The organism is Catellatospora tritici, assembly GCF_019083965.1.
Lineage (GTDB): Bacteria > Actinomycetota > Actinomycetes > Mycobacteriales > Micromonosporaceae > Catellatospora > Catellatospora tritici.
In genome coordinates this window covers 1-115,343 of sequence record NZ_JAHRCY010000006.1, presented here as the reverse complement: position 1 = coordinate 115,343, position 115,343 = coordinate 1, and the positions used below count along the sequence as shown (strand labels likewise).

At 71.8% G+C, this 115,343-nt stretch carries 102 protein-coding genes, 1 pseudogene and 1 riboswitch (1 of these 104 running past the window's edge); of the genes and pseudogenes, 44 read left to right on the top strand and 59 right to left on the bottom strand.

All coding sequences use genetic code 11. The annotated features are described in order from the left end of the window. The 3 genes and pseudogenes from KUA19_RS15290 to dut form a co-directional block, all read right to left on the bottom strand. Positions 1-6 carry the start of an OB-fold nucleic acid binding domain-containing protein gene (locus tag KUA19_RS15290; RefSeq protein WP_217396657.1) on the bottom strand. The gene continues 384 nt to the left of window position 1, outside the view, so the window shows 6 of its 390 coding nt (coding positions 1-6); its start codon is at positions 4-6; the stop codon falls past the left edge of the window. A gap of 442 nt (positions 7-448) precedes the next feature. Beyond that, positions 449-1,180, bottom strand: a pseudogene (locus tag KUA19_RS42820) (DUF3710 domain-containing protein); the annotation flags it as partial. Positions 1,181-1,188: 8 nt separating this feature from the next. After that, the gene (gene dut, locus KUA19_RS15280; RefSeq protein ID WP_217396656.1) at positions 1,189-1,644 is read right to left on the bottom strand and encodes a dUTP diphosphatase; all 456 of its coding nucleotides are present in this window, start codon (positions 1,642-1,644) and stop codon (positions 1,189-1,191) included. A 127-nt stretch (positions 1,645-1,771) separates the two neighbouring features. Here dut and KUA19_RS15275 point away from each other — a divergent pair, with 127 nt between their 5' ends. Beyond that, positions 1,772-2,296 (top strand): DUF3093 domain-containing protein, encoded by a 525-nt coding sequence (locus tag KUA19_RS15275; RefSeq protein ID WP_308167459.1) that lies wholly within the window; start codon positions 1,772-1,774, stop codon positions 2,294-2,296. Here the strand turns inward: KUA19_RS15275 and KUA19_RS15270 are convergent. Next, on the bottom strand, positions 2,293-3,117 hold the full coding sequence (locus KUA19_RS15270) for a hypothetical protein (protein WP_254549435.1): 825 nt from the start codon (positions 3,115-3,117) through the stop codon (positions 2,293-2,295). The two genes, KUA19_RS15275 and KUA19_RS15270, sit on opposite strands and share 4 nt — an antisense overlap. Before the next feature lie 173 nt (positions 3,118-3,290). Then, entirely contained in the window at positions 3,291-3,587 is a 297-nt protein-coding gene (locus KUA19_RS15265) for a DUF4193 domain-containing protein (RefSeq protein ID WP_212832865.1), read from the bottom strand. Between the two features lie 351 nt (positions 3,588-3,938). Here KUA19_RS15265 and KUA19_RS15260 point away from each other — a divergent pair, with 351 nt between their 5' ends. Continuing rightward, entirely contained in the window at positions 3,939-4,463 is a 525-nt protein-coding gene (locus KUA19_RS15260) for a LytR C-terminal domain-containing protein (protein ID WP_254549433.1), read from the top strand. A 72-nt stretch (positions 4,464-4,535) separates the two neighbouring features. Here the strand turns inward: KUA19_RS15260 and KUA19_RS15255 are convergent, their stop codons facing one another. After that, positions 4,536-5,333 carry an inositol monophosphatase family protein gene (locus KUA19_RS15255; RefSeq protein WP_217396653.1) on the bottom strand — a complete coding sequence of 266 codons (798 nt, stop codon included), beginning with the start codon at positions 5,331-5,333 and terminating at the stop codon, positions 4,536-4,538. A 239-nt stretch (positions 5,334-5,572) separates the two neighbouring features. Between KUA19_RS15255 and KUA19_RS15250 the strand changes: the two genes are divergently transcribed. Beyond that, positions 5,573-7,288 carry an RNA polymerase sigma factor gene (locus KUA19_RS15250; RefSeq protein WP_308167458.1) on the top strand — a complete coding sequence of 572 codons (1,716 nt, stop codon included), beginning with the start codon at positions 5,573-5,575 and terminating at the stop codon, positions 7,286-7,288. Between the two features lie 393 nt (positions 7,289-7,681). Next, complete coding sequence (locus tag KUA19_RS15245; RefSeq protein ID WP_217396652.1) at positions 7,682-7,915, top strand: DUF7455 domain-containing protein; 234 nt, start codon at positions 7,682-7,684, stop codon at positions 7,913-7,915. Between the two features lie 269 nt (positions 7,916-8,184). Here the strand turns inward: KUA19_RS15245 and KUA19_RS15240 are convergent, their stop codons facing one another. From KUA19_RS15240 to KUA19_RS15225, 4 genes are all read right to left on the bottom strand, one after another. Continuing rightward, positions 8,185-9,906 carry a DEAD/DEAH box helicase gene (locus KUA19_RS15240; RefSeq protein WP_217396651.1) on the bottom strand — a complete coding sequence of 574 codons (1,722 nt, stop codon included), beginning with the start codon at positions 9,904-9,906 and terminating at the stop codon, positions 8,185-8,187. 231 nt (positions 9,907-10,137) lie between these two features. Further along, positions 10,138-10,878, bottom strand: a complete 741-nt coding sequence (locus tag KUA19_RS15235; protein ID WP_217396650.1) for a trimeric intracellular cation channel family protein — start codon at positions 10,876-10,878, stop codon at positions 10,138-10,140. A gap of 127 nt (positions 10,879-11,005) precedes the next feature. Further along, positions 11,006-11,941, bottom strand: a complete 936-nt coding sequence (locus KUA19_RS15230; RefSeq protein ID WP_217396649.1) for a ribokinase — start codon at positions 11,939-11,941, stop codon at positions 11,006-11,008. 66 nt (positions 11,942-12,007) lie between these two features. After that, on the bottom strand, positions 12,008-12,253 hold the full coding sequence (locus tag KUA19_RS15225; RefSeq protein ID WP_217396648.1) for a DUF3039 domain-containing protein: 246 nt from the start codon (positions 12,251-12,253) through the stop codon (positions 12,008-12,010). A gap of 91 nt (positions 12,254-12,344) precedes the next feature. On the opposite strand from KUA19_RS15225, the gene KUA19_RS15220 reads away from it, so the two are divergent. The 3 genes from KUA19_RS15220 (at position 12,345) to KUA19_RS15210 (ending at position 14,639) form a co-directional block, all read left to right on the top strand. Further along, positions 12,345-13,268 (top strand): pseudouridine-5'-phosphate glycosidase, encoded by a 924-nt coding sequence (locus KUA19_RS15220; protein WP_217396647.1) that lies wholly within the window; start codon positions 12,345-12,347, stop codon positions 13,266-13,268. After that, positions 13,265-14,185, top strand: coding sequence for a carbohydrate kinase family protein (locus KUA19_RS15215; RefSeq protein ID WP_217396646.1), 921 nt, complete (start codon positions 13,265-13,267; stop codon positions 14,183-14,185). The genes KUA19_RS15220 and KUA19_RS15215 overlap by 4 nt, the downstream gene beginning before the upstream one ends. Before the next feature lie 82 nt (positions 14,186-14,267). Further along, the gene (locus KUA19_RS15210) at positions 14,268-14,639 is read left to right on the top strand and encodes a DUF3099 domain-containing protein (RefSeq protein WP_217396645.1); all 372 of its coding nucleotides are present in this window, start codon (positions 14,268-14,270) and stop codon (positions 14,637-14,639) included. 3 nt (positions 14,640-14,642) lie between these two features. Here KUA19_RS15210 and KUA19_RS15205 read toward each other — a convergent pair whose 3' ends face one another. The 3 genes from KUA19_RS15205 to KUA19_RS15195 are packed head-to-tail and all read right to left on the bottom strand — an operon-like array spanning position 14,643 to position 21,970. Then, positions 14,643-15,377 (bottom strand): alanyl-tRNA editing protein, encoded by a 735-nt coding sequence (locus tag KUA19_RS15205; protein WP_217396644.1) that lies wholly within the window; start codon positions 15,375-15,377, stop codon positions 14,643-14,645. A 41-nt stretch (positions 15,378-15,418) separates the two neighbouring features. Further along, the gene (locus KUA19_RS15200; protein WP_217396643.1) at positions 15,419-20,494 is read right to left on the bottom strand and encodes a Pls/PosA family non-ribosomal peptide synthetase; all 5,076 of its coding nucleotides are present in this window, start codon (positions 20,492-20,494) and stop codon (positions 15,419-15,421) included. Positions 20,495-20,542: 48 nt separating this feature from the next. Further along, complete coding sequence (locus KUA19_RS15195) at positions 20,543-21,970, bottom strand: diaminobutyrate--2-oxoglutarate transaminase family protein (protein WP_217396642.1); 1,428 nt, start codon at positions 21,968-21,970, stop codon at positions 20,543-20,545. 257 nt (positions 21,971-22,227) lie between these two features. On the opposite strand from KUA19_RS15195, the gene KUA19_RS15190 reads away from it, so the two are divergent. The 8 genes from KUA19_RS15190 to KUA19_RS15155 all read left to right on the top strand — a co-directional run bounded on the left by KUA19_RS15190 (position 22,228) and on the right by KUA19_RS15155 (position 27,260). After that, the gene (locus KUA19_RS15190; RefSeq protein ID WP_217396641.1) at positions 22,228-22,932 is read left to right on the top strand and encodes an LppX_LprAFG lipoprotein; all 705 of its coding nucleotides are present in this window, start codon (positions 22,228-22,230) and stop codon (positions 22,930-22,932) included. A 4-nt stretch (positions 22,933-22,936) separates the two neighbouring features. Further along, positions 22,937-24,511: an MFS transporter gene (locus tag KUA19_RS15185; RefSeq protein WP_308167457.1), complete on the top strand. Its 1,575-nt coding sequence runs from the start codon at positions 22,937-22,939 to the stop codon at positions 24,509-24,511. Between the two features lie 69 nt (positions 24,512-24,580). Beyond that, the gene (locus KUA19_RS15180; protein WP_217396640.1) at positions 24,581-25,114 is read left to right on the top strand and encodes a hypothetical protein; all 534 of its coding nucleotides are present in this window, start codon (positions 24,581-24,583) and stop codon (positions 25,112-25,114) included. Positions 25,115-25,148: 34 nt separating this feature from the next. Further along, positions 25,149-25,385: a ribbon-helix-helix domain-containing protein gene (locus KUA19_RS15175; protein ID WP_217396639.1), complete on the top strand. Its 237-nt coding sequence runs from the start codon at positions 25,149-25,151 to the stop codon at positions 25,383-25,385. Continuing rightward, positions 25,372-25,719: a type II toxin-antitoxin system PemK/MazF family toxin gene (locus tag KUA19_RS15170; protein ID WP_217396638.1), complete on the top strand. Its 348-nt coding sequence runs from the start codon at positions 25,372-25,374 to the stop codon at positions 25,717-25,719. The genes KUA19_RS15175 and KUA19_RS15170 overlap by 14 nt, the downstream gene beginning before the upstream one ends. 2 nt (positions 25,720-25,721) lie before the next feature. Then, the gene (locus KUA19_RS15165; protein WP_217396637.1) at positions 25,722-26,192 is read left to right on the top strand and encodes a GNAT family N-acetyltransferase; all 471 of its coding nucleotides are present in this window, start codon (positions 25,722-25,724) and stop codon (positions 26,190-26,192) included. 52 nt (positions 26,193-26,244) lie between these two features. Further along, positions 26,245-26,628, top strand: coding sequence for a glycine-rich domain-containing protein (locus tag KUA19_RS15160; RefSeq protein WP_217396636.1), 384 nt, complete (start codon positions 26,245-26,247; stop codon positions 26,626-26,628). Positions 26,629-26,702: 74 nt separating this feature from the next. Continuing rightward, positions 26,703-27,260, top strand: coding sequence for a class I SAM-dependent methyltransferase (locus KUA19_RS15155; protein WP_217396635.1), 558 nt, complete (start codon positions 26,703-26,705; stop codon positions 27,258-27,260). A gap of 99 nt (positions 27,261-27,359) precedes the next feature. Here the strand turns inward: KUA19_RS15155 and KUA19_RS15150 are convergent, their stop codons facing one another. Then, positions 27,360-28,238, bottom strand: a complete 879-nt coding sequence (locus KUA19_RS15150) for an AraC family transcriptional regulator (protein ID WP_217396634.1) — start codon at positions 28,236-28,238, stop codon at positions 27,360-27,362. 138 nt (positions 28,239-28,376) lie between these two features. Between KUA19_RS15150 and KUA19_RS15145 the strand changes: the two genes are divergently transcribed. Beyond that, complete coding sequence (locus tag KUA19_RS15145) at positions 28,377-29,822, top strand: ATP-binding protein (RefSeq protein ID WP_217396633.1); 1,446 nt, start codon at positions 28,377-28,379, stop codon at positions 29,820-29,822. A 33-nt stretch (positions 29,823-29,855) separates the two neighbouring features. Here the strand turns inward: KUA19_RS15145 and KUA19_RS15140 are convergent, their stop codons facing one another. Beyond that, positions 29,856-30,437, bottom strand: a complete 582-nt coding sequence (locus KUA19_RS15140; RefSeq protein ID WP_217396632.1) for an HhH-GPD-type base excision DNA repair protein — start codon at positions 30,435-30,437, stop codon at positions 29,856-29,858. Between the two features lie 150 nt (positions 30,438-30,587). Between KUA19_RS15140 and KUA19_RS15135 the strand changes: the two genes are divergently transcribed. After that, on the top strand, positions 30,588-31,922 hold the full coding sequence (locus KUA19_RS15135) for a LamG domain-containing protein (protein WP_217396631.1): 1,335 nt from the start codon (positions 30,588-30,590) through the stop codon (positions 31,920-31,922). A 43-nt stretch (positions 31,923-31,965) separates the two neighbouring features. Here KUA19_RS15135 and KUA19_RS15130 read toward each other — a convergent pair whose 3' ends face one another. Next, positions 31,966-32,529: a VanZ family protein gene (locus KUA19_RS15130; RefSeq protein WP_217396630.1), complete on the bottom strand. Its 564-nt coding sequence runs from the start codon at positions 32,527-32,529 to the stop codon at positions 31,966-31,968. On the opposite strand from KUA19_RS15130, the gene KUA19_RS15125 reads away from it, so the two are divergent. Further along, on the top strand, positions 32,528-34,024 hold the full coding sequence (locus KUA19_RS15125; protein WP_217396629.1) for a DUF7782 domain-containing protein: 1,497 nt from the start codon (positions 32,528-32,530) through the stop codon (positions 34,022-34,024). The genes KUA19_RS15130 and KUA19_RS15125 overlap by 2 nt on opposite strands. Before the next feature lie 96 nt (positions 34,025-34,120). Beyond that, positions 34,121-34,543 (top strand): D-aminoacyl-tRNA deacylase, encoded by a 423-nt coding sequence (gene dtd, locus KUA19_RS15120; protein ID WP_217396628.1) that lies wholly within the window; start codon positions 34,121-34,123, stop codon positions 34,541-34,543. 76 nt (positions 34,544-34,619) lie between these two features. Here the strand turns inward: dtd and KUA19_RS15115 are convergent, their stop codons facing one another. Continuing rightward, complete coding sequence (locus KUA19_RS15115; protein ID WP_217396627.1) at positions 34,620-35,405, bottom strand: sporulation protein; 786 nt, start codon at positions 35,403-35,405, stop codon at positions 34,620-34,622. Positions 35,406-35,535: 130 nt separating this feature from the next. Here KUA19_RS15115 and sigB point away from each other — a divergent pair, with 130 nt between their 5' ends. Further along, complete coding sequence (gene sigB, locus KUA19_RS15110; protein ID WP_217396626.1) at positions 35,536-36,531, top strand: RNA polymerase sigma factor SigB; 996 nt, start codon at positions 35,536-35,538, stop codon at positions 36,529-36,531. A 158-nt stretch (positions 36,532-36,689) separates the two neighbouring features. On the opposite strand, the gene KUA19_RS15105 is transcribed toward sigB, so the two are convergent. Genes KUA19_RS15105 through KUA19_RS15095 form a run of 3 tightly spaced genes read right to left on the bottom strand, consistent with a single transcriptional unit; the run spans position 36,690 to position 41,167 of the window. After that, positions 36,690-39,173: a GNAT family N-acetyltransferase gene (locus tag KUA19_RS15105; protein WP_308167245.1), complete on the bottom strand. Its 2,484-nt coding sequence runs from the start codon at positions 39,171-39,173 to the stop codon at positions 36,690-36,692. 3 nt (positions 39,174-39,176) lie between these two features. Further along, positions 39,177-40,352 carry an acetoin utilization protein AcuC gene (locus tag KUA19_RS15100; RefSeq protein WP_217393553.1) on the bottom strand — a complete coding sequence of 392 codons (1,176 nt, stop codon included), beginning with the start codon at positions 40,350-40,352 and terminating at the stop codon, positions 39,177-39,179. Continuing rightward, complete coding sequence (locus KUA19_RS15095) at positions 40,349-41,167, bottom strand: sulfurtransferase (protein ID WP_217393555.1); 819 nt, start codon at positions 41,165-41,167, stop codon at positions 40,349-40,351. Before KUA19_RS15095 ends, KUA19_RS15100 begins: the two co-directional genes overlap by 4 nt. A 206-nt stretch (positions 41,168-41,373) precedes the next feature. On the opposite strand from KUA19_RS15095, the gene KUA19_RS15090 reads away from it, so the two are divergent. Further along, positions 41,374-42,060 (top strand): iron-dependent transcriptional repressor DtxR, encoded by a 687-nt coding sequence (locus KUA19_RS15090; RefSeq protein WP_217393557.1) that lies wholly within the window; start codon positions 41,374-41,376, stop codon positions 42,058-42,060. A gap of 15 nt (positions 42,061-42,075) precedes the next feature. Here the strand turns inward: KUA19_RS15090 and KUA19_RS15085 are convergent, their stop codons facing one another. Then, a complete protein-coding gene (locus KUA19_RS15085) occupies positions 42,076-42,609 on the bottom strand; it encodes a hypothetical protein (RefSeq protein WP_217393559.1) in 534 nt (177 codons plus the stop codon). 73 nt (positions 42,610-42,682) lie between these two features. Here KUA19_RS15085 and KUA19_RS15080 point away from each other — a divergent pair, with 73 nt between their 5' ends. Then, positions 42,683-43,060, top strand: coding sequence for a VOC family protein (locus KUA19_RS15080; RefSeq protein WP_217393560.1), 378 nt, complete (start codon positions 42,683-42,685; stop codon positions 43,058-43,060). 86 nt (positions 43,061-43,146) lie between these two features. Here KUA19_RS15080 and KUA19_RS15075 read toward each other — a convergent pair whose 3' ends face one another. Further along, entirely contained in the window at positions 43,147-43,851 is a 705-nt protein-coding gene (locus tag KUA19_RS15075; RefSeq protein ID WP_217393562.1) for a flagellar basal body-associated FliL family protein, read from the bottom strand. A gap of 143 nt (positions 43,852-43,994) precedes the next feature. Here KUA19_RS15075 and KUA19_RS15070 point away from each other — a divergent pair, with 143 nt between their 5' ends. Both KUA19_RS15070 and KUA19_RS15065 read left to right on the top strand, forming a co-directional pair. Then, positions 43,995-44,996 (top strand): aldo/keto reductase, encoded by a 1,002-nt coding sequence (locus KUA19_RS15070; RefSeq protein ID WP_217393564.1) that lies wholly within the window; start codon positions 43,995-43,997, stop codon positions 44,994-44,996. Between the two features lie 223 nt (positions 44,997-45,219). Then, entirely contained in the window at positions 45,220-46,509 is a 1,290-nt protein-coding gene (locus tag KUA19_RS15065) for a cellulose-binding domain-containing protein (protein ID WP_254548374.1), read from the top strand. A gap of 137 nt (positions 46,510-46,646) precedes the next feature. Here the strand turns inward: KUA19_RS15065 and KUA19_RS15060 are convergent, their stop codons facing one another. Further along, on the bottom strand, positions 46,647-47,546 hold the full coding sequence (locus tag KUA19_RS15060; protein WP_217393570.1) for a DMT family transporter: 900 nt from the start codon (positions 47,544-47,546) through the stop codon (positions 46,647-46,649). 193 nt (positions 47,547-47,739) lie between these two features. Here KUA19_RS15060 and KUA19_RS15055 point away from each other — a divergent pair, with 193 nt between their 5' ends. After that, positions 47,740-48,051, top strand: a complete 312-nt coding sequence (locus KUA19_RS15055) for a tetratricopeptide repeat protein (RefSeq protein WP_217393572.1) — start codon at positions 47,740-47,742, stop codon at positions 48,049-48,051. A gap of 39 nt (positions 48,052-48,090) precedes the next feature. Here the strand turns inward: KUA19_RS15055 and KUA19_RS15050 are convergent, their stop codons facing one another. The 3 genes from KUA19_RS15050 to KUA19_RS15040 are packed head-to-tail and all read right to left on the bottom strand — an operon-like array spanning position 48,091 to position 50,118. After that, positions 48,091-48,579 (bottom strand): hypothetical protein, encoded by a 489-nt coding sequence (locus KUA19_RS15050; protein ID WP_217393574.1) that lies wholly within the window; start codon positions 48,577-48,579, stop codon positions 48,091-48,093. Next, a complete protein-coding gene (locus KUA19_RS15045) occupies positions 48,576-48,938 on the bottom strand; it encodes a DUF6915 family protein (protein WP_217393576.1) in 363 nt (120 codons plus the stop codon). The genes KUA19_RS15050 and KUA19_RS15045 overlap by 4 nt, the downstream gene beginning before the upstream one ends. A 37-nt stretch (positions 48,939-48,975) precedes the next feature. Further along, positions 48,976-50,118, bottom strand: a complete 1,143-nt coding sequence (locus KUA19_RS15040) for an epoxide hydrolase family protein (RefSeq protein WP_217393578.1) — start codon at positions 50,116-50,118, stop codon at positions 48,976-48,978. Positions 50,119-50,245: 127 nt separating this feature from the next. On the opposite strand from KUA19_RS15040, the gene KUA19_RS15035 reads away from it, so the two are divergent. Further along, positions 50,246-51,703 carry a hypothetical protein gene (locus KUA19_RS15035; RefSeq protein ID WP_217393580.1) on the top strand — a complete coding sequence of 486 codons (1,458 nt, stop codon included), beginning with the start codon at positions 50,246-50,248 and terminating at the stop codon, positions 51,701-51,703. A gap of 72 nt (positions 51,704-51,775) precedes the next feature. Here KUA19_RS15035 and KUA19_RS15030 read toward each other — a convergent pair whose 3' ends face one another. Both KUA19_RS15030 and nrdR read right to left on the bottom strand, forming a co-directional pair. Next, complete coding sequence (locus KUA19_RS15030) at positions 51,776-54,622, bottom strand: vitamin B12-dependent ribonucleotide reductase (protein ID WP_217393582.1); 2,847 nt, start codon at positions 54,620-54,622, stop codon at positions 51,776-51,778. Positions 54,623-54,689: 67 nt separating this feature from the next. After that, on the bottom strand, positions 54,690-55,220 hold the full coding sequence (gene nrdR / locus KUA19_RS15025; RefSeq protein ID WP_217393583.1) for a transcriptional regulator NrdR: 531 nt from the start codon (positions 55,218-55,220) through the stop codon (positions 54,690-54,692). A gap of 445 nt (positions 55,221-55,665) precedes the next feature. On the opposite strand from nrdR, the gene lexA reads away from it, so the two are divergent. Continuing rightward, positions 55,666-56,409: a transcriptional repressor LexA gene (lexA, locus tag KUA19_RS15020; RefSeq protein ID WP_217393586.1), complete on the top strand. Its 744-nt coding sequence runs from the start codon at positions 55,666-55,668 to the stop codon at positions 56,407-56,409. Between the two features lie 63 nt (positions 56,410-56,472). On the opposite strand, the gene KUA19_RS15015 is transcribed toward lexA, so the two are convergent. Both KUA19_RS15015 and hflX read right to left on the bottom strand, forming a co-directional pair. Further along, complete coding sequence (locus KUA19_RS15015; RefSeq protein ID WP_217393587.1) at positions 56,473-58,083, bottom strand: hypothetical protein; 1,611 nt, start codon at positions 58,081-58,083, stop codon at positions 56,473-56,475. 51 nt (positions 58,084-58,134) lie between these two features. Beyond that, positions 58,135-59,571, bottom strand: coding sequence for a GTPase HflX (gene hflX, locus KUA19_RS15010; RefSeq protein WP_254548376.1), 1,437 nt, complete (start codon positions 59,569-59,571; stop codon positions 58,135-58,137). 167 nt (positions 59,572-59,738) lie between these two features. On the opposite strand from hflX, the gene KUA19_RS15005 reads away from it, so the two are divergent. Further along, on the top strand, positions 59,739-61,175 hold the full coding sequence (locus tag KUA19_RS15005; protein WP_217393591.1) for an NAD-dependent malic enzyme: 1,437 nt from the start codon (positions 59,739-59,741) through the stop codon (positions 61,173-61,175). Positions 61,176-61,376: 201 nt separating this feature from the next. On the opposite strand, the gene dapF is transcribed toward KUA19_RS15005, so the two are convergent. Together dapF and miaA are read right to left on the bottom strand one after the other, a co-directional pair. Further along, complete coding sequence (gene dapF / locus KUA19_RS15000; protein WP_217393593.1) at positions 61,377-62,156, bottom strand: diaminopimelate epimerase; 780 nt, start codon at positions 62,154-62,156, stop codon at positions 61,377-61,379. Further along, positions 62,153-63,112, bottom strand: coding sequence for a tRNA (adenosine(37)-N6)-dimethylallyltransferase MiaA (gene miaA / locus KUA19_RS14995; RefSeq protein ID WP_217393595.1), 960 nt, complete (start codon positions 63,110-63,112; stop codon positions 62,153-62,155). Before miaA ends, dapF begins: the two co-directional genes overlap by 4 nt. Positions 63,113-63,347: 235 nt before the next feature. Between miaA and KUA19_RS14990 the strand changes: the two genes are divergently transcribed. Further along, positions 63,348-64,556 carry a DUF349 domain-containing protein gene (locus KUA19_RS14990; protein WP_217393596.1) on the top strand — a complete coding sequence of 403 codons (1,209 nt, stop codon included), beginning with the start codon at positions 63,348-63,350 and terminating at the stop codon, positions 64,554-64,556. Positions 64,557-64,706: 150 nt separating this feature from the next. Then, the gene (locus KUA19_RS14985) at positions 64,707-66,383 is read left to right on the top strand and encodes a cellulase family glycosylhydrolase (RefSeq protein ID WP_217393598.1); all 1,677 of its coding nucleotides are present in this window, start codon (positions 64,707-64,709) and stop codon (positions 66,381-66,383) included. Positions 66,384-66,811: 428 nt separating this feature from the next. Here KUA19_RS14985 and KUA19_RS14980 read toward each other — a convergent pair whose 3' ends face one another. From KUA19_RS14980 to miaB, 8 genes are all read right to left on the bottom strand, one after another. Next, positions 66,812-67,708, bottom strand: coding sequence for an aldo/keto reductase (locus KUA19_RS14980; protein ID WP_217393600.1), 897 nt, complete (start codon positions 67,706-67,708; stop codon positions 66,812-66,814). 74 nt (positions 67,709-67,782) lie between these two features. Continuing rightward, positions 67,783-69,219, bottom strand: coding sequence for an alkaline phosphatase family protein (locus KUA19_RS14975; protein WP_217393602.1), 1,437 nt, complete (start codon positions 69,217-69,219; stop codon positions 67,783-67,785). Then, complete coding sequence (gene eboE / locus KUA19_RS14970; RefSeq protein ID WP_217393604.1) at positions 69,207-70,469, bottom strand: metabolite traffic protein EboE; 1,263 nt, start codon at positions 70,467-70,469, stop codon at positions 69,207-69,209. The genes KUA19_RS14975 and eboE overlap by 13 nt, the downstream gene beginning before the upstream one ends. Next, positions 70,469-71,317: a TatD family hydrolase gene (locus tag KUA19_RS14965; RefSeq protein ID WP_217393606.1), complete on the bottom strand. Its 849-nt coding sequence runs from the start codon at positions 71,315-71,317 to the stop codon at positions 70,469-70,471. The genes eboE and KUA19_RS14965 overlap by 1 nt, the downstream gene beginning before the upstream one ends. Next, positions 71,317-72,807, bottom strand: a complete 1,491-nt coding sequence (locus tag KUA19_RS44555; RefSeq protein WP_308167246.1) for an EboA domain-containing protein — start codon at positions 72,805-72,807, stop codon at positions 71,317-71,319. The genes KUA19_RS14965 and KUA19_RS44555 overlap by 1 nt, the downstream gene beginning before the upstream one ends. Positions 72,808-72,824: 17 nt before the next feature. Further along, complete coding sequence (locus KUA19_RS14950) at positions 72,825-73,736, bottom strand: SCO3242 family prenyltransferase (RefSeq protein WP_308167247.1); 912 nt, start codon at positions 73,734-73,736, stop codon at positions 72,825-72,827. Then, complete coding sequence (locus KUA19_RS14945) at positions 73,733-74,866, bottom strand: inositol-3-phosphate synthase (RefSeq protein ID WP_217393608.1); 1,134 nt, start codon at positions 74,864-74,866, stop codon at positions 73,733-73,735. The genes KUA19_RS14950 and KUA19_RS14945 overlap by 4 nt, the downstream gene beginning before the upstream one ends. Before the next feature lie 335 nt (positions 74,867-75,201). Then, positions 75,202-76,767, bottom strand: coding sequence for a tRNA (N6-isopentenyl adenosine(37)-C2)-methylthiotransferase MiaB (gene miaB / locus KUA19_RS14940; protein ID WP_217393610.1), 1,566 nt, complete (start codon positions 76,765-76,767; stop codon positions 75,202-75,204). A 146-nt stretch (positions 76,768-76,913) separates the two neighbouring features. Here miaB and KUA19_RS14935 point away from each other — a divergent pair, with 146 nt between their 5' ends. The 4 genes from KUA19_RS14935 (at position 76,914) to KUA19_RS14920 (ending at position 80,339) form a co-directional block, all read left to right on the top strand. Further along, positions 76,914-77,657, top strand: coding sequence for an amino acid ABC transporter ATP-binding protein (locus KUA19_RS14935; RefSeq protein ID WP_217393612.1), 744 nt, complete (start codon positions 76,914-76,916; stop codon positions 77,655-77,657). Between the two features lie 109 nt (positions 77,658-77,766). Continuing rightward, entirely contained in the window at positions 77,767-78,621 is an 855-nt protein-coding gene (locus tag KUA19_RS14930) for a glutamate ABC transporter substrate-binding protein (RefSeq protein WP_217393614.1), read from the top strand. Positions 78,622-78,697: 76 nt separating this feature from the next. Further along, positions 78,698-79,372, top strand: a complete 675-nt coding sequence (locus KUA19_RS14925) for an amino acid ABC transporter permease (RefSeq protein ID WP_217393616.1) — start codon at positions 78,698-78,700, stop codon at positions 79,370-79,372. Positions 79,373-79,433: 61 nt separating this feature from the next. Continuing rightward, the gene (locus KUA19_RS14920) at positions 79,434-80,339 is read left to right on the top strand and encodes an amino acid ABC transporter permease (RefSeq protein ID WP_217393618.1); all 906 of its coding nucleotides are present in this window, start codon (positions 79,434-79,436) and stop codon (positions 80,337-80,339) included. Between the two features lie 49 nt (positions 80,340-80,388). Here KUA19_RS14920 and rny read toward each other — a convergent pair whose 3' ends face one another. The 5 genes from rny to KUA19_RS14895 form a co-directional block, all read right to left on the bottom strand. Then, entirely contained in the window at positions 80,389-82,245 is a 1,857-nt protein-coding gene (gene rny, locus KUA19_RS14915; protein ID WP_217393620.1) for a ribonuclease Y, read from the bottom strand. 859 nt (positions 82,246-83,104) lie between these two features. After that, positions 83,105-83,755 (bottom strand): regulatory protein RecX, encoded by a 651-nt coding sequence (locus tag KUA19_RS14910; protein ID WP_217393622.1) that lies wholly within the window; start codon positions 83,753-83,755, stop codon positions 83,105-83,107. Between the two features lie 25 nt (positions 83,756-83,780). Further along, entirely contained in the window at positions 83,781-84,833 is a 1,053-nt protein-coding gene (gene recA / locus KUA19_RS14905; RefSeq protein ID WP_217393624.1) for a recombinase RecA, read from the bottom strand. Positions 84,834-85,026: 193 nt separating this feature from the next. Next, positions 85,027-85,227 (bottom strand): DUF3046 domain-containing protein, encoded by a 201-nt coding sequence (locus KUA19_RS14900; protein WP_217393626.1) that lies wholly within the window; start codon positions 85,225-85,227, stop codon positions 85,027-85,029. Positions 85,228-85,704: 477 nt separating this feature from the next. Continuing rightward, positions 85,705-87,009, bottom strand: coding sequence for an MFS transporter (locus KUA19_RS14895; RefSeq protein ID WP_217394621.1), 1,305 nt, complete (start codon positions 87,007-87,009; stop codon positions 85,705-85,707). A gap of 416 nt (positions 87,010-87,425) precedes the next feature. Between KUA19_RS14895 and KUA19_RS14890 the strand changes: the two genes are divergently transcribed. After that, complete coding sequence (locus KUA19_RS14890; protein WP_217393628.1) at positions 87,426-88,313, top strand: phytanoyl-CoA dioxygenase family protein; 888 nt, start codon at positions 87,426-87,428, stop codon at positions 88,311-88,313. Between the two features lie 89 nt (positions 88,314-88,402). Continuing rightward, positions 88,403-88,813: a TFIIB-type zinc ribbon-containing protein gene (locus tag KUA19_RS14885; protein WP_217393630.1), complete on the top strand. Its 411-nt coding sequence runs from the start codon at positions 88,403-88,405 to the stop codon at positions 88,811-88,813. Here the strand turns inward: KUA19_RS14885 and KUA19_RS14880 are convergent. Further along, positions 88,810-90,144, bottom strand: a complete 1,335-nt coding sequence (locus KUA19_RS14880; protein ID WP_217393632.1) for an aminotransferase class I/II-fold pyridoxal phosphate-dependent enzyme — start codon at positions 90,142-90,144, stop codon at positions 88,810-88,812. The genes KUA19_RS14885 and KUA19_RS14880 overlap by 4 nt on opposite strands. Positions 90,145-90,235: 91 nt before the next feature. Here KUA19_RS14880 and KUA19_RS14875 point away from each other — a divergent pair, with 91 nt between their 5' ends. Together KUA19_RS14875 and leuE are read left to right on the top strand one after the other, a co-directional pair. Then, entirely contained in the window at positions 90,236-91,438 is a 1,203-nt protein-coding gene (locus KUA19_RS14875) for a bifunctional pyridoxamine 5'-phosphate oxidase family protein/GNAT family N-acetyltransferase (protein WP_217394622.1), read from the top strand. Positions 91,439-91,447: 9 nt separating this feature from the next. Beyond that, positions 91,448-92,098 carry a leucine efflux protein LeuE gene (leuE, locus tag KUA19_RS14870; RefSeq protein ID WP_217393634.1) on the top strand — a complete coding sequence of 217 codons (651 nt, stop codon included), beginning with the start codon at positions 91,448-91,450 and terminating at the stop codon, positions 92,096-92,098. A gap of 198 nt (positions 92,099-92,296) precedes the next feature. Here the strand turns inward: leuE and KUA19_RS14865 are convergent, their stop codons facing one another. Continuing rightward, positions 92,297-92,596, bottom strand: a complete 300-nt coding sequence (locus KUA19_RS14865; protein ID WP_308167250.1) for a hypothetical protein — start codon at positions 92,594-92,596, stop codon at positions 92,297-92,299. 244 nt (positions 92,597-92,840) lie between these two features. Between KUA19_RS14865 and KUA19_RS14860 the strand changes: the two genes are divergently transcribed. The 3 genes from KUA19_RS14860 (at position 92,841) to KUA19_RS14850 (ending at position 99,406) form a co-directional block, all read left to right on the top strand. Continuing rightward, positions 92,841-97,316, top strand: a complete 4,476-nt coding sequence (locus KUA19_RS14860) for an ATP-dependent helicase (protein WP_217393638.1) — start codon at positions 92,841-92,843, stop codon at positions 97,314-97,316. A gap of 109 nt (positions 97,317-97,425) precedes the next feature. After that, positions 97,426-98,604: an acyltransferase family protein gene (locus KUA19_RS14855; RefSeq protein ID WP_217393639.1), complete on the top strand. Its 1,179-nt coding sequence runs from the start codon at positions 97,426-97,428 to the stop codon at positions 98,602-98,604. A 22-nt stretch (positions 98,605-98,626) separates the two neighbouring features. Then, positions 98,627-99,406, top strand: a complete 780-nt coding sequence (locus tag KUA19_RS14850; RefSeq protein ID WP_217393641.1) for an SAM hydrolase/SAM-dependent halogenase family protein — start codon at positions 98,627-98,629, stop codon at positions 99,404-99,406. A gap of 235 nt (positions 99,407-99,641) precedes the next feature. Here the strand turns inward: KUA19_RS14850 and KUA19_RS14845 are convergent, their stop codons facing one another. The 5 genes from KUA19_RS14845 to rimO all read right to left on the bottom strand — a co-directional run bounded on the left by KUA19_RS14845 (position 99,642) and on the right by rimO (position 103,874). Continuing rightward, positions 99,642-100,094 (bottom strand): helix-turn-helix domain-containing protein, encoded by a 453-nt coding sequence (locus KUA19_RS14845; protein ID WP_217393643.1) that lies wholly within the window; start codon positions 100,092-100,094, stop codon positions 99,642-99,644. Positions 100,095-100,300: 206 nt separating this feature from the next. Further along, the gene (locus KUA19_RS14840) at positions 100,301-100,840 is read right to left on the bottom strand and encodes a CinA family protein (protein ID WP_308167251.1); all 540 of its coding nucleotides are present in this window, start codon (positions 100,838-100,840) and stop codon (positions 100,301-100,303) included. 91 nt (positions 100,841-100,931) lie between these two features. Further along, positions 100,932-101,771 carry an arylamine N-acetyltransferase family protein gene (locus tag KUA19_RS14835; RefSeq protein WP_217393645.1) on the bottom strand — a complete coding sequence of 280 codons (840 nt, stop codon included), beginning with the start codon at positions 101,769-101,771 and terminating at the stop codon, positions 100,932-100,934. Beyond that, the gene (gene pgsA, locus KUA19_RS14830; RefSeq protein WP_372451737.1) at positions 101,768-102,367 is read right to left on the bottom strand and encodes a CDP-diacylglycerol--glycerol-3-phosphate 3-phosphatidyltransferase; all 600 of its coding nucleotides are present in this window, start codon (positions 102,365-102,367) and stop codon (positions 101,768-101,770) included. The genes KUA19_RS14835 and pgsA overlap by 4 nt, the downstream gene beginning before the upstream one ends. Before the next feature lies 1 nt (position 102,368). After that, entirely contained in the window at positions 102,369-103,874 is a 1,506-nt protein-coding gene (gene rimO, locus KUA19_RS14825; RefSeq protein ID WP_217393649.1) for a 30S ribosomal protein S12 methylthiotransferase RimO, read from the bottom strand. A gap of 178 nt (positions 103,875-104,052) precedes the next feature. Next, positions 104,053-104,120, top strand: a riboswitch (guanidine-III (ykkC-III) riboswitch). 11 nt (positions 104,121-104,131) lie between these two features. On the opposite strand from rimO, the gene KUA19_RS14820 reads away from it, so the two are divergent. Further along, entirely contained in the window at positions 104,132-104,464 is a 333-nt protein-coding gene (locus KUA19_RS14820) for a CBU_0592 family membrane protein (protein ID WP_217393651.1), read from the top strand. Positions 104,465-104,590: 126 nt separating this feature from the next. Here KUA19_RS14820 and KUA19_RS14815 read toward each other — a convergent pair whose 3' ends face one another. From KUA19_RS14815 to thyX, 5 genes are all read right to left on the bottom strand, one after another. Next, positions 104,591-105,706, bottom strand: a complete 1,116-nt coding sequence (locus tag KUA19_RS14815; protein WP_217393653.1) for a low temperature requirement protein A — start codon at positions 105,704-105,706, stop codon at positions 104,591-104,593. A 34-nt stretch (positions 105,707-105,740) separates the two neighbouring features. Beyond that, positions 105,741-108,206, bottom strand: coding sequence for a DNA translocase FtsK (locus KUA19_RS14810; RefSeq protein ID WP_217393655.1), 2,466 nt, complete (start codon positions 108,204-108,206; stop codon positions 105,741-105,743). 265 nt (positions 108,207-108,471) lie between these two features. After that, positions 108,472-110,157 (bottom strand): ribonuclease J, encoded by a 1,686-nt coding sequence (locus KUA19_RS14805; protein WP_217394624.1) that lies wholly within the window; start codon positions 110,155-110,157, stop codon positions 108,472-108,474. A 123-nt stretch (positions 110,158-110,280) separates the two neighbouring features. Next, on the bottom strand, positions 110,281-111,177 hold the full coding sequence (gene dapA / locus KUA19_RS14800; protein ID WP_217393657.1) for a 4-hydroxy-tetrahydrodipicolinate synthase: 897 nt from the start codon (positions 111,175-111,177) through the stop codon (positions 110,281-110,283). Positions 111,178-111,218: 41 nt separating this feature from the next. Then, positions 111,219-111,962: an FAD-dependent thymidylate synthase gene (gene thyX, locus KUA19_RS14795; RefSeq protein ID WP_217394625.1), complete on the bottom strand. Its 744-nt coding sequence runs from the start codon at positions 111,960-111,962 to the stop codon at positions 111,219-111,221. A gap of 164 nt (positions 111,963-112,126) precedes the next feature. On the opposite strand from thyX, the gene KUA19_RS14790 reads away from it, so the two are divergent. Together KUA19_RS14790 and KUA19_RS14785 are read left to right on the top strand one after the other, a co-directional pair. Next, positions 112,127-112,612 carry a toxin-antitoxin system HicB family antitoxin gene (locus KUA19_RS14790; RefSeq protein WP_217393658.1) on the top strand — a complete coding sequence of 162 codons (486 nt, stop codon included), beginning with the start codon at positions 112,127-112,129 and terminating at the stop codon, positions 112,610-112,612. Positions 112,613-112,630: 18 nt separating this feature from the next. After that, positions 112,631-113,431, top strand: coding sequence for a DUF4097 family beta strand repeat-containing protein (locus tag KUA19_RS14785; protein WP_217393660.1), 801 nt, complete (start codon positions 112,631-112,633; stop codon positions 113,429-113,431). Positions 113,432-113,614: 183 nt separating this feature from the next. On the opposite strand, the gene KUA19_RS14780 is transcribed toward KUA19_RS14785, so the two are convergent. Together KUA19_RS14780 and KUA19_RS14775 are read right to left on the bottom strand one after the other, a co-directional pair. Continuing rightward, complete coding sequence (locus KUA19_RS14780; RefSeq protein ID WP_217394626.1) at positions 113,615-114,031, bottom strand: DUF2752 domain-containing protein; 417 nt, start codon at positions 114,029-114,031, stop codon at positions 113,615-113,617. 77 nt (positions 114,032-114,108) lie between these two features. Beyond that, positions 114,109-115,326, bottom strand: a complete 1,218-nt coding sequence (locus KUA19_RS14775) for a winged helix-turn-helix domain-containing protein (RefSeq protein ID WP_217394627.1) — start codon at positions 115,324-115,326, stop codon at positions 114,109-114,111. Positions 115,327-115,343: the final 17 nt, after the last annotated feature.

Below are 115,343 nucleotides of genomic sequence, written 5' to 3'. Positions count from 1 at the left end.
CGACATGACCTGCTCTCATTCCCTCCCCGCCGGGGTGGGGCCCGGCGGATTCGTACCCACCAGCCTACTTCGCGGCGGGGGGCCGACCGGCGAGCCCCGCAGCAGCGTACGCCGGAAGGCACGAGCGCGCTCGGTGCGCCGCGTTGAGCAGCGGCGCACCGAGGGTGTGAGTTCGGCTACTGAGGGTTCAGTCGCGGCGCGGGCGCGGGGAGGGCTTGCGCCGCGGCACGTCCCCACCGGACGCGGCGCCCGGGGCGGGCTGCCCGGTGGGCGCGATGGAGCCGAACGGGGTGGGCGCGGGCGGCGGCGGCACCCGGCCGGGCACCAGCTCGGAGCGCGACGACTCGTACCGCTCGTAGCGGGCCTGGGCCTCCTGCTCCTGGCGCGACTGCTCCTGCCGGGCCTGCTCGAACGCGACCTCGTCGTCGCCCACAGCGCCCTGGGCCGCCTGCGCGGCCTGCGCCGCGGCGGCCTGCTGGGCCAGGTGCTGGGGCAGCCGCAACGGCAGCGCCTCGCGCACCGGGCGGGCCTGGTCGTCGCGGTGCACGACCAGACCGGTCAGGCACTGCAGCAGCGGACCGGCCTGGCGCAGATCCTGCGCGGCCGGGCCCTGGAACACCGCACGGACCATCCAGCGCGGCCCGTCCACCCCGACGAACCGCAGGTCGTTGAAGCCATCCGGGGTACGGATGCGGGCCCGCAGCTCGGTGCCCCAGTGACCCGGGGCCTCCTCGGCGCCGACCCCGTCGGCGAACAGCGAGCGGCGGATCTCCTCCCGCACCTCGTCCCAGATGCCCTCGGTCCGCGGCGCGGCGAACACGCCGAGCTGCAGCGCGCTGGGGCCGTGCACGAGCGCGATCTGGCCGATCGCCCCCTGCTCACCGGCCTGCACCCGGATCTCGACGCCGTCCACGGCGGGCACCTGGAGACTGCCCAGGTCCAGCCGTGCCGCGTCGGGCACGTCGTCGTACTGGTCGTACGGGCCGTCGTCGCCGAAGATCGAACCACGGAGCGGGGAGTCCTCGGCGGCACCGGCGCCCCTGGGCGCCTTCGGCTCGTCGGGCTGATAGTCCTCGCCGAGCAGCGCGGCGCGCCGGGCGGCGCGGGCGTCCTCGAAACGCGGCTCCTCGGCCTTGGCGTGCCGGCCACCTGTGGCGGCACGTCGTCGCGAGAAGATCACTGTTCCTCCTAGTTCCCGGTCGAACCGTGCCCGCCGGTCCCCCGTTCGGAGTCCGGCAGCTCGGCGACGTCGTGGAAGTGTGCCCGCTCCACCCGCTGCACGACAAGTTGCGCGATGCGGTCGCCTCGCACGATCTTCGCCTCGTTCGTCCGGTCGTGGTTGATCAGGTTCACCAGGATCTCGCCCCGGTAGCCCGCGTCCACGGTGCCGGGCGCGTTGAGCACAGTCACTCCCAGTTTGGTCGCCAGACCCGAGCGCGGGTGCACCAGTCCCACGAATCCGTCCGGGATGGCCACCGCCACCCCGGTACGCACCAGGCGGCGCTCGCCCGGGGCGATCACGGCGTCCTCGGCCGCGTACAGGTCGGCGCCGGCGTCACCCGGGTGGGCGTACGACGGCATCGGCACCTGGGGGTCCAGCCGCCGGATCGGGATCACGACAGGCTCGCCCGGCGCAGCGGGCATCGCAGTCGGGTACAACGGTCAGACCTCCGGGGGGAGTCATTACGACGCCGCCCCGCCAAGGGAGCTGCGTCTCTTCACGTCCATCCTGCCGCGCCGGGCGGGCCCGCGGGGACCTACCCTCGACGTTGTGACACATCCAGGCGGCGGCACGGCGTCCTCAGGCACAACGGCGACGGGGGTCGGCGCGGCACGGCCTGCGCCCCGGCACACCGAGCGGCTGACGGTGCCGTTGTGGATGTGGCCGACAGCGGTGCTGGTCACGGCCATTCTCGGCGCCGAGATCGGTTTGGGCGCCCCCGGGCTGCGCAGCTGGGTGCCGTACGCGGTGCTGCTGCCGCTGGCCGCGGCCGGACTGTGGCGGCTGGGCCGCATCCGGGTCGCGGTGACCGACACCGAGCTCCAGGTCGACGACGCGCGCCTGCCCCTGCGGGTGGTCTCCCGCACCATCCCCCTGGACGCCGACACCCGGCGCGAGCTGCTCGGCCCCAGCGCCGATCCGCTGGCCTTCGTGGTGCAGCGCCCCTGGATCGCCGGGGCGGTCCAGGTGGTCCTGGACGACCCCGACGACATCACGCCCTACTGGGTGATCAGCACCCGCCACCCCGAAGCCCTGGCCCGTGCGTTGAACGAGGCGACGGCAGCCGTCCGCTAGGCGTGGGGCAGCTGCGGGGGCTGCTGGCGGCGGTGACGTAGGTCGCGGCGCAGGTCGTCGCCGAGCCTGCGGGTGGCCTTGCGGTTGAGGTAGCTGGCGATGGCCGCGCCGGTGAACAGCGGCCCCAGCGTGGTCAGGTTGCGCCCGAACCGCTTGAGGATCATGTCGCGCAGCTGCTTGCGGGTCGCGGTGCCGAGCACGATCGCGGTGGCCCCGGCGGGCACCATCGGGTTGATGCCGCGATGGCTGGCCCAGGCCTGGAGCAGGTTGATCGCGCGCTGGCCGCCGCCGCCCACCACCGGCTGCCCGTAGACCTCGTGCAGTTCGCCGATGAGTTTGAGTTCGATCCCGACCACGGCGACCGTCTCGGTCGCCAGCAGCACCGGGGTGCTGAGCAGGGCGGGCGGCGCTGCCCACTCCACGGCGGCCACACCGCCGCCGACCGCTCCGATGCCCGCGGCGGACCGCGCCGCGTTGCGGATCAGCCGCTCCGCCAGCGCCTCGTCGTCGAGGCCGGGGTAGTGCCGCCGCAGCGTCTGCAGATCCCGGATCGGGATGTGCGGGGCGATGTCGCCCACCGCCTCGGTGATCCAGTTGATCGCCTTGCGCGGCATGAAGACCTCTTTGACGCCCCGCTCCTTCAGGCCGACCAGCAGGCGGCCCAGCAGCTTGCGACGTCCGGCCTTGTCCAGCTCGCCCTCGGCGAGCCCGGCCACCGCGACGGCCAGCGCGTCGGGCTGGGCCACTGCCTTGCCGTCAGGAACGGCAGTGCCCGACGGGGACGGCTCGTCGGGCACCGGTACTTCGGGGCTGGTGGTCATGGCGCGCTCTCCTGTCAGCTGAGACGGCGCCGGCGGCCACTAGGCCACAGGCAGCGGGGGCTGGCAGATCGTTCGGCACGCCGCGTGTCGCGGCGGCGTGCCCCCCTCAGCCATGCCCCCTGATGTTCTGCGCCATCTCACCCCACCGCGTCAAGCCCTGGCGGGCATCTGCGTCAGGCACACTCCCGGCAGATGGGCTCGCCGTTACGCTCACCGGCCAGCTGGCTGCGGTGATGCACGAGGAAGCAGCGCGAGCAGCGAAACTCGTCAGCCTGCATGGGCACGACCTTCACGGTCAGCTCCTCGTCGGCGAGGTCGCCGCCAGGAAGCTCGAACGCCTCCGCGAGATCGACTTCATCCACGTCAACGCTGCCCGACTGTGAGTCGACTCGCCGCGCCTTGAGTTCCTCAAGGCTGTCCTCGCCGAGATCGGCCTCGTCACGGCGCGGGGCGTCGTAGTCGGTGGCCATCGATTGTCACACTCCCAAATCAGTGTTGTTACCGTCGGCGTACGTCGACGTATCCGTGTTCCCAACGAGCGCGGTACTCTAGCGCGCCCGTGTGGGATTTGTACGCTCTCGCACGCGAAGTTGTTCCCGATGTGACTGAGCCGACAGCCATGTCCGACCGTTGGTTCAGGCGTCACCAAGGTAGGGGCAGCCGGTCGCCGATCACGGTCGGCGCGCCGGGAACGTCCGGCCAATTCCGGCCGTCTGTCGGGTCGTGGCCCCTACCGGGCCGGTCAACCGATAACCTCTGGCCCATGCCGTCAATTGTGGCGGCTGACCGACTCCAGCTCACGGGGAGCGCACGAGATGCAAATGGCACGAATTCGGGCGATCGCCATCGTCAGCACTCTGGCGATCATCGGCATCGTCCTGGCGGTGGTCACACTCACCCGTGACACGCAGAGCGAGCCCCCCGCGGTGCAGCGCTGCCCCAGCGGGTATGTGCCTGCCAACCTCAAGCTGCCCGAGGCCGAGAGCGACGTGAACATCAACGTCTTCAACGCCACGAACACTCCCAATCTGGCCACGAATGTCGCGTCGGACTTCACCAACCGCAAGTTCAAGGTCAAGAAGGTCGGCGACGAGAAGAAGAAGCTCCCCGACACCGTGGCGGTGCTCCGCTACGGGCCGAAGGCGGTAGGCGCGGCGCAGTTGCTGCGAGCGTACTTCCTGGACGACGCCGAGAACCAGTTCGATATCCACCGCGAGGACGACATCATCGACGTGGTCATCGGTGGTGGCTACCGCCAGCTCGCCACGCCGACGGAGATGCGGCAGGCAGTCGCCCAGCTGGGCAACCCCGAGGCCCCGGACGGCACCTGCGCCGAGACGAAGTGAACTGAACCGCGCTGACGCGGCAGGCCCCGGTCGACCGGCGACGGTCGGCCGGGGCCTTTCCGTTCGCGGCGGCTACGGGCCGCCGTCGGCGTCCAGCTCGACCAGGACGTCGTGCAGTGCCTTGTGCAGCGCCACAGGCGCCGCCAGGGCCATCTGCGGCCCCGCCGGTCGGCCGGACAGCCCGGTGACCATCAGGCCCGCCTCGCGGGCGATCAGGCCGCCCGCGGCCAGGTCCCACTCGGCCAGGCCCTTCTCGTAGTACGCGTCGAGCTGGCCCTCGGCCACCGCGCACAGGTCCAGCGCCGCCGCGCCCAGCCGCCGGATGTCACGGATCTGCGGTAGCAGCCGCGCCACCACCCCGGCCTGGTGCGCACGCCGCTCCTTGGCGTACGCGAAGCCCGTGCCGACCAGCGAGACGGCCAGCTCGGTCGCGGTCGAACCGCTCAGGCGCCGCCCCTCGTGCCACGCCCCGTGCCCTAGCGCGGCGGTCCACACCTTCCCGGTGGCCGCGTTGTGCACCACCCCGGCCACGATCTGCCCGTCCGCCTCCGCCGCGATCGACACCGCGTACTGCGGCAGCCCGTAGAGGTAGTTCACCGTGCCGTCGATCGGGTCGACGACCCAGCGCACACCCCCGGCGGAAACGGACGCGCCGCCGAACTCCTCACCGAGTACTGTGTCACCTGGGCGTCGCGCCGCCAGCGCGGCGACCACCTGTTGCTCGACCGCCCGGTCCGCAGCCGTGACCACGTCGGTGATGGTCGATTTCGTGCCCACCTGCGTGATGGCCTCGGCCCGCATCCGGACGGCCGTAGCGGCCGCGTCCGCGGCCACCTGTACGGCGATGTCCAGCAGTTCCAGTTCGTTCATGACCGTCCTCTCCGGCAACCCGGTGCCATCCTGCCAAGCGACCCGGCCGGGCCGCGGGACCTCATCCGGCGTGCGCATCGAGATGATCGCCGAGTACGGCGCTACAATTCACGCCTGCCACGTGCCGACAGCGCGGGGCGCATTCACACATCACACTGGCTGACCCCACCGGGACGCGATCCGCGCCACCGGCGGTCGGCCGCAGACTCTGCTCGATCCTCGCCTCCGGAAGGTCGTCCGTGACTGAAGCCCGCCAGATCAGCGCCGACGTTCGCTCGCTCACCGACATGCTGATCGCCCAAGCCTCCGGCAGCGGCGGTCGGCTCACGCCTGCGGACGTGGCGCGCACCGTCGAGGCCGCCGACGTCACGCCCGCCCAGGCCAAGAAGCTGCTCCGCGCGCTGCTGGAGGCGGGGGTGACGGTCGAGGTCGACGACTCGGCCAACGGCCGCCGCAAGGTCGCCGCCGCCCGCGCCGCCACGCCGGCGTCGAAGGCGACCACGGCCAAGGCCGCGCCCAAGCCCGCCCCGCCCAAGCCCGCCGCACCCAAGCAGTCCGCGCCCCAGCAGGCTCCTGGCCAGGCCGCCGACCTCGACGGCGCGGAGGCGACGCCCGTCAAGCTGGCGCCCAAGGCTGTCGCCAAGGCCGCTCCGGTGAAGGTCGCCACCAAGGCCGCCCCCGCCAAGGCCGCCGACGGTGACGACGACGCGGCCAAGCCCGCGGCCAAGGCCGCCAAGGCCGCGGCGACGAAGAAGGCCGCCCCGGCCGCGAAGAAGGCTGTCGAGAAGAAGACAGCCGACAAGGCCGCCCCGGCCAAGGCCGCCAAGCCCAAGGGTGAGGGCGAGGGCGACGAGCCCGACGGCGTCGACCTCACGGTCGAGGACCTGGCCGCCGACCTCGAGGACGTGGTGGTCGACGAGCCGGTCGAGATGGTGCAGGCCGCCGAGGCCGACGCCGCCACCGCCGACGACTTCGAGTGGGACGCCGAGGAGTCCGAGGCCCTCAAGCAGGCCCGCAAGGACGCCGAGCTGACCGCCTCCGCCGACTCCGTCCGGGCGTACCTGAAGCAGATCGGCAAGGTGCCGCTGCTCAACGCCGAGCAGGAGGTCGAGCTCGCCAAGCGCATCGAGGCCGGGCTGTACGCCGCCGAGCGGCTGCGCCAGGCCGAGGAGGAGGGCCTGCAGCTCACCCGCGATATGCAGCGGGACCTGCTGTGGGTCTCCCGCGACGGCGAGCGGGCCAAGAACCACCTGCTGGAGGCCAACCTCCGACTCGTGGTCTCGTTGGCCAAGCGCTACACCGGCCGCGGCATGGCGTTCCTGGACCTGATCCAGGAGGGCAACCTCGGTCTGATCCGCGCCGTCGAGAAGTTCGACTACACCAAGGGCTACAAGTTCTCCACGTACGCCACCTGGTGGATCCGGCAGGCCATCACCCGCGCCATGGCCGACCAGGCCCGCACCATCCGCATCCCGGTGCACATGGTCGAGGTCATCAACAAGCTCGGCCGCATACAGCGTGAGCTGCTCCAGGACCTGGGCCGCGAGCCCACCCCGGAGGAGCTGGCCAAGGAGATGGACATCACTCCGGAGAAGGTGCTGGAGATCCAGCAGTACGCCCGGGAGCCCATCTCGCTGGACCAGACCATCGGCGACGAGGGCGACAGCCAGCTCGGCGACTTCATCGAGGACTCCGAGGCGGTCGTGGCCGTCGACGCGGTCTCGTTCTCGCTGCTGCAGGACCAGCTCCAGCAGGTGCTGCAGACGCTGAGCGAGCGCGAGGCGGGCGTGGTCCGGCTGCGCTTCGGCCTGACCGACGGTCAGCCGCGGACTTTAGACGAGATCGGCCAGGTGTACGGGGTCACCCGCGAGCGCATCCGTCAGATCGAGTCGAAGACCATGTCGAAGCTGCGCCACCCGTCGCGTTCGCAGGTGCTGCGGGACTACCTCGACTAGGTCATATCGCCCGTGGGTGGTCGCGTAGCGGACTTCCAAGTCGCCCAATTCGGGCATTTGGTATCCACCGAACGTACAGACTCGGTCACCTTGCGTACAGATGCGCCTAGGCCCATGGTTTCTGTTCGACGCGGATGCGTTGACGTGGCACTCTGGGGGGACGGCACACTGTCCAGGAGGCGCTCATCACCCCGATGGTCGTCTGACCAGGTAGGCTCCACCGCCCACCGGATGTGACCCCGGTCCCCCCGAGGCCCATCCGGGAAGGCCCCCGACACAGTCGGTGTTGAGGTCTTCGTGGGTAACGAGCTGAATGACAACGGCGGGTTCAGCAACGCTGGACTCTCCGGCACGATGGATGTCAACATCGGTGACGACCAGAGGAGGAAGGCGATGACCCAGACCCTCACGCCGCCGCCGGAAACGGTGGCTGCCCCAGCCGCCGATGAACGGTGCGACCGCTGCAACGCGGCGGGCAAATTGCGGGTGAAGCTGGCCGGTGGGGGCGAGCTGGTGTTCTGCGGACACCACGCCAACAAGTACGCCGAGGACCTAATCAAGATCGCCGTCGACGTGGCGGCCGACCCCGAGTTCACGTGGCGGGGCGCCGACCTGATGGCGAAGTAACCACTACAGGCTTACCAAAAGAGGTGCCGCACCCAGCGGCACCTCTTTTGTGCTGTGTTGCCGGCGGCCGCCTCCGCGGCCGCGGGCTTCCGTCCCGGAAGCCAGTGGCTGTGTTGCCGGCGGCCGCCTCCGCGGCCGCGGGCTTCCGTCCCGGAAGCCAGTGGCAGCCGCGCGTCGCTACATCGCTGCGCGATGTCACGCTCCTTTACGGCAACCACTGGCGGACGGAAGCCTGTCGGTGGTCGGACTCAGAACCGAGCCTGCGAGGCTCAGAAGCTCTGGATCGTGGCGATGCGTTCTTCCAGCTGCTCAATGGTGGCCTGGGCGCTGGGCGGGCCGCCACACTTGGTCCGCAGCTCAGAATGGATCTTTCCGTGCGGCAGACCGGTGCGGTGGTGGTGTGCGGCGACCAGGGCGTTGAGCTGGCGACGCAGGTGGATGCGGCGCTCGGCGGCGGACATGTCCCGCACGGGCTCGCGCTCGGCCTGAGCGGGCGCCTGGGCTCGGTTACGGCGCACCGCGGCGGCCTGCTCGGCCTGGCGCTTGGTCAGCAGCGCGGACACCTGGTCGGCGCTGAGCAACCCGGGCAGGCCCAGGAAGTCCTCCTCCTCGGGGGTGCCCGCCTGGGCCGGCAGCCCGAACGTCGCCCCGTCGAAGATCACCTGGTCCAGTTCGGCGGTCGCCGACAGGGCCTCGAACCTCTTGGTCAGCTCGCCGCTGGCCTGCTCCGACTCGTTCGCACGGGCCAGCAGCTCGTCGTCGAGGCCGTCCTCCTTGACCTTCGGGCCGCCCAGCACGTGGTCACGGGCCAGCTCCATCTCACTGGCCAGGCCCAGCAGCTGCGGCACGCTGGGCAGGAACACACTCGCGGTCTCCCCCGGGCGCCGCGCGCGCACGAACCGGCCGATGGCCTGGGCGAAGAACAGCGGCGTGGAGGCGCTGGTGGCGTAGACGCCCACGGCCAGGCGCGGGATGTCGACGCCCTCGGACACCATCCGGACCGCGACCATCCAGCGCTGCTGCGAGCGGGCGAACTCGCCGATCTTGGCGGAGGCGCCCGCGTCGTCGGAGAGGACCACCACGGCCTTCTCGCCGCTGATGGCCTCCAGCAGCTTCGCGTACGCCCGAGCCGTCTGCTGGTCCGACGCGATCACCAGCCCGCCCGCGTCGCCGATGCCGCCGTCGCGCAGCACCTGCAGCCGCGCGTCGGCCGCCCGCAGCACCTGCGGCATCCAGTCGCCGCCCGGGTCCAGCGCGGTGCGCCACGCCTGCGCGATCAGGTCCTGGGTCAGCGGCTCGCCCAGCCGCACCGCCAGCTCGTCACCCGCGCTGGTGCGCCACCGGGTCTCCCCCGAGTACGCCAGGAAGATGACCGGGCGGACGACCCCGTCGGCCAGCGCGTCGGAGTAGCCGTACACGGAGTCGGCGCGGGAGCGCTGCACCTCCCCGACGCTCTCGTACGTCACGAACGGGATCGGGTTCTCATCCGACCGGAACGGGGTCCCGGTCAGCATCAACCGCCGCACCGCGGGCTCGAACGCCGACTTCACGCCGTCGCCCCAGCTGCGCGAGTCGCCCGCGTGATGGATCTCATCCAGGATGACCAGCGTCTTGCGGGTCAGGGTGCGCCGCAGGTGCACGTGCGGCGCCATCCCCACCTGCGCGTACGTCACCACGACGCCGTGGAAGTCGGCCCCGCTGTACACGTCGGCGTTGCGGAAGGCGCAGTCGAGCTGGATGCCCACCCGCGCCGCCGCCTGCGCCCACTGCAGCTTCAGGTGCTCGGTCGGGGCGACCACCGTCACCGCGTCGACGGTGCCGTCGGCCAGCAGCTCGGCCGCGATGCGCAGCGCGAACGTGGTCTTGCCGGCGCCGGGCGTCGCGACCGCCAGGAAGTCGGAGCTACGCCGGCGCAGGTATTCGACCAGTGCCTTGCGCTGCCAGTCACGCAGCGCCGGGAACGACTCGGGTACAGGGCGGGGCGGCGCCACGCGACGGCCTCCTGGGGGCTCGGCATCGGAAGTCGAACACGGCTCGCCGCGACGCCCCGCACTCGGCGCGCCGGCAGACTGACCATGGTTGCGCCCCCGGGCGGCACCCGGGCAGTCCCGAAGCTGTCCGCCGAGGCGGCGCCGGGACAGGCCACGTGCCGATGCGCGGCCCTCCGTCCGGGTGGGACGGCGGCAGCGCCACGAGGGCTGCGCCTGGAGTCTATCGGCTCTTCATGACAGCTCGGTGCTGCTGCCCGGTGTCGTCCCCGACGCATCCGGTGTCATCCCCGCCACGCCCGGACCCGCACCGAGGCTGCCCGGAGCCGTTTGGGCGGTGCCCGGTGACGCTCCGGTGGACACGCGCGGGCGCGGCGCCGACCAGCGCCGGTACAGGGCCGTGATCCGCACCACGAAGACCAGCAGCACCGCCGCCGTGTACGTGAGCGCGTTGCCCAGCCCGGACCCCGCCAGCACCGCCACCATGATCGCGCCGAGCAGCGACGCCACCGCGTAGATCTCGCGGCGCAGCACCACCGGGATCTCCCCCAGCAGCAGGTCGCGCACCAGGCCGCCGCCGATGCCGGTCAGCATGCCCAGCAGGCACGCCCCGAACGCGGGCACCCCGGCGTCGAGCGCCTTGAGCGTGCTGGTGACGGTGAACAGCCCCAGGCCCGCCGCGTCCAGGCCGTACACGGTGCGGCGCAGCCGTTCCAGGTGCGGGTGCAGCCAGAACACCGCCAGCGAGGCGGCGATGGCGGTGGCCGGATAGCGCCAGTTCGCGAACACCAGCGGTGGCACCTGGTTGATCACCAGGTCGCGCAGGATCCCGCCGCCGAGCGCGGCCACGAAACCGACGAAGACCACGCCGAAGATGTCCAGCCGCTTGCCCACCGCCGCCGAGCCGCCCGAGGCGGCGAAGACCGCCACCCCGGTGAGGTCACCGATCAGCAGGAGCGTCGACGTACTGTCCACCGCCGCAGGTTACTGCACCCGGCACCGCCCACCTCGGCATAGATCGTTCGAGTTGCCGGGCAATCGGGCACTCGGGAGGGCTGGATACGCCCGAGTGCCAGGCAACTTGGCTGATCAAGGGGCCCGCTCAGGGGGCTGCGCCGTACCACGAGGTGTAGAGGGTGTCGATGTCGGCGGCGGTGGGCAGCGAGGTGGAGGCGCCGCGGTTGCGGGCGCAGCAGGCACCGGCGGCGCAGGCCCAGCGCAGCGCGTCCAGCATCGGGCGGCCCTGGCCCAGGGCGACGGCCAGCGCCCCGGTGAACGCGTCGCCGGCGGCGGTGGTGTCGACGGCCTCGACCTGCGGTGCGGGCACCTCCAGCCGTACCCCGTCGCGGTCGGCGTAGGCCGCACCGGTCGCACCCAGCGTGAGCACCACCCGCGGCACCGCCGCGAGCAGCAGTTTCAGCAGTTCGTCGGGGGTGCCGTCGGCACCGGCCAGCGCCGCCGCCTCGCCCCGGTTGACGACCAGCACGTCCACGGCGTCGAGCAGCCCGTCGGCCGACGGGGGCGCCGGGGCGGCGTTGAGGATGGTCAGGGTGCCGGCGGCGCGGCCCGCGCGCAGCGCCTGGGCCACCGCCTGCGGCGGGATCTCCAGCTGGCACACCACGACGTCCGAACCGGCGATGAGTTCCAGATCGGCCGCGTCCAGCTCGACCAGCTGTGTGTTGGCGCCCGGGGCGACGACGATCAGGTTCTCCGCGGCGGCGTCGACGGCGATCAGGGCCACGCCCGACGGCCGGTCCACCCGGCGCAGGCCGTCCAGGTCGACTCCGGCGGCGGCGAGACTGCCGCGCAGCTCGTCGCCGAACGCGTCCCGGCCCACGGCGCCCAGGAAGTGACATCGCGCACCGGCGCGGGCGGCCGCCACCGCTTGATTGGCGCCCTTGCCGCCGGGAACGGTGAGGAAGTCGTCGCCGAGCACCGTCTCGCCGGGGCGCGGCAGCGTGGCCGCGCTCACCACGAGATCCATGTTCGCGCTGCCCACGACGACCACGTTCGCGGTCACGTCCGCTTCAGGTGGCATGGGTGCTCCCGATCGGTGGACCCCCGTGCGTGCCGGCTGGGACGCCGGCACGGCCTCACCAGTGCGTCACGCGGACAGCGACTCGTAGATCTCTCGGCACTCGGGACAGACGGGGAAGCGATTGGGGTCGCGGGTGGGGACCCAGACCTTGCCGCACAGGGCCCGGACCGGGGTTCCCTCGACCATCGCCTCGAGGAGTTTGTCCTTCGGCGCGTAGTGGGACATGCGCTCGTGGTCGCCCTCGTCCAGCCGGTAGTCGGTGGCGACGCGCTCATCAAGGGTGGTGCTGGGAGTAGTCACAGGTGTGGTCACCCGAACATTGTCTCAGGTGAGCGGCGCGAGTCCCAGTCTGATATCACCGCCGGGCCGTGGCCGGGCCGCAGCGGGCCCATCGGGTAGCGTCATGATCGTGACTGAGCTGAGCATCCAACTCGGCGCGGAGGTGAAGGCGGCCCTGGCGACCGGCCAGCCCGTCGTCGCGCTGGAGAGCACGATCGTCTCCCACGGGCTGCCCCGCCCCGACAACCTGCGCGTGGCCCGCGAGATCGAACAGGTGGTACGGGACAACGGCGCCGTGCCCGCCACCATCGGCATGGTCGGTGGCCGCCTCGTGGCGGGCATCGACGACGAGGCGCTGACCCGCCTGGCCGTCGGCGAGAACGTGGCGAAGCTCTCGGTACGTGATCTGGCCATCGCCGCCGCGCTGGGCGTCGACGGCGCCACCACCGTGGCCAGCACCAGCGCCGTGGCGGCGGCGGCCGGGATCGGCGTGTTCGCCACCGGCGGGCTGGGCGGCGTACACCGGGAGGCGGCACAGACGTTCGACGAGTCGGCCGACCTGACCACGCTGTCGGACACGCCCATCGTGGTGGTCTGCGCGGGCGTCAAGTCGATCCTCGACGTGGGCGCCACCCTGGAGCGGCTGGAGACGCTGGGGGTGGGCGTGGCGGGCTACGGCACCGACCGGTTCCCAGGCTTCTTCATCCGCGACAGCGGCTTCGGCGTCGACTGGCGGCTGGACACCCCGGACCAGGTCGCGGCGGCCATGCGCGCCCAGCGTGACCAGGGGGTGCACCGCGGCGCGATCATCGTGGCCAACCCGCTGCCGACCGACGAGCAGCTCGACCGCGAACTGCACGACCGGGTGCTGGCCGAGGGCCTGGCCATCGTCGAGCGGGACCGGGTCACCGGCAAGCAGGTGACGCCGGTGCTGCTGTCGCACTTCCACGCGGCCACCCGGGGGCAGAGCCTGGCGGTCAACGTACGGATCATCCTGCGCAACGCGGCCCTGGCCGCCCAGATCGCGGTCGCGGCGGCCAAGCAGTGATCCTCACCGTCGGCGACCTGGTCACCGACGTGCTCGCGGTGCTGCGGGCACCGCTGGCGCCCGGCTCGGACACCCCGGCCACGGTGCACGTGGCCGGGGGCGGCCAGGCCGCCAACACCGCCGCCTGGCTGGCCGCGATCGGCGCGCCGGTGACCTTCGTCGGCGCCGTCGGCGACGACCAGGCCGGGCGCGACCGACTGGCCGAACTGCACCAGGCGGGGGTACGGACCCAGGTCAGCGTCCGCCCCGGGGCGTCCACCGGCAGCATCGTGGTGCTGACCCACGAGGGCGAGCGCACCTTCATCACCGACCGGGGCGCCAACCTGCTGCTCGCCCCGGCCGACGTCGACGCCGCGATCGCGCACGGCGGGCAGCTGCTGCACCTGTCCGGCTACACGCTGCTGGACCAGCCGTCCCGGCCCGCCGGACGCCGGGCGCTGGCCGCGGCACGGGCAGCCGGGCTGCGTACCAGCGTGGACGCGGCCTCGGCGGCGCCGCTGCACGCGGTCACCACGGAACTGATCGACGACGGGCCGACCGGGCACCCGTTCCTGGACTGGGTGCGCGGGGTGGACCTGCTGCTGGCCAACACCGACGAGGCGACCGCGCTGGCCGGGCCGGGCACCCCCGCCGAGCAGGCGATGGCGCTGTCGTACGCGATCGGCGGGCAGGTGGTGGTCAAGCTCGGGCCGTACGGCGCGCTGTGGGCCGGACCGGGCGGCGTGGTCCACCTGCCCACCGACCCGGCGCCCATGGTCGACGCCACCGGCGCGGGCGACGCGTTCGCGGCCGGGCTGCTGCACGCCTGGATGTCCGGCGCCGACCCGATGCCGTGCCTCCAGGCCGCCTGCCTGCTCGGCGCCCAGGCCGTCGGCGTGGTCGGCGCCCGCCCGCCCCTGCCCCGCCCGCTCGCCTGACCGGGCGTGCCCCGCCCCGGGGCGGCGGGGACGGATGGGAAGGGGCAGGATGGAGAGGGATGCTCGGATCAGGGAGGCGCGCGTGAAGCGGCAGGACAACCAGCCGGTGCTGATCACGGATGCGGCGCCCAGCCAGGACGAGGAACTCAGGTTCCGGGAGCGGCGCTACATCCTGATGATGCTGCTGCGTGCCGCCTGTCTGATCCTCGCGGGCATGCTGGCCATCTTCCACGCGCCGTGGCTGTGGCTGTGGCTGCCGCTGTGCGGCGTCGGCATGGTGCTGCTGCCGTGGCTGGCGGTGCTGCTCGCCAACGACCGGGCGCCCAAGGACGAGCACCGGTTCAAGCGGTACCGCCGCCAGACGCTGCCCCCGAACGCGCTGCCCAGCAAGCCCGCCGGGGCGACGTTCGAGGGCGAGACGCTGGACGGCGCCACTGTCGAGGACAAGCGCTAGCGGTCACCCCAGCCGGACGCGTACCCGCCGGTTGGCCTTGCCCTTGCTCTCCACCTTGACCACCTGCAGCTTGCCGATCTGCGACGTCGACGCCACGTGCGTGCCGCCGTCGGCCTGCACGTCCAGCCCCACGATGTCGACGATGCGGATCTCCTGCTCGTCGGCCGGGATCAGGTTCGACTGGGTACGGATGATGTCCGGCAGCGCCAGCGCCTCCGCGCGTTCCAGCACCCGGGTCACCACCTGCCGGTCCGCGCCGACCTCGGCGTTGACCAGCTCCTCCAGCCGGGCCTTGAAGTCGCCCGGCACCTCGGGCAGGTTGAAGTCCATCCGGGCCTCGCCCGGCTCCATGTTGCCGCCGGTGACCAGCGCCCCGAAGTCGCGGAACACCACCCCGCACAGCACGTGCAGGCCCGAGTGGGTGCGCATCAGCAGGCTGCGGCGGGCGTCCTCGACCGCGCCTACGACGCTGGTGCCCGCGGGCGGCAGCGGGTCGCCCTCTTCCGGGATCAGCCACAGGTCGTCGCCCTTGCGGGTGCCCGCGATGCGGGTCTGCACGCCCTGCCACAGCAGCACGCCGTGGTCCGGCGGCTGGCCCCCGCCGCCCGGGTAGAAGGCCGAGCGGTCGAGCACGATCCCCTGCTCGGGGTCGCTGTGCACGACGGTGCAGGTCCACTCGCGCAGGGTGGGATCGGCCAGGTCGAGGCGCTCGGTGCGCCCGTGGTGTGTGACGCCCATGACCGCGCAGTATATCCGCGGTTAACGCGGTCCATCCCGTTTCAGTCGCGCCGGACCGGCTCCACGCTGCGCGCCTCGACCGCGCCGTCGGCCAGGATGTGCAGCAGCACTTCTTGGCCCTCCGGCCGGGGCCGGGCCGCCTTGCCCTTGCGGTTGGACCGGCCCACCGACTTGGACACCGCGGGCCGCGTCGGCCGTGCGGCCCGCCGGTCGGGGCGCCGTGCCCGGGGCCGCACCGCCACGGTGAGCCAGTACTGCTCCTCGTCGGTGTGCCACTGCTCCTGGTGGAACCAGCACCTGACCTCGGCCGCGCCCGGCGCCCGCACGTCGAGCGGGTCCAGCCGGGTGTCCAGTCGCTCCAGCTCGGCCGTGCCGGCGCAGCGGGCGTACGCGGCCTTCAGCGTCCACATGCGCAGGAAGCGGTCCTGGCGCTGCTCGGCGTCGGTCTGCGCGAGCCGGGTCTGCTCGTCGGCCGACAGCAGCGGCCAGGGCAGCGCGTCCGGGCCGCGCTCGGCGCTGCCGAGGTCCACCCCGATGTCGTACGACTCCGACACCGCGATCGCCAACAGCGTCGGCGTCTGCGCGAAGCTCAGATCGATCCCGCCGACCGGCCCGAACACCGCGAGTTTGCCGAAGCCGCTGCGTCCCAGCACCCAGTCGCGCGGGGCGACCTCGCCGTGCCACTCGATCGACAGGATCATGCGGATCAGCGCCCGGGTCACCACGTACGCGCTGCGCCGCTCGCCGGAGCGCAGGGTCGCCGCCTCGGCCAGCTCGTCGGTGCTGAGGAACTGGGCCAGCTCGTCCCGGCGGCGGTGGCACTCCTGCAGCCGAAACAGCGACAGTGCCAGCCCGGTCGACTGCCCACGCCGTTGGGGCGGGGTGGCCCGCAGCTCGGCCAGCAGCAGTCGGGCGGCGGCCCGGGAGCCGCTGCGCGGTGCCGTCGGCTCGGGCACGTCGACCAGCTCGCCCACGACCTCGCCCACCACCTCGTGCACGACCTCGCCGACGACCTCGCCCTCGATCACCGACTCCGGCAGCTCCACCCGCAGCTGGCGGGCCGGGTTGCCGTCCCACACCTGCCCGGCCGGCACCTGTTCGCCCTTCATCAGGAACGAGTGCGGCCCGAGCACGCCGCCGTCGCCGATCCGTACGCCATAGTGGACGAACGCGCCGACGCCCAGGGTGCAGCCGGAGCCGAGTTCGGTGTGCTCGGAGCGGAACACCCCGTCCTCCTGCGAGTGGCACTGGATCACGCTGTTGGCGTTGAGGGTGCCGTCGTCACCGATGCCGACCAGGGTCTTCTCCGGGATGTAGCAGCCGTCGTCGAACAGCCGCCGCCCGACGCGCACGCCCAGCGCCCGCCAGATCAGACCCCGGAACGGGGTGCCCGCGAACGACACGCCCGCTTCGAGCTTCCACAGCCGCTCGTGCCACCAGTAGTACGGGTCGTAGATGGAGCACCGCATCGGCCGCAGCCGCCGGAACAGCCCCACCGCGCGCTCGACCAGCACCGTGTACGCCGTGTGGTAGACCAGCCCGACCACCCCGGCCAGGGGCAGCACGGACAGGCCCCAGTCCGACAGCAGGTCCAGCGCGGTCAGGGTGAGCAGCAACGCGCCGTACGCGTAGCCGAACCCGACCAGCAGGTACAGCACGATCGTCACCAGGTTGTAGCGGTTCTTGGCGCGCAGCCGCCGTTTCAGCTCGTCACCGGTCGGCCGGTCGCCCGGTTCCCGGGCCACCCCGCGCGGGATCTCGAAGGACGGCGACCCGAGCAGCCCGGTCCCGGTGCGGACTCCCCCGGTGGTCGGCACCGCCGTCTTCGTGCCGAACAGGCAGTCCTCGCCCACGGTCGCCTGCGCCGGGTAGGCCAGGTTGTTGCCGAGGAAGCTGCGCGGCGGGACCGTGGTGCGCGACAGCCGAAACGAGGTGGCCGACACGTCGCTGTTGATCAGCGACAGCCCGTCGGAGACCATCGTGCCGGTGCCGACACTGCACAGGTACGGCGAGTCGTGCTTGAGCTCGTTGCCGAAGTTGGAGCCGGTCTGGACCACGTTGCCCAGGTCGTAACCGAGCCAGCGCAGGTAGTGCACGATGAACGAGCTGTCCCCGAACAGCCGCATGAAGTACGCCGAGTTGCTCCACCGTCCGACCGCGACCTGCAGCCAGTGGTGGATCCCGTAGAGCCGGTACACCCGGCTGGGCTTCAGGAACAGGTTGAACAGGCGCGGCACGGTCAGGACCACACCGAGCCCGAGCAGGGCACCGCCGACGAACATGATGCCGGTGATGATCGCGACGTCGCGGTAGTAGTAGCCCCGGGTGACGGTCAGGTCGGCCGCGCCGAGCATTCGGGCCAGCACCGGCACCCGGGTCAGCAGCACGACCAGGAAGGCCCAGGCCAGCGGCCCGGTGAGCAGCAGCAGGTTGGCCAGTTTGAGGGTGCAGTACACGGTCTTGCGGACCGCCCCGATCCGCATCGGCGGCGCCGTGGCCAGGTCGCCGCCCGCGCGCTGGGCCGGGCTGCCCTGCCAGTACTGCCCCGCCGGGACCTCCTGTGCCGCGTGCAGCGACGAGGCGTGCCCGAGCCGGGCGCCGTCGCCGACGCGGGTGTCGATGTCGAGCACGGACTGCTCACCGATGATCGCCTCGGCTCCGATGGCGATCGGCCCGGTCTGGATCAGCCCGGCGTGCGCCCGGTACCCGCTGAAGTGGACGTCCTTGCGCACGACGGCACCGGCGCCGACGGTGAGCAGGTCGGTGCAGACCGGCACGGTGGTGGACATGATCACCGCGCCGGGCCCGATCTTCGCGCCGAGCAGCCGCAGGTAGACGTTGTAGAGCGGAGTGCCCGCGAAGGCGGCCAGCGGGTTGCCGCGCACGACCGTACGCCCGAGCCAGAAGCGCAGGTAGCCCAGGCTCCACACGGGCACCTCGCGCGCCTTCCAGCGCCCGATGAGCAGCCACTTCAGCGCGATCGGCAGTGCGCAGCCGACGACGAACGCGGCCGCCGTGAACGCGGCGCAGCGCAGGTACAGCTCCACCCAGCCGGTCGCGGCCGAGGCGTAGCGGTACCCGACGACCAAGAGCGCCGCCCCGAGGTAAGCCCCGGCGATCATGAGCAGCACCTGTGCGGCGCCGGTCAGCACGTAGCGGACCGTCGCGGCGCGGTGGGCCGTGCGGGCGGGCACCGGCTGCGGCACCGGCGCCCCGGCGGGCAGGTCGGCCGGGGCGGGTCCCGCCGCGGCGGCCAGCGCGCGGACGGTCGGGTTGAGGTAGATGTCGCGCATGGACACCGGCGGCAGGTCGGCGCGGGCCCGGACCTTGGCGCAGAACCGTGCCATCAGCAGCGAATCGGCGCCGAGCTCGTCGAAGAAGTGGCTGTCCACGCCGAGGCGGTCGACCCGGACCGTCTCGGCGAGCAGCTCGGCCAGGCCGCGTTCGACCGGCCCGACGGGCTCGGTGGTGGTCTGCGGCCCGGTCAGGCCGCGGTCGCCGCTGGGCGGCGGCAGGCTCTTGCGGTCGGCCTTGTCGCTGGGCAGCATCGGGATCGCGTCCAGCTGCTCCAGGTACGCCGGGATCATGTAGCCGGGCAGGCGGTCGCGCAGGCGCGCGTACACCAGCTTGCGGTCCAGTTCCGGGGTGTCGGCGCGCAGGCTGTAGTAGCCGACCAGCTCGACCGCGCCGGGTTCGGGCTCGTGCGTGGCCACCACGGCCGCCGCGATGCCGGGCACCTGCAGCAGCACCGACTCGATCTCGGTCAGCTCGATCCGGTAGCCGCGGACCTTCACCTGGGTGTCGATGCGCCCGTGGTATTCGATCTCGCCGTCGGCGTTGACCCGGCCCAGGTCGCCGGTGCGGTAGATGCGGCCGGACGGGTTGTGGTCCAGCTCCAGGAAGTCGGGGATGAAGGCGCGCTCGGTGAGGTCGTCGCGGTTGACGTAGCCGACGGCCAGGCCGATCCCGGCGATGCCGATCTCGCCGAACTCACCCGGGGGCAGGGCGCGCGGCGCGTCGGGGTCGAGGATCACCGCCGCGTACGTCGGCAGCGGCAGGCCCAGCGTGATCGCCTTGTCCGGGTGCACCTGGGTCCAGGTCGCGGTGACGGTGGCCTCGGTCGGGCCGTACACGTTGAGGAACCGGCGGCCGGGCCGGTGCCAGCGGGTGACCAGGTCCTGGGGGCAGGCCTCGCCGGAGACCAGCAGGAAGCGCAGCCGGGGCAGGTCGGCGTCCAGGGTGGCCAGCAGCGTCGGTACGCAGCACAGCGCGGTGACCTCGCGGGCGTCCAGGAAGTCCCACAGGTCCTGCCCGAGCAGGCTCGCGCCGCCCGGCTTGGGCACCAGCGTCGCGCCGACCAGCCACGGCACCCAGATCTCCTCGACCGAGAAGTCGAACGCGATGGTCATGCCCTGGTACATGCGGTCGTCGGGGTGCACCTCGTAGCACTCGGCCGCGACCCGCACGAAGTTGCAGATGGACGGATGCTCGACGGCGACACCCTTGGGCCGCCCGGTCGAGCCCGACGTGTAGATGATGTAGGCCAGCTCGTCGACCGGCTCGCCGCGCTCCCGGTCGGCCAGCCGGTATCCGGCCAACGCCTCGATCGCGTCGGCCTCGTCGTCGACGCAGAGCAGCTCGGCCTCGTGCTCGGCGAGCCGGTCCCGCAGGTGCGCCAGGGTGAGCACCAGCCTCACCCCGGCGTCGGCGGTGATGTAGGCCAGCCGGTCGGCGGGGAAGCTCACGTCCAGCGGCACGTACGCGGCGTTGATCTTCATTACGGCGAGCATGCCGACGTAGGCGTGCACGGCCTGGTCGAACAGCAGCGCGACCCGGTCGCCGGGGCGCACACCGCGGGCGGCCAGGTGCCGGGCGAGCCGGTTGGCCCGCACGTCGAGCTGGTCGTACGTGAGCGTCACGTCCCCGGCGTCGACCGCCAACCGGTCCTCGCGGCCGTAGCGCCGCAGCCGGTCGCACTGCTGCTGGAACAGGTCGGACAGCCGCTCCCCCGGTCGGCACCGAGGTTCGTGGCTGAACCCGGGGCAGGTCACCGCCAGCCCGTCCGCGCCGCCGGGGTCCAGCTCGGACAGGTCGTCGGTGACCAGGCCACTGCTCATGGTCGAACCTTTCCTTCGGCGACGTGGACGGGCGGGGCCGGGTATGGGTCAGACGTCGTCCGCGCCGACCGCGTCGCGCAGCAGCTCCTCCGCCTTCCGTTGGCAGGGCGGCGTCGGGCAGCAGGCCCGGATGGCGTCCAGCAGCACCTCGCAGGCGGTGTCGACGGTCTGGGCGTCGACGTTGAGCGGCGGCAGGAGGCGCACCACGCAGGCGTCGCGGCCGCCGAGCTCGATGATCAGGCCCTGCCGCAGCGCGTACGCCTGCACCTGTCGGGCGAGCTCACCGGCCGTCCGCCCGTCGCCGGGGTCGGCCAGTTCGATGCCCCACATCAGGCCCAGGCCGCGCAGTTCCCGTACCGCCGCGTGCTCGCGCAGCGGGTGCAGCCGGTCGGAGATCTGCTCACCCCGCGCGCTCACGTTGGCCAGCACGCCGTCGCGGTGCATGATGCGCACCGCCTCGGCCCCGGCCGCGAAGGCGAGCTGGTTGCCCCGGAAGGTGCCGGTGTGGGCGCCGGGGGCCCAGACGTCGAGGCGCTCGTCGTACATGATGATCGCGACGGGGGTGCCGATACCCGACAGCGCCTTGGCCGCCACGATCACGTCGGGCTCGATGTCGTACTGCTCGAAGGCGAACCAGGTGCCGGTGCGGCCGCAGCCGGTCTGCACCTCGTCGACGATCAGCGGAATCTCCAGGGTCCGGGTCAGCGCCCGCACCCGGCGGACGAAGTCGTGGTCGGCCGGGATCACCCCGCCCTCGCCCTGCACCAACTCCAGGAGCACCGCCGCGGGCGGCGCGATGCCGCCGTTGGGGTCCAGCAGCGCGTTCTCCAGCAGCGAGGCGCAGTTGGTCTGGCAGCTGTCGGGGCGCAGACCGACCGGGCACCGGTTGCAGTACGAGTACGGGAAGAAGTGCACCCCCGGCACCCCGTTGGCGATCGGCCGCTTCTGCGCCACCAGGCTGGACAGCGCCATCGCGGCGTGGCTGCCGCCGTGGTAGCCGCCCTGGAACGACACGACGTCACCCCGACCAGTGGCGGTCTTGCACAGCTTGATCGCGGCCTCGATGGCGTTGGCGCCGGTCGGGCCGCAGAAGTGCACCTTCATCCGCTCGCGCAGCCCGGGGGCCAGCATGGACAGCTGCGCGTCGACGAAGTCGTCCTTGGCGGGGGTGGGGAAGTCCAGCGCGTGGGTGAGCGTGGCGACCTGCTGGGTGACCACACGTACGAGTTCGGGGTGGTTGTGACCGAGCGACAGCACGCCCGCGCCGGTCAGGAAGTCGATGAAGACGTTGCCGTCGACGTCGCGCACGTAGCTGCCGCTGCCTTCGGCCAGCGCGATGGGCAGGTGCCGGGGGTACGTCCGGGCGTTGGACTCACGGCGCTGCTGGCGCGCGAGCAGTTCGGCCGAACGGGGTCCGGGCAGGTCGCCGTGTACATATGGTCCGGTCGACGCCTCAGGCCCGCTGAGCAGTGTCATTGGTTCTCCTTCTGGGTGCACGGATCCAGTGGTCACCGGATCCGGTGAGCACGGCGGTGGCGCCCGGTCCTGGAGCACCATGCCATAACGACTACTGTTTGAAATCGTTTGCTCACCCGTCGTGATGCTACCCACGGACTGTCCGAACAGTCCGATTTTTCTAAGGTTCGTTCCATGTCTGGAGAATCGCGCAGCTCAGCGCGGCCGTCGGCGCCACCGAAGGGCGCACAGTGGCGGGCTTCGTTAGCATGCGCGGTATGTCCAGGACCAAGCTCGCGCTCACCGCGCTCGCCATAGCCGCCCTCGCCCTCACCGGCTGCACGCCCGCCAAGGACGACGACAAGCCCGCCGAGACGCTGCCCAGCGCCCAGCAGTTGCTGGGCGAAGGCGCGACGGCGATGGCCGCGGTGACGACGGCCCACTTCGTCATCGACGTCGACGGCAAGATCAGCGGGCTGAGCCTCAAGCACGCCGAGGGCGACCTCACGAACAAGGGCGAAGCCACCGGCTCCGCCAAGATCGAGCAGTTCGGTGCCCTGTTCGAGGCGAAGTTCGTCATGCTCGGCAGCGACCTCTGGCTGCAGGGCCCGACCGGCGGCTACACCAAGCTCCCGCTGTCGGCCGCCGCCACCGTCTACGACCCGTCGGCCATCCTGGACCCGAACCGCGGCGTGGCCAAGCTGCTCAGCACGGTAAAGAGCGCCACCACCGAGGCCAAGGAGACCGTCGACGGCCACGACGTCTACAAGGTCAAGGTCGAGCCGGACCAGGCCGCGCTCGCCGCACTGGTCCCGGGCGCGCCCGCCGGCGTCACCGGCTACCTGTGGCTGGACGCGAGCACCAAGCAGCTGGTCAAGGGCGAGTTCAACATGCCCGCCGCCGGCAGCGACCCGGCGGGCAAGGTCACCGTCGCGTTCACGAACTACAACGCCCCGGTCACCGTCACCCCGCCCGTGTCCTGATCTCGTGACCACCCCCGAAATTCACGCGCCCGCCGCGCCGACGCGCCACCGCCTGGCCGTCGGCGTCGGCGGGCTCGCCGTACTGCTCGGCGCCCTCGACACGTATGTGCTGGTCTCGGTACTGGTCCAGGTGATCACCGACATCGGCATCCCGATCAACCACCTGGAGCGGGCCACCCCGCTGGTCACCGGCTACCTGCTCGGCTATCTGGCCGCGATGCCGCTGCTGGGCAGCCTGTCCGACCGGTACGGCCGCCGCCTGGTCATCATCGCCTGCCTGGCCGGGTTCGCCGCCGGGTCGGCGCTGACCGCCACCGCCACCGGCCTGGTGCCGCTGACGGCGGGACGCGCCATCACCGGCATGGCCGGCGGGGCGCTGCTGCCCGTGACGATGGCGCTGATCGCCGACCTGTTCCCGCCCGCCTCCCGGCCGACCGCGCTGGGCTGGGTCGGCGCCGCGCAGGAACTAGGCGCCGTGCTCGGCCCGCTGTTCGGCGCGGGCGTGGCCGCATGGCTCGGCTGGCGCGGCATCTTCTGGCTCAACCTGCCGCTGGCACTGGTCGCGGCGGTCGCGGTGTGGTTCATGGTGCCCCGGCGCGACCCGGCCGCCCCGCGCGGCGGGAAGATCGACGTGGTCGGCGGGCTCCTGCTGGCGCTGGTGCTCGGGTTGCTCGTGGTCGGCCTGTACAACCCGGACCCGCAGCACACCATGCTCTCGCCGTGGGGCGGGCCGGTGCTGGCCGCCGCGGCGGTCGCCCTGATCGCGTTCGTGCTGTGGGAGCGGCGGGCCCGCACCCGGCTGCTCGACCCGACCGGGGTGCGGATGGGGCCGTTCCTGGCCGCGCTCGGCGCGAGCCTGTGTGCCGGGGCCGCCCTGATGGTGACCCTGGTCGACGTCGAGCTGGTGGCGCAGACGCTGCTGCGGGTGGACGCGTTCGAGGCCACCCTGCTGCTGACCCGCTTCCTGGTGGCGCTGCCGGTCGGGGCGATCCTCGGCGGCCTGCTGATCAAACGGCTCGGCGAGCGCTGGCCGACGGTGCTGGGGCTGCTGCTGGCCGCCGGGGCGTACGCGCTGATCGCCGCCTGGCCCGCCGACCTGCTCGCGGCCCGGCACGACCTGGGCCTGTTCACCCTGCCCCGGCTCGACACCGACCTGGTGCTCGCCGGTCTCGGCCTGGGCCTGGTCATCGCGCCGCTGTCGGCGATCGTGCTGCGCATCGCCCCCGCCGACCGGCACGGCGTCGCCTCCGCCGCGGTGGTGGTGGCCCGGATGACGGGCATGCTGGCCGGGGTCGCCGGGCTGACCGCCTGGGGGCTCTACCGGTTCCAGCAGTTCACCAAGGACCTGGCCACGCCGTTCCCGTTCGGGCTGACCGAGGACGAGTACAAACGCCAACTGGCCGCGTACACCACGGCCCTGCAGGACGCGCTGCGCGCCGAGTACCGGGAGATCTTCGTGGCGACGGCGGCGATCTGCCTGCTCGGCGCCCTGGTCGCGCTCGCCCTCCGCCCTCGTGCGGCCACCCCGGCGGCGCCGCAACCGGCCGCCGTGCGCACACCGGCCGACACCACGGTCTGACGCCGACGGCGTCCACGCGACGACGAACCCGCTGGACCGGCCCCGGCCGGATCTGGTCTGCTTCGTAGCGTGGACGCCGTCGCCTTCTTCACCTACCCCAGCCTCCCGTCCGACGACTGGGCCCCCGAGCGGCGGTGGGGCATCCGGGTCAATGGCGACGACCTGCGGTTGATCGCCGCCGAGGCCACCCGCGACCTGTGGCTGGCCGAGTACGAGTTCGAGGCCGACCCGGACGACGGCAGCGACCACATCACCGGCCAGCACAGCAACCTCGACGCCGCTGATCTGGCGGCGCCGTCGCGGTTGCTCTACGGCGAGCCGGACGACGACTACCGCACCGGCCCCGAGCCGCCGTGGGCGGGCCGCGTGCCGCTGCTGGGCTGCGGCGCCTGCGAGATCTGGGCGTGTTGGCCGCTACTGGCGCGGGTCGACGCCGATGCCAGGTCTGTCCGCTGGTCAGGATTCGTCCAGCCGCACCGCGGCACCTGGGGAGAGCTGGATATCGGGCCGTACGAGTTCGCCCGTGCCGCATACGAGCAAGCGACTGCGGTGCCCGGAATGTTGACCGTCGATCCGCTGACCACGTGGCGGACGACTCAGTAGCACCGGCAGTGGCACCCTCGGTAGCATCGATGTCATGAAGCTCAGCGTCAGCCTCCCGGACGAGGACGTCGACTTCGTCGACGACTACGCCGAGCGCAGCGGCATGTCCACGCGCTCGTCGGTGCTGCACCGTGCCATAGACCTGCTCCGCGAGCAGGACCTGGAAGCCGCGTACGCCGACGCCTTCGACGAGTGGGAGGAAGGCACCGACGCCCCGGGCCCAGGCTGGGACAAGGTCGCCGGCGACGGGCTCGCCGATGCGCCGCGGTGACGTCTACCTGGTCGATCTCGAACCGCACCGGGGCGCCGAGGCCGACAAGGTCCGGCCCGCCGTCGTGGTCAGCAACGACGCCGCGAACCGGGTCGCCCAGCGCACCGGCCGCGGCGTCGTCACCGTGGTCCCCGTGACCACCAGCACCGACCGGGTGTACCCGTTCCAGGTGCTGCTGCCCGCCGCCGAGTGCGGGCTGCGGCAGGAGTCCAAGGCCCAGGCCGAGCAGGTGCGTACGGTGTCGGTGCAGCGCCTGCACCGCCGCGTCGGCACGGTCCCACCCGAGCAGATGGCCCGCCTCGACGACGCCCTGCGCACCCACCTAGGGTTGTGATCATGACGGCGACGGTGACGGTACGACAGGCGGGACCCGACGACGTGGCGGCGCTGATCTCGCTGCGCCGGGCCTGGACCGCCGAGCAGCACGGGACCGACGATCCCGACTTCGACGCCCAGTTCACCGCCTGGTACGCCGCCGAGTCGGGCCACCGCGTGTTCTGGCTGGCCGAACTCGACGGCACGGCGATCGGCATGGTGAACCTGGTGATCTTCACCCGCATGCCGAAGCCCGGCTTCCCGGCCGGACGATGGGGGTACCTCAGCAACGCCTTCGTGCTGCCCGCACACCGCGACGCGGGCGCGGGCGCGGCCATGATGGACGCCCTACTGGCCTACGCCCGAGCCGAGAAGCTGGTCCGGGTACTGCTCAGCCCCTCGCAGCGCTCGGTGCCGTTCTACCGGCGGGCCGGGTTCTACCCCGCCGAATCGCTCCTGGTCACCAGCCTGGACGACGACTACGTGCCCTGACCCCGCCGCCCGCCGGGGAAGCTCTTTCACTTAGGCGCTACTGGTCAAGGACGTGCAGAAGCACTTGCCGACGTGGAGCGACGACTTCAGCCGTCGGGGCGTCACCCAACTGGCCGGTTTCCTCGCGGCCTGTGCGGTGGCGTCGGAGCCGCTGGGTCCGTCGCACACCGTCGACCAGTTCTGGCACGCGTTCATCGTCCGCACCGTCGACTACACCGACTTCTGCCACAAGATCGCCGGTCGCTACATCCATCACATCCCGGAGGACGAGCGCGAGCACGACCCCCGGCTTCCTGAGGTGGGCAACGAGATCCGGTCCCGAACGGTCGCCGCGATCGCGGCAGCGGGCCACGAAGTCGACCTGGAGTTCTGGCCGGTGCTGAGCGCAACCGAGTGCACGCAGTGCTACCAGGGCTGCCACGACAGCCCGAAGTAGACGGATGAAAGGCTGGGGCCATGGGATCTGAGCACTGGGACCGGTACGCGCAGGCGCGCCCGCCTCGTCGACTCGTGAACGCCGTCGGGGCCGGCACCTGGTTCAACTGGACCCAGTACCCGGACCATGGCCCCGGCCTCGAAGTGCTGAACCTCGAACGTGGGTCCCGGGTGCTCGACCTCGGGTGCGGCAAGGGCGGGAACCTGGCCCATGTGCATTCGACAGGACACCACGGGGTCGGAGTCGACGTATCGGCTCTGCAGGTGGCTCAGGCCCGGACCCGGTGGCCCGACCTTCGGGTGGTCCTCGGCGACGCGGTCGCCTTCCTGGAGGACGGCGATGGCGAGGAGCCCTTCGATGCGGCGTACTCGGTGTTCGGGGCGCTGTGGTTCGTCGACCCCGACGTCCTCCTCCCGGCGATCCATCGCCGGCTACGCGGCACGCTCGCGTTCTCGTGGTCCCCGATGAACGGGGTATCCGCGCTCGCCCGCTGGGACCTGGAGCCCGACGAATGGGGCGACCGCCTGGACACGCACGGGTTCGGGGCCATCGAGCACCTGGTGATCGACCCGCCGCCCGGCGTCGAGCGCGGACAACCCACCTTTCTGATGCGAGCGAGACGGGCATCGTGACGCAGAGGGCCCCGGGCACCATGCCGTCGGGGCCCTCATGCGTCCTGCTAAAGGTAGGCGCGGCTTCCAGCCACCGAACGGATGGTTTGGGCCAACTCGTCAGCGGTGCGGGTCGCCGTCCGCCCGCTCCACCGGGATCCACAGCTGCGCGTCGGCCTGTGTGCCGTCGGTTGAGATCCTGGTCCGCACCATCTCCGGACCGGGCCTGCTGCGGTACGGGTTGGACGGGAACCACTGCGTGAACACATCCCGCCACAGATGCTGCAGCGCCTGCGGGAACGGCCCCGAGCTCTCGAACACCGCCCACGTGCCCGCCGCCACCGGCAGCGCCGCCAGGTCCTCGGGCACGTCCGCGCCGGTCACCACCCCGTGCCAGTAGTCCAGCTCGGTGCCCTCGGACCGGTCCTCGCCCAGCCCGGCGCTGACGTTGACGATCCCGCTCGGCTCCTGGTCGCTCAGCGCCTCGATCCGCGCGGTCGTCTCCTTCGGAATCCCCTTCAGGAACGCCACGATCGCCGGGTTCATCCCCTCGTGCACCAGCGGGACCCGCGCCTTCAGGCCGACCAGCTGGAACCGCTCCTTCTCCACCACCCGATATCGCATGGTGCCACTCCCTTCCACGATGAGCCGGAAGGACATCCGCGGGTACGCGCGCAGCACCGCCCCGTCCCGGCGCGCCTCACCCGGCCCGACGCCGTGCACGGCCTTGAACGCGCGCGCGAACGCCTCGCCCGAGCCGTAGCCGTAGCGCACCGCGATGTCGAGCAGCGTCCGCTGCCCCGACAGGACCTCGGCCCCGGCCACGGTCATCCGGCGCCGGCGCACGTACTCCGATAGGCCGATCCCGGCCAGGGCCGAGAACAGCCGCCGGAAGTGGTACTCCGACGTCGTGGCGATCCGCGCCAGCTCGGCCGCGTCGATCTCGCGGTCGAGGTTGGCCTCGATGTGCTCCATGGCCTGGTTGAGCCGTTCCAGCACCAGCGGACTCCTTCCCTTGACGCGGTTCACGCTAGGCGCGGCTGACCTGCCCGGACCCGACTTCTCCTGGCCCGCTCCGGTCGGCTGGCAGGGCTCAATCTTGATACGCTCACGGATGAGGGTTCCAAACTTGGAACCATGTTACGGGTGGACGGAGACGCGGTGGACGGCTTCGTGGGGCGCGCGCGTGAGCTCGCGGCGCTGCGGCGGCAGCTCGACCGGGTGCGCGAGGGCGGCCGCACCGGCAGACCCGGCCGGGCGCTGCTGATGCGCGGGCGGCGCCGGGTCGGCAAGTCCCGGCTGGTCGAGGAGTTCGCCGGGCGCAGCGGCGTGCCGCACCTGTACTTCACCGCCTCCGCACAGCCTTCGGTCGAAGCCGACCTGCGGCTGTTCGTCGAGGCCGCCCGCGAGTCCGACCTGCCCGGCGCGGGGTTGTTCACCGACCAGACCCCCGGGAGCTGGGACGCCGCGCTGCGGCTGCTGGCCACCGCGCTGCCCGCCGACGGGCCGAGCATCGTCGTGCTCGACGAGATGCCGTACCTGATGGCGACCGATCCGGGGTTCGAGGGCACGTTGCAGAAGCTGTTCGACCGCGAACTGTCCCGGCTGCCGGTGCTGCTCGTCTGCATCGGCTCCGACCTGGCCATGATGGAGGCGCTCAACGAGTACGGGCGCCCGTTCCACCAGCGCGCCACCGAGATGGTGGTGCCCCCGCTCAACCCGGCCGAGGTCGGGCGGATGCTCGGCGTCCGCGCCGCCGAAGCCGTCGACGCCTACCTGGTCTCCGGCGGGCTGCCGTTGGTGCTCGACGAGTGGCGGGACGGCGCCGGGGTGCTGGACTACCTGGCCGCAGCGGTCGCCGATCCGACCTCGGCGCTGGTGGTGAGCGGCGAGCGGGCGCTGGCGGCCGAGTTCCCGCCCGACTCGCAGGCCCGGCTGGTGTTGGGGGCCATCGGGGCGGGCGAACGCACGTACACCCGCATCGCCCTGGCGGCCGGTGAGATCCCCAAGGCCTCGCTGACCCGTGCCCTCAACCTGCTCGCCACCAAGCGGGTCGTCGCCTCGGCCTTGCCGCTGTCGACGCAGCCCTCGCGGGAGACCCGCTACGCCGTCGCCGATCCGCACCTCCGCTTCTGGCTGGCCTTCGTCGGCCCGCACCTGCCCGAGATCGAACGCGGCCGGGGCGACCTGGTGCTGGCCCGCATCCGGAGCGGCTGGACCACCTGGCGCGGGCGCGCGGTCGAACCGCTGGTGCGCGAGGCGCTGCACCGGCTGCCCAGCGGAGAGTTGCCCGGGTCCCCCGCCGTCGTGGGCGGGTACTGGACCCGCACCAACGACGTCGAGATCGACCTGGTCGGCGCCGACCGTGAACCGGTCGCCAAGCAGATCACCATGGTCGGCTCGATCAAATGGCTGGAGCAGCGCCCATTCGACGTGCACGACCTGGGCGAGCTGGTCGCCCATCGGCGCCGGTTGCCGGGCGCCGACGCACAGACGCCGCTGCTCGCGGTGTCGCGCGTCGTCGGCAACCTGCCCGGCATCCGCACGCTCGGCCCCGAGGACCTGCTCGCCGCGTACGACTAGCCCTTCGCGGCCCTGGCACAGCCTCTTTCGCGGCTAGCCCTTCGCGGCCTTGGCATCAGCCTTCATCTGCTTCTTGAACTCGCGCACCTTGGCCAGCGAGGGGGCGTCGACGATGTCGGCGACCGAGCGCAGCGAGCCCTCCTCGCCGTACGCTCCGGCCGCCTCGCGCCAGCCCTGCGGCTGCACGTCGAACTGCTTGCCCAGCAGCGCGGTGAAGATCTGCGCCTTCATCTTGCCGAAGCCGGGCAGGTCCCCGAGGCGCTTGAGCAGGTCCTTGCCGTCCCTGGCCCCGGTCCACAGCGTGGCGGTGTCGCCGTCGTAGTCGTCGACGATCGCCTTGGCCAGCTTCTGGCTGCGCTCGGCCATCGAGCCGGGGAAGCGGTGGATGGCGGGCGGGGTCGCGTAGATGGCGGCGAAGCGCTCCGGGTCGTACGCGGCGATCTCGGCTGGGTCGAGCCGGGACACCCCCATCCGCTGCGCCAGCAGGTACGGCCCCTTGAACGCCTTCTCCAGCGGCTGCTGTTGATCGAGGAGCATCCCGAGGATCAGCGCGAACGGGTCCTCGGCGAGCAGTCTGTCCGCGTCGGACTCCTGCGCCAGCCACAGCTTCGTCATGCCCTACAGCCTGCCAGACCAGCGGGACGGGTACGGCCGACAGGCCCATTGACCGCCTCACGGCCGCTCCGTAGCTTGGCGCGGGGAAGATCATCGAAACGGGGTTGAACCATGATCAGATCAAGACATGTCCTAACCGCACTGTGCGGAGTGGGCCTGTCCGTCGCGGCCGCGCTGCCCGCCGCGGCCGGGCCGGTGCCGGTGGCGCTGCCCTCGGTGCGGCCGTTCAGCGGGTACGAGTGCTACCTGGCCTGCGCCTCGCCCGCGCAGCTGCGCACCACCACGCCGACGGTGCTGCTCGGCCTGACCGGGCCCGCCGGACGCGAACTCGGCGCACAGATCGAGGTGCGGACGGCGGGCAAGAAGTCGACCACGGTCGTCACCGGCGACCTCGCCCCGCTGCCGGTGCCGCGTGAGGTCGACTGGCGGGTGCCGGAGTCGGCCCTGACCGGCGGCGCGACGTACCAGTGGCGGGCTCGGGCCTACGACGCCCAGGGTCGGCACAGCGGCTGGACGCCGTGGCAGCTGCTCACCGTGGACACCGACCGGCCGCAGCCGGTGTCGGTCTGGTCCGAGCAGTATCCGGAGCGGCAGTGGGGGGCCGTGCTCGGCACCCCGGGCGAGTTCACCTTCACCACGGCCTCGGCCGACACCGCCGCGTTCTTCTGGGACCTCGACTACGGTTCCAACACGGTGACACCGGCGGGCGGCACCGGCGAGCGCACCGCGACGGTGCAGCTCACGCCCCCCAAAGACGGGGTGAGAGTCGTCAACGTGCAGGCGATCGACCCGGCCGGCAACGTCAGCGACACCACCCGCTACCAGTTCTGGGTCAGCCCGCCGCCGCTGCGGTACGCCTACTGGAGGCTGGACGAGACCGGCGGCTCGACCGCGGCCGACTCCGGCACGATGTCGGCTGACGCCACCCTGTCGGGCGGGGCCGCCTTCGGCACCGGGTACGTGGACGGGTCGGGTGGCGTGGTGTTCGGCGCCCCCGGCGCCGTGACCACGGCCGGGCCGGTGCTCGACCCCGCCGGCAGCTTCACCGTGCAGGCCTGGGTGAACCCGGCCAGCCTGGACGGCAACCGCACCGTGCTCAGCCAGGAGGGTGCCGACGGCACCGGCTTCAAGCTGTACTACGACGCCGGGGTCGGCGCCTGGTGCTTCGGGGTCGTCGACGAAGCTGGCGGCGCTCCGACGACCGCCTGCGCGTCCGGGGCCATGCCGCCCACGGTCGGCGAGTGGCGGGAGCTCGCGGCGTCCTACGACGCGATCACCGCGCAGCTGACCGTCTACGTCGGCGGCGGCTGGGACTGCGGCGGCGAGCAGAGCACGGTGACCCGTACGACGGCCACCGCGGCGACCGGCCCCTTCACCCTCGGCCGCGCCGCCGGGGGCGAGAGCTGGCTCGGCATGATCGACGACGTGTACGCCCGCCAGCGGACCCTGTCCTCGGCTTCGATCTGCCAGCACGCACTCCAGTAAGGCCGGTCGGGCCGCACCGGCGTCGCCGGTGCGGCCCGTGGTCTCACCGCAGGGCCGCCGCCCGTTCGGGTACGGCAGTGGCCCACCAGCGGCGGGTGGCCAGGCCGCCGAGCAGGCAGCCCAGCGCGTTGACCAGGATGTCGTCGACGCTGAACACGCGGCCGCTGACGAACAGGTGCTGAACCACCTCCAGCACGAACGAACACGCGGCGCCCAGCGCGAACAGCCGCCACGGGGTGGCGAACACCGCCGCGCGCACCGGCGCACCGGCCCCGAGCGCGAACAGCACCAGCAGGTTGCCGACGATCTGCGGCACGATGAAGCCGATCGGCTGGATCATCTGCACGCGCAGGTCGCTGAGCGGGATCAGGTACACCCGGACGAAGTCGGGCGGCACCTGCACCGGCGTCATGATCATCCATACCCACGGAATGGTGCCCGCGACCGCGAGCACCTCGGCGAGCGAGCGACGCCGGGCCTGGACCGGGTCGAGCCCGCCGCGCACCCGCAGCCGCGTCAGCGTCGCGATCGTGAGCAGCATGAGTGGGGCCAGCGCCACCATCGTGATCCACACGACGTGCCAGCGCTGCCAGAGCTGCTGCATCATGCGCAGGACACTAGTGCACGATGTCAGAGTGCAGACGCTGCTGGAGCCCGCTGACCTCGACCGCCTGCGTACGGCGCTGACCGCCGCGGGCTTCACCGCCGACGGCATCGCCGCCCGCCTCGGACCGGCCGCCACCGCCGACGCCGCCCGGCACGACTTCCGCGCCACGCTGCGCGCCACCGGCTCCGGCGACCCGCTGGACACGCTGATCCGTCTGTTCATCTGCAGCGTCACCGAACCCGAGCTCGCCGTCACACGGGCGCTGGCGCCACTGCCGCTGTCTGCGGCCCGCGCCGCCGGGATGGTGGCGCTGGAGGACGGCGGGGTGCGCGCGAACGTCGACCTGGAGCCGTACGGCGACTGGTGGGTCCTGTCCGACCTGCCCGCCCAGCCCGGCCGCCAGCTGCCCGCCGACCACGTGCTGGGCGTCGGCGGCGCCTCCACCACCCTGGCCGCCGCCACGGTACGCACCAAGGTCGGCACCGCCCTCGACCTCGGCACCGGCTGCGGCGTACAGGCGCTGCACCTGAGCACGCACGCCGCCTCGGTCACCGCGACCGACCTGTCCCCGCGCGCGCTGCGCTTCGCCGCGACCACCGCCGCGCTCAACGGGCTGAGCTGGGAGCTGCTGCAGGGGGACATGCTCGCCCCGGTCGCCGACCGCAGCTTCGACCTGGTCGTCAGCAACCCGCCGTTCGTGGTCGGGCCGGGCACGGCCACCCACGTGTACCGCGACTCCGGCCGCGCCGGCGACGGCATCTGCGCCGAACTGGCCGCGGCCGCCCCGACGCTGCTCAACCCCGGTGGCACGCTGCAGTTCCTGGCCAACTGGGTGCACGTGACCGGTGCGGACTGGGAGGACCGGGTCGCGGGCTGGTTCGCGGGCACCGGCATGGACGTGTGGGCGATCCAGCGCGAGGTCAGCGACCCGCTGGACTATGTACGGCTGTGGCTGGCCGACGCCAGCGAGCGGCACGACGCGCACCGGGCCGCGCAGTGGCTCGACTGGTTCGCCGAGCACGGCGTCGAGGCGATCGGCTTCGGCCTGATCACCGCCCGGCACAGTGGCAAGGCCGACCCGACCGTGGTCTGCGAGGACCTGCGCCAGCAGGTGCAGCCGCCCCTGGGCGACCGCGTCGCCGAGTGGTTCACCCGCCGCGACTGGCTGGACTCCCGTACCGCCGAAGACCTGCTCGCCACCCGCTTCCGCACCGCCCCCGGCCTGCAACTGCGTCAGGAGGCGACCATCGGCGACGACGGCTGGGCCGTGGACCGCCAGTACCTCACCCTCCCCGAAGGCCTCCGCTGGACCGAGGAGATCGACCCCCTGATCCTCGCCCTGGTCAGCGGTTCCACCGGCGCCCTCCCCCTGTCCGACCAGCTCCACCTCCTGGCCACCGCCCACGACGCCCCCCTGCCCGACCTCACCCAAGCCCTCCTCCCCGTCCTGGACCACCTGGTAGAACGCGGCATCCTCCTCCCCACCCCCCGCTAGCCCCCTCCTTCCCGTCGATCATGAACTTGTGGCAAGGTTCGACGGCGTGTCGTTGGCACAGCTTCCTGATCAACATGGCGGCTAGGGGGTAGCGGGATGCGAGCGGTGGTGCAGACGGTCAGCCGGGCGAAGGTGACCGTCGCGGACGAGATCGTGGGCGAGATCAAGGACGGGCTGCTGGTGCTGCTGGGCGTCACGCACAGCGACACCCAGGCCACGGTCGAGACCATGGCCCGCAAGGTGTACGAGCTGCGCATCCTCGATGGCGAGCGCTCCGCCTCCGACATTGACGCGCCGCTGCTGGTGGTCAGCCAGTTCACGCTGTACGGCGACGCCCGCAAAGGCCGCCGCCCCACCTGGCAGGCGGCGGCCCCCGCAGAGGTCGCCGAGCCCCTGTTCACCGCCTTCGTCGAGGCGCTGCGCGCCCGGCGCGCCACCGTCGAGACCGGCCGCTTCCGCACCCACATGCTGGTCGAAAGCGTCAACAACGGCCCCAACACCGTCATCCTTGACCTCTAGTCCATCCCGCGAGTCGATCAGGAAGCCGTGCACACGACACACCGTCGAGCCGTGCCATAAGTTCATGATCAACGCGTCAGAGGAGGGGGCCTCGGCGGGTGGTGGACTGGGTCAGCCAGTCCTGGAGGAGGGCTTTCCAGTCGGTGTCGGCGATGGTGGCGGGGTCGACGGTGAAGCGGCCGAAGATGTCACGGTCGGCGAGCAGGCCGACGCGGCGGTCAAGTTCGAGCACCACGTGCAGCTTGCGGTCGGTGGTGACGAAGCTGACCTCCAGGTTGCGCAGGTGCTGGGCGTAGGCGGGACCGGGTAGGAACTCGATCTCCTGGTAGAAGGGCAGCGTCTGGGGCAGGCTGCGCAGGCGGCCCCGTTCCAGGTCGGCCTTGGCGAACTGGAAGCCCAGCTGCACCAGCGTGTCCAGGATGTGCTGCTGGGCGGGCGTCGGGTCGATCTCGACCGGATCCTCGTCGGTACGGTCCACCTCCCGCGCCACCTCCAGCTCGGTGCGCAACCCCACCTTCATCCCGGCGAGCTGCTGCCCGAAGGCGCGGGTGAGCGGCGTCTCCAGCGGCACGTCGAAGGTGACGTCGAAGACGCGGCGCTCCCGCGCGGCCAGGGTGAAGCCCTCCACCACCCGCTGACGGTGGAACTCCACCGTGGACACCCGTCCCGGCAGGCCGCCCTCCACCCCCACGTCGGCGACCAGCGCCAGGGCCACGTACCCGATGGTGACCTGGTGGTCGCCGCCGGTCACCTCGACCGTGCCCTTGAGCCTGCCACCGGGCTTGGCCCGCGACACCGACAACTCCGTACGAACCGTTGGGCCACCGACCCCGAACAACCGCATCAGGCGCTGCACGACCACACGTCCTCCCCGAGTCTGTGTCCGCCGAATCCGAGAATCGTCTCACCGCCGCCTCACGCGCCATGCACCAAGCTGTCAGACAGTTGCCACTTCGGCACAGCGGTGCAAGGGAACACGGGGAGGAACGGCAATGACCGAGAACGTCGAGACCATGGACATCGCCAGCGTGACCGAGATCACGGTTGATCTGGACGAGACGGACGACCGCGGTGTCTCCACCGACCTCGTCCGGGCGTACCTGAACCTGATCGGACGCACCAAGCTGCTCACCGCCGAGCAGGAGGTGGTGCTGGCCCGCCGGATCGAGGCCGGCCTGATGGCCGAGTACATCCTGGAGTCCGAGGACGACCCCCGCGCCGAGACCCTGCGCCGCGATCTCGAGATCGTGGTCCGCGAGGGCAAGGCCGCCAAGGATCACCTGCTGGAGGCGAACCTCCGCCTGGTGGTCAGCATCGCCAAGCGCTACACCGGCCGCGGCATGGCGTTCCTGGACCTGATCCAGGAGGGCAACCTCGGTCTGATCCGCGCCGTCGAGAAGTTCGACTACACCAAGGGCTACAAGTTCTCCACGTACGCCACCTGGTGGATCCGGCAGGCCATCACCCGCGCCATGGCCGACCAGGCCCGCACCATCCGCATCCCGGTGCACATGGTGGAGCAGGTCAACCGCATGGTCCGGGTGCGCCGCGACCTCGCCACCGCGCTGGGCCGCGAGCCGTCCATCGCGCAGATCGCGCAGGCGCTGGACGTGCCGGAATACCAGGTCATCGAGCTCATCTCGTACGACCGGGAGCCGGTGAGCCTGGACCAGGCCGTCGGCGAGGACGGCGAGAGCGCGCTGGGCGACTTCGTCGCCGCCGTCGACCCCCGGGGCGACGCCGCCGACGCGCTGGCCCAGGGGCAGCTGCGCGACGAGGTGGAGATCGTGCTGGCCACCCTGTCGCAGCGCGAGCAGGAGGTCATCCGGCTGCGCTTCGGCCTGGACGACGGCCGCCAGCGCACCCTGGACGAGGTCGGCAAGGAGTTCGGCCTGTCCCGCGAGCGCATCCGCCAGATCGAGAAGACCACCCTGCTCAAGCTCCGCAGCGGCGACCGCGCCGAGCGCCTGTCGGTCTACGCCGCCTGACCCGGAGCGCCTACTGCTCCGGCGGGGGCGTCACCGCGGCTGCCCCGGCCCCACCTAGCATTGACGCTGGCCTATCTAGTGGACGGATTTCCACAAATCGTCCACTAGATAGGCCAGCGTCAATTTAAGTACGGGGCGGGGTCGGCGGGGCGGGGGTGTCAGCGCAGGTGGCGGGGGCCGGTGTCAGGGCGGGGCTGGGGTTCGGCGAGTTCGGCGCTCGCGTGCAGCACCGACAGGCCCGTGGCCCGTACCAGCACCGGGTTCAGCGTCAGCCGGCGCAGCCGGGGCGCCTCGTCGGCCAGCTGCCCCACCCGCACCAGCAGCTGCGCCAGCGCGTCCAGGTCGGACCCGTGCAGCAGCGGGAACGCTCTCGGTGCCCGGACCAGGGCGGCCGCGTCGGCGTCGGTGAGCGGCGCCGCCCGCCAGGCCCGGTCGCCGACCAGCTCGGTCACCGGCCCGCCCAGCCCGAACCCGACCACCGGCCCGAACGCCGGATCGTCGACGACCTCGACCACCACCGCCACCCCGGGCGCCACCATCGGCTGCACCAGCACCTCCACCCCCGCCCCGAACAGCTGCTCGAGGTCGGCGTAGGCACGGCGGGCCTCCTGCGGTCCGGCCACGTTGAGGCGTACGGCGCCGAGGTCGATCCGGTGCGGCCGGTCGGCCACCTTCAACGCCACCGGCACCCCGGCCGCCGTGACCGCGGCGGCCACCTCCTCGGCACCCCTGGCTCGCACGGACCCGACCACGTCCACGCCGTACGACGCGAGCAACCCCTCGACCGTCGACGCGTCCGGATCGGCGCCGGGTGGGGCGGGCGGCAGCGTGCCCGGGGGCACCCGCAGCCAGGCGGCGCGCCGGATCACCTGGGCCAGCGCCCGCACCGCCTCCTCGATGGACCGGAACGACGGCACCCCGGCAGGCCCCTGCCCGGCCAGGAAGCTCGCCACCACCGGCTTGTCCGACTCCGCCACCGCCTCGGCCAGCGCCGCCGCGTACGGCGCCAGCAGCTCCGTCTCCACGCTCTGGTCGGCGGCCAACGGCCCGGTCGGCAGCGGCGGCGCCACGACCACGACCAGCGCGTCCACGTCGTCGCTGTGCACGACGCCGCGCACGGCCGCGGCGAACTCGGCCGGGCTCGCCCCAGGCCCGACGGCACCGGAGCGGCCGACCGGCAGCCCGGTCGCGCGGATCTCGGCGGCGGCCAGCGCGGCCAGCGGGAACGCGTTGGCGATGACGCCGATGCGCTCGCCGGTGGGCACCGGCTGGCTCGCCAGCACCATCGCCACGTCGAACAGCTCGCCGACGGTGCCGACCTCGATCACGCCGGAGTGGGCGCGCAGCGCCTGCATGGCGGCGTCATCGAGCGCGGAGCCGCCGATGCCGGTGTGCCCGGCGAGCATCACGATCGGCCGGTGCCGCCCGACGGCACGGGCGATGCGGGCGAACTTGCGCGGGTTGCCGAAGGTCTCCAGGTACATCGCGATCACGTCGGTGTGCGGGTCCTGGGCCCAGAACTGGAGCAGGTCGTTGCCGGAGACGTCGGCGCGGCGGCCCGCGCTGACGAACCCGGACACGCCCAGGCCCCGGCGGTCGGCCTCGGCGAGCAGCAGCAGGCCGAGGGTGCCGGAGTGACAGAACAGGCCGACCCGGCCCGGCGGCGCGGGCGGGGCGGGCCAGGGCAGGCGGGGCACGAGCGTGGCGTTGAGCCGTACCGTGGCGTCGGCGACGCCCAGGCTGCCGGGCCCGATCACCCGCATGCCCGCGGCCCGCGCCGACCGGACCAGCTCGCGCCGCGCGGCCGGGTCCAGCTCGGTGAGGGTCAGCAGCCCGTGCACGCCCGCGGCGGCCGCGTCGGCGACCACGTCCGCGATCGCCGACGGCGGCACCGCGACGACGGCCAGGTCCACCGGCCCGTCCACCTGCGATACCGAGGTGAGCAGGCCTTTGGGGTGGATCTCGTGGATCGGCCCGGCGAACCCGGCGCCGCGCAGGTGGGCCAGCACCGCCGCGCCGACGCCGTGCCCGGCCGAGCTGGCGCCGTAGACCGCGACCGCGCCGGGGCGCAGCAGCCGCGCCACCGAGCGGGCCTCGGTGCGCTGCTCGCGGTCGGCCTGCACGGCCCGGGACCGCTCGGTCGGCGCGACCGGGAACGTCAGCGCCACCACGCCGTCGGCGAACTTGCGGCTGACCTCGTATCCGGCGTCGGTGAACACCCGCAGCATGGCGCCGTTCTCCGGCAGCACCTCGGCCACGAACCGGCTGATGCCGACCTCGCCCGCGGCGGCGGCCAGGTACTCCAGCAGCACCGAGCCGACGCCGCGGCCCTGGTAGGCGTCCTCGACCACGAACGCGACCTCGGCGACGGGCGCGTTCTCGCCGAGGCGTTCGTAGCGGCCGACCGCGACCAGCCGGTCGCCGACGGCGACCACGAACGCCTCCCGGTCGACGTGGTCGACGTTGACGAACCGGTGCAGGTCACGGGCGGGAATCCGGGGGTACGGCGAGAAGTAGCGCAGGTAGCGGGTGCGCTCGGAGAACCGGGCGTGCATCGCCACCACCGCGTCGGCGTCGCTCGGCTCCACCTGGCGCAGGTGGACCGCCGTGCCGTCGGCGAGCAGGACGTCCGCGCTGCGCACCGCTCAGTCCCTCGGGTCGTGCGGGTCGAGCCCGTGCAGCGGGTAGACCGCCCGCCGCGTCGCCATGATGGCCCGGTCCAGCGGGTCGGCCTCGGCCTCGGGCTGCCACGGCGTGTACTTCGGCGTGCCGCCGTCGCTCAGCGTCGCGGGCACGACCCGGCCGGGGCGCAGCCGCTCGGCGAGGTCGCGCCACGCCTGCGGGGTGGGCGTGGCCGGGTCCAGCGGCTCGCCGGTGATCATCGCCAGCAGGTGGGTCCAGGTCCGGGGCACCACCTCGACCAGGGCGTACCCGCCGCCGCCGGTGGCGACCAGGCGCCCGTCGCACAGCTCGTCGGCCAGCTCCCGTACGGCCAGCTGCGCCGCCCGCTGCCCGTCCACGCTGAGCCGCAGGTTGGCCAACGGGTCGAGCCGGTGGCTGTCCGCCCCGGCCTGCAGCACGATCAGCTGCGGCCGGAACGTGCGCAGCACCGACGGCACCACCGCGTGGAACGCGCGCAGCCAGCCGGCGTCGCCGGTGCCCGCGGGCAGGGCCAGGTTCACCGCGCTGCCCTCGGCGCGGGGGCCGCCGGTCTCGTCGGGGAAACCGGTGCCCGGGAACAGGGTCAGCGGGGACTCGTGCAGGCTGACCGTGAGCACGCGCGGGTCGTCGTAGAAGATCTCCTGCACCCCGTCGCCGTGGTGCACGTCGATGTCGACGTAGGCGATCCGCTGCGCGCCCTGGTCGAGCAGGTCGGCGATGGCGACGGCCGGGTCGTCGTACACGCAGAATCCGGCGGCGCGGGCGGGCATGGCGTGGTGCAGGCCGCCCGAGACGTTCACCGCGCGCTGGACCTCGCCGCGCCACACCGCCCGCGCGGCGGCCAGCGTCGCGCCGCAGACCAGCGCGGACGCCTCGTGCATGCCGTCGAAGACCGGGTTGTCGGGGGTGTTGAGGCCGTATCCCCGGAAGAACGGGTCGTCGGGGGCGGCCCTGACCGCCTCCAGGTAGTCGCGCCGGTGCACGCGCAGCAGCTCGTCCTCGGTGGCGGGCTCGGGCGTGACCTTGCGCACGCCCGGCCGGTCGAGCACGCCCAGTTCGCGGGCCAGCGCCATGGTGAGCTCGACCCGCACCGGATCCAGCGGATGGTCGCCCAGGTTGTAGGCCAGGAGCTTGTCGCTCCACACCACCAGCGAGTTCATTCGCCCGTCCCGATCGGGCGGGCCGGGTCGGTGATCCAGTGGCTCCACGAGCCGACGTACAGCGCGGCGTCGGTGCGCCCGGCCGCGTGCAGCGCCAGCACGGTGTGCGCGGCGGTCACGCCCGAGCCGCAGTACGCCCCGACCGGCTCGCCGTCGAACTCGGCGAAGATCTCGGCCAGGTTCTCGCGCAGCGTGCCGTCGGCGTTGACCAGCTCGCCGTAGGGCAGGTTCCGTGCCCCCGGGATGTGCCCGGCGACCGGGTCGACCGGCTCGGTCTCGCCCCGGAACCGGGCCGCGGCGCGCGCGTCGAGCAGCACGCCGTGCCGGGTCAGGTCGGCGGCGGAGTCGGCGTCGAGCACCGGCAGGCCGCCCGGTCGCACCACCACGTCGCCCCGGGTGACCGAGGGCTGGTCGGCCGCGACCGCGCCACCGGCGGCCGTCCAGGCCGGGAAGCCGCCGTCGAGCACCCGTACGTCGGCCACCCCGGCCCAGCGCAGCGTCCACCAGGCGCGTGCCGCGGCCAGGCCGTCGCCGCCGTCGTAGACCACGACGGGGTGGTTCTCGCGCAGGCCCGCGGCGCGCAGTGCGCCCTCCAGGGCCTGCGGGTGGGGCAGCGGGTGGCGCCCGCCGGAGCCGGGCGGGCCGCACAGGTCCCGGTCGAGGTCGACGAAGACCGCGCCCGGCACGTGGCCGGTGTCGTAGTCGTCACGCCCCGGCGGCCCGGACAGCCGCCAGCGCACGTCCAGCAGGGTGGGCGGCGCGGGCTCGCGCAGCAGCGCCGTCAGGTCCGTCGCACTGATCAGAGGTGTACGCACACAAGCAAGTCAACACCATCGCACCGGGCCCACGCGTGTCGGCGCGAACCGTCGGTCCCACCTGCCACACTGCGGCGGGCGCACTGCGCTCTTCCCGAGATGACGAACCCGGCCGGACGCCGCATGATCAACCGGTTGCACCTGGAAGGTGTCACTGCGGTGACGCGCAATAGAATCGCTTCCAGCGACTTGGAGAGGACCATTTCATGTCCGACCTCATTGACACCACCGAGATGTACCTGCGCACGATCCTCGAGCTCGAGGAGGAGGGCGTGCCGCCCCTGCGCGCCCGCATCGCCGAACGGCTGCACCAGAGCGGCCCGACCGTGAGCCAGACCGTGGCCCGGATGGAGCGCGACGGGCTGCTCACCGTCGTGGAGACCGACCGCCACCTGCAGCTGTCCGAGGCCGGCCGGGCGCATGCCGTCGCTGTCATGCGCAAGCACCGCCTCGCCGAGCTGCTGCTGGTCAACGTCATCGGCATGCCGTACGAGGAGGCCCACGAGGAGGCCTGCCGCTGGGAGCACGTGATGAGCGACGCGGTCGAGAAGCGGGTCTACGACCTGCTGAACCGGCCGACCCGCTCGCCCTACGGCAACCCGATCCCGGGCCTGGACGCGCTGGACACCAGCCCGCGCGAGTCCGTCGGCAACGACCCCGAGCGCAATCTGGCCTTCCCCGGCCTGACCGGCCAGGTCGTGGTGCGGCGGATCTGCGAGAGCGTGCAGACCGACTCCGAGGTGCTGCGCCAGCTGCACTCCGCCGGGGTCGACCCGGGTGCCACGGTCACCGTGGCGCAGGAGCGCGACGGCGTCGCCATCGACCACGGCGGCGAGCCGGTGCGCCTGCCCCGCGAGGTCGCCTCGCGGGTGTTCGTCTCGACGTCCCGCTAGGTCGGGCCCGGCTCGCTAGATACCGGCCCGGTCGATCTCGCGCGCGAGATCGACCAGTTTCGGGGCGAGCCCGGCCGAGTCGCCACCCTTGGGCAGGGTCACCTTGAGCAGCATCAGGCGGGCGTTGCCCGCCAACCACCCGATCTCCACGTACGGCCCGCGGCCCGAGGCTGCGGGCCGCACCGCTTGGTAGGCGGCCCGGCCCAGCTCGGTGACCGTGCTGGCCCCGTCCGGCGGAATGGTGTCCTTGAACACGGCCACGTCGGCGGTGGTGGGCGTGACCGACAGGCTCAGCTCGGGCAGCGGGGTGTCGGCCTGGCGGGCCACACACGTGTTGGTCTTGCCCTGCTTGGCCGACCCGGCGACGGTGAGGTCCAGCCCGAGGCTGCGCGTGATGCGGTCGTGGTCGAGCAGGCGGCAGGCACCCCCGGCGGCGACCGTGGCGCGCACCGGCACCGACGGGGTCGCGTCGGGCTCGGCTTCGGCCGGGCCGGAGCAGCCCGCGAGCAGGGTCGCGCCGATCGCCAGGGTCAGCACCGTCGTTCGCACCCGAACAACCTAGCGGCCGGGCCGGTCCGCCGAAAGTCGCCCGAGCCGGGTCGGACCTGCCTAGCCTGGTCCCATGACCGGCAAAGTGGTGCATTTCGAGGTGCCCGTCGACGACGTGGAGCGGGCCCGGACCTTCTACACGGACGCCTTCGGCTGGCAGCTGGACGACATGCCGGGGTTCGACTACATCTGGGTGCGCACCACCCGCACCGACGACCGGGGTATGCCCGCCGAACCCGGGTCCATCAACGGCGGCATGACCCGGCGCGAGGCGCCGGTGACCCAGCCGATGATCACGGTCGAGGTCGAGGACATCGACACCGCCCTGGCCAAGGTCGTCGCGCTGGGCGGCGCGGTGCTGCAGGAGCGGCAGCCGGTCGGCGAGATGGGGTTCACGGCGTACGTCGTCGACACCGAGGGCAACCCCCTCGGACTGTGGCAGAACGCCTGACCGTGTCGGGCGGCCCGGCTGGACCCGGCGATGCCCGGACACGGCCATGCCCGGCCGGACACGGTCCGACCGGGCATGGCGGCGGTTCAGCTCTGCTGCTCGACCTGGCCGCGCAGCGTCACGAACTCGGTCTTGATGTCGTCGACGGACTTGAAGTACCAGACGAACATGCCGAGGCTGCCGTTGTCGGCCCAGGCGCAGACCGCGAGGTCGACACCGGCGGTCGTGGCCGAGCCACACTTGGCCGAGCCGCCCAGCGGGCCCGGGTCGACCGAGGCGAGGTCGGTGGCGGTCAGGCCGGAGGTGCCCATGCCCTTGAAGGCTTCGTCGAGCTCCTTCTCCGGGTTGCCCATCTTCGCCGCCGCGGCGAACAGCATGACCATGTCCTGCTTGGCGGGGTCGCCGTAGAAGCCCGCCACCACGTTCGAGGCGCCGGGGACCGCGGACGACAGGCCCGACTTCATGGTCTCCGACAGCGACTTGAGCTCAGCCTGCTCGACCGGGGCGCGGCCACCGAGCTTGTCCGGCGCGACGACGGTGGTCTTCTTGGTCGGCAGCTGGGCCTGGGCCGAGGCGACCGCGTCGTTGACGTCCTGGACCGCGTCCTCGACCTTGTCCTTGGCCAGGAAGAACACGCCGACGACGCCGCCGATGCACAGCAGCAGCACGACGACGACGATGCCGATGATCAGGCCCGCCTTGGACTTCTTCGGCGGCGCGATCGGCTGGGTCGGGTACTGCGGCTGGGTCGGGTACGGCGGGGGGTACTCCGGGGTGGGAGGCTGGGACACGCGAACGCTCCTGAGTCATGTGTCTATGGGGTTGAGCCGCATCGTAACCAGGGCAGGCGACAGTGTCGCAGCGGGTTTCGCGTTCAGTGACGACTTCGGTGGGCAAGGCCGAGATCACGAACACCGACAGTGAGGAGACGACCATGAGCACCACCCGGCGCATCGGGGCGAGCGGACCCGAGGTCGGCGCGATCGGCCTGGGCTGCATGGGCATGAGTTTCGCGTACGGTCGGCGCGACGACGAGCAGTCGGCCGCCACCCTGCGGCGCGCCCTCGACCTGGGGGTGACCCATCTGGACACCGCCGACATGTATGGCTTCGGCCACAATGAGGAGCTGATCGGCCGAACGCTCGGCAGCCGTCGCGACGAGTACGTGCTGGCCACCAAGTTCGCCAATCGTGCCGAACTGGATGCCCAGGGTCAGCCGGTACGCCGCTTCGTGGACTCCTCGGCCACCTGGGCCCGCCAGGCGCTGGAGGATTCACTCCGACGGCTGAACACCGACGTGATCGACCTCTACTACATGCACCGTCGCAATCCCGACACTCCAATCGAGGAGACGGTCGGCGCGATGGCCGAGTTCGTGGCCCAGGGCAAGGTGCGGCACCTCGGCCTGTCCGAGGTGAGTCCGCAGACGCTGCGCACCGCCCACGCGGTGCACCCCATCGCCGCCGTGCAGATGGAGTACTCCCTGTTCACCCGGTTCGTCGAGGACGAGATGCTGGCCACGTGCCGGGAACTGGGCGTGAGCCTGGTCGCGTACTCGCCGGTGGGGCGGGGCTGGCTCACCGGCAAGGTGACCTCACGCGAGGACCTGGCCGACGACGACTTCCGGCGCAGCGTGCCCCGCTTCGCCGAGGAGAACTTCGCACACAACCTGGCCCTGGTGCAGGCGGTGCGCGAGGTCGCCGACGAGGTCGGGGCCACTCCGGCGCAGGCGGCCCTGGCCTGGCTGCTGGCCCAGGGCGACGACATCCTGCCCATTCCCGGCACCAAGCACGTGTCGTACCTGGAGGAGAACGTCGCCGCCGAGAACGTGACCCTCTCCGCCGACCAACTCACCCGCCTCTCAGCCGCCGTCCCCGCCGACGCCGTAGCCGGCGACCGCTACAACCCCCAAGGCATGCAAACCGTAGGCCACTGACCTCCTTCCTTCTGTCGATCATGAACTTATGGGCGGGTTCGACGGCGTGTCACGCCCATAAGTTCATGATCGACGAGATTGGTTGGCAGGCATTGTGGGAACGCTCCCAGCCGTATAGGATTCGTCGCGCTCAATGCGTGTCGCCGAGACTCCGGGTATCTCGCCCACGCGGATAACCCGTCAGCGCGCCCCCCGCGCGCCCGAATCCGCTCCGGGAGTCACCTTGTCCCCCATCAGCAGGCGCCTCGTCGCGTCCCTCGTCGCCGCAGCCGCGGGCCTCGCCACCGTCGCCTGGGGCCTGTTCGTGCCCACCGCGCAGGCAGCCGCCGCGGGCTGCCAGGTCACCTACCGCGTGTCGTCCCAGTGGGGCGGCGGCTTCACCGCCGACGTCGCCCTCACCAACCTCGGCGACCCCGTCACCGCCTGGACCCTCAAGTGGACCTTCCCGGCCGCGAGCCAGGCCGTCAGCCAGGGCTGGAACGCCACGTTCAGCCAGAGCGGCGCCCAGGTCACCGCCGCCAACCTCGGCTACAACGGCAGCCTCGGCACCGGCGCCGGCACGTCGATCGGGTTCAACGGAGCCTGGACGACGGCCAACCCTGTGCCGACCTCGTTCACGCTCAACGGCGTGACCTGCACCGGAACGACGACCCCGGCCTCACCGTCGCCGTCCCGGACCGCCTCGCCGTCGCCGTCGCCGTCCCGCAGCGCCTCCCCCTCGCCGTCGCCGTCCCGGTCGGCCAGCCCCAGCCCGAGCACCAGCCCGAGCAGCAGCGGCTGGAACCCGCCCGCGAACCTGGTGCAGCCGCTCAACGAGGTGTGGGCGCACTACGAGAGCACGTACAACCAGCTCTACACGTTCCGCAACTACGGCTGGGACCAGGTCATGGCGGGCGGCGGGCAGATCAACTACTGCGTACGCTGGGACTCCAGCGCCCACGTCACCGCCACCCAGCGCGACCAGATCCACGCCGCGCTCGCCCGCCAGTTCAAGAAGTGGATGGACGTGATGGCGGGCCACAACGGCTGGCCGTACGCGAACGTGCCGGTCAAGGTCGTCGGCTGGGCCGTACGCGACCGCGCCGCCCTGGAGTGGACCGACAGCTCGGTCGACATCTACGTCAACAACATCCGCGAGAACGCACCGCAGTGCGGTGAGCCGTGCGGCCGCTTCTTCCACCAGGACGGCAACTACTCCGGCTGCGCCGGCGGCGCGTCGCACCACTACGACATGTCGCTGTGGCTGACCGCGGGCATGACCGGCGGCGCGGGCGGCGACTGGGGCCAGCGGATCGGCAGCGAGTACTACACGAGCAACCTGAACACCGACAACATCCACATCCTGTTGCACGAGATGGGACACAGCTTCGGTCTGGACGACTTCTACGACTGGACTCCCACCGGCCAGTGCTGCTTCATCATGAACGCGGGCAGCGCCACGTCCATCACCGAGTTCGACAAGTGGATGCTGCGCGACTGGTGGCGCCACCTGAAGTCCCGCTGGGGCTACTGACCCCGCCGAACCCGGGGCGCGCCTCCCCTCTTCCCCGACGGGCGCGCCCCGTCCGTCCATTCGTGCTGTATCGGGGAACCCGCACGAATGGACGGTCGGATTCCCGCACTTTTCCCGAAGCCGCAGCCTGGCCGATGTCAGCGGCGAGACAGCCCCGCCACGGCGGCCAACATCAGCACCGCCCCGGCGGCCGCCACGACGGTGAGCCGCTCGCCCAGCAGCCCGACCGCGATCAGCACCCCCGCGACCGGCTCCAGCAGCGTCACCACCGCCGTCACCGTCGCCGGGACCGCCGCCACCCCGGCGAAGAACAGCCGATATGCCAGCGCCGTCGGCACCGCCCCCAGGTACAGCAGCCAGGCCCCGTGCACCGCGAGCGTCCCCATGGTCGGCAGCAGTCCCTCCCGCGCCGCCAGGGGCGCGACGCACACGGCGGCCACCACGAACGCGGCCGAGGTGACCGAGGACAGATCACCCCCGGCCCGCCGCGAGTAGATCGTGACCACCGCGTACCCCGCCGCCGACAGCACCCCGAACGCCGCCCCGAGCAGCGGATTCGGCCCTGCCGTCCCGGCCGACCCGACCAGCGGCACCAACCCGGCCAGCGCGGCGCCGACGTATCCGGCCCGCGCCGGCGTCAGCGCCTCCCCGAGCACCACCCGCGCCGCGAGCGCGATCACCACGGGGCAGGCCCCGAGGGTGACCACGGTGCCCACGGCGAGCCCGCCGTACGCGATGGAGCCGTAGTAGGCGGTCTGGTAGACGGCCAGCCCGAACCCGAGCACGAGGGCGTCCCGGGGGCGGACCGGGGTGCGGTCGCGGGTGAGGGCGCGCAGGCCGTACAGCATGACGATGCCGCAGACCAGGCGCCAGAACGACACCGCGAGCGGCCCGAGGCCACTGGTGCGGTAGAGGACCGAGGCGACGGCGCCACCGGTGCCCCAGGCGACCGCGGCGGTGCCGACGAAGAACAAGCCGCGCCCGTACGACGCGGTGGTGCTCGCGCGCGCCGGCGCGAGCCCGGTTGAGGACTCCATTTCCCTGCTTCTCCACTGTCTCGATGGCCGTCGGTTTCCGCGTATGCGGACGGGCCACCGGCGTGCGGCCTAGGCCGTCACGGCAGTGGGGCAGCGCCGTCCGCTCAGCGGACCGGCGGGGAGATGATGGTGCGCCTCATGCGGTCGATGGTGCCCCGGAATGCGGCGGGCCGCCAAACCGTTAAACCAGATCGTGAGAATCCTGGAGGAGTACGAACGCGGCCGCCTGTTCTTCGACTACGGCGACTACATCACCGCGGCCGGTATCCTCGCCGACGTCGTCGCCGAGGTGCCCGAGGACGTCGCCCCGCGCCTGCTGCTGGCGCGCGCCTACTACCACTCGGCCCAGCTGCACCGGGCCGAGGAGCAGCTGCGGCTGGTGCTCGAACGCGACCCTGCCGAGCACTACGCGCACCTGATGCTCGGCCGCACCCTGCAACGCCAGAGCCGCCACGACGAAGCCCGCCGCCACCTGCGCATCGCCGAGGCCATGGGCGCCTGCTGACCTGACGCGGGCCGGAAGCGCCGGCCCGCGTCACCGGCCTCATTCGTGGTCGTAGAACTCCACGCTGATGTTGGTACGACGCACGGTCACTTCGGCGTGGTCGCCGAACGCGTCGAGCAGCACGTCGGCGAACTCGTTCCCGTGTAACGCGTCGGCCAGCGCCCGCGCGCGGTGGTAACGCTCAGGCTGGTCGCCCCGGTACGGTCCGTACTGCCAACCATGACTCTCGGCGGCGTGCCCGCCGAGTGTCGGATGCGTTCCGGCGTACTCGCCGACTTCGAGCAGACCGAGGTCGGTGACCTCGGTGTCCCCGGTGGTACGCACCCAGAAGTCGCTCAGACCGAAGACGCAGGGCTCACCGTCATTGAAGTAGGGCGTGAACTGCCGCCATCCGAATTCGGTGATCGTCTCGTCATCGAGCAGCGCCCGCAGCAGCGGTTGCAGCTCCGAGAGCGGGCGCTGCGGTACCCGGTCCGACTCAGTGATCGTCCCTTCCACCGGGATTCCCAGGAAACTGGTGTGGCTCAACGGTTGTCCTCTCCGAGCAGTACCGACAAGGGCACCTCCTTGCGCTGCGCGCCGGACATCCATGGCTTGATCGGCATCCCGGCCAGATAGTCGGCGGGCGAGGGCAGCCAGCCGAGGTCCTCCAGGATGTGCCGCTCGGCGATCAGTCGCACCGGGATGCGCTTGCGGCCCACCTCCAGCGTGGTGCCGAAGATCCGCTGGCACAGGAACACTCCCGCGGTGTGGTGGTACATCGCCCGGTGCCGCACGTCGCCGATGATCTGCTTCGAGGAGTCGATGAACTCCTCGATCGCCAGGTAGTCCTCCGGCTCGCCGCCCCACTTGCGGGCGGCCGACTGCGCGTGGTGCCACGAATTCATGGCGCGGACGCTAAGTCGTACCCCCGACAGTTCTCGATCAACCGGCGGCGCGCAGCGGGCGGAAGAACTCGCGCATGTCCTCGGCCACCTGGTCGGGCTCCTCGAACGCGACGAAGTGGCCGCCGGAGACCAGCGGGTGGAAGAAGCGCAGGTCCGTGTACGTGCGTTCGGCCAGCTCGCGGGGCATGCCCTGGTCGGCCAGGCTGACGCTCACCCCGGCGGGCACTTGCACCAGCGGCAGCACCGGCTCGTGGTGCTCGTCGAAGTACGGCCGCATCGCGGTGCCGACGGTCTCGGTCACCCAGTACAGCGTGATGGTGGTGAGCAGGTCGTCCTTGCTCCAGCGGCGGTCGATCTCACCACCGCAGTCGCTCCACGCCCGGAACTTCTCCACCAGCCACGCGGCCAGTCCCGCGGGCGAGTCCAGCAGCGCCGCCGCGAGCGTGTCGGGGCGGGTGGCCTGCAGTTCGGCGTACCCCTCGCCGCCCTGCCACTTGGCCTTCAGCCAGTCCAGGAACGCGTCCTCGGCCGGGGACAGGCCGGTGCGGCGCGAATGGGGCGGGTAGGCGGGGTGCGCCGCGTACAAGCCGATGATCTTCTCGGGGTGACGGACCGCGAGCCAGTCACTCACGCCCGCGCCGACGTCCTCGCCCGACGTCCCGAACCGGCGGTACCCGAGCCGCGCCATCAGCTTCGCCCAGACGTCGGCGGTCCTCGGCTTGGTCGACGGACCGTTGAGCGGCAGGTCGCTGAACCCGTAGCCGGGCAGCGACGGGATCACCACGTCGAACGCGTCGGCCGGGTCGGCGCCGGACGCGGCCGGGTCGGTCAGCAGCGGCACCAGCTTCAGCATCTCCACGAAGGAGTACGGCCAGCCGTGCGTCACGATCACCGGCAGCGGCGCCGCGCCGCCCTCGGACCGCTTGCCGCGCACGTGCGCGAAGTGGACGGTCTGCCCGTCGATCTCCGTCAGGAACTGGGGGTACGCGTTGAGCCGCTGCTCCTGCGCCCGCCAGTCGAACTCCTCGGCCCAGTAGTCCAGCAGCTCGGCCAGGTAGTCGGGATCGGTCCCCGCGTCCCACGCCTGCGCCCCGCTACGCCGCCCGAACCGGGTCCGCACCACCCGTTCCCGCAGGTCGTCCAGCACACCATCAGGCACATCGATCAGAAACGGCTGCACATGCCGATTCTGCCACCCACGCCGGACCCTGCGGCGTTCCGGCTTTCGGGCGGCCTCGCAGCGCCCCCCACCATGCGGCTGGTCCCACTAGGCTCCGGCGACACGTCATGTGACACGGGGAGTCTTCTTGAGAACAACGCTGCGCAGCCTTGCCCTGCTCGTCCTGTTGGCCGGTCTCCCGTTGACCGGCCCGTCGCCGGCACTGGCGGCCCCGCCGGACGGAGTCAAGGGCACCGCCGAGGGTGTGATCCGTAGAGCCGACGGGCACGTCGACTCGGCGCGGACGGTCAGCCGGCTGGTGGAGCTGCACGCCAACACCTACATGTACCTGGTCCGCGCGGCGACGGACTGGGATGACCTCAGGCTGGAATTCATGCCCGCCGCCCAGGCCAACGGGGTCCGGGTCATCGTCTACCTGCTTCCGCCGACGGAGTGCCCCAGCTCTGCCGCCAGCCCTTACTCCTGCGACACGTACCTCCCGCATCACAAGGACTACGTGGCGTGGGGCCAGGACATCGCGACGCTGTCCAATCAGTACCCCCTGCTCACCGCCTGGACCATCGACGACATGGACATGGGCAGCCGGAGCTACTTCTACAACCCCGACTTCTTCACCCCGGCCTACGTACGGCAGATGAACGTGGCGGCCAGCGCCATCCAGCCGCACCTGGACTTCTACCTCGAGTACTACCAGCCCAGCCTCACGCAGACGGTGATCAACAGCTACGAGTACGCGATCGACGGCGTGATCATGCCGTATCGCGACGGCGTCAACCGCAACACCACGATGACCGACACCGAGCAGGCGGCGATCGACTCCGTCTCGGCCATGCTGGCGGCCCAGGGCAAACGGCTCATCCTCATGGTCTACGGCAACGAGCTCAGCGCGACCGTGGATCGGCCCGACGTCGACTACCTCACCCGGGCTGTCGACACGGCGCTGGCCGACACCTCCGCCGGAAAGATCGCGGGCGTCATCATCTGGCAGCTCGTGCTCGATCCGGCGGGCGCTCCCGCGGGCGGGTCCTTCCGGAAGGCCAACACGGGCAGCGGGGCGCTGAGCCTGTCCGTGGCACCCGGCACGGAGACGGCAGCGGGCCAGTACGCGCAGGCCAAGGCGGATGTCACCTTCACCCCGGCCCAGCCCTGCACCCTGTCCCTCCGGTACGCCGACGATCGCAACATCGGCCAGGACCTCGGATATCACGACAAGCAGATCCTGGTCCGGGACGAGACCACGGGCACGCAGACCATCATCTGGAGGCGCGATGTCGCGTCCGAGAACACCACGTGGGACCAGTGGGAGTGGACGAGCACCCTCGACCTGCGCCCCTACCTCGTGTCCGGGCACCGGATCTCGCTGATCCTGCGCCTGGCCGAGCTGAAGAAGGTCTCGAACTACTCGGTGAACGTCGCATACGACGATCTGGCTTTCAGCGGCGGCTGCGGCGTGTCGAACACGACGTTCGAGTCGGACGCCGGGTGGACGGTCAGCCGCTCCGGCGGCCCGGTGCTGGCAGGCGTCTACCAGTACAGCTCGACCTACACCACGGACGCGTTCGCGGCGGTGGCGGGCCGCTTCTGACGCTGTCGCGGACAGCAGAAGGGGAGCCAGGCGTTCGCCTGGCTCCCCTTCTGTCACGCCATCAGGGCGTCATCAGCTGCAGCCGCTGGTGGAGCCGCAGCCCTCGCAGACGTAGCAGCTGCCCGCCGGGCGCATCTTCGTGCCGCACGTGTAGCACAGCGGCGCGTCCGACACCCGCCCGGTGATCGCCTCCAGCACCTCGGTCGACGACCCGACCCGGGTCACCGGCAGCACGGTCGCCCCGGCCTGCGGCTCGGCGGCGACCGGAGCCGGGACGTACTCGACGCCCTCCTCCTCGGCCCGCAGCCGTGCGGCGCGCTCGGCGGCCGTGAAGACGCCCAGCTCAGCCCGCTGCTCGTATGGCAGGAAGTCCAGTGCCAGCCGTCGGAAGATGTAGTCCATCACCGAGTTCGACAGGCGGATGTCCGGGTCGTCGGTCATACCGGCGGGCTCGAACTTCATGTTCATGAACTTCTCGACGTAGGTCTGCAGCGGCACGCCGTACTGCAGGGCCACCGAGACGGCGATCGAGAACGCGTCCATCACCCCGGCCAGGGTCGAGCCCTGCTTGCCGAGCTTGAGGAACACCTCGCCGAGGCCGTCGTCGGGGTACGACGAGGCGGTCAGGTAGCCCTCGGCGTCGCCGACGGTGAACGACACCGTCTGCGACGGGCGCTTCTTCGGCAGCCGCTTGCGCACCGGCCGGTACTCGATGACCTTCTCGATCACCGGAGTGGCGACCTGGGCCACCGCCTGCGTGGCGGCGGGCTCCTTCTCCTTCGTCGCGGCGGCAGCCGCGAGCGGCTGGCGCTGCGCCACCGACAGCGGCTGGCCGACCTTGCAGTTGTCGCGGTAGATCGCCAGCGCCTTGAGGCCCAGCTTCCAGCCGTCGTAGTACATCTGCTCGACCTCTTCGACCGTCGCCGCCTCCGGCATGTTGACGGTCTTGCTGATCGCGCCGGAGATGAACGGCTGCACCGCGGCCATCATCAGCACGTGGCCCATGGGCGCGATGGAGCGCTCGCCCATGGCGCAGTCGAACACGGCGTAGTGCTCCGGCTTCAGGCCGGGGGCGTCCACGACGTGGCCGTGCTCGGCGATGAACTCGGTGATCGCCTCGAGCTGCTCCTCCTGGTAGCCCAGGTTGCGCAGCGCGCGCGGCACCGTCTGGTTGACGATCTGCATCGAGCCGCCGCCGACCAGCTTCTTGAACTTGACCAGCGCCAGGTCCGGCTCCACGCCGGTGGTGTCGCAGTCCATCATGAAGCCGATGGTGCCGGTGGGGGCGAGCACGCTGGCCTGGGCGTTGCGCCAGCCCTGCTTCTCGCCGAGGTTGTTGCCCGACTTCCACTCCTTGCGGGCCGCGGCGGCCACGGCGGTGGCGACGGGGCCGTGCGGGGTGAGCGCCTCGGCGGCCTCGGCGTGCTTGCGCATGACCTTCTGGTGCGGGGTGGCGTTGCGGGCGTAGCCGTCGTACGCGCCGACGACGCCGGCCAGCTCGGCCGAGCGCCGGTAGGCGGCACCGGTCATCAGGGCGGTGATCGCGCCGGACAGGGAGCGGCCCGCCTCGGAGTCGTACGGCAGGCCCGAGGCCATCAGCAGCGCGCCGAGGTTGGCGTAGCCGATGCCGAGCTGCCGGTAGGCCCGGGTGTTGTCGGTGATCTTCTCGGTCGGGAAGTCGGCGAAGCAGATCGAGATGTCCATCGCGGTGATGACGAACTCGACCGACTTGACGAACTTCTCGATGTCGAAGCCGCCGTCGGCCCGCAGGAACTTCATCAGGTTCAGCGACGCCAGGTTGCACGAGGTGTCGTCCAGGTGCAGGTACTCCGAGCAGGGGTTGCTCGCGGTGATGCGGCCGGTCTCGGAGCAGGTGTGCCAGGCGTTGATGGTGTCGTCGTACTGGATGCCGGGGTCGGCGCACTCCCACGCGGCCTGCGCGAGCTTGCGGAACAGGCTCTTGGCGTCGACGGTCTCGATGACGCGGCCGTCGAGGCGGCCGACGAGGTCGAAGCTCTTGCCCTCCTCGACCCGGGTCATGAACTCGTCGGAGACGCGCACCGAGTTGTTGGCGTTCTGGTACTGCACGCTGACGATGTCGCGGCCGCCCAGGTCCATGTCGAAGCCCGCGTCGCGCAGGGCGCGGATCTTGTCCTCTTCGCGCGCCTTGGTCGAGATGAACTCCTCGATGTCGGGGTGGTCCACGTCGAGGATGACCATCTTGGCCGCGCGCCGGGTGGCGCCGCCGGACTTGATGGTGCCCGCGGAGGCGTCGGCGCCGCGCATGAAGCTGACCGGGCCGGAGGCGGTGCCGCCGGAGGAGAGCAGTTCCTTGCTGGCGCGGATGCGGGACAGGTTGATGCCGGAGCCGGAGCCGCCCTTGAAGATCAGCCCCTCCTCCTTGTACCAGTCCATGATGGAGTCGACCGAGTCGTCCACGGACAGGATGAAGCACGCGCTGACCTGCTGCGGGCTGGCCGTGCCCACGTTGAACCAGACCGGGGAGTTGAAGCTGAACACCTGGTGCAGCAGCATCCAGGTCAGCTCGTGCTCGAACACCTCGGCGTCGGTGGCGGTGGCGAAGTAGCGGTGCTCCTCACCGGCCTTGCGGTAGGTCTTGACCACGCGGTCGATGAGCTGGCGCAGGCTCCACTCCCGCTCCGGGGTGCCAACCGCGCCCCGGAAGTACTTCGTGGTCACGATGTTGGTCGCGTTGACGCTCCAGGACTCGGGGAACTCCACCCCGCGCTGCTCGAAGTTGATCGAGCCATCGCGCCAGTTCGTCATCACGACGTCACGGCGCTCCCAGGTGATCTCGTCGTACGGGTGGACGCCCTCGGTCGTCCACACCCGCTCGATCTTGAGACCACCGGCGCCCGCCCGCGTGCGCTTGGCGCTCGCTGTTGCGTTCTCCCCCACGTCAGCCCCCTAAGGTCAACGACTTAAAACAACACTTCAACTGCAAAAACACGTTCTGGTACGGGCGTCAGCCCGCGACCTGCCCGGCCCTGGCGCCCGCGTCGGCGTCCTCGGTGACGTCCGGCCCGGCAGGTTCCTGCCCCGGGACGGGCTGGTTATGCCGCCGCAGCGACTCGATCTCACGGATGAAGTCGTCGGCGGACTGGAAGTCCTGGTAGACGGAGGCGAACCGCAGGTACGCCACCTCGTCGAGGTCCCGCAGCGGCCCGAGGATGGCCAAGCCGACCTCCTGGCTGGGCACCTCCGCGGCGCCGCGCCCCCGCACGACGTCCTCGACCCGCTGGGCCAGCAGCGCGATCGCGTCCTCGGCGACCGGGCGGCCCTGGCAGGCCTTGCGCACCCCGTTCATGATCTTCGGTCGGCTGAACGGTTCGGTCACGCCGCTGCGCTTGACCACCGAGAGCACCGTCTCCTCGACGGTGGTGAACCGCTTGCCGCACTCGGGGCAGTGTCGGCGCCGCCGGATCAGCGCGCCGTCCTCGGCCTCGCGGGAGTCGACCACGCGGGAGTCGGGGTGTCGGCAGTACGGGCATCGCATCGCTGTCACCTCCCACGTCGTCGTCACCGTTCCGGGCAGTGCGGCACCGCTCCGGGCATGACTTCGTCGACGGTCGCCAATGCGGCCGTCAACGGGTACAACGACGGAGAGTGACTCGGCCGTTCCCCCACGAGATGGGCCCTGAAACCCAATCTGTGGGTGGTCGGCTCGACACCACCACAAGATGTGGGGTTGAACTTATGCCCCAGGAGCCCCGGTCGCAAGTTGACTCGCCCATTTCTGAGACGTGTCGCGAGCAACAACACGGACCGTCACCCACACGGGGCACAGCGGTGATCAAGCATCGACACGGATGGAGGATCGTACAGATGTTTGAAACTGACACCAAGTCGCATTAAGGTGTCCGGTAAGAACCACTCGTAACGTTCACCACCACCGATGCGAACTTGGTGGCTGCGCGTACGCCACATCACCGGAGGTCCGAATGTCCCCCAATGAGCGAGCGTCGCGACCTGGTAGGCCGCCGACCGCGCCCGCCGGAGCGGGACCTTTGCGCGCGGTCGCGGCCACCAGCGGCACCACCGCGGATCTGCAGAACGGGGACCTGAGCAGCCGCCAGCGGCGCATTCTCAGCGTGATCAAGGAATGGGTGGAGCAGCACGGCTACCCGCCCACCGTGCGCGAGATCGGCGAGGCCGTCGGCCTGGTCTCGCCGTCCTCGGTGGCATACCAGCTCAAGGAGCTGGAGCGGAAGGGCTTCCTGCGCCGCGACCCGTCGCGCCCGCGCGCCGTCGACGTGCGCACCCCGGTCGACAGCAGTGACAGCGAAGAGACCACGCTGGCCGCCCGTCCCACCCCGGTGTACGTGCCACTGCTCGGCCGCATCGCCGCCGGTGGCCCGATCCTGGCCGAGGAGTCGATCGAGGAGGTGCTGCCGCTGCCGCGCGAGCTCGTCGGCCAGGGCACGCTCTTCTCGCTCCAGGTCAAGGGTGACTCGATGATCGAGGCCGCCATCTGTGACGGCGACTGGGTCGTGGTGCGCCAGCAGCAGGTCGCCGAGAACGGCGACATCGTCGCCGCGATGATCGACGGCGAGGCCACGGTCAAGGTCTACCGGCTGCGCGAGGGGCACGTCCAGCTCATGCCCCGCAACCCGGCGTACGACCCGATCCCCGGCGACGCGGCCGTCATCCTCGGCAAGGTCGTCTTCGTGATGCGCCGGGTCTGACCGGCCCCCGAACAGCGAACGGCCCCGGCGGGAACTCCTGCCGGGGCCGTGTCACGTCGTGGGTCAGCGGTACTGCTGGTAGCCCTGGTCGCCGTACTCCTGGCCGTAGCCCTGGTTGCCGTACTGGCCGTTCTGCTGCGGGCCGTAGCCCTGCTGCTGGCCATAGCCGTCCGGCTGCTGACCCGCGTACGGGTCGTAGCCCGAGTCGCCGCCGTAGCCCTGCTGCTGCTGTCCGTACTGCTGGCCCGCGTACGGGTCCGCGCCGTAGCCGCCGCCCTGCTGGCCGTAGCCCTGCCCGGCGTACACCTGCTGGCCGCCACCGTACTGGTCGTAGCCGCCCTGGCCGCCGTACTGCTGGCCGCCGTACTGGTCGTACCCGCCCTGCTGCTGGCCGTAGCCCTGCTGCTGGCCGTAGCCGTCGGCGTAGTAGCCGGACGCCTGGTAGCCGCCGACCGGGGCGAGCATCGCGGTGGCGGAGTTGTCGGCCGGCGCCATGTCGTCCAGCGGTTCGTCGCCGCCCTTGCGGGCCCGACGCTTGCGCGACTTCACGATGCCGAACACGCCCAGCAGCACCAGCAGCACGCCGACCACGCCGACGCCGCCGAGGGCGAGGTAGAGGTCGTCGACGCTGCCGAAGAGCTTCATGTACCAGGCCTTGTCGGCCTTCTTCGGGCCTGCCTGCGGGGTCGCCTCGACGAAGTGCTCGACGCTGGGGGTGTAGCTCCAGATCACCGCTTTGCGGGCCGCGTCCGTGCTCTTGAGGTGCTCGGTCTCGGAGACGGTCAGGAACTTGGTGCCGTCGGTGGTGTAGGTGATCGCCTCACCGCGGCGCGGGTCGTCGGGGACGGGGGTGACCCGGGGCTTGCCCTTGGTCAGGGCGCTGATGATGTCGCCGTTGGTGACGTCGTACTCCATCGCGTCGCCGTAGGTGCGCAGCACCACCTTGCTGCGGTCGGGCGAGGCCGCGGCGCCGGTGACCATGCGGCGGGCCACCGACCCGCCGATCACCTCGGTCTGGGTGACCGGCAGCTTGACGGTGCCGACCTCCTTCAGATCCACCGTGGCACCAGCGGCGCCGAGCGGAGCGGCGGTCGTGAAGACGTGGGTCGTCCCAGCGGCGGTGAAGTCCCAGTTCTTCGTGATGATGATCGGGTTGCCGTCTTTGTCGATCAGCAGCGCCTCGGCGTCGTACTTCTTGTCCGGGTACCGCAAGCGGTAGGGCCCCGTGACCTTGTCGTTGACCATCTTCCACAGCGCGACCGTCGTCCGGGTCTGCTTGTAGCTGTCGTTGTTGTCGCCGGTGTCGGCGATCCAGATGGTCTTGCCGTCGGGCGCGATCGCCATGTCCTCGGGATCGGCCGCGCCGTTGCCCGCGTAGTTGATGGCACTGCCCACGATCCCGCACTGCTTGTTCAACTTGAAGATGCGCGTACGGCCGGCGATGTCGGAGCCGTCGTTGATCACGTAGTAAAAGTTGCCGACGGCGACGATGCCGGACAGCTCGGTCAGGCGGGTGTCGTTGATCGTGCACACCTTCGTGCCCGGGACCGCCGTCGACGCCGCACTCGGGGACGGGTTGGGTGCCGCCCCTGCAGGGGCACTGACCAGCCCGGCTCCGAGCGCGACGCCGAATGTGGCCGCGCATGCCTTGACCAGGAATCCCGTTAACCGCATCCGGACAGTTTGCCACGACCGGACGCACTACCGTGTAACGCGATTAATTCGTCACGATGCGTCTGAGACCCAGTCACTTTCGGTGATTGAGTATCGCTCCAGCTCAGCCGCCAACTCACGATCCACTCGTACCTTGAGCTGCGTACCCGCGGCGGTGTGACCCGACGCGAGCACCTCACCCCTTCGGTGGACTTTCGCCACCAGATCGCCACGGTCGTACGGCACACAGGCGACCACCTCGACCGCCGGGACCGGCAGCTTCGACTCGATCACCTCGCGCAGCTCATCGATGCCCGCGCCGGTGCGCGCCGAGACGAACACCGCGTCCGGCCACTCGCGCTTGAGCCGCAGCAGCGTCTCCGCCGACGCGGCGTCGGCCTTGTTGACCACCAGCAGCTCGGGCAGCCGGTCGGCACCGACCTCGGCCAGCACCTCGCGCACCGCCCGCACCTGCTCGGCCGGGTCCGGGTGGGCCCCGTCGACCACGTGCACGACCAGGTCGGCGTCGGCGACCTCCTCCAGCGTCGAGCGGAACGCCTCGACGAGCTGGTGCGGCAGGTGGCGCACGAACCCGACGGTGTCCGACAGCGTGTACTGCCGCCCGTCGCGGGCCGTGGTGCGCCGCGTCGCCGTGTCCAGGGTCGCGAACAGCGCGTCCTCGACCAGCACCCCGGCTCCGGTGAGCCGGTTGAGCAGGCTGGACTTGCCCGCGTTGGTGTAGCCCGCGATCGCCACCGACGGCACCTCGGCGGCCTTGCGGCCCTGCCGCTTGGTGTCGCGGATGGTGCCCATCGCGGTGATCTCGCGCTTGAGCTTGGCGATCCGGGTGCGGATGCGCCTGCGGTCGGTCTCCAGCTTCGTCTCACCGGGACCGCGCAGACCCACGCCGCCGCCCGCGCCGCCACCGCGACCGGAACCACCGGTCTGCCGGGACAGCGCCTCACCCCAACCGCGCAGCCTGGGTACCAGGTACTGCAGCTGGGCGAGCTCGACCTGGGCCTTGCCCTCCTTGCTCTTGGCGTGCTGGGCGAAGATGTCCAGGATCAGGGCGGTCCGGTCGACCACCTTGATCTTGATCTTCTCCTCCAGGTTGCGCAGCTGGCTGGGCGACAGCTCGCCGTCGCAGATCACGGTGTCGGCGCCGGTGGACTCGACCGCCGCCTTCAGCTCGTCGACCTTGCCGCGACCGATGAACGTGGCCGCGTCGGGCTGGCTGCGCCGCTGGATCAGGCCCTCCAGCACCTGCGACCCGGCCGTCTCGGCCAGGGCCGCGAGCTCGGTGAGCGAGTTCTCGGCGTCGGTGACGGTGCCGGAGGTCCAGACGCCTACCAGCACCACCCGCTCCAGCCGCAGCTGCCGGTATTCGACCTCGGTGACGTCGGTGAGCTCGGTCGAGAGTCCGGCTACCCGGCGCAGCGAGTGACGCTCGGCAAGCTCCAGGTCACCGGTGGTCCCGTCGGCCACCAGCGTGTCGGGAAATGTAGGCAAATCTGCTCCTCCATCGTTCAGGTGTACGGCTTCAAGGTTGGCACGCTGTGAGCCCAAGCGCACCTGCATTCGATGCCGGGTGTTACCCGCCAGTCGTGGGGTCGTAAAACCCTTCGTTCCAACGAGTGGGAAAATCTAGGCCGACCATCGACCCGAAAGGCGACATCGTGCCCACAACCCGCCTGCCCAGCGCCGGATACTCCATCACCGTACGAGTGGCGGTCATCGCCGACTCCTCGGCGGTCGGACGACTCACCACGGCGGTAGGCGAGGCCGGAGCGATCGTCACCGCCGTCGACGTCGTCGACTCCGACCACGTGCGGGTGGTCGCCGACGTCACCTGCGACACCGCCGACAGCGCCCACGCCGACCAGGTCGTCAAGGCCCTGGAGGCGATGGACGGGGTCGAGGTGCGCAAGGTCTCCGACCGCACCTTCCTGCTCCACCTCGGCGGCAAGATCGAGGTCACCTCGAAGGTGGCCCTGCGCACTCGGGACGAGCTTTCCCGGGCGTACACCCCGGGTGTGGCCCGGGTCTGCCAGGCCATCGCCGACAACCCCGACGACGCCCGTCGCCTGACCATCAAGCGCAACACCGTCGCCGTGGTCACCGACGGCTCGGCCGTGCTGGGCCTGGGCAACCTCGGCCCGGCCGCGGCGCTGCCGGTGATGGAGGGCAAGGCCGCCCTGTTCAAGCGCTTCGGCGGCGTGGACGCCTGGCCGGTGTGCCTGGACACCCAGGACACCGAGGAGATCATCAAGATCGTCAAGGCCATCGCCCCGGTGTACGGCGGCATCAACCTGGAGGACATCGCCGCCCCGCGCTGCTTCGAGATCGAGGCCCGGCTGCGCGAGATGCTGGACATCCCGGTCTTCCACGACGACCAGCACGGCACCGCGATCTGCGTGCTCGCCGCGCTCACCAACGCGCTGCGCGTGGTCGGCAAGAAGCTGGAGGACGTCAAGGTCGTGGTCTCCGGCGCAGGCGCCGCCGGTACGGCGATCATGAAGCTGCTGCTGCGCCAGGGCGTCGGCGACGTCATCGCGTACGACCGCCGCGGCGCCCTGCACCGCGACATGGCCGGCCTCGGCCCCGACTGGCAGTGGCTGGTCGAGCACACCAACCGGGACAACTACTCCGGCGACCTGCCCGGCGCGATCGCGGGCGCGGACGTGTTCATCGGCGTCAGCGCGCCGAACCTGCTCACCGGGGACGACATCGCCCGGATGGCCCCGAACTCCATCGTGTTCGCCCTGGCCAACCCCGACCCGGAGGTCGACCCGCGCGAGGCGCGCAAGTACGCCGCCGTGGTCGCCACCGGCCGCTCCGACCAGCCCAACCAGATCAACAACGTGCTGGCCTTTCCCGGCGTCTTCCGCGGCATGCTGGACGCCCAGGCCCGCGAGTTCACCGCCGAGATGGCCCTGGCCGCCGCGATGGCCATCGCCGACGTCGTGGGCGAGGAGAAGCTCAACCCGAGCGTCATCGTTCCCAGCGTCTTCGACTCCCGCGTCGCCCCGGCGGTCGCGGCCGCCGTCCGCGCCGTAGCCCAGCAGGCCGCCACCGCCCCCATCCTCGACACCGACCCCACCCCCACCGCCTAAGCCCAGTTGATCATGAACTTATGGCACGGTTCGACGGTGTGTCATGTGCACGGCTTCCTGATCGACCGCCCGACGAGGCACCGAAGTTGACCAGGAAGCCGTGCCGGCGACACACCGCCCACCCGTGCCATAAGTTCATGATCGACGGAGTGGAGGGGGCCGGGGCGGGCAGCGGGGTTGGCGGGTCAGCGGGTCAGGGGGTCAGAGGGGGATGTCGCCGGTGTAGGTGAGGACGGCGGGCCCTGCCAGCCAGCTGGTGTGGGCGTCCAGGGTGACCGCGAGGCGGCCGCCGGGGACGTCGACGGTGACGGTGCCAGTGGAGCGGCCGGAGGTGTACAGCGCCGCGACGCCGACCGCGGTGGCGCCGGTGCCACAGGACATGGTCTCGCCGGAGCCGCGCTCGTACACCCGCATGCGGCGGTGGTCGTCGGCGAGTTTCAGCGAGAACTCGACGTTGACCGAGGCCGGGAACATCCCCGCGTCCGTCTTCGGGGCGCGGCTCAGATCGACGGTGGCCAGCGTGTCGGCGTCGACGTCGCAGACCAGGTGCGGGTTGCCCATCGAGACGCCGAGGCCGCGGTGTTCGACCCCGTCGACGATCGCGGTGGACTCGCCCAGGATGGTGGGCGCGGCCATGTCGACCCGGATCCAGTCGCCCTCGACGTACGCGGTGCGCAGGCCGCCCCGGGTGGAGACCGGGATGACGTCGCCGGCCAGGCCGCGGGTGTGCAGGTAGCGGGCGAACACGCGGACCCCGTTGCCGCACATCTCGGACAGCGAGCCGTCGGAGTTCCAGTAGTCCATGAAGAACTCGGCGGCCGGGTCGGTCGAGCGCTGCACCCGCAGCACGCCGTCGCCGCCGATGCCGAAGCGGCGGTCGCACAGGGCCGCGACCTGGGCCGGGGTCAGCTCCGCCGTGCCGTCGAGATCCTCGATGATCACGAAGTCGTTGCCGGTGCCGTGCCCCTTGGTGAACCTCATGCCACTCCGCCAGCGCTGTCGATGATCTTTATCGCCTGCTCGACGAGGTCGGGCGCGGCGCCGTCGAGCCAGCGTACCGAGGGGTCGCGGCGCAGCCAGGAGCGCTGCCGCCGAACGAACCGGCGGGTGCCGGTGACCGTGTCCCGGTGTGCCTCATTCTCCTCGCACTCGCCCCGCAGGAAGGCCAGGACCTGCTGGTAGCCCAGCGCGCGCGATGCGGTGAGGCTGCCGTCCAGCCCGTGCGGCAGCAGCCCGCGCACCTCGTCGACGAACCCGGCCGCCCACATCCGGTCCACCCGCTGCTCGACCCGTACGTCCAGGTCCGCGCGGTCGACGGCGAGTTGCAGGCACCGGTACACCGGCACCGGTTCGGGCAGCGAGGCGGTGAACGGCTGCCCGGTGATCTCGATCACCTCCAGCGCGCGGACGATCCGCCGACCGTTGCTGGGCAGGATCTTCGCGGCGGCGACCGGGTCGGCCTGGGCCAGCCGGGCGTGCAGCGGCGCCGGACCGCCCGCCTCCAACTCGGCCTCCAGCCGGGCCCGCACGGCCGGGTCCGTACCCGGGAAGTCGAAGTCCTCCAACACCGCCCGCTGGTACAGCCCCGATCCCCCGACGAGCAGCGGCACCTTGCCGCGGCAGCGGATGTCGTCGATCGCGGCGCGGGCCAGCCGCTGGAACTCCGCCACGCTCGCGGGCGCGGTGACCGGCCAGAGGTCGAGCAGGTGGTGCGGCACGCCCTCGCGCTCGTCCTCGGTGAGTTTGGCGGTGCCGATGTCCATACCCCGGTAGACCTGCATGGAGTCGCAGTTGACCACCTCACCGCGCAGCGCGTGCGCCAGCGCGATGGAAAGCGCGGACTTGCCGGCGGCGGTCGGGCCGACGACGGCGACCACCTCGGGCGCGACGGGGTCGGGGGCGGGCGCCTGGCCGGTGTCGGAGGGGACGGAACTCACGCCGACAACCGTAACCGGATCGTGCTCTGCCAGCCGGGGTACACCAGATGCGGTGTGGGCGCGGACCCCGTAAGGTCACCTTGTCCTGGGCGCGCGACGCGTGCCCAGCGGGACCTGTGACAATGCTTCTGGGAGCGGCGTACTCTCCCACGGGATCACGGGTTTGACTGCGCTATGGCGGCGACCTCGGCACGGACGTGACGGGGTTCGGTCGGGAAGAACGAGGATGGGCATCATGAGCGACTGGGCATCGTATGGCCGGGTGGACGCCGACGGCACGGTCTGGGTGAAGTCGGCCGCGGGCGAGCGCGCCGTCGGATCATGGCAGGCCGGCACGCCCGAGGAGGGTTTGGCGCACTTCGTCCGACGGTACGAGGATCTCGTCACCGAGGTCGACCTGATCGAGACCCGGCTCAACTCGGGCGCGGCCGACGCCGCGCAGAGCGTGAGCACGGTCAAGCGCCTGCGGGCGAGCCTGGACGAGGCGCACGTGGTCGGCGACATCGACGGCCTGGCGGCCCGGTTGGACCGGTTGTCCGCGCTGGCCGACGAGAAGGCGGGTGCTGCCAAGGCCGCCCGCGACGCCGCCCGCGCCGAGGCTGTGGCCCGTAAGACCACCCTGGTCGAGGAGGCCGAGAAGCTGGCCGCCGAGTCGACCAGCTGGAAGGCGACCGGCGACCGGTTCAAGGAGATCCTCGACGAGTGGAAGACCATTCGCGGGGTCGACAAGAAGACCGACGGCGACCTGTGGAAGCGCTTCTCCGTCGCCCGTGACAGCTTCACGCGTCGCCGGGGCGGCCACTTCGCCACCCTGGACGCGGCCCGCAAGCAGGCCCAGACCGTCAAGGACGACCTGGTGGCCGAGGCCGAGTCGCTGGCCGAGTCGACCGACTGGGCGGCCACCGCGGCCCGGCTCAAGGAGCTGATGGCGGACTGGAAGACCGCGCCGCGCGCCTCCAAGGAGGCCGAGCAGAAGCTGTGGGACCGTTTCCGGGCCGCGCAGGACGCCTTCTTCTCCCGCCGCAGCGAGGTCTTCTCCGCCCGCGACAACGAGCAGAAGGCCGCGCTGGTGCGCCGCCAGGAGCTGCTGTCGCAGGCCGAGGCGATCGACGTGGACGCCGACCCGAAGGCCGCGCAGAACGCGCTGCGCGAGATCCTGGGCCAGTGGCACGACACCGGCCGGGTCCCCCGCGAGTCCGTCGCCGGGCTGGACCGGCGCCTGCGCGCGGTCGAGGACAAGGTCCGCGACGCGATGGACGCGGCGTGGCGGCGTACCGAGCCGTCGGCCAACCCGCTGCTGGCGCAGATGCGTGAGCAGGTGGCCGAAGCCGAGGCGCGGCTGGAGCGGGCCCAGGCGGCCGGCGACGCCAAGCGCATCAAGGAGGCCGAGCAGGCGCTGGCGGGCAAGCGAAACTTTCTTGCCCTGGCCGAGAAGGCCAGCTGAGTTTCACCTGATCAACCGAGAGGGGCGGGCGCTGCGGCGCTCGCCCCTCTTGCTGTGCTCGGCATGGACGGTGCACGATGTAACCGGAGCCAGGGCAGGCACGCATTTCCCGATCAAGCAGAAGTCCGTTATGGATGGAGCACACCCGAAATGCGTTTCAAGTCTCGTCCGGCTGCCCTCGTGGCCGCCGTCTCGGCCGCGCTCGCCACAGCGGCCACCGCCCTCGTGGCGGTCACCCTCACCGCGGGCCCGGCCAGCGCCGACACCGGCACCGGCTACCTGCACACCAACGGTCGCAACATCGTCGACAGCGCCGGTAAGACCGTCCGCCTGACCGGCATCAACTGGTTCGGCATGGAGACCGACAACAAGACCTTCCACGGGCTGTGGGCCAACGCCCCGGCCACCTGGAAGGGGCAGCTCGACAAGATGGCCTCGCTGGGCTTCAACACCCTGCGCGTGCCGTACTCCGGTGACGCGCTCAAGGCCGGTGCGGCCGCCACCGGCATCAACGACTACACCAACCCGGACCTGATCGGGCTGTCGCCGCTGCAGATCCTGGACAAGGTGATCGCGTACGCCGGGACCAAGGGGATGCGCGTCATCCTCGACCGGCACCGGCCGACCGCGGCCGGGCAGACCCCGCTGTGGTACACCGCGAGCGTCTCCGAGGCCAGCATGATCGCCGACTGGCAGATGCTGGCGGCGCGGTACGCGGGCAACCCGACGGTGATCGGCGCCGACCTGTTCAACGAGCCGCACGCCGAGGGCACCGACCCGGCCGCGACCGGCGCCTGCTGGGGCTGCGACGTGCAGGCCCGTGACTGGCGCCTGGCGGCCGAGCGCATCGGCAACGCGATCCTGCAGACCAACTCGAACTGGCTGATCTTCGTCGAGGGTGTGAGCTGCCTGTCCGGTGGCGTCGCCAACGTCTGGGACAACATCCCCGACGACCCGATGGCCTGCGACTGGTGGGGTGGCAACCTGTCCGCCGCGATCGACAAGCCGGTCCGGCTGAACGTGGCCAACCGCCTGGTCTACTCGCCGCACGAGTACGGCATCTCGGTGTACGACCGGCAGTCCTGGTTCAACGACCCCAACTTCCCGAACAACCTGCCGGCCGTCTGGGACGCCTTCTGGGGCAAGATCGCAAAGCAGAACGTGGCCCCGATCATGATCGGCGAGTTCGGCAGCACCCTGGCCAACCCGCTCGACGTGCAGTGGCTGACCAAGCTGATGGCCTACATCGGCGACAACGGGCTGTCGTTCACGTACTGGTCGTGGAACCCCAACTCGGGTGACACCGGGGGTATCGCACTCGACGACTGGTACTCGATCAACCAGACGAAGTACAACATCCTGCAGCCGTACCTGAACCCGCCGTCGGGCAACCCGTCGCCGCAGCCGTCGTCGGCCAGTCCGTCGCCGTCGCGGTCGACCTCGCCCTCGCCGTCGGTCTCCCCGTCGCGGTCGGCCTCGCCGTCCCCGTCGGCCTCCCCGTCACCCGGCGGCAACGGCACCTGCACCAAGGTCGTGACCATCACGAACTCGTGGCAGGGCGGCTACCAGGCCGAGGTGAAGGTGACCAACACCAGCACCAGCGCGGTCAACCCGTGGACGGTCACCTGGACCGTGCCCAGCGGGGTGGCGCTCACCAACGGCTGGAACGCCACGGTGACCCAGAGCGGCACCACCATCACGGCGGCCGCGCCGAGCTGGAGCACGTCGCTGGCGCCGGGTGCCAGCGTGGCGATCGGGTACACGGCCACCGGGCCGTCCAGCCCCGCGCCGAGCAACGTCAAGCTCAACGGCGTCACCTGCGCGTGACCCGCAACCGGCGGCGCTGACGCAACCCCAGCCGCCGCCAGCCCGCCGCCGCGCACCGCGATTGAGATCCGCGGCGGCGGGTAACCCTCTCCTGGCGCCGCATCGATCCACCGGTGACCACCGGTCCGCGCGCCAGGCTCGTCGGCTCGGACATGCCTCGTCCGAGCCGACGAGTATTTCCACCCCCTGCCCCGCCCCGCCCCACCGCGGCGCACACGCCCCGCCGCGCCTAGCCCAGCCCGGCCCGGCCTAGCTGCAGTTTCGGGGAAACTGCACGAATCTTGGCCCGGTTTCGTGCAGTTTCCCCGAAACTGCACCCACCTTCCCGGAACTGCGCGCACCGCCCGCGCACGCGGGCCGGGGGCGCACCGGACGACCGTTACGAAGGGGCCCTTCTACCTCGGAAAGCGATAAGAAGGGGCCCTTCCTTACCCGAGGGTGGCGAGGGTGGGGGGTGGGAGGTGGATGGCGCCGGCGGCGATGTTGGCGGTCAGGTGGGCGGGGTCGCCGGTGCCGGGGATGGCCAGTACGTGCGGGCCCTGGTGCAGGGTCCAGGCCAGGCGGATCTGGTGCGGGGTCGCGTCGTGGGCGCGGGCGAGGTCGGACAGGGCGGCGTCGTGGTCGGCCGAGGCGCCCGACTCGCGGCCGCTGCCCGCCACGGCGAAGAAGGGGGTGTACGCCACCCCGCGCCGCCCGCACTCGCGCAGCAACTCGTCGTCGGTGCGGTTGAAGTCCAGCGCGTACCCGTTCTGCACGCAGGCGACGGGCGCGATCTCCTGGGCCTCGTCGAGATGGTCCAGCCGGACGTTGGACAGGCCGAGGTTGCGGATCAGGCCCTCCTCGCGCATCCGGGCCAGCGCCCCGAACCGCTCGGCGATCGAGTCCCGCCCGGGGCGTTTCACGATCCGCAGGTTGACCAGGTCGAGCTCGTCGCGGCCGAGCCGCCGCAGGTTCTCCTCCACCTGCGCCCGCAACTGGGCGTAGGTCGTCGCCTCGCTCCACTCGCCGTGTTCGTCCAGCCCCGGCCCGACCTTGGTGGCGAGGAACAGATCGGCTGGGTAGGGCGCGAGGGCGTCGCGGATCAGTTCGGTCGCGTAGCGCACCGGACCGGGCGGGCCGTCGATGATGCCGCCGGGCGAGAAGTAGAACGCCGCCGTGTCGATGTGGTTCACACCGAGCTCGACCGCCCGCCGCAGGACGGAGATGGCGCGGTCGCGGTCGGGGTTGGCGGTCAGGCGCATCGAGCCGAAGCCCATCCGGTGGACGGTCCGGTCGCCGAGGAGCCAGGTGCCCGCGGCGGCCGCGGTGATCTCGTTCGTAGGCATCGGGCGACCGTAGCGGTGCTGCGCTGAGCCGCGCAGCCGGTCGGGTGACCGATACCGCGAAACCGCGATCGCTGCTACTTTTCTTGTACTGGAACAGCCAGACCGGACAGTCGCAGCATCAGGTCCTTGACCTCCGTGGCGGCGAAGCCGTCGCGGGCCGCGGTGGCGTCCGAGCAGATCAGCAGGGGTCCGTCGGCGGGGTCGGCGGGCAGCCGGCCGTGCGAGCCGCGTACCGCCGCCGCCCCGGCGTCCAGGCCCACCACCTGCATCAGGTAGCGCAGGCCCAGCTTCTTGCGCAGCAGCGCCAGCGCCGCGCGCCGCTTGGCCGCGCCCGGCCCGGCCGGGTCGAACAGCAGCTCGGCGGGGTCGTAGCCGGGCTTTCGGTGGATCTCCACCAGCCGGGCGAAGTCGGGGGCGCGGGCGTCGTCGAGCCAGTAGTAGTACGTGAACCACGCGTCGGGCTCGGCGACGAGCACGAGTTCCCCGGCGCGCGGGTGGTCCAGCCCGTGCTCGCGCTTGCCCTGGGCGTCGAGCACCTGCTCGACCCCGGCCAGGTCGGCGCAGACCTTGCGCACCAGCGGGAGGTCGGCGGGGTCGCGGACGTACACGTGGGCGAGTTGGTGGTCGGCGACGGCGAAGGCGCGCGAGGTCCACGGGTCGAGGTACTCCATGCCCGCCTGGGTGTGCACCCGCAGCAGGCCCTCGGCGCGCAGCGCGCGGTTGATGTCGACGGGGCGGCGGGCCGGGGTGATGCCGTACTCGGACAGGGCCAGCACGGTCGCGCCCCGGGCGGCGGCCGCGTCCAGCAGCGGGCCGACGACCGTGTCCAGTTCGGCCGCGGCGGCCGCGGCGCGCGGGTCGTCGGGGCCGTGCCGCTGCAGGTCGTAGTCGAGGTGCGGCAGGTAGACCAGGGTCAGGTCCGGGGCGTACGCCGACATGATCCGCCGCGCGGCCGCGCCGATCCACCGCGACGAGGCGATGCCCGCCCCCGGCCCCCAGAACTGGAACAGCGGGAAGGTGCCCAGCTCGGCGGTGAGTTCGTCGTGCAGCGCGGGCGGGTCGGTGTAGCAGTCCGGCTCCTTGCGACCGTCGGCGCGGTAGACCGGCCGTGGCGTCACGGTCCAGTCCACGTCGGCGCCCATCGCGTACCACCAGCACACGTTGGCGACCGAGTAGCCGGGGTGCACCCGGCGCGCGGCGTCCCAGACCTTCTCGCCGCCGACCAGCGCGTGGTGCTGCCGCCACAGCAGCACCTCGCCCAGGTCGCGGAAGTACCACCCGTTGCCGACGATGCCGTGCACCGCCGGCGGCGCGCCGGTGAGCAGCGTCGCCTGCACCGAGCAGGTGACCGCGGGCAGCACCGTGCCCAGCCGGGCCGCGAATCCGGCCTGGGCCAGCGCGTTCAGCCGAGGCATGTGCGGCAGCAGGCGCGGGGTCAGCCCGACGACGTTCAGCACGACCAGCGGGGTCACCGGGCCCGGCGGCACCTGGCCCGGCGTCACCGGGCCCATGGCGCGCCCCCGGTGACGAAGCGGGCCGGGGCGGGTTCACCGGGGACGGTGTCGACCAGCCCCAGTCCGCGCAGTTCGTCGCGGGCGAAAGCCAGCTCGGCGGCGATGCCCGCGGCCAGCTGCTCCGGGGTGTCCGGGCGCTGGCCGGGCGGCAGCACGCTCCACGTGTAGGTCTCGACGTCGACGTGGTCGCAGGCCATGATCGGGCCGCCGTACAGCTCGCGCAGGGCGGTCCGGAGCACGGGCAGGGTCGAGGCGAGCGGGGGCGCGGGTTCGACGTGCAGCGGCACGTGGAAGTGCACCCGCCAGCCCTGACCGGGCACCTGGACGGGCCGGGCGGCCCCCTGGGACGGGCGACGTGCCGCCACGTGCGCGGGCGCGTGCAGCAGGTCCAGGGCCTGGTCCAGGTCGTCGGCGGCCTCGCCCCCGGCGCCCCGGGTCTGGTGCAGGAACTTCGGTTCGGCGTACCCCCGCAGCACGGACGCGGCCGCGACCGGGTCCTCGGCCGCCAGCGCCGCCGACACCTGCACCTTGACCACCGGCAGCCCGGCGCGGGCCAGCCGGGCCAGCGCCGCCGCGGGCTCCTCCCAGGCGCAGGCCAGGTGGGCCAGGTCGAGGCAGACGCCGAGCCAGTCGCCGTCCATGCCCGACCACAGCCGGGCCGCCTGGTGGGTGTTCTCGACCACGCAGCCGGGTTCGGGCTCGAACCCGACCTGCACGGTCCGGCCGGTCCGCCCGGCGATCTCGGCCAGGCCGTCGGCCAGCTCCGCCAGTGCCCGGTCGACCGCCCCGGCCCGCTCCGGGCCCCACGGCTCGCGCCACGCCACCGGCAGCGTGGAGATCGACCCGCGCACCGCGTCGTCGGGCAGCAGATCGGCCAGCACCCGGGCCAGGTCCAGCGTGTAGCGCAGCCGCTCCCGGGTGGTCCAGTCCGGGTGGTAGACCTCGTGTTTGACCACGTCGGCGTGGAACGCCTGGTACGGGAACCCGTTGAGCGTCACCACCTCCAGCCCGCGCGCGTCCAGCTCGTGGCGCAGCCTGCGGCGCAGCACCGGCTCGTGGGCCAGCGCGGCGGCGACCGGCGCGGCCAGCCACAGCCCCAGCCCGAGCACGTCCACGTCCAGCTTCTTGCGCACCGCCAGCCCGTACGTGTCGAGCTGCGCCACGATCCCGTCGAGGTCCTCGGCCGGGTGCACGTTGGTGCAGTAGCTCAGGTGCACCGTCTGCCCGTCGCGATGGGCCAGCCGCATCAGGCACCCCCGCGCAGGATCGAGTTGCCCGCGTACGTCGCCTCGCCACTGACCCCGTCGAGGTCCAGCCGCTTGGACTGCCCGTAGAACTCGACCGGGTTGCGCCACAGCACCCGGTCCACGTCGTCCTCGTCGAACCCGGCCGCGAGCATCGCCTCACCGGTCCGCAGCGTCAGCAGCGGATCCGACCGGCCCCAGTCGGCGGCCGAGTTGACCAGCATCCGCTCGGTGCCGCACTCGCGCAGGATCGCCACCATCCGCTCCGGTGACATCTTCGTGTCCGGGTAGATGGAGAAGCCCAGCCAGCAGCCCGTGTCGCGGACCAGCCCGACGGTGACCTCGTTCAGGTGATCGATGACCACGGCGGCGGGGTCCAGGCCGGACTCGGCGACCACGGCCAGGCTGCGCCGGGTGCCGGTGACCTTGTCCCGGTGCGGGGTGTGCACCAGCGCGGGCAGGCCGAACTCCAGCGCCAGCGCGAGCTGCGCGGCGAACACCTCGTCCTCGGCGGGGGTCATCGCGTCGTACCCGATCTCGCCGACCGCGACCACGCCGTCCTTGTCCAGGTAGCGCGGCACCAGGTCCAGCACCTCGCGGCAGCGCGGGTCGTTGGCCTCCTTCGGGTTCAGCGCGATCGTGGCGTAGTGCCGGATGCCGAACTGCCCGGCCCGGAACGGCTCCCAGCCGATCAGCGCGTCGAAGTAGTCGGTGAACGAGCCCGCGTTGGTGCGTGGCTGGCCCAGCCAGAACGCGGGCTCCACCACGGCCCGCACCCCGGCGGCGGCCATCGCCGCGTAGTCGTCGGTGGTGCGCGAGGTCATGTGCACGTGCGGGTCGAAGATGCGCATCAGTTCCCCTTCTCCAGGCGTTCCAGCAGCCGCGCCGCGTCGTCGGGCAGGGTCCGCCCGGCGGCGTGCCGCTCGGCCGACAGCCCCGCCAGCATCGCGGCGAGTTCGCGGTCAGCGCGGCGGTCCAGCCCGTCCACGGCGGACAGGGCGATGCCCATGAACACGCACTTGAGCACCGCCTGCCGCCAGGCGGCCGCGTCCAGGTGCCGGGCGTACGGCCCGAGCGCCGCCGCCACCAGCCGCGTGTCGTTGGTGCGGATCGCGTCGTGCAGCAGGTCCACGGCGTCCGGCCCCACCGGCAGCAGCGGCAGCGCCCGCAGCACCGCCCGGCGCTCGGCGGCGTCGCCGTGCCGGTACAGCTCCCGGGCCTGCCCGGCGACCTCGTCGGCGGGCAGCGCCGACAGCAGCAGCGCGCGGGCCGCCTCGTCGGCGCTCCACCCGGGCGCGGTGGCCAGCGACTCCCGCCCACACCGGCGCCCGGCCGCCGCGAAGAAGCCGCCGATGCGGGCGGGCTCGGCGGCGACCCTGGCCAGCGCCCCGCGCAGCCAGGTCGGACCCTCCGACCGGGTCCCGGGCGCGGGGTGCAGCAGCGCGGCCCGCAGCTCGTCCAGCCCGGACGGGCGCGGTTCCCGGCCGGGGCGGCGCTGGCTGGGCGGGCCGACCGGCTGCCCGGACGCGGCCCGCAGGAAGGTCAGCGAACGCGCCGCCACCTCGGGCGCGGCGTGCGAGTGCCGGGGCAGCTCGACGCCGACCAGCCCGCGGTAGCCCGAGTCGGTCAGCGCCCGCAGCACCGGCGGAAAGTCGATCTCCCCTGCGCCGAACTCCAGGTGCTCGTGCACCCCGCGCCGCATGTCCTCGATCTGCACGTTGACCAGGTGCGGCGCGGCCTGCCGGACGCACTCGGCCACGCCTACGGCCTCGTTGGCCCGGCAGTGCCCGAGGTCCAGCGTCAACCCGAAGCCGTCGGGGGTGCCCAGCGCCCGGTGCAGCGCGTGCCAGCCCGCCAGGTCGGCCACGAGCATGCCCGGCTCCGGTTCGAAGCCCAGCGGCACCCCGGCCGCCTGCGCGGCCTTGACGACCTGCTCGCAGCCGTCGAGCAGCCGGTCCCAGCCCTGCCGCCGGGACACGTGACCGGGCAGCACGCCCGACCAGCACGACACCGCCTCGGCGCCCAGGTCGGCGGCGATCGCCACGGCCCGACGCAGGAAGTCCAGCCGCAACTCGCGGTCGTCGTCCAGCAGCGTCGGGGCGTGCTTGCGGTGCGGGTCGAGCAGGTAGCGGGCGCCGGTCTCGACCACCACCGACAGCCCCAGCGCGGACAGCCGGGCGGCGGTCCCGGCGACGCGCCGGGCCAGGCCCGGGGCGTACGGGTCGAGGTGGTGGTGGTCCAGCGTCAGCGCCACCCCGACATAGCCGAGCCCGGCGATGACGTCGAGGGCGTCGGTGAGCCGGTGGTTGCTGAAGCCGTTGGTGCCATATCCAAAGCGCATACCGTCGAAACGTAAGTTCATGTGGGCGAGATCCTCCGGGCCAGGCGCCGGGCCAGCGGCGCGGCGGCGGTCAGCACGAGCGCGGGGAGGCTCGCGCCGTGCCGGGCGGTGAGCGCGGCCTGCAGCGTCGGTAGTCCGGTGATGCCGGACCCGACAGCGGCCCGCACCTGCGGCGCGTCGGGCTGCCGGGCGGCCCGTACCTGCGGGCGGCCGTAGTGGTTCAGGTAGAGCCCGGCCAGGGCGACCGGCAGCAGCCCGCGCCACCCCGTCCGTCCTCGGTCCTGGCGGCGCTGCGCGCCGGCTGCGGTGGCGGCGACGGCCAGCGTCCCGGCCAACGTCGCCACCGGCAGCCGGCGGTCGGCGCCGTCCATCTCCCGCCGCGACAGCGCGGTCACCGTGTAGGTGTGCGCGGCGACCGTCGCGGCCGCGGGCAGGGCCCGGCGGACTGAGCCGCCGGTGGCGCCGAGGAGCACGTCCAGTCCCCGGCAGGCGGCCATCGCGGCCGGCCCGGCGGGTCCGTTCTTGGCGACCAGGTCGTAGGCCCAGACCGCCCCGGCCAGGGGCGCCGCCACGGCCAGGGCGCGCCTGCCGCCCGCCCACGCGGCCAGGCCGAGGCCCGCCGCGGTCAGCCCGGCGGCCAGGCCCAACGCCGTGTTCGGGCTGACCCGACCGCTCGGGATGGGCCGCTGCGGCCGCTCGACCGCGTCGAGTTCCCGGTCGGCCCAGTCGTTGGCGGCCATGCCCGCCAGGTACAGGCACACCGACGCGGCCGCCAGGCCGGGGGTACGCCGCCCCAGCGTGCCCGCCGTGGCCGCACCGACCAGCACGTCACCCGGCACCGACAACGCGGCCGGGGCCCGCACCAGCTCGGCCAGGTCCCCCAGCCGAGCCAGCCCCGACCGGCGCGCGCCAACACCCGACCGGCTCACGCCAGCCCCGCGATCAGCGCTCGCAGCGCCTCGAACTGGCCGCTGAGGTCGTGACAGACCGAGCCGATCGGGTCCTTGAAGAAGAAGGCCAGCTCCGGCAGCGGACCGCGCCGACCGGCGGCGTGCGCGCCGGCCGCGATCCGGGCCAGGTCCAGCACCAGCGGCGCGGCCAGGGCCGAGTCGCAGCCGTGCCAGGTGAACTCCAGCCGCATCGGCGTGCCCAGGAAGCCGCGGAAGGTGACGAGGTCCCAGGCGGCCTTGAAGTCGCCGAGGTCGGCGACGTACTCGATGCGGGTGTGGCCCTCGGGCTGGTAGCCCAGCGTCTCGGCGAGCACCCGCTGCTTGCTGGCGGCCTTGGCCGCGTTGGCGTCGGGCCGGGCCAGGTTGGCGCCGTCCCCGCCGCCGAGCAGGTTCGTCCCCGACCAGGACCGCACCTGCAGGTTGCGCTGGGCGAACATCGGCGCGAGCACCGACTTGACCAGGGTCTCCCCGGTCTTGCCGTCATGCCCCGCGTACGGCACCCCCGCCCGCAGCGCCAGCTCGTGCAGCGCGGGCAGCCGCGCCCCGGTCGACGGCGTGAAGTCCACGTACGAGCACCCGGCGGCGAACGCCGCGTACGCGTAAAGCGAGCTGGGCGGCAGCACCTCGTCATCGCCGTCCAACGCCGCCACCAGCGCGTCAGCGTCGGCGTGGGCTGGATGTGGGGCCGCGTGCGGCTCGGTGGCCGACACGTTCACCACGACGACGCGGTCCAGTGCGTGGCGCTCGCGGAAGTCGGTCAGATCGGCGGCGGCCTGTGCTGCGGTCGCGGCCTGAGTGTCGCCGCGCGGCGCCGGGCGCAGCTCGGGCTCGATCGCGACCAGATCAGGTCGCAGCGCCGCGACCAGGCGCGCGGGCAGCACCCCGGCCTCGGCCAGTTCGTCAGCCCGCTTGACCAGCGGCGTCGACACCAGGTCGTGACCACCGAAGACCAGCTCGGACAGGGCGGGCAGGGCGGGGCTGCGCAGTTGTGGGAGTTCGGTGACGCATCCGGTCGGCTCGGCCAGACCGGCTCGCAGCCCGGCAGCCCCGACGATGCTGGTTACGGCGACCGACCCCCGCCCACCGACCAGCCAGACACCTGTTCGCATTGTGGTCTCCCGGGGAGATTGAGGAGAAACCAAGCCAGATTACTTGATTTCGCCACAATACCCGGATGCACACGCTATGTCCGTTTGTCCGCCATCCCCGCAGCTCACCCCCGCGTGTTCCAACCCCACTCCGGCCACGGGCGGTGCCCCCGCCCGCCCGAGCGGGCGCCGAACAACCCGCCGGACGGGCGCCGAACAACCGCCGGGCGGACCAAGATCGCGCAAGTTGCCGGGCAATCGTGGGAAAGACGGTTCAAGATACGCACGATTGCCCGGCAACCTGGATGACCTTGAAACGCGCGCGCCGGAGGGCGGCGCCGGGCTTCGGGGGGCGGTCAGCAGGTGGAGCAGGCGCTGCCGGTGGTGGGGGTGGGCTGGGTGGGCGGCTTGCCGATGGTGGGCAGGCCGAGCATCACCCCGGCGGTACGGACCGCGCGGCCCGCCTCGTACGCGTCACCGGCCCTGGTCCGGCGGTGCGACAGCAGCGGCCCGTCGGCGTTGAGGTGATGCGGCGCGGCATAACTGACCTCGGTGTGCACCACGTCGCCCGGCCGGACGGCGGCCGCCTGCTCGGGCGTGACCGCGAAGTGGACCAGTCGGCCGTCGCGGGCGCGTCCGGACATACGCCCGGTGGCCTCGTCCTTTCGCCCCTCACCGACCGCGACGAGCACTTCCAGCTCGCGCCCGACCTGCTTCTTGTTCTCCGCCCAGGTGATGTCCTCCAGGGTGGCGACCAGGCGCTCGTAGCGCTCCTGCACCACCTGCTTGGGCACCTGGCCGTCCATGGTCGCCGCGGGCGTGCCGGGCCGCTTGGAGTACTGGAACGTGAACGCCGAGGAGAAGCGCGACTCGCGCACCACGCGCAGCGTCTCCTCGAAGTCGGCGTCGGTCTCGCCGGGGAAGCCGACGATGATGTCGGTGGTGATCGCCGCGTCGGGCATCGCCGCGCGCACGTTCTCGATGATCGACAGGTACCGGTCGGACCGGTATGACCGCTTCATCGCCCGCAGCACCGCGTCCGAGCCGGACTGCAGCGGCATGTGCAGTTGGTGGCAGACGTTGGCCGTTTCGGCCATCGCCTCGATCACGTCGTCGGTGAACGCGGCCGGGTGCGGGCTGGTGAAGCGCACCCGCTCCAGGCCCCTGTCCTGCAACTGCCCGCAGGCGCGCAGCAGCTTGCCGAAGGCCAGCCGGTCGCCGAACTCCACGCCGTACGTGTTGACGTTCTGGCCGAGCAGGGTCACCTCGAGCACGCCCTCGGCGACCAGCGCCTCGACCTCGGCCAGGATCTCGCCGGGGCGACGGTCCTTCTCCTTGCCGCGCAGGCTGGGCACGATGCAGAAGGTGCAGGTGTTGTTGCACCCCACCGAGATCGACACCCACCCGGAGTACGTCGACTCGCGCCGGGTCGGCAGCGTCGACGGGAAGACCTCCAGCGACTCCAGCAGCTCCACCTGGGCGGACTCGTTGTGGCGGGCCCGCTCCAGCAGCACCGGCAGCGAGCCGATGTTGTGGGTGCCGAACACCACGTCGACCCAGGGCGCCTTCTTGACGATGTCGCCCTGGTCCTTCTGCGCCAGGCAGCCGCCGACCGCGATCTGCATGCCGGGGTTCTTGTCCTTGACCGGGCGCAGGTGGCCGAGGTTGCCGTAGAGGCGGTTGTCGGCGTTCTCGCGTACCGCGCAGGTGTTGAAGACGACCACGTCCGGCACCCGGCCCGGCTCGGCGGCCGGGTCGAGCCGCACGTAGCCGGCGCCGTCGAGCAGCCCCGAGATGCGCTCGGAGTCGTGCACGTTCATCTGGCAGCCGTACGTGCGCACCTCGTAGGTGCGCACGGGCTGGACCTCGCCGTCGGGCTGACCTTCGGCGGCGGGAAGCTGGGTGTCAGGCAGGGTAGTCATCTCAACCGAAAAGGGTATCCGGTCGGGCGTACATCGACGGAATCGAGGGAAGTTACCCGGATGTGACCCAAGTGGGTCTCCACTTTCACTTCCGTCCCTCTAGTCTCACTAGTCAGACGATGTACCGACACCGAAAGGACGGTGGCATGTCCGACGAACCGCTGATCGTGCTGGACTCCGTGAACAAGTGGTTCGGAGAACTGCACGTGCTGCGCGACGTGAACCTCACGGTCGAGCGGGGCGAAGTCGTCGTGGTGATCGGCCCCTCCGGTTCGGGCAAGTCCACCCTGTGCCGCACCATCAACCGCCTGGAGACGATCAACTCCGGCACCATCCGCTTCGACGGCCGCGAGCTGCCGGCCGAGGGCCGCGCGCTGGCCCGGCTGCGCAGCGAGGTGGGCATGGTGTTCCAGTCGTTCAACCTGTTCGCGCACATGAGCGTGCTCGACAACGTGATGCTGGGTCCGGTGAAGGTCCGCGGCGAGTCACGCACCGCCGCCCGCGACCGCGCGCTGCAACTACTCGACCGGGTCGGCATCGCCGACCAGGCGGGCAAGCTGCCGGTGCAGCTGTCCGGCGGCCAGCAACAGCGTGCCGCGATCGCCCGCGCCCTGGCCATGCAGCCCAAGGCGATGCTGTTCGACGAGCCGACCAGCGCCCTGGACCCGGAGATGGTCGGCGAGGTGCTCGACGTGATGACCTCCCTGGCCCGCGACGGCATGACCATGATCGTCGTCACGCACGAGATGGGCTTCGCCCGCCACGCCGCGCACCGGGTGGCGTTCATGGCCGACGGCCAGCTGGTCGAGCAGGCCGCCCCCGCGGAGTTCTTCGCCAATCCGCGCAGCGAGCGGGCCCGCGAGTTCCTGTCGAAGGTCCTGCAGCACTGAGGGCACCGCTCGACGACCTGGATGAGACTCCGTCGCCGGACCGGCGGCGGCAGGAAACGCCCGGCGTCGCCCACCGTGACGAGGGTGTTGAAGGAGGAGGGACGAATCAATGCGTTTCACGCGTATGGCGGCGATCGCCGCGGTCGCGATGCTCGCGCTCGGCACGACCGCCTGCGGCAGTGACGAGCCCGAGACGCCGGCCGGCGGCACCCCGCTGACCTCGAAGGCGGCCGCAGGCCAGCTGAAGTTCGGCGTCAAGGCCGACCAGCCGGGTCTCGGCCTGCAGGTCGGCACCAACTACGAGGGCTTCGACATCGAGATCGCGAAGATCATCGCAAAGGGCCTCGGCGGTGATCCGGCCAAGAACACCTACGTCACCACCGTGTCCTCGAACCGCGAGCCGTTCCTGCAGCAGGGCACGGTCGACGTCGTCGTGGCGACGTACACCATCAACGACGACCGCAAGAAGAAGGTCAACTTCGCCGGGCCGTACTACACCGCCGGGCAGGATCTGCTGGTGAAGGCCGACTCGACCATCACCGGGCCCGAGGGGCTCGACGGCAAGAAGGTCTGCTCGGTGTCCGGCTCGACCCCGGCCAAGCGGATCCAGGAGCAGCACCCGAAGGCTCAGCTGCAGCTGTTCGACAACTACTCCAAGTGCATCACGGCGCTCAACGACGGGACTGTCGACGCGGTCACCACCGACGACATCATCCTGGCCGGTTACGCCTCGCAGCCCGAGTACGCGGGCAAGCTCAAGCTGCTCGGCAAGCCGTTCTCGTCGGAGCCGTACGGCATCGGCGTGAAGCTGGAGGACAAGGCCGGCTGCAACAAGATCAACGAGATCCTGAAGGCCGCGGTTGCCGACGGCTCGTACGCGGCCGCGTGGAACGCCACGCTCGGCAAGAGCGGCACCCCGGCCCCGACGCTGGACACGACCAAGCTCACCAACTGTCCCGCGTGACCACTGCCGGTGGGGCGGGGAGTCCGGCTGCCCGCCCCACCGGGACCGAGGCAACGGGCAACCTAGAGGGAACGGGATGGACGTCTTCTCCGATCCGCTGAACCGGCAGGCCTTCCTGGACGGCTTCGCGATGATCCTGAAGCTGACCGCCGCGTCGGCACTGCTGTCGCTGGCGCTCGGGCTGCTGCTGGCCGCGTGCCGGGTCTCCCCGGTGCCGGTGCTGCGGGCGCTCGGCGCGGGCTGGGTGCACCTGTTCCGCAACACCCCGCTGACGCTGATCATCACGTTCTGCTTCTTCGGGCTGTACAGCGCCATGGGCGTGAAGTTCTCCGACGACATCAACGTGAACAACTACTGGCTGGCGGTGGTCGGGCTCTCGGCGTACACGGCGGCGTTCGTGTGCGAGGCGATCCGCTCGGGCATCAACACGGTGCCGATCGGGCAGGCCGAGGCGGCACGGGCGCTGGGCCTGACGTTCTCGCAGAACCTGCGTCTGATCATCCTGCCGCAGGCGGTGCGCTCGGTGGTGGCGCCGCTGGGCAGCATCCTCATCGCGCTGACCAAGAACGCCACCATCGCCGGGGTGATCGGCGTGCTCGAGGCGTCGTCGCAGATGAAGCAGCTGATCAACGACAACGGCGACGCCGCCGTGGAGATCTTCGCGGTTTTCGCACTCGCCTTCGTGGTGCTGCTGGTCCCCATCGGGTACGGCTTCAGCGCCCTGGCCAACCGCCTGGTGGTGCGCCGGTGACCCGCCGCCCCGAACCGCCCGGTGGTGCGCCGGTGACCCGCCTCGAGACTCTGGAGATCCGATGAGCGCGAGCGTCCTCTACGACCACCCCGGCCCGCGGGCCCGCCTGCGCAACCGGGTGCTCAGCGTCGTCGTCGCCGCGCTGCTGCTGGCGGGGGCCTACTGGGTCTACCGGGCCTTCGACGCCAAGGGCCAGTGGGACTGGAAGAAGTGGCAGCCGTTCTTCCAGGAGATGCCCACCGCCGGCGGCCCCCCGGTCAACGTGTGGGCCGACTACATCGTGCCCGGCCTGATCGGCACGCTCAGCGCCGCCGCCACCGCGATGGTGCTGGCCCTGGCGTTCGGCCTGGTCTTCAGCGTCGCGCGGTTGTCGGAGCACCGCTGGGTGCGGGTGCCCGCGGGCATGGTCGTGGAGTTCTTCCGCGCCGTCCCACTGCTGCTGATGATCTTCTTCCTGGTGTACGGCGGTTACTACGTCTTCGGCACCGCCGTGCCCGCCTTCTGGGCGGTCGTCATCGGGCTGACCCTCTACAACGGTTCCGTGCTGGCCGAGGCGTTCCGCGCGGGCATCCGCGCCGTGCCAGGCGGGCAGTCGGAGGCGGCGTACAGCCTCGGGCTGACCAAGAGCCAGGTGATGCGGCTGATCCTGATCCCGCAGGCGGCCCGCAGCATGCTGCCGGTGATCGTGAGCCAGCTGGTGGTGGTACTCAAGGACACCGCGCTGGGCTACATCGTGGCGTACTCGGAGCTGATGCTGGAAGGCAGCAAGATCTACGCCAACTACAGCAACCCCATCCCGGTGTTCCTGGTGCTCGCCGCGATCTACATCCTGATCAACGCCACGCTCACCCTCATCGCCCACCTGCTGGAGCGCCGCGCCAACCGTCGCGGCGTGGCCACCCCGGCCGCCCGCCTAGGTGCGGCGAACGCGGCCGCGTCGGGCCTCGGTGGCGGTGGCGGCGCCTGACATGCGGAAGGCGCCGTCCCGGCCAGCGGGGCGGCGCCTTCCGAACTCGTCAGCGGGCGATCTCGGTGGTACGCGACTCGCGGACGACCGTGATCCGGATCTGACCCGGGTAGGTCAGCTCCTCCTCGATCTGCTTGGCCACGTCCCGGGCCAGCACCGCGGCACCGATCTCGTCGACCTCCTCCGGGCGCACCATCACCCGGATCTCCCGACCGGCCTGCATCGCGAACACCTTGTCGACGCCCGACTTGGCCCCGGCGATCTCCTCGATGCGCTCCAGCCGCTTGACGTACGCCTCCAGCGACTCCCGGCGCGCCCCCGGCCGCCCGCCCGAGCAGGCGTCCGACGCCTGGGTCAGCACCGCCTCGATGGTCTGCGGCGGCACCTCGTTGTGGTGCGCCTCGATCGCGTGCACGACCTCCTCGCTCTCCCCGAACCGGCGGGCCACGTCCGCGCCGATCAGCGCGTGCGAGCCCTCCACCTCGTGGGTGAGCGCCTTGCCGATGTCGTGCAGGAAGGCCGACCGCTTGATCAGATCGGGGTCCAGCTTCAGCTCGGCGGCCATGATCCCGGCGATGTGCGCCGTCTCCACCAGATGCTTGAGCACGTTCTGCCCGTACGACGTGCGGTAGCGCAGCCGTCCCAGCAGCGTGACCAGCTCCGGGTGAATGTCGGTGATTCCCACCTCGACCAGCGCGTCCTCCGCCGCGCGCTGGCACATCCGTTCCACCTCGAACCGGGCCACGTCGTAGACCTCTTCGATGCGGTGCGGATGGATGCGCCCGTCGAGCACCAGCTTCTCCAGCGTGAGCCGTCCGACCTCGCGCCGCACCGGGTCGAAGCAGGACAGCAGCACCGCCTCCGGCGTGTCGTCGATGATCAGGTTCACGCCGGTGACGGTCTCGAAGGCACGGATGTTGCGGCCCTCACGGCCGATGATGCGGCCCTTCATCTCGTCACTGGGCAGGTGCAGCACGCTGACCACGCTCTCGGCGGTCTGCTCGCTGGCCACCCGCTGGATCGCGTCGACCACGATGTGCCGGGCCCGCTGCTCACCGGTGGCGCGGGCGTCGGCCTCGATGTCGCGCACCAGCAGCGCGGCCTCGCGCTTGGCCTGGTTCTCGATCGTCTCCACCAGCTCGGACTTGGCCGCGTCGGCGGTCAGCCCGGCGACCCGCTCCAGCTCGCGGCGGCGCTGCTCCTGCGCCTGGGCCAGCTCCTGCTCCTTGGCCTGCAGGGCCAGGTCCCACTTGGCCAGCTCGGTCTCGGCGGCGGCGATGCGCCGGTCGCGCTCGGCCAGCCGCTCGGCCTCCTCCACGTTCTGCCGCTCCCGCTCGGCCAGCCGCTCCGCCTCGGCGGCGTGCAGCCGCTCGCGCTCGTCCAGCCGCTGCAACCGGCGCTCGGCCTCGGCAGCCTGCTCCTTCGCGGTCGAGGTGAGCATCGCGATCTCGCGCTCGCCGGTCCGGCGGGCGGTGCTGCGCACCTGCTCGGCGTCCTCCTCGGCCTGGCGGTGCGCGCGCTGCAGCACGGTGTCGGCCTCGGCGTGGGCGGCGTCGAGCACCCGCTGCGCCTCGGCCCGGGAGGTGGTCACCTCAGCCTTCACCGCGGCGTTCTCGGCCCGTACGGCGGTGGCCTCGGCTCGGGCCGACGCGACCGAACGGCGCTCGTTCTCCAGCGCGGCCTGCGCGTCGGCGACGGAGTTCTGCAGCTCGACCAGGGTCTGCCGCTGCCGCTCACGCTCGGCGACCGCCTCAGGGTCGTCCACGATCACACTCAGCGGCGCGCCGGTCGGCGCGGTGGGCCCGGCCAGTCGGCGCATCAGCCGCGCGCCCAGCACCAGCGTCGCTGCGACCAGCAGTGCGAGCACGACGATCGCCGCGAGCAACGCTGTCTCCACGACGCTCATGGCGCGTTCCCGTCATGCTCGGTCATGGCCCGCCTCCTGACGCTCGGTCCCGGCCGGCACGGTGGTGCCGGTGCGGAGGCACCCGACCAGGGTGGGGGGTGACGGCACCGCACGATCATCGCTGCGCACAGCGCGTTGTGACGAGACTACATTCCGCTTCGGTACGCGGGTAGGCTCGTCCCGTCGCGCTGCTCAGCCGGCGCCAGGGCGCGTCGGAGCTGCGACTTCGTGTGGTCGGCCGCGCTGGGGTGTCGGCGGCCGAGTGTGTTCACCAGGCAAAACTGTTGTCGTACTGTTACGCGTTCTATGTTGTGTGGTTTAACACGAGCTGGTCGGTGATACCTCTTCATGCGAGGCTAGGTTGCCGGAGGCGGTCCGGTCAAGAACTCATGATCGGACACCAACTCGCACGCATCGCCCATTGTGTCCGGATGGCAAGCAATGCGCGCTGTCCGTAACGGTTCTGAATCCCGGCGTGTCGCGCGTGTCCGCGCTTCCGCCCCGACGCGGCCCCCGCCCGCCCGAACCTCGCCCCGACCGAACGCGCCACTTCCCCGAAAACGTTGTCATCCCCCGCCCGCCGCCAGGCGATGCCGCGATGCCGCGATGCCGCGATGCCGCGATGCCGCGATGATCAACATTACGGGTCAGCGTTCGGCACCGGCCATGACCCCCGCGAAACCGCCGCTCGCCCCGGCCGCCCCACGCGCGAGCGCGCAGTTTCGGAAAGTGAGTGCAGTTTCGGGGAAAGTGCACGAATCATGGTCGGCTTTCATGCACTTTCCCCGAAACTGCACGATAAGAGCGGCTACTACCACCGGGGAGACACGCGGACCGGCGGCACGCGGACCGGCGGTGGTCAGTCGTCGAAGACGTCGGGGTCGATCAGTTCGGCGAGTTCGGCGTCGGCGGCGCTGCGGGCCGCCAGCGCCTCCTTGACCGCGCGGACCGCCACCCCGCCGGGGTACCCCTTGCGGGCGAGCATGCCCACCACCCGCCGGAACACCGCATCGGGCTCCCCGCGCACCGTGCGCAGCTTGCGCTCAGCCAACTCGTACGCCGTGCGCTCCTGGGTCTCGTCGTCGAGCTCCGACAGGGCCTCGGTGACGGTCTCCTGGTCCACGCCGCGTCGGCGCAGCTCCTGCCCCAGCGCCCGCGCGGCCAGGCCACGCCCGTGGTGACGGCTGCTCACCCAGGCTCGCGCGAACGCCGCATCGTCGATCATGCCGACTTCGTCGTAACGGTCCAGCACCGCTGCCGCGACCTCGTCCTCGACACCGCGGTTGCGCAACGCCGTGGCCAGCTCCGACCGGGTGCGCGGGCGTACGGCGAGCTGGCGCAGGCAGATCTCCCGCGCCAGCTCGTACGGATCACGCGGCGCCGGCTCCGGCCGGGTCGCCGCCGACGGGTCACCCGGTTCGCCGGGGTCCCCGGTGCGCGGCGCACGGGGCGGGGCGGGTGGTTTGGCGTCCCAACCCCGACCGGTACGCGCGCGCCGACGTCCTGCCATCGTGGCGTCTCAGCAGTTCAGCGGATCAGAAGTCCACCGGCGGCAGCGCCGGGCCGCCCGCGGCGTCCGAGACGCTGGACACGCCGACGCCGAGCTTCTCCAGGATCTTCTTCTCGATCTCGGCGGCGACGTCCGGGTTCTCCTTGAGGAACTCGCGCGCCTTCTCCTTGCCCTGGCCGAGCTGGTCGCCCTCGTACGTGTACCAGGCGCCCGCCTTGCGGATGATGTTCTGCTCGACGCCGACGTCGATCAGCGAACCCTCGCGCGAGATGCCCTTGCCGTACATGATGTCGAACTCGGCCTGCTTGAACGGCGAGGCGACCTTGTTCTTGACGACCTTGACGCGGGTGCGGTTACCCACGACCTCGGTGCCGTCCTTCAGGCTCTCGATGCGGCGGATGTCCAGGCGGACCGAGGCGTAGAACTTCAGCGCCTTACCACCGGTGGTGGTCTCCGGGCTGCCGAACATGACGCCGATCTTCTCGCGCAGCTGGTTGATGAAGATCGCGGTGGTGTTGGAGTTGCTCAGACCGCTGGTCATCTTGCGCAGCGCCTGGCTCATGAGGCGGGCCTGCAGACCGACGTGGCTGTCGCCCATCTCACCCTCGATCTCGGCGCGCGGCACCAGCGCGGCCACCGAGTCGATCACGATCAGGTCCAGCGCGCCCGAGCGCACCAGCATGTCGGCGATTTCGAGCGCCTGCTCACCGGTGTCGGGCTGGGACACCAGCAGCGCGTCGGTGTCGACGCCGAGGGCCTTGGCGTACTCCGGGTCGAGCGCGTGCTCGGCGTCGATGATCGCGGCGATCCCGCCCGCGCGCTGCACGTTGGCGATCGCGTGCAGGGCCAGCGAGGTCTTACCGCTGGACTCCGGGCCATAGATCTCGACGATGCGGCCGCGGGGCAAACCGCCGATGCCCAGCGCCACGTCAAGGGCGATGGAGCCGGTCGGAATGATCATCATCTGCACCTGGGGACGCTCACCCAGGCGCATCACGGAACCCTTGCCGAACTGCTTGTCGATCTGTGCCAGCGCCAGGTCCAGCGCCTTTGTCTTGTCGGGATTCGTCGTCGCCATCTTCGTCGCCACCTCTGTCAGTGCACTGTCAGTCGACTTCGCAGCCTTTTTCGTCACGCGGTCACGCTAGGCGCTGGGTCCGACAAAGCGATACGGGCACGCCGCGCCTGTGGACAAGCGCACGGGAGTGGAGATTAGCCGAACACTTGTACGAGCGCCATCCTGCCACGCCGTAGTCGTGCCCACACCCGCGTCAGCGAAGTCGGGCGGGCACCCGATCGGAGTACTGCTCACACACGGCACGCCAGATCACGTGTACTTCCTCACCCTCGGCCAGCGCGGCGTCGATGGTGCGCCCACCCAGCCTGGCGAGCACCTGGTCCTTGGCCACGCTGGTGGCGTACACCGGGCCGAACACCTCACGCAGGCGTTCCCAGAAGTCCGTCCGTCGCATCCGGCCAGTCTGCCACTCCCCGCCGATCTCCGCCCGCCCCCACCTGCATGATCGCCACCTCCGGTCACCTCCCGAAGCCCCACCGCACCTTCCGCCCGAAGACCGCGATCAACTCCCGCACGACCACACGACCACACGACCACACGACGAGCACCACCCACCGCGCCGCCACCGCCCGGAGCGAACTCCCCCGCCACCCACGCCCCAATCAGGCTGCAGTTTCGGGGAAACTGCACGAATCCAGCCCAAGATTCCTGCACTTTCCCCGAAACTGCAGTCGATCATGGCAAGCGCGTGACGCGCCGCGAGCAACACGCAGCGCGAGGTCAGGCAGGCGCGAGGTCAGGCAGAGCGCGAGGTCAGGCAGAGCGCGAGGTCAGGCCGCAAGGTCAGACGCGGCCCGGGACAAGGTCGGGCGCGGCGCGGTACGGGGTGGGGTCAGGCGAGGTGGGGTGGGCGCGGGACAGAGGCGGGCGGTCAGTTGGTGGCGGGGGTGAGGGCGGCGAGGGCGGCGAGGGTGGACGGGCGCAGGGCCAGTGCGACCAGCGGCAACGTCGCCAGGGCCGCCAGCAGGGCCAGCACCCGGTACCCGGACAGCTCGACGATCACCCCGGACGCCGCTCCCGACCCCGCCGCCGCCAAGCCCATGACCAGGTCGGACACGCCCTGCGCGCGGGCCTTCACGGCGACCGGCACCGATTCGGCGAACAGGGTTGATCCGCCGACCATGGTCCCGGACCAGCCGAGCCCCAGCAGCACCAACGCGACGGTGATCAGGTCGGTGCGGTGGCCCGCGGTGGCGGCCACGGCGCAGGCCGTCAGCAGGAGCGCGACGCCGCCGAGGATGACCCGCAGCCGCCCGTACCGGTCGGTGAGCCAGCCGACGACCGGCGCCAGCGCGTACATCCCGGCGATGTGGGCGCTGAGCACGAGGCCGACCAGGCGCAGCGTGTCGGGGCCGGAGTGGGTCTCGCCGAGGTGCACGGGTGTCATGGACATCACGCCGACCATGACCAGGTGGCCGAGCGCCATGGAGGCCATGCCCAGCCGCGCGGCGGGCGACGCGAGCACCGCGCGCATCACGTCACCGAAGCGCGGCCGTGCCGCCACCCCCGACTCTTGGCTGCTGTTTCGGGGAAACTGCCCGAATTCCGCCCCGGATTCCTGCACTTTCCCCGAAACCGCAGCCTCGCGCACGCTCGCGGCCTCGCGGGCGACGCGCGTGGACAGGAGGAGCGGGTCGGGGCGCAGGAGGAGGGTGAGCAGGGCGGCGGCCAGCAGGAAGGACAGCGCGCAGAAGGCGAACGGCCCGGCCAGCAGCGGGATGCCGTACGGCTCCAGCAGCCGCCCGAGCGGCGCGGCGAGGTTGGGCCCGGCCAGCGAGCCGAGCGTGGTCGACCAGACCACCAGGGACAGCTGCCGTCCGCGCCGGTGCGGCTCGGCCAGGTCGGCGGCGGCGTAGCGGGACTGGAGCTTGGCCGCGCTGCCCGCCCCGAACAGGAAGAACCCGACGAACAGCAGGGGTGCCGAGCGCAGCAGCACCGAGCTGAGCACGCCCGCCGCGCCGAGGGTGCCGATGAGGTAGCACGCGGCGATGCCGGGGCGGCGGCCGTACCGGCTCATCAGGCTCGTCGCGGGGATCGCCCACAGCGCGCCGCCCACCACGGCCGCGCTCTGGGCCAGGCCGGACAGCGCGGCGGTGCCGGTGATGTCCTGCGCGAGCAGCGCGCCGATGGAGATGCCCATGGCCGTGCCCAGCCCACTGATGATCTCCGCGCCCATCAGCACCCGGACGGTGCGGGCCTGCACGGGCGCGTAGTCGGCCAGGGTGGCGCTCACGAGGGGACTCCCGGGGGGTCGGGGGTAAGGGGTGGTGCCGCTGTCTCTACCTTGCCTCATGGTGCCGGTCGGCACCGGCCCCGGGCTAGTCGAAGACGATTCGGGTATCGTCTTGGCCGCAGCAGGAAAACGCATGCCAGCTGGGTCCCTCCGCGGCACACGCACGCGATGTGTGCCGTGATTCCGGCGGCGCGCACAACTGAACCGACCGGACTTTCTCGGACGTCCGGTCAGATCTTGATCCCTGAGGCAACGTCGCTCCCGACCAGCACGTCCAGTGCGCAAGGGCAGCGCCGCTGCCCCGCAAGAGCCACTGGGCGACGCCGCGCGCCACCCAGCCGATCGGGGAAGGACAACCCGTGACCATCACCCCCGTCACGCCGCGCGCGATGACTGCCGAACAGCGTGAGCAGTTCGAGCGCGACGGCTATCTGATCATCCGCAACGTGCTCTCCCCGGACGAGGTCGCGCACTACGCCGCGGCCGTCGACCGGGTGTACGCCGAGCACGAGGCTGTCGGCAAGCTGGGTGCGGACGCGTCGCTGCACAAGCTGAGCGCGGTCGCCAGCTGCCCCGAGCTCAACGGCCTGGTCGACCACCCGGCGGTGTTCCCGCTGGTGTGGTCCATGATCGGCTGGAACGTACACGTCTACCACTCGCACCTGGACGTGCACCCGCCGATCCCCACCACCAAGCCGTACCGCTTCGAGTGGCACCAGGACGGCGGCCGCCAGAACGGCGAGCTGGAGACCGACCCGCGCCCCCGTCTGTCGGTGAAGCTGGCGTTCTGGCTGTCGGACGTGTCCGAGCCGGGCCGCGGCAACTTCAAGGTCGTGCCGGGCAGCCACAAGATGAACCGGATCGACGGCCCGCCGAGCCGCGACATCGAGTGGCCCGACCCCGCCGGTGCCATCGAGGTCTGCGTGCACCCCGGCGACGTGGTCTTCTTCGACCGCCGCATCTGGCACGCGCGCTCGAACAACTACTCGGAGATCACCCGCAAGGCGGTCTTCTTCGGGTACACCTTCCGCTGGATCGCCACCCGCGACCAGAAGCCGGCCGCGCAGGACGTGGCCCGGCTCAGCCCGGTGCAGCGCCAGCTGGTCGGCGCGCTCGATGGCCGCATCGACGACCCGGTGGACGGCGGCGACCACGCGTGGGGCTACTTCCCCGACGAGGTTCCGCTCTACACCGAGCTGAAGGAGCAGGGTCAGCTCGACTCGTCCTTCCCCTGGCTGCGTCGCTGAACGAAAGCCTGCCGAGAGGCCGTCCCCGGTTCGGGGGCGGCCTCTCGCCGTCTGTGCCGAGGTTGGCGGGCGTGGCTAGGCTCGGGCGCATGGACATGACCTGCCCCAAATGCCATGCCCCGATGCGGCAGTACGAGCGAAACAGCGTGACCATCGACCAGTGCACCGAATGCCGGGGCATCTTCCTCGACCGCGGTGAGCTGGAGCGCCTGGTCGACGCCGAGAACGCCTGGCACGGCGCGCGCGCCCAGCCGCAGCACACCGCGCCCGGCCACGCCCAGCCCGGCCACTACCCGCCGCCCGCCGCGCAGCCGGGTTACCCGCAGCAGCACGGCTACCCCCAGCAGCACGGCTACGGACAGCCGCAGCACGGACAGCCGCAGCACGGGCACAGCCAGCACGGCTGGCGCGACTACGACTCCGACGAGTACCCGAAGTACGGGCACGGCCACAAGAAGCACAAGAAGCACGGCAGCTTCCTGGAGGAGCTGTTCGACTAGCGCGTGATCGGGGCGGGGCCGCCGGTCAGCGCGGCGGCGACCGCGGCGGCCAGCGGCTCCACCTCGTCCAGGGCCAGTGTCGCCACAGTCAGCCGGATGCCGGGCCCGGTGGCGGTGCGGTAGACGTGGCCGGGGGTGACCGCGTATCCGGCGTCGCGCAGCGACGCGACCGCGCGGGTCTCGTCGGGCACCGGCACCCACACGTTGATCCCGGTGCGCCCGCTCGCGGCGACGTCCCGTCGGGCCAGCGCCGCGACCAGGGCGGACCGGCGCTGGTCGTACGCCCGACCGGCGGCCTCGATCCCGGCGCCGACCCCCGGATCGCGCCACAGCCGCAGCAGGGTGCGCTGCAGCACGGTGGAGACCCAGCCCGCACCCAGCCGCAGCCGCCCCTCCACCCGCGACACGGTCTCGGCGTCCCCGGCCAGCACCGCGCAGCGCAGGTCCGGCCCGTAGGGCTTGGCCGCGCTGCGCAGGAACGCCCAGGTCGCGCCGCCGCCGACCGGATGCAGCGGCACATCGGCCAGCTCCCCGGCATGGTCATCCTCGATCACGAACACGTCGCGCAGCAGCGGCCGCAGCTCGCGGGCGCGCTGTGCCCCGACCGCGCCGCCGGTCGGGTTCTGCGCCCGCGTGGTGACGATCACCGCCCGTGCCCCGGCGGCCAGCGCGGCGCGCGCCCCGGCCACCGTCGGCCCCTGGTCGTCCACCGGCATCGAGACCGGCACCAGGCCCTGCGCGGCGACCAGGTCCAGCAGCGCGGCCCAGCCGGGATCCTCGACCGCCACCCGGTCGCCGGGCCGCAGCCGGGCCGCGAGCAGCCGGTCCAGGCCGTCGAGCGCGCCCGAGACCAGGGTGTACGACGCGTCTTCAGGCAGCTCCGGCATCCGCTGCCGGGCCAGCGCCAGCAGTTCGGGCAGCGGCCCGCCCTCGGCGTAGCCGACGGCGCCGTCGCGGGCGGCCAACTCGTCGGCGACCTCGCGCAGGATCGGGGCGAGGTTGGGCAGCAGCCTCGGGTCGGGGTCTCCGGCGGCCAGGTCGCGCAGGCCGGACGGCACCGGCATGGCGGCCCGTGCCGCCCTGGTGGCCGCGATCGGGGTGACCGCACGCACCCGGGTGCCGTGGCGGCCCGCGGTGACCACGATGCCCCGGTCCCGCAGCCGCTGGTAGGCCGTGGCGACGGTGGCCGGGCTCACCGCCAGCTCCCCGGCCAGGGCCCGCACGCTGGGCAGCGCCGCGCCTGGGGCGAGCGCGCCACGACGGACACCCTCCTCGACGGAGTCGCTGATCGCGATTGCCGAGCCACCGGTGATCCGATATTGTGCTGTCACAATCTTAAGAATGTACTAGTACATAGTTCGCGAGGCAAGGAGCCGGGCCGTGACCGAATATCCGCAGACCGAGCGCACGACCGCCCTGCGGATGCGCGAACGCATGTCGTACGACCGCGAGGCCGCGCACGCGATCCTCGACGAGGGCTGGCACTGCTCGCTGGCGTTCGTCCGCGACGGGCTGCCCCAGGTGCTGCCCACCCTGCACGTCCGCCTCGACGACACGCTCTACCTGCACGGCTCGACCGGCGGCCGGATGGGCCTGGCGGCCCGGGGCGGCCTGCCGGTGGCCGTCACCGTCACCCACCTCGACGGCCTGGTGCTGGCCCGGTCGCAGTTCCACCACAGCGCCAACTACCGCTCGGTGATCGCCCACGGCACCGCCACCCTGGTCACCGACGAGCAGGAGAAGCGGCGGGTGCTCACCGCGCTGACCGAGAAGATCGGCGCCGGCCGGGCCGCGCAGACCCGCGGCCCCAACGACCGCGAGCTGGCGCAGACCGCCGTGCTGGCGCTACCGCTGGTCGAGGTCTCGGTGCGCAGCCGCACCGGCACGGCCGGCGACGACGACGAGGACCTCGACCTGCCCTACTGGGCCGGGGTGGTGCCGCTGCGGGTCACCGCCGGGCTGCCCGATCCCGCCCCGGGAGTGCGCGTACCCGTGCCCGACCACCTGCGCCCGGCCGTCTCCCGCTGGCTCACCCCCACCCCGCTGCGCGGCAGGTACGTGCACCTCGAACCACTGGACCTCGCCCACACCGACGGCCTGTTCGCCGCGCTCGGCGGCGACGAGCAGGTCTGGGAGCACCTGCCGTCCAGGTGCCCGCACACCCGGGCGCAGATGGCCGACGTCATCCGCGGCATCCTGGCCGAGTACGAGGCCGGGCGGCGCGTGCCGTACGCGCAGCGCGACGCCGTCACCGGCGAGCTGTTCGGCACCACCTCCCTCTACCCGGAGGAGCGGGTGCGGGCGTTGGAGATCGGCGGCACCATCGTGGCCCGGCCCCGGTGGCGTACGGCGGTCAACACCGAGGCGAAGCTGCTGCTGCTCACGCACGCGTTCGAGGTGCTCGGGGCGCGGCGGGTCACCTGGCAGACCGACGTGCGCAACCTGCGCTCACGCGCGGCGATCGAGCGGCTGGGCGCGGTGCCCGAGGGGGTCCTGCGCGGCAACCGCAACCGCAAGGACGGCTCGGCGCGCGACTCGGCGCTGTACAGCATGCTCGCCGCCGAGTGGCCGGACGCACAGAAGCAGCTGACCAGCCGACTTCTCCGCGGAGCCGAGACACGGTAAGGATGAGACATGCTCGGCGTCACTGACATCTGGACCTACGTCCTGGGCACCGTCGCCATCGTGCTCCTGCCCGGACCCAACTCGCTGTACGTGCTGTCCACGGCCGCGTCCCGTGGCGTACGCCAGGGCTACCGGGCCGCCTTCGGCGTGTTCGCCGGGGACAGCGTGCTCATGTTCGCCTCGGCGGCGGGCGTCGCGTCGCTGCTGCGCACGTACCCGCCGGTCTTCCTCGTGATCAAGTACGCGGGCGCGGCGTACCTGGGCTATCTCGGGGTGCGGATGGTCGCCGCCGCGGTCACCCGGTGGCGCTCGCGCGGCGAAGTCGCCGAGGCGGTCCCGGTCACCGAACCGGACACGACCAACCCGTTCCGCAAGGCGTTCACGATCAGCCTGATGAACCCGAAGGCGATCCTGTTCTTCGTCTCCTTCTTCATCCAGTTCGTCGACCCCGGGTACGCCTACCCCGCGGTCACGTTCCTGCTGCTGGCGACGATCGCGCAGCTGTTCAGCGCGGCGTACCTCAGTGTGCTGATCTTCAGCGGCAACCGGCTGGCCCAGGCGTTCCGCCGTCGTCGTCGCCTGGCCGCCGCGGGCAGCACCACCATCGGCGCCCTCTTCCTCGGCTTCGGCCTGAAGCTCGCCACCGCCTCCCTGAACTGACCTCCGACCGCCCCCGCGCCGCTCACTCGAACCCTGAGCGATCACATGGGCGGACTGATCGTGCAGTTTCAGGGAAAGTGCTGGAATCTTGGGTCGCGTTCGTGCAGTTTCCCTGAAACTGCACGAACGGACGGCCCACGCTTCGTCTCGCGGCACCCCCGCGACCGGCCGTCGCATACGGGTGGGGCGCGCTGGCGATCAGCTCAGGGCTGGTTCCGGGATGAGCAGGTCGAGGCGGCCGAGGTCGCGGATGATGTCGTTGACGACCCAGACGTCCACATGGGCCGGTCGGGCATGGCGGGCGTCGCGCCCGCGCGTCACCACATAGTGCACGGCGGCGCGCACCCGGGCGCGGTCGACGGCGCTGGCGCGTACGGTTTCGCGGATCAGTTGGCGCAGATGCGCCGCGATGCGCTCGAAGAGGGCGATCTCGTGGCTGGGCTGGGGCTCTCCGGCCTGCAGCCGGGCCAGGTGGCCGTCGAGCTGCCGCAGCAGCACGTCCGATTCGTGACGAAAGCTCCGTCGCTCGACCATTGCGTCCCTACCTCTCGCGACGTATTCGTTGCGCTACTTACCGTGAGCAAGACGGTACGTGATTCGGACTACTCCGGGCAACCCCGGCAAGCACTCTGTCTCACTCGACAGGTGCTACCCATTAGAACCCAGCCGTACACCCGAATCTTCCATCGTCCGTTCGGATGATGTCGGCGGTTGTCGTACCGGGCAGGCAGGATGGTCGGTGATGAAGCAGCAGCCTGGCGATTCCGTTCGCACCGCCGCCCTCGACCCGAACTTCGGCCCGGCCACCCGGGCCTGGTTCGACGCGGCCTTCGCGGCTCCCACCGCCGCCCAGGCGGGCGCCTGGCGCTCGATCAGTGCCGGAGATCACACCCTGGTGGTGGCGCCGACCGGCTCGGGCAAGACCCTGGCCGCGTTCCTGTGGGCGATCGACCGGCTGGCGCACGAGTCCGTGCCCGAGGATCCGGCCAAGCGCTGCCGGGTGCTGTACATCAGTCCGCTCAAGGCGCTGGCCGTCGACGTCGAGCGCAACCTGCGCACGCCGCTGACCGGCATCCGGCAGGCGGCCGACCGGCTGCGGCTGACCGAGCCCGAGATCACCGTGGGCATGCGTACCGGCGACACGCCCGCCGAGGAGCGCCGCGCCTTCACCCGCCGCCCGCCCGACATCCTGATCACCACGCCCGAGTCGCTGTTCCTGCTGCTCACCTCGGCCGCGCGCGAGTCGCTGCGCGGCATCGAGACCGTGATCATCGACGAGGTGCACGCGGTCACCGGCACCAAGCGGGGCGCCCACCTGGCCCTGTCGCTGGAGCGGCTGGACGCGTTGCTGCCCAAGCCCGCACAGCGCATCGGGTTGTCCGCGACGGTGGAGCCGGTCGAGTCGGCGGCCCGGTTCCTGGGCGGGGCCGCGCCGGTGCACGTGGTGCAGCCGCGCACCGAGAAGACCATCGAGGTCACCGTCGAGGTGCCGGTCGAGGACATGACCGCACTCGACGAGGGCGAGCCCGACGACGAGGGCCCGCGCCGCTCGTCGATCTGGCCCGCCGTCGAGGAGCGGGTGTTCGAGCTGATCCGCGCGCACCGCTCCACCATCGTCTTCACCAACTCCCGCCGCGGTGCCGAGCGTCTGTGCGCGCGCCTCAACGAGTTGGCGGCCGAGGCGGTGGTCCAGCCGGTGCCGCCGCCCGCGCAGATCATGGCCCAGTCCGGCACCGGGTACGGTGCGGCGCCGCTGATCGCCCGCGCCCACCACGGCTCGGTGTCCAAAGAGGAGCGCAAACAGATCGAGGACGAGCTGAAGTCCGGTCGGCTGCCCGCGGTGGTGGCGACGTCCAGTCTGGAGCTCGGCATCGACATGGGCGCGGTCGACCTGGTGGTGCAGGTCGGCGCCCCACCCAGCGTGGCGGCCGGGCTGCAGCGCGTCGGCCGGGCCGGGCACCAGGTCGGCGCGGTCTCACGTGGCGTGGTGTTCCCGGTGCACCGCGGTGACCTGCTGTCCTGCGCGGTGGTGTCGCTGCGGATGACCGCCGGGAAGCTGGAGCCGCTGGACTTCCCGCACAGTCCGCTGGATGTGCTGGCCCAGCACATCGTGGCGATGACCTCGATGGACGACTGGACCGTGGCCGACCTGGCCCAGCTCGTACGCCGATCGGCGCCGTTCGCGGCGCTGCCCGAGTCGGCGCTGCACGCGGTGCTGGACATGCTGGCCGGGCGGTACCCGTCGACGGCCTTCGCCGAGCTACGCCCGCGCATCGTCTGGGACCGGGCCGCCGACCGGCTCACCGGCCGCCCCGGCAACCAGCGTTTGGCCGTCACGTCGGGTGGCACCATCCCCGACCGGGGTCTGTTCGGCGTGTTCCTGGCCGGTTCGGAGAAGGCCAGCCGGGTCGGCGAGCTGGACGAGGAGATGGTGTACGAGTCGCGCGTCGGCGACGTCTTCGCGCTGGGCACCAGCTCGTGGCGCATCGAGGACATCACCCCGGACCGGGTGCTGGTCTCCCCCGCCCCGGGCCAGCCCGCGCGGCTGCCGTTCTGGAAGGGCGACCAGGCCGGACGGCCGGTGGCCCTGGGCCGGGCGCTGGGTGCCTACCTGCGCAAGCAGACCGAGTCGGACGTGGACAATCTCGATCCGGCCGCGCGCCGGAATCTGGCGGCGTACCTGGACGAGCAACGTCAGGCCACCCGGCATCTGCCGGACGACCGGACGGTGCTGGTCGAGCGGTTCCGGGACGAGCTGGGCGACTGGCGGATCGTGCTGCACTGCGTGCTCGGCGCCCCCGTCAACGCCCCGTGGGCGCTGGCGATCGGGCAGCGCCTGCGCGAGCGATACGGCGTGGACGCGCAGGTGCACGCGGCCGACGACGGCATCGTGATCCGGCTGCCGGAGACGGCCGAGGAGCCGCCCGGCGCCGACACGTTCGCCTTCGACCCCGACGAGATCGAGCCGATGGTGGCCGACGCGGTCGGCACGTCGGCGCTGTTCGCGTCCCGGTTCCGCGAGTGCGCGGCGCGGTCGCTGCTGCTGCCCCGCCGTGACCCGGGCCGCCGCCAACCGCTGTGGCAGCAGCGCCAGCGCGCCGCGCAGCTGCTGGACGTGGCGCGGGAGTTCCCGGACTTCCCGGTGACCCTGGAGGCGGCGCGCGAGTGCCTGCGCGACGTGTTCGACCTGCCGTCGCTGACCGGGCTGATGCGCGAGATCGCCGGGCGCAAGATCCGCATGGTCGAGGTGGCCACGCCACAGCCGTCGCCGTTCGCGCGCTCGCTGCTGTTCGGCTACGTCGGCGCGTTCCTGTACGGCGAGGACGCGCCCTTGGCCGAACGGCGCGCCGCCGCGCTGGCCCTGGACCCGACCCTGCTCAGCGAGCTGCTGGGCCGGGTCGAGCTGCGCGAACTGCTGGACCCGGCCGTCATCGAGGCCACCGCCGCGCACCTGCGCTGGACCGACCGGCGGGTGCGTGACGCCGAGGACACCGTCGAGATGCTGCGCCGCCTCGGTGATCTCAGCCTCGACGAGCTGGTCGAGCGGGGCGTGGACCCCGGCTGGCTGACCGAGCTGGCCCGTGCCGTGCGGGTGCTGGCCATCCGGGTGGCCGGGCAGGAGCGTTGGATCGTCGCCGAGGACGCCGGGCGCTACCGCGACGCGCTCGGGGTGGCGCTGCCGCCGGGGCTGCCCGCCGCGTATACGGCGCAGGTCACCGATCCGCTGCCCGACCTGATCGGACGGTTCGCCCGGACCAGCGGCCCGTTCCGCGCCGACGACTGCGCGCGCCGGTTCGGGCTGGGCGTGGCCGTGGTCGAGCACACGCTGCGGCGCCTGTCGGCTTCGGGGCGGTTGGTGTCCGGGGAGTTCACGGCCGCCTCCGACGGCGGGTTCGTGGAGTGGTGCGACGCGGAGGTGCTGCGTACGCTGCGCCGCCGCAGTCTGGCCGCGCTGCGCAAGGAGATCGAGCCGGTGCCGCCCGCGGTCCTCGGCCGCTTCTTGCCGGTATGGCAGCAGATCGGCCGCCGGTCCACCGGCATCGACGCCGTCGCCGCCGCGATCGACCAGATCCAGGGCGTGCCCGTGCCCGCCTCCGCCCTCGAACGCCTGGTCCTGCCGCAGCGCGTCGCCGACTACACCCCGGCGTACCTGGACGAGTTGTGCGCCACCGGCGAGGTGGTGTGGGCCGGGGCGGGGGCCATCGGCGGCAACGACGGCTGGGTCACGCTGGCCTTCGCCGAGGCGGCGCCGCTGCTGCTCCCACCGCCGCTGGACATCGCCCGCACCGAGCTGCACGAGTCGCTGCTGGCCGCGCTCGGCGAGGGCGCGCTGTTCTTCCGTCAGCTCGCCGACCGGGTCGACGGCGTCGACACCGACGAACTGCTGGCCGCCCTGTGGGACCTGGTCTGGGCCGGGCTGGTCGGCAACGACACCCTGGCCCCGGTGCGGGCCCTGGTCGCGGGGGGCCACGGCGCGCACCGGGCCAGACCGGCCCCGGCACGGGCCCGCTACCGGCGGCCCAGCCTCACCGGCGGGCGGTCACTGGCCTCGGCGCGGGCGACCTCGCCCACGGCGGCCGGGCGCTGGCACGCGCTGGCCCCGCGCGAGACCGACGCCACCGCCTGCGCGGCGGCACTGGCTGACGTGCTGCTGGAGCGGCACGGGGTGGTGACCCGGGGGGCGGTGGCGGCCGAGGGGCGGCCGGGCGGGTTCGCGGCGGTGTATCCGGTGCTGGCGGCGCTGGAGGAGCGCGGCGCGGCCCGGCGCGGGTACTTCGTGGAGGGCCTGGGGGCGGCGCAGTTCGCGCTGCCGGGGGCGGTGGACCGGCTGCGGTCGTACACGGACAACGAGAGCTCGCGGGCCCTGGTGCTGGCCTCGACCGACCCGGCCAACCCCTACGGCGCCGCGCTGCCCTGGCCCGCCACCGGCGAGGGCCACCGGCCCGGCCGCAAGGCCGGGGCGCTGGTCGTCCTCGTCGCCGGCGAGCTCGTCCTGTACGTCGAGCGCGGTGGCCGCACCCTGCTCACCTTCGGCTCCGACGACACCGCCAAGGGGCTGGCCGCCACGGCGCTGGCCGAGGCCGTCGGCGCGGGCGCGCTCGGCCCCCTGACGGTGGAACGGGCCGACGGCGAGTCGATCACCGACAGCCCGCTCGGCGCGGCGCTGGCGGCGGCCGGGTTCCGGATGACCCCGCGCGGCCTGCGGATACGCGGCTGACCCTGACTTCTCCAGGGCGGCGGCAGGGGAAACGGTCAGGGAAACACCGGGGAACGGCGGTCGGCTCAGGCCTGGCGGGTCGGGGCCGTGCGGTGGCATGCTGCGGTTCATGACCAGCGCCCCACCCGCCCGACGAGACACCTATGTGGACTTCCTGCGGGCGTTGAGCCTCATCGTGGTCGTGGTGTGGCACTGGGCCTTCACCATCCTCGACTGGCGCGCGGACGGGCCGCACGCGACCAGCCCGCTCGGCTTCACCCGAGGATTGTGGCTGGCCACCTGGCTGTTCCAGGTCATGCCGCTGTTCTTCTTCATCGGCGGCTACGTGCACCTGCGCAGCTGGGAACGGGCCCAGACGCGGGGCGTGAGCATGGGCGCGTTCGTGTGGCGGCGAGTACGGCAGCTGACCATCCCGGCCGGGATCGTGCTGCTGGTATGGATCGGGCTGGGTTCGCTGATCGGGACGTACTTCAACCTCACCGGCGTCGGCCGGGCGGTGAAGCTGGTGGTCAGCCCGCTGTGGTTCCTGGCCGTGTACCTGATGCTGATCGCGCTGCTGCCGATCGGCCTGTGGCTGCACCGCAAGGCGGGCCTGCTCGCCCTGGTATGGCTGGCCGGAGCGGCGATGGTCGTGGACGTGCTGCGGTTCGACCGGGGCCTGGAGGACATCGGCTGGCTCAACATGGTGCTGGTCTGGGGCCTGTGCCACCAGGCGGGCTTCTTCTACCAGAACGTCGTCGACTCGCCCCGCCGCAACGACTGGGCGCTGCTGTGGCTGGGCCTGTTCGGCCTCACCGGCCTGGTCGGCTCCGGGCTGTACCCGGGCTCGATGGTCGGCGTACCCGGCGAGCGCTTCTCGAACATGGCCCCGCCGACCTTCGTCATCGTGGCGCTGCTCATCTTCCAGATCGGATTCGTGGAGCTGCTGCGGCCGCGCATGCAGATCCTGCTGCAGCGTCCCCGCTGGAAACGCGCCAACGAACTGATCAACGAATTCTCGCTGCCGCTGTACCTGGTGCACACCACCGGAATGGCGCTGTTCCTGTTCCTGACCTGGGTGCTGTTCGCCTTCGACATGGACAAACCGGCCGATGTGGACCTGGGCTGGTGGCTCACCCGCCCATTGGCCATCATCGGCCCGCTGATCTGCACCGTGCCGGTGCTGCTGCTCTTCCGTCGCCTGCAACGCGGGCACTTCAGGTCGTCGACACAGGTCACCGTGCCCGCCCAGGCCGGACCGGCCTCGATCGACACTCCGCGGGAGATCGGGACGCCCGGCAGGCCGTGACAGCGGCGTTAAGTTGATGGGTATGGCCGGATACGACTGGATTTCGTTCACCACCGACTACGGGCTGTCGGACGGGTTCGTGGCGTCCTGCCACGGCATGATCGCCCGAACCGCGCCACAGCTTCGCGTCATCGACGTCAGCCACCAGATCCCGCCCGGCGACGTCACCCGAGGCGCCGCCGTGCTGGCCCAGACCGTGCCCTACCTGCCCCCGTCGGTGCACCTGGCCGTCGTCGACCCCGGCGTCGGCACCGTACGCCGCGCCGTCGTTCTGCAGACCCCGAACGGCCTGCTCGTCGGCCCCGACAACGGACTGCTCGGCTGGGCCGCCCAGGCCCTCGGCGGGATCGAGCGGGCGGTCGAACTGGCCAGCACCGACTGGTTCGCCCCCACCGTCTCGCGCACCTTCCACGGCCGCGACGTGTTCGCCCCGGCCACCGCCCGGCTCGCGCTCGGTGCCGACCTGGGCGAGGCCGGGCCCGACCTGGCCGCCGACAGCCTGGTGCGGCTGCCCGACCCGGTGATCGCGCTGGGCGACGGCTGGCTGGAAGCCGAGGTGCTGACCGTGGACCGGTTCGGCAACGTGCAGCTCGCGGCGTCCGGCGAGGCGCTGGCGGCACTGCCGGACCGGCTGACCGTGGGCGGCTGCCGCGCCGTACGCGGCACCACCTTCGCCGACGTGCCCTCCGGCGGGCTGGTCGTCTTCGCGGACTCGGCCGACCGCATCGCCATCGCCGTCAACGGTGGCCGGGCCGCGGTCATGCTCGCCGTCAACCCCGGCGACATCGTCCGCATCTCCTGACCGCGCCCAGCGCGGCGCGCCCGCCCAGCGCCGCGCGCCCGCGTCGCGTGAGGCTGCAGTTTCGGGGAAAGTGCGCGAATTCGCCCCATGATTCCAGCACTTTCCCCGAAAGTGCGGCAATGAGGGAGCCCTCACACGCGGACTCGCGCGGAGGGCTCGGGTTGAGCGGTGTCGCCCGGCCACGTACGGGCCGGGCGATGGGCAGGGTCGGGCCTACGAAGGTGCCCGGCCCAGGTCAGACGCCTACGACCTCGCGGCCGCGGGTGCTGCCGGGGTTGGTGGGTCGGGTGTTGCGGGTCGCCCGCAGCGTGGTGCGCAGCGGGTTGTCGCGGCGTACCGTGACCGAGACCTGGCCGTCGGTGGCCACCTCGGTACGCGGTCGAGCCGAGATCGGCTCCAACGGCTTGTCCTGACCACCGCGCGGCAGCGGGGGCGTCAGCACACCCTCGACCTGCTCGGCGACAGCCATCGTGTCACTGACCTCGCGCAGCACCTCGGACAGCCGCGCCCCGAGCGCGTCGCAGATGGACGTCAGCAGTTCGCTGGACGCTTCCTTCTGACCACGCTCGATCTCCGAGAGGTAACCGAGGCTGACGTTGGCAGCCGTGGAGACCTCGCGCAGGGTTCGATGCTGTCCCTGCCGACGGGCACGGAGGGCATCACCGATCACTCGACGCAAAAGCACCATGTCGCACCCCCTGCTCTAGTTCCCCGTAACCAGCAGCCGATATGCCGTCAGCCGCCGGTTGTCACCGACGGCTGAGATGAACCGTACTCTCTCTGTGCCAGATCGACACCCCGCCCCGCCGATGCGGGTGTCCGACTCTTCCAGCGCCTCCCGCCATAGTGGCACAGATCACCAAACCCCGCGCCACCCTTTCCGAACCGCGGAAATCAGGCTGTCGCCCGCCACAGCAGATCCAGTACGGCATCGACGCTGGTCGCTCGCACCGCGGCCCGGTCACCGCGCACACGCAACTCGACCACGTCGCTCAGCCCGTCCGGCCCGGCGAGTCCCACGAACACGGTTCCGGCCGGAATGCCGTCTTGCGGACCGGGTCCGGCGACCCCGGTGGTCGACAGCCCCCAGTGGGCGCCGCACCGCTCGCGGGCGCCCCGCGCCAGCGCGACCGCCACGTCCGGGTCGACCGGCCCGCGCTCGGCCAGCAGGGCCTCGTCGACCCCGGCCAGGCTGTGCTTCAGGTCGGTGGCGTAGACGACCAGCCCGCCGCGCAGCACCCGGCTCACCCCCGGCACCGTCACCAGCGTGGCCGTGAGCAGGCCCCCGGTCAGCGACTCCGCCGCCGCCACGGTTTCGCCGCGCTCGACCAGCCGCGACACCAGCGCGTCCACCCGGCCCGCCCCGGTGGCCCCGTTCCCCAGGCGCCGCCGGTCCAACTCCGTCATCGCGACGTCGTCGTCCCTGGCGCTCACGCGACCCGTCCCGCGAGCTTGGCGGCCCGGTCGTCGTTGGCGCTCACGCGACCCGACCCCGTGCGCTCGGCCGCCCAGTCGTCGTTGGCGCTCACGCGACCCGACCCGCGCGCTTGGCGGCCCAGTCGTCGTGGGCGGTACGCACCGACGGCCACAGCCGGTCCAGGCCGTCGTCGATCAGCCCGAACAGGTCGGCCAGGGCCTGGCGCCACTCGTCGCGGCTGAGCAGCTCCTGCTCCTCGCGCCCGTAGTCGTCGAGCGTGGTCAGCACGCAGCCGCGCAGGATCTGCACCTCGCGGCCGGTGCGCCGCATCGCGGTGAAGACCTGGGTGAACGGCGACTTCGGTGAGGTCGACAGGTGCGAGTGCGCTCCGCCGAAGTCCTCGATCTCGGCGGGCGCGGCGATGACGTCGCAGGCCAGGAAGGACCCGGTCGGGTCGTGGTGCAGCCGCCAGCCGGGCTCGTCGCGGGGCGTCTGCGCCAACGCGTACCCGAACGGGCCCTGGCGGTGGTCGCCGTGGCGCAGCGGCAGCGGCTCGAAGAACGCGTCGCCAAGGCCGGTGTCGGCGAACCACACGCCGTCCGGGTGGGCGTCGTCGGGCAGGTCGTGCACCAGCAGGGCGAGGTGGTTGAGGTCGGCGGTGACCTGGGTCAGGTCGCTGACGACGTACCCCCGATGCATGGTCACGGTGAAGCCCAGCTCGCGCAGCAGCGCGGCGAAGGCGCCGTTGAGCTGGAAGCAGTAGCCGCCCCGGCGGCGCACCACCCGGTCGACCGACTCGGCCTGGTCGACCGTGCCCGGCCGCCCGAGCATGATCTCCATGTTCGTGTACGGCACCCGGTGCACGTGGGCGCGGTGCAGCTCGTGCAGGAACTGCGGTGACGGCGGTTTGCGGCTGACCCCGAGCAGCCGCAGGTAGGCATCGATCACGAGCCGAGCTTAGGAGTCCGGCGCCGCAGCCGCATCGCGGCGACGACGTAGTCGATCCCGGTGACCACGGTCACCACCAGCGCCGCGCCCATCAGCCACGGTCCGACCGAGGCCCACGGCTGCGGGAACGGCCACAGGTACCACGCGATCGCGGCGATCTGCAGCACGGTCTTGAGCTTGCCGCCGCGGCTGGCCGCGATCACGCCGCCGCCGTACCGGATCACCAGGAAGCGCAGCAGCGTCACGCCCCACTCCCGGATCAGGATCACGATGGTGACCCACCAGGGCAGCGCGTCGTACACGCTGAGCAGGATCAGCGCCGAGCCGGTCAGCGCCTTGTCGGCGATCGGGTCGGCCACCTTGCCGAACGAGGTGACCAGCTCGAACCGGCGCGCGATCCAGCCGTCGATGTAGTCGGTCGCCGAGGCCACCCCGAACGCGATCGCGGCGGCGATCCGCCACTTCGTGTCGGTCATGCCGGAAACGACCACCAACATCACGAAGACCGGGACGAGGATGATCCGAACCACGGTGAGGATGTTGGCGGCATTGAGCACGGGTGGCACCCGGCGTGAACGTTCCTGCACGACCGACACGTTAGCCAGCCACGGCGAGCAGCGGCGAGTGATCGCGTGGCGCGGCGTCGAGCATCAGCGTCGGGACTGCGACAAGGTCGACCCCCTCGGTGCCGGTGACCCGCGCCCGGACCAGGTCACCGGGGCGCAGCGCGGCGAGATCCACGCCTTCTGCTCCGGCCACCAGCGTGGTCGAGCCGTCGACCTCGGGCGCCTGGTGGGCGCCGCGACCCTCGACCACGCCACCGTCCACGCTGTCGACCAGCACGTCCACGAGGGTGCCCAGGCGCTCCTCGGCCCGCTGGCCGCACAGCTCCTCGACCAGGGTGAGCATCTTGTCGTACCGCCGCTTGACCGTCGCCGAACCGATCTTGCCGGCCATGCCCGCGGCCTCGGTGCCGTCCTCGTCGGAGTAGTCGAACACGCCGATCGCGTCCAGCCGCGCCGCGCTGACGAAGCGCACCAGTTCCTCGAAGTCGGCCCGGGACTCGCCCGGGAAGCCGACGATGAAGTTGCTGCGGGCGCCCGCCTCCGGCGCCAGCTCACGGGCCGAGGCCAGCAGCTCCAGGAACCGCTCGGTCGAGCCGAACCGGCGCATGCGCCGCAGCACCGGCTCGGCCGAGTGCTGGAACGAGAGGTCGAAGTACGGCGCCACGCCCGGCGTCGTCGCGATCGCCTCGACCAGGCCCGGCCGGGTCTCGGCGGGCTGCAGGTAGCTCACCCGCACCCGCACGATGCCCGCGATCGCGGCCAGCTGCGGCAGCAGCTTCTCCAGCGCGCGGGGGTCGCCCAGATCCTTGCCGTATGACGTCGAGTTCTCACTGACCAGCACCAGCTCCCGCACACCCGTCCGGGCCAGCCACTCCGCCTCGGCGAGCAGCTCGTCAGGCGTACGGCTGACGAACGAACCCCGGAACGCCGGGATCGCGCAGAACGAGCAGCGCCGGTCGCAGCCGCTGGCCAGCTTCAGCGACGCCACCGGGCTGCTGTCCAGCCGGTGGCGCAGCACCGGGCGCAGGTGCGCCGGGGTGTGCTCGTCGTTGGTGAACGCGGCGTGCCCCGGCACGATCACGCCCGTGTCCCGCCGCTTGGCGGGCGCCACCGGCAGCAGCTCGCGCCGGTCGCGCGGGGTGTGCGAGTCCACCTGCTCGCCGCGCAGGACGGCATCGAGGGTGTTCGCGATGGTCGGGTAGTGGTCGAAGCCGAGCACGGCGGCCGCCTCGGGCAGGCTGCCCGCGAGGTCCTTGCCGTAGCGCTCGGCCATGCAGCCGGCGGCCACGACCTTGGCGCCGGTGTCGGCGGCGGCCAGCAGCGTGTCGATCGAGTCCTGCTTGGCCTTCTCAACGAAGCCGCAGGTGTTGACGAGGACGACGTCGGCGCCCTCGCCGTCGGTGCTGACCTGCCAGCCGTCGGCGGCCAGGCGCGCGGCCAGCTCCTCGGAGTCGACCTCGTTACGGGCGCAGCCCAGGGTCAGCAGAGCGACCCGGCGCGCGGGCTGTTCGGTGGGTGACGGGGAGGTTGCAGGCACTCGACAAGGCTACCGGGCGCACCCGACACACCCACCCCAACCTCCACCCCCGTGTATGTAACCCACGCCACCCCCGAGGTAAGGAAGGGCCCCTTCTTCTCGTTTTGCGTATAGGAAGGGCCCCTTCTTAACTCGCTGTCGCGGACCGCCGGTCGAGCCGCCGCGCTAGCCTTGGGTGCGGCGGCGCCCCGACCGCGCCGTTCCGGACGAGAGCTCGCCGTACCCGGCCCGACAAGACGGCGCGCAGAACCACGCGCATGAATCATGACGTTCTGCAGGTCATCGGCGCGCTGACCGTCCTCGGCGGCTACGTGGCCGCCCAGCTGGGCCGCACGACGACCCGCTCGATCGGCTATCTGGTCGCCAACACCGTGGGCGCGGGCCTGCTCGCCTGGTTGGCCTGGCTCGGCCGCGACTGGGGCTTCCTGCTGCTGGAGGGCACCTGGGCCGCGGTGTCGGCGGTGTCGCTGTACCTCGTCCTGCGTCGCGGCGCTGCGCCCGCCCCGAGCAGCTCGGAACCCGCCCCGGCGCGAGCACGCGAGCACCCGTCAGCCGCTGGCACGCGCGCACCCGTCACGAACAGCCGCTGACGGCCCGGTGGGCGCCCAGCCACGCCCGCCCGGCCTGCACCCGCGGGTCGCGGATGAGGTCGTCGACGCCCGCACCGTTACGAAGGGGCCCTTCTACTACGGAAAGCGATAACAAGGGGCCCTTCCTTACCTCGGGGAGGGGTGGGGCGGGCGGGACTCGATGGTGATGACGGTGGCGAGGAGGGCGGCCAGGGTGGCCAGCTGGGCGAGGGTGCTGACCAGGCCCAGCGGGATGGTGGCCAGCACCGCGAGCGCGCCCAGCAGGCGGTAGCGGCGTCGTCCGATGCACAGCACCCAGCGGAACAGCACGTCCCCGAGCAGGAACACCGCGATCCCGCCCGCCAGCAGCAGCGCGTACGCCGGGTACAGGTGTCCCCCGGCGTACAGCACCGCCTTCTTCACCCCGGCCGCGAAGACCACCACGCCCAGCAGCAGCGGTACGTGTGCCCAGCCGAAAGCGTGCAGCGCCGTACGACCGCGCCGCGCCGACGGCACCGAATCCAGCGCGTGCTCGGCCTTCACATCGTCCCCGCCGAAGTACAGCCACCACAGCAGGAACGACAGCAACAGTCCCAGCCCGGCGACGCCCAGCCGGGCCGGGGTGAGCTCCAGCCCGGCCGCCCCGGCGCCGATTGCGACCACCGACTCACCCAGCGCGATGATCACGATCAGCCCATGGCGCTCGACGAAGTGCGCCGAGGAGATGCTCCACTCCGACAGCGGGTGCAGGTACGGCGAGGCTGCCATGACCGCGATCGCGGCCAGCCACAGCCAGGTCCGCCAGGGTTCGGTGACGATGCCGCCGCCGAGCACCAGCGCGGCGCTGAGCAGGTTGAGCCCGAACAGGTGGCGCATCGCCGTGGGCGCGACCCGGAACAGCAGCCCGCTGTGGATCAGGTTGACGAGGAAGTATCCGGCGCCGAAGACCCAGCCGCTGCCTGCGTACGCGCCCGGGACGGCGAGCGCGATCATCAAGAACCCGAACATGCCGAGCAGCAGCAGTCCGCGGCGTACGTGGTCGGTGGGGGCGAGGTGGTTGGTGAGCCAGGCGTAGCCGTCGTACATCCACCAGATCATCAGCAGCAGGACCACCACGCGCCCGGCGCCGGACCAGGTCGGGTGCCCGGCCAGCAGCGCGGTGAGCTGGGTGACGGTGAAGACGAAGACCAGGTCGAAGAAGAGTTCCAGGGTGGACACGCGGACGACCGGCTCGCGGTCGACTCCGACAGAGGGGTCGGTCACCGCGCCATCCTAGATGATCATCCGTCCACAGAGGTCACTCGTCCACGCCGAGGTCGGCGAGCACCTCCGCCAGCTCGTCCGGCTTGATCAGCACCTCGCGGGCCTTGGAGCCCTCGGACGGCCCGACGATGCCGCGGGTCTCCATCAGGTCCATCAGCCGCCCGGCCTTGGCGAAGCCGACCCGCAGCTTGCGCTGCAGCATGCTGGTCGAGCCGAGCTGCGACACCACCACCAGCTCGACCGCCTGGATCAGCAGCTGCAGGTCGTCGCCGATCTCCTCGTCGACCTTCTTCTTGCCCTCGGTCGGCACCGCCAGCACCTCGGGCTTGAACTCCGGCTGGCGCTGCCGCTTGCAGAACGCGACGATGTCGTTGATCTCGTTCTCGGCGACCCAGGAGCCCTGGATGCGCTGCGGCTTGCTGGCGCCCATCGGCAGGAACAGGGCGTCGCCGCGACCGATCAGCTTCTCGGCGCCGGGCTGGTCCAGGATGACCCGCGAGTCGGCCAGCGAGCTGGTCGCGAACGCCAGCCGCGACGGCACGTTCGCCTTGATCAGACCGGTCACCACGTCGACCGAGGGCCGCTGGGTGGCCAGTACCAGATGGATGCCCGCGGCACGCGCCAGCTGGGTGATCCGCACGATCGAGTCCTCGACGTCGCGCGGGGCGACCATCATCAGGTCGGCCAGCTCGTCGACCACGACCAGCAGATAGGGGTACGGCGTGAGCACGCGCTCCGAGCCCGGCGGCGGCTTGATCTGCCCCGCCCGCAGCTTGCGGTTGTAGTCGTCGATGTGGCGCACCCCGGCCGCGGCCAGGTCGTCGTAGCGCATGTCCATCTCGCGCACCACCCACTCGAGGGCGTCGGCCGCCTTCTTCGGGTTGGTGACGATCGGGGTGACCAGGTGCGGGATCCCCTCGTACGAGGTGAGCTCCACCCGCTTCGGGTCGACCAGCAGCAGCCGCACCTGGTCGGGCGTGGCCCGGACCAGGATCGACACCAGCAGCGAGTTCAGGCAGCTGGACTTGCCCGCGCCGGTCGCGCCCGCGATGAGGATGTGCGGCATCTTGGCGAGGTTGGCCACCACGTAGCCGCCCTCGATATCCTTGCCCAGCGCCACCACCATCGGGTGCGTCTCGCTGGTGGCGATGCGCGAACGCAGCACGTCGCCGAGGGCCACGTCCTCGCGGTCGGTGTTGGGGATCTCCACGCCGACGGCGCTCTTGCCCGGGATCGGGCTGAGGATGCGCACGTCGGGGCTCTTCACCGCGTACGCGATGTTGCGGGACAGGGCGGTGATCCGCTCCACCTTCACCCCGAGCCCGAGCTCCACCTCGTACCGGGTGACGGTCGGGCCGCGGGTGAACCCGGTGACGGCGGCGTCGACGTCGAACTGGTCGAACACGTGCGCCAGCGCCGCGATGACCTCGTCGTTGGCCTTGGACCGACTCTTGGCCGCCTCACCCTGCTTCAGCAGGTTCGGCGGCGGCAGGGCGTAGTCGCCGCCGAGGCTGGGCAGCAGCAGCTGCTCCGTCCTGGTCGGCGGCGGGGTGTGCTGCGGCGGCTCCGGCCGCTTGCGCGGCGGCTTGGGCAGCCGGTCGATGGCGACGGTCTCGTGCTCGGCGAGTTCGGGGTCGAAGTCCTCGTCGCCGGGCTCCGGCGGCGGGTTGAACGCGGCGGGCGGGGTGAGCCGCTTGCGGCGCGGCGCCGGGATCTCCTGCGGCTCGTCCTCGTCCGGGGGCGGCGCGCCGGTGCCCAGCATCATGTCGCGTGCCGCGGCCAGCCGCTCCGGGATCTTGTTGACCGGGGTCGCGGTGACCACGAGCAGACCGAACCCGAGCAGGATCAGCAGCAGCGGTACGGCCACCCAGGCCGTCACCGCGCTGTCCAGGCCGCCGCCGAGCAGCTTGCCGAGCAGGCCGCCGGCGTACTCCATCTGGATCGGGTCGACCGGGTGCTGCGCGATGTGCAGGATGCCGGTGCTGGACACGGCCAGCGCGGTCCAGCCGACCACGCCCCGGCCGCGCTGGGCCGGATCGGGCTCCGAGCGCATCGCCCGGATCGCCGACACCGCCAGCAGCAGTGGCAGCGCGGCAGCGGTCGCGCCGATGAAGAACCTGATCGTGGTGGCGAGCCACTCCCCGAACGGTCCGGCGCCGCCGCCCCAGATGGCGACCCCGAGCAGGATCGCCGCGCCGAGCAGCAGCAGGCCGACGCCGTCGCGGCGGTGCTCCGGGTCGAGGTCGCGCGCCTTGGCCGCCTGGCTGCCCGCCGCGCGGGCGATCCAGCCGACGCCGTGCGCCACGGCCATCCATATCGCACCCAGGCCACGTCCGACCAGGGCGACAGGGTTCACGGTCAGCCGCGGCCGCCGCGCACGCGACCGGGCCGCCGGTCGTCGCGCGGGGGCGTTACGGCCCGCCTGTCGGGTACGCGCAGCCGTCGCCTTCGTCGGCGTGGCAGCTCGACGACGGCTTGAAGAGGAGGTACGGCCCGCCATGCCTCACACGGTAGAGGAGATCATCGACAACTCCTCGCTTTTCCCCCCGTGTCTCCCCGTCCATCTCAGACCCCCCACCCCCTTTTCCCGTCGATCATGAACTTATGGCGCGGTTCGACGGCGTGTCCTTGACACAGCCTCCTGTTGACCTCGGCAACCCGCGACGCTCGCAGGCCCGGCGATCAGGAAGTTGTGCCCACGACACGCCGTTGAACCGTGCCATAAGTTCATGATCGACGTGGAGAGGGTGGCACAGCCGCGGGAGTCAGACCTCCAGGACGGTGGGGACGATCATGGGGCGGCGGCGGTAGGCCTCGTTGACCCAGCGGCCGACCACCCGGCGGACGATCTGCTGGAGCTGGTGGGAATCCGTCACGCCGTCGAGGGCCGCCCGGTCCAGCGCCTCGGTGACCAGCGGCAGGGCCGGGTCGAAGGCGGCCGGGTCCTCGGAGAAGCCCTTGGCCGACAGCATCGGCCCACCGACGACCTTGCCGGTGACCGAGTCGACCACCACGGTGACCGCGATGAAGCCACCGTCACCGAGCACCCGGCGCTCGGTGAGCAGGCTCTCGCCGACGTCGCCGATGGCCAGACCGTCGACGTAGACGTACCGGCTCTTGACGTGGCCGACCAGCTTGGCGTGGCCCTCGACCAGGTCGACGACGTCGCCGTCCTCGCACAGCACCACGCGGTCCGCCTGCACGCCCGACTCGACGCCGAGGCGGGCGTGGGCGCGCAGGTGGCGCCATTCGCCGTGCACCGGCATCAGGTTGCTGGGCTTCACCACATTCAGCAGGTACAGCAGCTCCCCGGCCGGGGCGTGCCCGCTGACGTGCACCTTCGCCACGTCCTTGTGGATCACGGTGGCGCCGGCGCGGGCGAGCTGGTTGATCACCCGGTACACGCTGGTCTCGTTGCCGGGCACCAGCGAGCTGGCCAGCACCACCGTGTCGCCGGGGGCGACGGTGATGTGGCGGTGGTCGCCGGTGGCCATCCGGCCCAGGGCGCTCATCGGCTCGCCCTGCGACCCGGTCGACATCAGCACGATCTCGTCCGGCGGCAGGCTGGCCGCGTCCTCCAGGTTGACCACCTGGCCGGGCTTGACCCGCAGCAGGCCGAGGTCACGGGCGATGCCCATGTTGCGGACCATGCTGCGGCCGATGAGGGCGACCTTGCGGCCGTTCTCCTCGGCGGCGTCGAGCACCTGCTGCACCCGGTGCACGTGCGAGGCGAACGAGGCCACGATGATGCGGCCCTTCGCCTTGTGGAAGATCGAGGCCAGTACCGGGCCGATCTCCTTCTCCGGGGTGACGAAGCCGGGGATCTCGGCGTTGGTCGAGTCCGACAGCAGCAGGTCGACGCCCTCGGCACCCAGGCGCGCGAACCCGGCCAGGTCGGTGATGCGCCCGTCCAGCGGCAGCTGGTCCATCTTGAAGTCGCCGGTGTGCAGCACCAGCCCCGCGTCGGTGCGGATGGCCACGGCCAGCGCGTCCGGGATGGAGTGGTTGACCGCGAAGAACTCCAGCTCGAACGGGCCGAGCCGCTCGCGCTGCCCCTCGCTCACGGTCAGCGTGTACGGCGTGATACGCCGCTCGGCCAGCTTCGCCTCGATCAGCGCCAGCGTGAACTGCGAGCCAACCAGCGGAATGTCGCTCTTGTGGGCGAGCAGGTACGGCACCGCGCCGATGTGGTCCTCGTGCCCGTGCGTGAGCACGATCGCCTGCACGTCCTCCAGGCGGTCCAGGATCGGGGCGAAGTCGGGCAGGATCAAGTCGACGCCCGGCTGGTCGGCGGTGTCGGGGAACAGCACGCCGCAGTCGACGACGAGCAGTTTGCCGCCGAACTCGAACACCGTCATGTTCCGGCCGATGGCACCCAATCCGCCCAGCGGGATGATGCGCAGGCCGCCCTCGGGCAGCGGCGGCGGTGCGCCCAGACTTGCGCTACGCACCGCGTCCAAATTCGCTGCGGTCAATTAATCTCTCCTTCGGGCTTGGCGGCTTTCGACATGCCGCCAATCTGTCGGCACGCGCGGCGTGCCGTTCTGCTGGCGGCTCGACGCCGCCGGTACGTCTTAGAGCGCCGCGCCCGCCGCCGCGCAGTCGGCGCGCAGCTGGGCCAGTTCGGCCTCGGTCGCGTCCACCAACGGTGCGCGCACCGGGCCCGCGGGCAGGCCGCGGGTGTTCAGCGCGGCCTTGGTCAGGATCGTCCCCGCGGTACGGAAGATGCCGGTGAACAGCGGCAGCAGCTGCCGGTGCAGGCGCAGCGCGGTGGCGACGTCGCCCCGCTCGTACGCCTCGATCATCTCTTTGGTGCCGGGCCCGATCAGGTGGGTCGAGGTGCCGACCACGCCGACCGCGCCGACCGACAGCAGCGGCAGCGTGTTGGCGTCGTCGCCGGAGTAGAAGGCCAGCCCCGTGTCGCGCATGACCCAGGAGGCCGCCGTCAGGTCGCCCTTGGCGTCCTTGACCGCCACGATGCGCTCATGCTCGGCCACCCGGCGGAACGTGTCGGTGGCGATCGCGGTGCCGGTGCGGTGCGGAATGTCGTACAGCATGATCGGAAGTTCGGAGGCCTGCGCCACCGCCAGGAAGTGCCGCTCGACCCCGGCCTGCGGCGGCCGGGAGTAGTACGGCGTCACGAGCAGCAGGCCGTGCGCGCCCGCCCGCTGCGCGCCGTGGGCCAGCTCGATCGTGTGGTGCGTGTCGAACGTGCCCACCCCGGCCAACACCTGCACCCGGTCGCCGACGGCCTCGACCACGGCGCGCACGAGAGTCTCCTTCTCGGCGTCGGTGGTGGTGGGCGACTCACCGGCGGTGCCGTTGATGACCAACGCGTCGTTGCGCTGCTCGTCCACGAGGTACGCGGCAAGCTTGGCGGCTCCGTCGACATCGAGGGAGCCGTCCTGGCGGAACGGGGTGACCATCGCGGTGATCAGGCGGCCGAAGGGCCGGTGAGCGTCGTACGTCATGCACACAACCTAGCGGAATACCGTGGGTGCCAGCCCTGGCCTCAGGACTCCCAGGTGAAGACGCTGGAGGCGATCTCCGTGCCGTCGGGCAGGGTACTGATGGTGAAGTCGCCGAACACGTTCGGCGCGAGCTGCTGGAGGTGGCGCAGCGTGGCCACGGCCAGCTCGCGGATCTCCACGTCGGCGTGCTCGGTGGCGCGCATGGCGATGAAGTGCCGCCAGGCGCGGTAGTTGCCGGTGACCACGATCCGGGTCTCGGTGGCGTTGGGCAGCACCGAGCGGGCGGCCTGACGGGCCTGCTTGCGGCGCAGGGTCGCGTTGGGCACGTCGGCGAAGGTCGCCTCCAGGCCCTCCAGCAGCTCGTTGTACGCCCGCACCGCGGCCTCGCTCGCCTCGACGAACTTCTTGTGCAGCTCCGGATTGGCCGCGATCACCTCGGGCTCGACCATGGCCGCGTCACGCTCGGGGACATACCGCTGGGACAGCTGGGAGTACGAGAAGTGCCGGTGCCGGATCAGCTCGTGCGTGAATGAACGTGACACGCCGGTGAAGTAGAACGTGGCCGTGCCGTGCTCCAGCACCGACAGGTGCCCGACCTCGAGGATGTGCCGCAGGTAGCCCTCGTTGGTCGCGGTGGCCGGGTTCGGCTTGGTCCAGGACTGGTAGCAGGCCCGCCCGGCGAACTCCGCCAGCGCCTGGCCGCCGTCGGCATCGGTATCCCACTCCACGTCGGCCGGAGCCTGGAAGTTCGTCCACGCGATCAACTGCACCGAAGGCTTCACGATCTCAGTCACAACGGCTGATCCTAGTGGACCGACCCCTTCTGGCTGCTCGCGGGAGGCGAGGGTCACCCTTGCGCGCGAGTGACGCCATCTATGACGTCACTACCGTCAAGACGACGTCAGAATTGACGCTTGCATGACGTCACTTCTGACGTCATAGTGGTGTCATGGACCTGTCCCCGTACCTCGACTCCCTGCGGCGGGATCTGACCGCGACCGCCGCACCCGGCGGTGAGGAGACCGCCCGCGTGGCGGACCTGCTCGCCACCGCGCTGGACGCCTCGGCCCGGCTGTGCCTGATCGAGGTGCTCGCCGACGCCACCGCGGAGATCACCACCAAGCTCGACGGCGCGACCGTCGAGGTCCGCCTGCGCGGCCGCGAAGCCGACCTGGTGGTCACCACCACCGCGACCCCGGCGGAGACGCCGGAAGCCGCACCGGCCGCACCCGTCGTGGAGAGCGGCGACCTGACCCGGCTCACGCTGCGCCTGCCCGAAGGCCTCAAGGAGGGCGTCGAGCGCGCCGCCGCCGCCGAGGGCATCTCCGTCAACGCCTGGCTCGTCCGGGCCACCGCCAACGCGCTGCGCGGGCCGATGCCCGCACCCCCGACCACCCACCACGGGCGCCGGATCACCGGCTTCGCCCAGGCCTGAAACGGCGAGGAGCCGACCATGAACCGTGAGTTCCCCTGCAACGGCACCATCCACGCCGACCTGAAGTTGTCGGCCGGACGTCTCGAGGTCGTGGCGGGCGACCGCCAGACCGCGACCGTCAGCATCACCCCGCTGGACAGCAGCGAGGCCAGCGCCCAGGCCGTCGAGGAGTGCCGGGTGGAGCTGGTCGACGGCCACCGCCTGCTGGTCAGCGCCCCCGAACACGGCGGCTGGCGGCTGTTCCGCCGCGCGAAACTGCTGGTCCGTGTCGAGCTGCCCGCCGACAGCGCGTTGAGCGTCAGCATCGCCTCGGCCGACGCGAGCATCACCGGTCGATACCACGATGTGGTCGTCAACACCGCCAGCGGTGACGTCGAGGTCGAGCGAGTCACCGGCGACACCAGCGTCAACACCGCCAGCGGCGATGTCCGACTGGGCGAGGTGGGCGGTGCGCTGCGGGTCAAGAGCGCCTCCGGCGACGTCCGCACCGGACAGGTCGGCGGCGAGATCACCGTGCACACCGCCAGCGGCGACGTGGAGATCGAAGCCGCGGCCCGCGACGCCAAAGTCACCACCGCCTCGGGCGATGTCGCGTTCGGGATCACCCGGCAGGGCGAGATCCGGATCAACACCGCCAGCGGCGACGTGACCGTCGGCGTCGCGGCCGGTACGGGAGTGTGGCTCGACGTGAACACGGTCTCCGGGCGCACCGCCAGCGATCTGTCCATGCCGGGCTCGCCCGTGGCGACGGGCCACAGCCTGACCATCAAGACCCGCACCGCCAGCGGTGACGTCACCCTGCGCCGCGTCAACGGGTGATCCGTGTCGCCGGAGAGCGGACGCCTCCTCCCGCCCCCGGCGACCCGGGCCGCGACAGCCCCGCTTTTGAATAGACACTGGCCTATCCAGAGGACGAAATCAGCGAAGTCGCCCTCTGGATAGGCCAGTGTCGATGCCATGTCGGGGCGAGACGCCCTCGTCGATCCGCCGAGGCGGACCGGGTCACACGAAGAAGTACGTGAACGGGGCCCAGGGCAGGTTGCGCAGCACCATGAAGACACCCCACGCCCCCAGGAACAGCCCCACCAGCTTCGGCGTGATCCGCAGCTGCGGCAGCTTCCACCGGAACGTGGTGTTGCCCGCCCACGCGACGTACATGTAGATCAGGAACGGCACCGCGAAGGTGAAGAGCAGGTGGTGGCGGGCCGCCGCGGGCAGGTCGCCGTGCATCAGGTACCAGGCCGCGCGCGTACCCCCGCAGCCCGGGCAGTCGAACCCGGTGAGCAGCTTGACCAGGCAGGTCGGGGTCGCTTCCGCGGGGTTGTTGGTCGGGTCGACCAGCAGCGTGTATCCGAGCGCGCCGCCGATGCAGCCCAGCGCCGCCAGCGGCACCGCCCAGCGGGGCGTGTGCGCGCGCATCCACTCGACGAACCGGCTGGCCCGGTCGACGGGCGGCGGGGCGAAGTGCCCGGCGTCAGGGTACGCGGAGGCCTCAGTCACACCACTGAACTTACACTGCCACGCACACCCGCATCGGCCAGCGCCGAGGCCAGATCACCCCGTTCGGGCGGGGCCACCTCGGACAGCCCCAGCCAGTCGGCCAGGCGGCGCAGCTCCACCGCGAGCGCCTGGGCGGTGACCTGCGGGTCGACGCCCGGCTCGGCCCACGCGGCGGGCACCCGCAGCACCCCGGCGCGCCGGTCGGCCTTGAGGTCGACGCGCGCGGCGAACCGGTCGCCGTGCAGGAACGGCAGCACGTAATACCCGTGCACCCGCTGCTCCTGCGGCACGTAGATCTCGATGCGGTAGCGCAGGTCGAACAGCCGCTCGGTGCGGCCGCGTTCCCAGATCAGCGGATCGAACGGGCTGACCAGGGTCGACACCGACACCCGGCGCGGCATCGCGGCGTCACGGTGTCGCCACGCCCGCTGCTTCCAACCGCGCACCTCCACCGGCACCAGCACGCCCTCCTCGGCCAGGTCGGCGATGGCGGCCCGCGTCCCGTCCAGCGGCAGTCGGAAGTAGTCGCGCAGCTCCGGCTCGGCGGCCACGCCCAGACCGCGGGCGGACAGTTCGACCAGGCGCCGGTACGCCTCGGCCGGTTCCGGCGTGGGCGTGTGCACGACCGCGGCGGGCAGCACCCGGTCGGTCAGGTCGTACAGCCGGGCGAACTGGCTGGTGCGCCCGGCGGAGGTGATGTCGCCGGCGTAGAACAGCCACTCCAGCGCCTTCTTCACGTCCGACCAGTTCCAGCCCCAGTTGTCCTTGGGCCGTGGCACGTCCTGCTCGATCTGCGCGGCGGTCACCGGACCGCGCTCGCCGACCTCCTTGAGCACCCAGGCGACCAGGTCGGGACGCTGCACGGCGATGCTGCGCGGCCCACCCCAGGCGCCCTCGGCCCGCGCCATCCGCCACCGGAACAGCGGCTGCAGCTGGACCGGCAGCAGCGAGGCCTCGTGTCCCCAGTACTCGAACAGCCAGCGCGGCCGTCGGGCGCTCGCCGAATCCAGCACAGTCGGGTCGTACGCCCCCAGTCGGCTGTAAACCGGCAGGTAGTGCGCCCGCTGGAGCACGTTGACGGAGTCGATCTGCAACAGTCCGGTGCGGCCGACCACCACCTTGCGCAGGTGCCGCGCCTCGATCGCGCCCTTGGGCGCCCGGTCGGTGAACCCCTGGGCCGCCAGTGCCATTCGCCGTGCCTGCGCGATCGTCATCGACTCCACGCCGCCCG

Coding starts and splice junctions, on each gene's coding strand:
- dut (WP_217396656.1), bottom strand. CDS start 1,644: ATGCCCGCTGCGCCGGGCGAGCCTGTCGTGATCCCGATCCGGCGGCTG.
- KUA19_RS15270 (WP_254549435.1), bottom strand. CDS start 3,117: ATGACCACCAGCCCCGAAGTACCGGTGCCCGACGAGCCGTCCCCGTCG.
- KUA19_RS15265 (WP_212832865.1), bottom strand. CDS start 3,587: ATGGCCACCGACTACGACGCCCCGCGCCGTGACGAGGCCGATCTCGGC.
- KUA19_RS15260 (WP_254549433.1), top strand. CDS start 3,939: ATGGCACGAATTCGGGCGATCGCCATCGTCAGCACTCTGGCGATCATC.
- KUA19_RS15255 (WP_217396653.1), bottom strand. CDS start 5,333: ATGAACGAACTGGAACTGCTGGACATCGCCGTACAGGTGGCCGCGGAC.
- KUA19_RS15245 (WP_217396652.1), top strand. CDS start 7,682: ATGACCCAGACCCTCACGCCGCCGCCGGAAACGGTGGCTGCCCCAGCC.
- KUA19_RS15230 (WP_217396649.1), bottom strand. CDS start 11,941: ATGCCACCTGAAGCGGACGTGACCGCGAACGTGGTCGTCGTGGGCAGC.
- KUA19_RS15220 (WP_217396647.1), top strand. CDS start 12,345: ATGATCGTGACTGAGCTGAGCATCCAACTCGGCGCGGAGGTGAAGGCG.
- KUA19_RS15205 (WP_217396644.1), bottom strand. CDS start 15,377: ATGGGCGTCACACACCACGGGCGCACCGAGCGCCTCGACCTGGCCGAT.
- KUA19_RS15200 (WP_217396643.1), bottom strand. CDS start 20,494: ATGAGCAGTGGCCTGGTCACCGACGACCTGTCCGAGCTGGACCCCGGC.
- KUA19_RS15195 (WP_217396642.1), bottom strand. CDS start 21,970: ATGACACTGCTCAGCGGGCCTGAGGCGTCGACCGGACCATATGTACAC.
- KUA19_RS15190 (WP_217396641.1), top strand. CDS start 22,228: ATGTCCAGGACCAAGCTCGCGCTCACCGCGCTCGCCATAGCCGCCCTC.
- KUA19_RS15175 (WP_217396639.1), top strand. CDS start 25,149: ATGAAGCTCAGCGTCAGCCTCCCGGACGAGGACGTCGACTTCGTCGAC.
- KUA19_RS15170 (WP_217396638.1), top strand. CDS start 25,372: ATGCGCCGCGGTGACGTCTACCTGGTCGATCTCGAACCGCACCGGGGC.
- KUA19_RS15165 (WP_217396637.1), top strand. CDS start 25,722: ATGACGGCGACGGTGACGGTACGACAGGCGGGACCCGACGACGTGGCG.
- KUA19_RS15145 (WP_217396633.1), top strand. CDS start 28,377: ATGTTACGGGTGGACGGAGACGCGGTGGACGGCTTCGTGGGGCGCGCG.
- KUA19_RS15140 (WP_217396632.1), bottom strand. CDS start 30,437: ATGACGAAGCTGTGGCTGGCGCAGGAGTCCGACGCGGACAGACTGCTC.
- KUA19_RS15125 (WP_217396629.1), top strand. CDS start 32,528: ATGCGCAGGACACTAGTGCACGATGTCAGAGTGCAGACGCTGCTGGAG.
- KUA19_RS15130 (WP_217396630.1), bottom strand. CDS start 32,529: ATGATGCAGCAGCTCTGGCAGCGCTGGCACGTCGTGTGGATCACGATG.
- dtd (WP_217396628.1), top strand. CDS start 34,121: ATGCGAGCGGTGGTGCAGACGGTCAGCCGGGCGAAGGTGACCGTCGCG.
- sigB (WP_217396626.1), top strand. CDS start 35,536: ATGACCGAGAACGTCGAGACCATGGACATCGCCAGCGTGACCGAGATC.
- KUA19_RS15100 (WP_217393553.1), bottom strand. CDS start 40,352: ATGAACTCGCTGGTGGTGTGGAGCGACAAGCTCCTGGCCTACAACCTG.
- KUA19_RS15090 (WP_217393557.1), top strand. CDS start 41,374: ATGTCCGACCTCATTGACACCACCGAGATGTACCTGCGCACGATCCTC.
- KUA19_RS15080 (WP_217393560.1), top strand. CDS start 42,683: ATGACCGGCAAAGTGGTGCATTTCGAGGTGCCCGTCGACGACGTGGAG.
- KUA19_RS15070 (WP_217393564.1), top strand. CDS start 43,995: ATGAGCACCACCCGGCGCATCGGGGCGAGCGGACCCGAGGTCGGCGCG.
- KUA19_RS15060 (WP_217393570.1), bottom strand. CDS start 47,546: ATGGAGTCCTCAACCGGGCTCGCGCCGGCGCGCGCGAGCACCACCGCG.
- KUA19_RS15045 (WP_217393576.1), bottom strand. CDS start 48,938: ATGAATTCGTGGCACCACGCGCAGTCGGCCGCCCGCAAGTGGGGCGGC.
- nrdR (WP_217393583.1), bottom strand. CDS start 55,220: ATGCGATGCCCGTACTGCCGACACCCCGACTCCCGCGTGGTCGACTCC.
- lexA (WP_217393586.1), top strand. CDS start 55,666: ATGTCCCCCAATGAGCGAGCGTCGCGACCTGGTAGGCCGCCGACCGCG.
- KUA19_RS15015 (WP_217393587.1), bottom strand. CDS start 58,083: ATGCGGTTAACGGGATTCCTGGTCAAGGCATGCGCGGCCACATTCGGC.
- dapF (WP_217393593.1), bottom strand. CDS start 62,156: ATGAGGTTCACCAAGGGGCACGGCACCGGCAACGACTTCGTGATCATC.
- KUA19_RS14990 (WP_217393596.1), top strand. CDS start 63,348: ATGAGCGACTGGGCATCGTATGGCCGGGTGGACGCCGACGGCACGGTC.
- KUA19_RS14985 (WP_217393598.1), top strand. CDS start 64,707: ATGCGTTTCAAGTCTCGTCCGGCTGCCCTCGTGGCCGCCGTCTCGGCC.
- KUA19_RS14980 (WP_217393600.1), bottom strand. CDS start 67,708: ATGCCTACGAACGAGATCACCGCGGCCGCCGCGGGCACCTGGCTCCTC.
- KUA19_RS14975 (WP_217393602.1), bottom strand. CDS start 69,219: ATGGGCCCGGTGACGCCGGGCCAGGTGCCGCCGGGCCCGGTGACCCCG.
- eboE (WP_217393604.1), bottom strand. CDS start 70,469: ATGCGGCTGGCCCATCGCGACGGGCAGACGGTGCACCTGAGCTACTGC.
- KUA19_RS14965 (WP_217393606.1), bottom strand. CDS start 71,317: ATGCGCATCTTCGACCCGCACGTGCACATGACCTCGCGCACCACCGAC.
- KUA19_RS44555 (WP_308167246.1), bottom strand. CDS start 72,807: ATGCGCTTTGGATATGGCACCAACGGCTTCAGCAACCACCGGCTCACC.
- KUA19_RS14945 (WP_217393608.1), bottom strand. CDS start 74,866: ATGCGAACAGGTGTCTGGCTGGTCGGTGGGCGGGGGTCGGTCGCCGTA.
- miaB (WP_217393610.1), bottom strand. CDS start 76,767: ATGACTACCCTGCCTGACACCCAGCTTCCCGCCGCCGAAGGTCAGCCC.
- KUA19_RS14935 (WP_217393612.1), top strand. CDS start 76,914: ATGTCCGACGAACCGCTGATCGTGCTGGACTCCGTGAACAAGTGGTTC.
- KUA19_RS14930 (WP_217393614.1), top strand. CDS start 77,767: ATGCGTTTCACGCGTATGGCGGCGATCGCCGCGGTCGCGATGCTCGCG.
- KUA19_RS14925 (WP_217393616.1), top strand. CDS start 78,698: ATGGACGTCTTCTCCGATCCGCTGAACCGGCAGGCCTTCCTGGACGGC.
- KUA19_RS14920 (WP_217393618.1), top strand. CDS start 79,434: ATGAGCGCGAGCGTCCTCTACGACCACCCCGGCCCGCGGGCCCGCCTG.
- rny (WP_217393620.1), bottom strand. CDS start 82,245: ATGAGCGTCGTGGAGACAGCGTTGCTCGCGGCGATCGTCGTGCTCGCA.
- KUA19_RS14910 (WP_217393622.1), bottom strand. CDS start 83,755: ATGGCAGGACGTCGGCGCGCGCGTACCGGTCGGGGTTGGGACGCCAAA.
- recA (WP_217393624.1), bottom strand. CDS start 84,833: ATGGCGACGACGAATCCCGACAAGACAAAGGCGCTGGACCTGGCGCTG.
- KUA19_RS14900 (WP_217393626.1), bottom strand. CDS start 85,227: ATGCGACGGACGGACTTCTGGGAACGCCTGCGTGAGGTGTTCGGCCCG.
- KUA19_RS14895 (WP_217394621.1), bottom strand. CDS start 87,009: ATGGGCGCGGAGATCATCAGTGGGCTGGGCACGGCCATGGGCATCTCC.
- KUA19_RS14885 (WP_217393630.1), top strand. CDS start 88,403: ATGGACATGACCTGCCCCAAATGCCATGCCCCGATGCGGCAGTACGAG.
- KUA19_RS14875 (WP_217394622.1), top strand. CDS start 90,236: ATGCGCGAACGCATGTCGTACGACCGCGAGGCCGCGCACGCGATCCTC.
- leuE (WP_217393634.1), top strand. CDS start 91,448: ATGCTCGGCGTCACTGACATCTGGACCTACGTCCTGGGCACCGTCGCC.
- KUA19_RS14860 (WP_217393638.1), top strand. CDS start 92,841: ATGAAGCAGCAGCCTGGCGATTCCGTTCGCACCGCCGCCCTCGACCCG.
- KUA19_RS14855 (WP_217393639.1), top strand. CDS start 97,426: ATGACCAGCGCCCCACCCGCCCGACGAGACACCTATGTGGACTTCCTG.
- KUA19_RS14850 (WP_217393641.1), top strand. CDS start 98,627: ATGGCCGGATACGACTGGATTTCGTTCACCACCGACTACGGGCTGTCG.
- KUA19_RS14845 (WP_217393643.1), bottom strand. CDS start 100,094: ATGGTGCTTTTGCGTCGAGTGATCGGTGATGCCCTCCGTGCCCGTCGG.
- KUA19_RS14820 (WP_217393651.1), top strand. CDS start 104,132: ATGAATCATGACGTTCTGCAGGTCATCGGCGCGCTGACCGTCCTCGGC.
- KUA19_RS14810 (WP_217393655.1), bottom strand. CDS start 108,206: ATGGCGGGCCGTACCTCCTCTTCAAGCCGTCGTCGAGCTGCCACGCCG.
- dapA (WP_217393657.1), bottom strand. CDS start 111,177: ATGACGTACGACGCTCACCGGCCCTTCGGCCGCCTGATCACCGCGATG.
- KUA19_RS14790 (WP_217393658.1), top strand. CDS start 112,127: ATGGACCTGTCCCCGTACCTCGACTCCCTGCGGCGGGATCTGACCGCG.
- KUA19_RS14785 (WP_217393660.1), top strand. CDS start 112,631: ATGAACCGTGAGTTCCCCTGCAACGGCACCATCCACGCCGACCTGAAG.
- KUA19_RS14780 (WP_217394626.1), bottom strand. CDS start 114,031: ATGCGCGCGCACACGCCCCGCTGGGCGGTGCCGCTGGCGGCGCTGGGC.
- KUA19_RS14775 (WP_217394627.1), bottom strand. CDS start 115,326: ATGACGATCGCGCAGGCACGGCGAATGGCACTGGCGGCCCAGGGGTTC.